90 protein-coding genes, 1 pseudogene and 1 riboswitch are annotated in these 101,958 nt (G+C 55.2%); of the genes and pseudogenes, 31 read left to right on the forward strand and 60 right to left on the reverse strand.

Annotation, left to right across the window (positions count from 1 at the left end; translation table 11 throughout):
- Positions 1–632, forward strand: a 632-nt coding sequence (locus tag XYCOK13_RS09825; protein WP_213411971.1) for a hypothetical protein, incomplete at its 5' end; no start/stop codon positions are given.
- Positions 633–773: 141 nt separating this feature from the next.
- On the opposite strand, the gene XYCOK13_RS09830 is transcribed toward XYCOK13_RS09825, so the two are convergent.
- The 3 genes from XYCOK13_RS09830 to XYCOK13_RS09840 are packed head-to-tail and all read right to left on the reverse strand — an operon-like array spanning position 774 to position 3,482.
- Positions 774–1,559, reverse strand: coding sequence for an ABC transporter permease (locus tag XYCOK13_RS09830; protein WP_213411972.1), 786 nt, complete (start codon positions 1,557–1,559; stop codon positions 774–776).
- 5 nt (positions 1,560–1,564) lie between these two features.
- Positions 1,565–2,359: an ABC transporter permease gene (locus XYCOK13_RS09835; RefSeq protein ID WP_213411973.1), complete on the reverse strand. Its 795-nt coding sequence runs from the start codon at positions 2,357–2,359 to the stop codon at positions 1,565–1,567.
- Complete coding sequence (locus XYCOK13_RS09840; protein WP_213411974.1) at positions 2,352–3,482, reverse strand: ABC transporter ATP-binding protein; 1,131 nt, start codon at positions 3,480–3,482, stop codon at positions 2,352–2,354. Before XYCOK13_RS09840 ends, XYCOK13_RS09835 begins: the two co-directional genes overlap by 8 nt.
- Before the next feature lie 130 nt (positions 3,483–3,612).
- Between XYCOK13_RS09840 and XYCOK13_RS09845 the strand changes: the two genes are divergently transcribed.
- From XYCOK13_RS09845 to XYCOK13_RS09855, 3 genes are all read left to right on the forward strand, one after another.
- Entirely contained in the window at positions 3,613–4,671 is a 1,059-nt protein-coding gene (locus tag XYCOK13_RS09845; protein WP_213411975.1) for an LCP family protein, read from the forward strand.
- Between the two features lie 176 nt (positions 4,672–4,847).
- Positions 4,848–6,176, forward strand: a complete 1,329-nt coding sequence (locus tag XYCOK13_RS09850; protein ID WP_213411976.1) for a glutamate-1-semialdehyde 2,1-aminomutase — start codon at positions 4,848–4,850, stop codon at positions 6,174–6,176.
- A 253-nt stretch (positions 6,177–6,429) separates the two neighbouring features.
- Positions 6,430–10,977, forward strand: a complete 4,548-nt coding sequence (locus tag XYCOK13_RS09855) for a glutamate synthase-related protein (RefSeq protein WP_213411977.1) — start codon at positions 6,430–6,432, stop codon at positions 10,975–10,977.
- Between the two features lie 668 nt (positions 10,978–11,645).
- On the opposite strand, the gene XYCOK13_RS09860 is transcribed toward XYCOK13_RS09855, so the two are convergent.
- From XYCOK13_RS09860 to uvsE, 8 genes are all read right to left on the reverse strand, one after another.
- The gene (locus XYCOK13_RS09860; protein ID WP_213411978.1) at positions 11,646–12,311 is read right to left on the reverse strand and encodes a bifunctional 2-keto-4-hydroxyglutarate aldolase/2-keto-3-deoxy-6-phosphogluconate aldolase; all 666 of its coding nucleotides are present in this window, start codon (positions 12,309–12,311) and stop codon (positions 11,646–11,648) included.
- A gap of 65 nt (positions 12,312–12,376) precedes the next feature.
- Positions 12,377–13,345, reverse strand: coding sequence for a sugar kinase (locus XYCOK13_RS09865; protein WP_213411979.1), 969 nt, complete (start codon positions 13,343–13,345; stop codon positions 12,377–12,379).
- Positions 13,346–13,372: 27 nt separating this feature from the next.
- On the reverse strand, positions 13,373–14,221 hold the full coding sequence (locus XYCOK13_RS09870) for a class I SAM-dependent methyltransferase (RefSeq protein WP_213411980.1): 849 nt from the start codon (positions 14,219–14,221) through the stop codon (positions 13,373–13,375).
- Positions 14,222–14,246: 25 nt separating this feature from the next.
- Positions 14,247–15,095, reverse strand: a complete 849-nt coding sequence (locus tag XYCOK13_RS09875) for an inositol monophosphatase family protein (protein WP_213411981.1) — start codon at positions 15,093–15,095, stop codon at positions 14,247–14,249.
- A 119-nt stretch (positions 15,096–15,214) separates the two neighbouring features.
- Positions 15,215–15,970: a 2-dehydro-3-deoxy-D-gluconate 5-dehydrogenase KduD gene (gene kduD, locus XYCOK13_RS09880; protein WP_213411982.1), complete on the reverse strand. Its 756-nt coding sequence runs from the start codon at positions 15,968–15,970 to the stop codon at positions 15,215–15,217.
- Between the two features lie 6 nt (positions 15,971–15,976).
- Positions 15,977–16,744, reverse strand: a complete 768-nt coding sequence (locus tag XYCOK13_RS09885; RefSeq protein WP_213411983.1) for a DeoR/GlpR family DNA-binding transcription regulator — start codon at positions 16,742–16,744, stop codon at positions 15,977–15,979.
- Between the two features lie 21 nt (positions 16,745–16,765).
- A complete protein-coding gene (kduI, locus tag XYCOK13_RS09890; protein ID WP_213411984.1) occupies positions 16,766–17,596 on the reverse strand; it encodes a 5-dehydro-4-deoxy-D-glucuronate isomerase in 831 nt (276 codons plus the stop codon).
- 161 nt (positions 17,597–17,757) lie between these two features.
- Positions 17,758–18,720: a UV DNA damage repair endonuclease UvsE gene (gene uvsE, locus XYCOK13_RS09895; RefSeq protein ID WP_213411985.1), complete on the reverse strand. Its 963-nt coding sequence runs from the start codon at positions 18,718–18,720 to the stop codon at positions 17,758–17,760.
- 369 nt (positions 18,721–19,089) lie between these two features.
- Here uvsE and XYCOK13_RS09900 point away from each other — a divergent pair, with 369 nt between their 5' ends.
- Entirely contained in the window at positions 19,090–19,866 is a 777-nt protein-coding gene (locus XYCOK13_RS09900; protein WP_213411986.1) for a WecB/TagA/CpsF family glycosyltransferase, read from the forward strand.
- A gap of 180 nt (positions 19,867–20,046) precedes the next feature.
- Here XYCOK13_RS09900 and XYCOK13_RS09905 read toward each other — a convergent pair whose 3' ends face one another.
- The 8 genes from XYCOK13_RS09905 to XYCOK13_RS09940 all read right to left on the reverse strand — a co-directional run bounded on the left by XYCOK13_RS09905 (position 20,047) and on the right by XYCOK13_RS09940 (position 26,870).
- Positions 20,047–20,724 (reverse strand): PspA/IM30 family protein, encoded by a 678-nt coding sequence (locus XYCOK13_RS09905; protein ID WP_213411987.1) that lies wholly within the window; start codon positions 20,722–20,724, stop codon positions 20,047–20,049.
- Positions 20,725–20,834: 110 nt separating this feature from the next.
- Positions 20,835–22,406 carry a flotillin lipid rafts scaffold protein FloT gene (gene floT, locus XYCOK13_RS09910; RefSeq protein ID WP_280520892.1) on the reverse strand — a complete coding sequence of 524 codons (1,572 nt, stop codon included), beginning with the start codon at positions 22,404–22,406 and terminating at the stop codon, positions 20,835–20,837.
- A gap of 104 nt (positions 22,407–22,510) precedes the next feature.
- A complete protein-coding gene (locus XYCOK13_RS09915) occupies positions 22,511–23,053 on the reverse strand; it encodes an NfeD family membrane protein (RefSeq protein WP_213411988.1) in 543 nt (180 codons plus the stop codon).
- Between the two features lie 218 nt (positions 23,054–23,271).
- Positions 23,272–23,589 carry a thioredoxin gene (trxA, locus tag XYCOK13_RS09920; RefSeq protein WP_213411989.1) on the reverse strand — a complete coding sequence of 106 codons (318 nt, stop codon included), beginning with the start codon at positions 23,587–23,589 and terminating at the stop codon, positions 23,272–23,274.
- Positions 23,590–23,710: 121 nt separating this feature from the next.
- Positions 23,711–24,154: an RrF2 family transcriptional regulator gene (locus XYCOK13_RS09925; RefSeq protein ID WP_213411990.1), complete on the reverse strand. Its 444-nt coding sequence runs from the start codon at positions 24,152–24,154 to the stop codon at positions 23,711–23,713.
- Positions 24,155–24,297: 143 nt separating this feature from the next.
- Positions 24,298–24,618, reverse strand: a complete 321-nt coding sequence (locus XYCOK13_RS09930) for a hypothetical protein (RefSeq protein WP_213411991.1) — start codon at positions 24,616–24,618, stop codon at positions 24,298–24,300.
- Between the two features lie 47 nt (positions 24,619–24,665).
- Positions 24,666–25,796 carry a D-alanine--D-alanine ligase gene (locus XYCOK13_RS09935; protein ID WP_213411992.1) on the reverse strand — a complete coding sequence of 377 codons (1,131 nt, stop codon included), beginning with the start codon at positions 25,794–25,796 and terminating at the stop codon, positions 24,666–24,668.
- 84 nt (positions 25,797–25,880) lie between these two features.
- On the reverse strand, positions 25,881–26,870 hold the full coding sequence (locus XYCOK13_RS09940; protein ID WP_213411993.1) for an amidase domain-containing protein: 990 nt from the start codon (positions 26,868–26,870) through the stop codon (positions 25,881–25,883).
- 210 nt (positions 26,871–27,080) lie between these two features.
- On the opposite strand from XYCOK13_RS09940, the gene acnA reads away from it, so the two are divergent.
- On the forward strand, positions 27,081–29,798 hold the full coding sequence (gene acnA / locus XYCOK13_RS09945; RefSeq protein ID WP_280520893.1) for an aconitate hydratase AcnA: 2,718 nt from the start codon (positions 27,081–27,083) through the stop codon (positions 29,796–29,798).
- 97 nt (positions 29,799–29,895) lie between these two features.
- Here the strand turns inward: acnA and XYCOK13_RS09950 are convergent, their stop codons facing one another.
- The 9 genes from XYCOK13_RS09950 to XYCOK13_RS09990 form a co-directional block, all read right to left on the reverse strand.
- Entirely contained in the window at positions 29,896–30,639 is a 744-nt protein-coding gene (locus XYCOK13_RS09950) for an IclR family transcriptional regulator (RefSeq protein ID WP_213411994.1), read from the reverse strand.
- Between the two features lie 342 nt (positions 30,640–30,981).
- The gene (gene folE, locus XYCOK13_RS09955) at positions 30,982–31,575 is read right to left on the reverse strand and encodes a GTP cyclohydrolase I FolE (RefSeq protein ID WP_213411995.1); all 594 of its coding nucleotides are present in this window, start codon (positions 31,573–31,575) and stop codon (positions 30,982–30,984) included.
- A 108-nt stretch (positions 31,576–31,683) separates the two neighbouring features.
- The gene (locus XYCOK13_RS09960) at positions 31,684–31,902 is read right to left on the reverse strand and encodes a YneF family protein (protein ID WP_213411996.1); all 219 of its coding nucleotides are present in this window, start codon (positions 31,900–31,902) and stop codon (positions 31,684–31,686) included.
- Positions 31,903–32,019: 117 nt separating this feature from the next.
- Positions 32,020–33,045, reverse strand: a complete 1,026-nt coding sequence (locus XYCOK13_RS09965; protein WP_213411997.1) for an HD-GYP domain-containing protein — start codon at positions 33,043–33,045, stop codon at positions 32,020–32,022.
- Between the two features lie 106 nt (positions 33,046–33,151).
- Positions 33,152–34,330: a tRNA epoxyqueuosine(34) reductase QueG gene (gene queG / locus XYCOK13_RS09970; protein ID WP_213411998.1), complete on the reverse strand. Its 1,179-nt coding sequence runs from the start codon at positions 34,328–34,330 to the stop codon at positions 33,152–33,154.
- 46 nt (positions 34,331–34,376) lie between these two features.
- Positions 34,377–34,820 carry a ribonuclease HI gene (gene rnhA, locus XYCOK13_RS09975; protein WP_213411999.1) on the reverse strand — a complete coding sequence of 148 codons (444 nt, stop codon included), beginning with the start codon at positions 34,818–34,820 and terminating at the stop codon, positions 34,377–34,379.
- Positions 34,820–35,386, reverse strand: coding sequence for a signal peptidase I (lepB, locus tag XYCOK13_RS09980; protein ID WP_213412000.1), 567 nt, complete (start codon positions 35,384–35,386; stop codon positions 34,820–34,822). Before lepB ends, rnhA begins: the two co-directional genes overlap by 1 nt.
- Complete coding sequence (locus XYCOK13_RS09985; protein WP_213412001.1) at positions 35,383–35,940, reverse strand: DUF402 domain-containing protein; 558 nt, start codon at positions 35,938–35,940, stop codon at positions 35,383–35,385. The genes lepB and XYCOK13_RS09985 overlap by 4 nt, the downstream gene beginning before the upstream one ends.
- Positions 35,941–36,778: 838 nt before the next feature.
- Complete coding sequence (locus tag XYCOK13_RS09990) at positions 36,779–37,201, reverse strand: GNAT family N-acetyltransferase (RefSeq protein ID WP_213412002.1); 423 nt, start codon at positions 37,199–37,201, stop codon at positions 36,779–36,781.
- 407 nt (positions 37,202–37,608) lie between these two features.
- Here XYCOK13_RS09990 and yfhS point away from each other — a divergent pair, with 407 nt between their 5' ends.
- Together yfhS and XYCOK13_RS10000 are read left to right on the forward strand one after the other, a co-directional pair.
- Positions 37,609–37,785, forward strand: coding sequence for a mother cell protein YfhS (gene yfhS / locus XYCOK13_RS09995; RefSeq protein WP_213412003.1), 177 nt, complete (start codon positions 37,609–37,611; stop codon positions 37,783–37,785).
- A gap of 84 nt (positions 37,786–37,869) precedes the next feature.
- Positions 37,870–38,484: a superoxide dismutase gene (locus XYCOK13_RS10000; RefSeq protein ID WP_213412004.1), complete on the forward strand. Its 615-nt coding sequence runs from the start codon at positions 37,870–37,872 to the stop codon at positions 38,482–38,484.
- A gap of 106 nt (positions 38,485–38,590) precedes the next feature.
- On the opposite strand, the gene mutY is transcribed toward XYCOK13_RS10000, so the two are convergent.
- A complete protein-coding gene (mutY, locus tag XYCOK13_RS10005) occupies positions 38,591–39,742 on the reverse strand; it encodes an A/G-specific adenine glycosylase (RefSeq protein WP_213412005.1) in 1,152 nt (383 codons plus the stop codon).
- A gap of 32 nt (positions 39,743–39,774) precedes the next feature.
- Entirely contained in the window at positions 39,775–40,809 is a 1,035-nt protein-coding gene (locus tag XYCOK13_RS10010; protein WP_213412006.1) for a hypothetical protein, read from the reverse strand.
- A gap of 115 nt (positions 40,810–40,924) precedes the next feature.
- Between XYCOK13_RS10010 and XYCOK13_RS10015 the strand changes: the two genes are divergently transcribed.
- Entirely contained in the window at positions 40,925–41,269 is a 345-nt protein-coding gene (locus XYCOK13_RS10015) for a c-type cytochrome (RefSeq protein ID WP_213412007.1), read from the forward strand.
- Between the two features lie 44 nt (positions 41,270–41,313).
- Here XYCOK13_RS10015 and acpS read toward each other — a convergent pair whose 3' ends face one another.
- Positions 41,314–41,724 (reverse strand): holo-ACP synthase, encoded by a 411-nt coding sequence (gene acpS / locus XYCOK13_RS10020; RefSeq protein WP_213412008.1) that lies wholly within the window; start codon positions 41,722–41,724, stop codon positions 41,314–41,316.
- Between the two features lie 455 nt (positions 41,725–42,179).
- Between acpS and XYCOK13_RS10025 the strand changes: the two genes are divergently transcribed.
- Positions 42,180–43,400, forward strand: coding sequence for an MFS transporter (locus tag XYCOK13_RS10025; protein WP_213412009.1), 1,221 nt, complete (start codon positions 42,180–42,182; stop codon positions 43,398–43,400).
- A gap of 125 nt (positions 43,401–43,525) precedes the next feature.
- On the opposite strand, the gene XYCOK13_RS10030 is transcribed toward XYCOK13_RS10025, so the two are convergent.
- Positions 43,526–44,548 (reverse strand): NADH:flavin oxidoreductase/NADH oxidase, encoded by a 1,023-nt coding sequence (locus XYCOK13_RS10030; protein ID WP_213412010.1) that lies wholly within the window; start codon positions 44,546–44,548, stop codon positions 43,526–43,528.
- 146 nt (positions 44,549–44,694) lie between these two features.
- Between XYCOK13_RS10030 and XYCOK13_RS10035 the strand changes: the two genes are divergently transcribed.
- Positions 44,695–44,859 (forward strand): hypothetical protein, encoded by a 165-nt coding sequence (locus XYCOK13_RS10035; protein ID WP_213412011.1) that lies wholly within the window; start codon positions 44,695–44,697, stop codon positions 44,857–44,859.
- A gap of 4 nt (positions 44,860–44,863) precedes the next feature.
- Here XYCOK13_RS10035 and XYCOK13_RS10040 read toward each other — a convergent pair whose 3' ends face one another.
- Complete coding sequence (locus XYCOK13_RS10040; RefSeq protein ID WP_213412012.1) at positions 44,864–45,544, reverse strand: SOS response-associated peptidase; 681 nt, start codon at positions 45,542–45,544, stop codon at positions 44,864–44,866.
- Between the two features lie 280 nt (positions 45,545–45,824).
- Here XYCOK13_RS10040 and XYCOK13_RS10045 point away from each other — a divergent pair, with 280 nt between their 5' ends.
- Both XYCOK13_RS10045 and XYCOK13_RS10050 read left to right on the forward strand, forming a co-directional pair.
- Positions 45,825–46,034, forward strand: coding sequence for a hypothetical protein (locus XYCOK13_RS10045; protein WP_213412013.1), 210 nt, complete (start codon positions 45,825–45,827; stop codon positions 46,032–46,034).
- Complete coding sequence (locus XYCOK13_RS10050; RefSeq protein WP_213412014.1) at positions 46,031–46,414, forward strand: YhjD family protein; 384 nt, start codon at positions 46,031–46,033, stop codon at positions 46,412–46,414. The genes XYCOK13_RS10045 and XYCOK13_RS10050 overlap by 4 nt, the downstream gene beginning before the upstream one ends.
- Positions 46,415–46,496: 82 nt before the next feature.
- Here the strand turns inward: XYCOK13_RS10050 and XYCOK13_RS10055 are convergent, their stop codons facing one another.
- Positions 46,497–46,970: a YhjD family protein gene (locus XYCOK13_RS10055; RefSeq protein ID WP_213412015.1), complete on the reverse strand. Its 474-nt coding sequence runs from the start codon at positions 46,968–46,970 to the stop codon at positions 46,497–46,499.
- Positions 46,967–48,226, reverse strand: a complete 1,260-nt coding sequence (locus XYCOK13_RS10060; RefSeq protein ID WP_213412016.1) for a DNA polymerase IV — start codon at positions 48,224–48,226, stop codon at positions 46,967–46,969. Before XYCOK13_RS10060 ends, XYCOK13_RS10055 begins: the two co-directional genes overlap by 4 nt.
- Positions 48,227–48,617: 391 nt before the next feature.
- Positions 48,618–48,704, forward strand: a riboswitch (cyclic di-GMP riboswitch).
- Positions 48,705–48,822: 118 nt separating this feature from the next.
- Here XYCOK13_RS10060 and XYCOK13_RS10065 point away from each other — a divergent pair.
- Both XYCOK13_RS10065 and XYCOK13_RS10070 read left to right on the forward strand, forming a co-directional pair.
- A complete protein-coding gene (locus XYCOK13_RS10065; RefSeq protein ID WP_213412017.1) occupies positions 48,823–51,441 on the forward strand; it encodes a putative bifunctional diguanylate cyclase/phosphodiesterase in 2,619 nt (872 codons plus the stop codon).
- Position 51,442: 1 nt separating this feature from the next.
- On the forward strand, positions 51,443–52,759 hold the full coding sequence (locus XYCOK13_RS10070; RefSeq protein WP_213412018.1) for an ABC transporter substrate-binding protein: 1,317 nt from the start codon (positions 51,443–51,445) through the stop codon (positions 52,757–52,759).
- Positions 52,760–52,810: 51 nt separating this feature from the next.
- Here the strand turns inward: XYCOK13_RS10070 and cls are convergent, their stop codons facing one another.
- Positions 52,811–54,241 carry a cardiolipin synthase gene (cls, locus tag XYCOK13_RS10075; RefSeq protein WP_213412019.1) on the reverse strand — a complete coding sequence of 477 codons (1,431 nt, stop codon included), beginning with the start codon at positions 54,239–54,241 and terminating at the stop codon, positions 52,811–52,813.
- A 114-nt stretch (positions 54,242–54,355) separates the two neighbouring features.
- On the opposite strand from cls, the gene XYCOK13_RS10080 reads away from it, so the two are divergent.
- From XYCOK13_RS10080 to XYCOK13_RS10105, 6 genes are all read left to right on the forward strand, one after another.
- Positions 54,356–55,987, forward strand: coding sequence for a spore germination protein (locus tag XYCOK13_RS10080; protein ID WP_373314376.1), 1,632 nt, complete (start codon positions 54,356–54,358; stop codon positions 55,985–55,987).
- Positions 55,984–57,156 carry a Ger(x)C family spore germination protein gene (locus XYCOK13_RS10085; protein WP_213412020.1) on the forward strand — a complete coding sequence of 391 codons (1,173 nt, stop codon included), beginning with the start codon at positions 55,984–55,986 and terminating at the stop codon, positions 57,154–57,156. The genes XYCOK13_RS10080 and XYCOK13_RS10085 overlap by 4 nt, the downstream gene beginning before the upstream one ends.
- The gene (locus XYCOK13_RS10090; RefSeq protein ID WP_213412021.1) at positions 57,153–57,386 is read left to right on the forward strand and encodes a hypothetical protein; all 234 of its coding nucleotides are present in this window, start codon (positions 57,153–57,155) and stop codon (positions 57,384–57,386) included. Before XYCOK13_RS10085 ends, XYCOK13_RS10090 begins: the two co-directional genes overlap by 4 nt.
- A gap of 26 nt (positions 57,387–57,412) precedes the next feature.
- Complete coding sequence (locus XYCOK13_RS10095; protein ID WP_213412022.1) at positions 57,413–58,705, forward strand: GerAB/ArcD/ProY family transporter; 1,293 nt, start codon at positions 57,413–57,415, stop codon at positions 58,703–58,705.
- A 115-nt stretch (positions 58,706–58,820) separates the two neighbouring features.
- Positions 58,821–59,885 carry a M23 family metallopeptidase gene (locus XYCOK13_RS10100; RefSeq protein ID WP_213412023.1) on the forward strand — a complete coding sequence of 355 codons (1,065 nt, stop codon included), beginning with the start codon at positions 58,821–58,823 and terminating at the stop codon, positions 59,883–59,885.
- A 5-nt stretch (positions 59,886–59,890) separates the two neighbouring features.
- Positions 59,891–60,280, forward strand: a complete 390-nt coding sequence (locus tag XYCOK13_RS10105) for a bactofilin family protein (RefSeq protein ID WP_213412024.1) — start codon at positions 59,891–59,893, stop codon at positions 60,278–60,280.
- A 144-nt stretch (positions 60,281–60,424) separates the two neighbouring features.
- Here the strand turns inward: XYCOK13_RS10105 and XYCOK13_RS10110 are convergent, their stop codons facing one another.
- Both XYCOK13_RS10110 and XYCOK13_RS10115 read right to left on the reverse strand, forming a co-directional pair.
- Positions 60,425–61,366 (reverse strand): ABC transporter permease, encoded by a 942-nt coding sequence (locus tag XYCOK13_RS10110; RefSeq protein WP_213412025.1) that lies wholly within the window; start codon positions 61,364–61,366, stop codon positions 60,425–60,427.
- Entirely contained in the window at positions 61,359–62,285 is a 927-nt protein-coding gene (locus XYCOK13_RS10115; protein ID WP_213412026.1) for an ABC transporter ATP-binding protein, read from the reverse strand. The genes XYCOK13_RS10110 and XYCOK13_RS10115 overlap by 8 nt, the downstream gene beginning before the upstream one ends.
- Before the next feature lie 171 nt (positions 62,286–62,456).
- On the opposite strand from XYCOK13_RS10115, the gene XYCOK13_RS10120 reads away from it, so the two are divergent.
- On the forward strand, positions 62,457–63,647 hold the full coding sequence (locus XYCOK13_RS10120; RefSeq protein WP_213412027.1) for a sensor histidine kinase: 1,191 nt from the start codon (positions 62,457–62,459) through the stop codon (positions 63,645–63,647).
- 9 nt (positions 63,648–63,656) lie between these two features.
- Positions 63,657–64,340, forward strand: a complete 684-nt coding sequence (locus XYCOK13_RS10125; protein ID WP_213412028.1) for a response regulator — start codon at positions 63,657–63,659, stop codon at positions 64,338–64,340.
- Positions 64,341–64,353: 13 nt separating this feature from the next.
- On the opposite strand, the gene XYCOK13_RS10130 is transcribed toward XYCOK13_RS10125, so the two are convergent.
- The 8 genes from XYCOK13_RS10130 to gltB form a co-directional block, all read right to left on the reverse strand.
- On the reverse strand, positions 64,354–65,982 hold the full coding sequence (locus tag XYCOK13_RS10130; RefSeq protein WP_213412029.1) for a vWA domain-containing protein: 1,629 nt from the start codon (positions 65,980–65,982) through the stop codon (positions 64,354–64,356).
- Positions 65,983–66,220: 238 nt separating this feature from the next.
- The gene (locus tag XYCOK13_RS10135; protein ID WP_213412030.1) at positions 66,221–66,772 is read right to left on the reverse strand and encodes a DUF4825 domain-containing protein; all 552 of its coding nucleotides are present in this window, start codon (positions 66,770–66,772) and stop codon (positions 66,221–66,223) included.
- 38 nt (positions 66,773–66,810) lie between these two features.
- A complete protein-coding gene (locus tag XYCOK13_RS10140) occupies positions 66,811–67,491 on the reverse strand; it encodes a hypothetical protein (protein WP_213412031.1) in 681 nt (226 codons plus the stop codon).
- A gap of 459 nt (positions 67,492–67,950) precedes the next feature.
- Positions 67,951–68,424: a Dps family protein gene (locus XYCOK13_RS10145; protein WP_213412032.1), complete on the reverse strand. Its 474-nt coding sequence runs from the start codon at positions 68,422–68,424 to the stop codon at positions 67,951–67,953.
- 506 nt (positions 68,425–68,930) lie between these two features.
- Complete coding sequence (locus XYCOK13_RS10150) at positions 68,931–70,775, reverse strand: ABC transporter ATP-binding protein (RefSeq protein WP_213412033.1); 1,845 nt, start codon at positions 70,773–70,775, stop codon at positions 68,931–68,933.
- Positions 70,776–70,826: 51 nt separating this feature from the next.
- Entirely contained in the window at positions 70,827–72,584 is a 1,758-nt protein-coding gene (locus tag XYCOK13_RS10155) for an ABC transporter ATP-binding protein (protein ID WP_213412034.1), read from the reverse strand.
- 273 nt (positions 72,585–72,857) lie between these two features.
- Entirely contained in the window at positions 72,858–74,348 is a 1,491-nt protein-coding gene (locus XYCOK13_RS10160; RefSeq protein WP_213412035.1) for a glutamate synthase subunit beta, read from the reverse strand.
- 22 nt (positions 74,349–74,370) lie between these two features.
- Positions 74,371–78,969, reverse strand: a complete 4,599-nt coding sequence (gene gltB / locus XYCOK13_RS10165) for a glutamate synthase large subunit (protein WP_213412036.1) — start codon at positions 78,967–78,969, stop codon at positions 74,371–74,373.
- Positions 78,970–79,580: 611 nt separating this feature from the next.
- Between gltB and XYCOK13_RS10170 the strand changes: the two genes are divergently transcribed.
- The 3 genes from XYCOK13_RS10170 (at position 79,581) to XYCOK13_RS21900 (ending at position 81,830) form a co-directional block, all read left to right on the forward strand.
- Positions 79,581–80,177, forward strand: a complete 597-nt coding sequence (locus XYCOK13_RS10170) for a TVP38/TMEM64 family protein (RefSeq protein ID WP_213412037.1) — start codon at positions 79,581–79,583, stop codon at positions 80,175–80,177.
- Between the two features lie 81 nt (positions 80,178–80,258).
- The gene (locus XYCOK13_RS10175) at positions 80,259–81,317 is read left to right on the forward strand and encodes a peptidoglycan DD-metalloendopeptidase family protein (protein ID WP_213412038.1); all 1,059 of its coding nucleotides are present in this window, start codon (positions 80,259–80,261) and stop codon (positions 81,315–81,317) included.
- 72 nt (positions 81,318–81,389) lie between these two features.
- On the forward strand, positions 81,390–81,830 hold the full coding sequence (locus XYCOK13_RS21900; RefSeq protein WP_244865108.1) for a bactofilin family protein: 441 nt from the start codon (positions 81,390–81,392) through the stop codon (positions 81,828–81,830).
- 192 nt (positions 81,831–82,022) lie between these two features.
- Here the strand turns inward: XYCOK13_RS21900 and XYCOK13_RS21905 are convergent.
- Positions 82,023–83,738: pseudogene (locus XYCOK13_RS21905) on the reverse strand (7TM diverse intracellular signaling domain-containing protein); the annotation flags it as partial.
- Between the two features lie 469 nt (positions 83,739–84,207).
- On the opposite strand from XYCOK13_RS21905, the gene XYCOK13_RS10185 reads away from it, so the two are divergent.
- The 3 genes from XYCOK13_RS10185 (at position 84,208) to XYCOK13_RS10195 (ending at position 86,989) form a co-directional block, all read left to right on the forward strand.
- Positions 84,208–84,693, forward strand: a complete 486-nt coding sequence (locus XYCOK13_RS10185; protein WP_213412040.1) for a C40 family peptidase — start codon at positions 84,208–84,210, stop codon at positions 84,691–84,693.
- 95 nt (positions 84,694–84,788) lie between these two features.
- Complete coding sequence (locus XYCOK13_RS10190; RefSeq protein WP_213412041.1) at positions 84,789–85,487, forward strand: response regulator transcription factor; 699 nt, start codon at positions 84,789–84,791, stop codon at positions 85,485–85,487.
- Positions 85,484–86,989: a sensor histidine kinase gene (locus XYCOK13_RS10195; protein ID WP_213412042.1), complete on the forward strand. Its 1,506-nt coding sequence runs from the start codon at positions 85,484–85,486 to the stop codon at positions 86,987–86,989. Before XYCOK13_RS10190 ends, XYCOK13_RS10195 begins: the two co-directional genes overlap by 4 nt.
- 6 nt (positions 86,990–86,995) lie before the next feature.
- Here XYCOK13_RS10195 and XYCOK13_RS10200 read toward each other — a convergent pair whose 3' ends face one another.
- The 11 genes from XYCOK13_RS10200 to XYCOK13_RS10250 all read right to left on the reverse strand — a co-directional run bounded on the left by XYCOK13_RS10200 (position 86,996) and on the right by XYCOK13_RS10250 (position 98,745).
- On the reverse strand, positions 86,996–88,276 hold the full coding sequence (locus XYCOK13_RS10200) for a molybdopterin molybdotransferase MoeA (RefSeq protein ID WP_213412043.1): 1,281 nt from the start codon (positions 88,274–88,276) through the stop codon (positions 86,996–86,998).
- A complete protein-coding gene (gene mobB, locus XYCOK13_RS10205) occupies positions 88,273–88,863 on the reverse strand; it encodes a molybdopterin-guanine dinucleotide biosynthesis protein B (protein ID WP_213412044.1) in 591 nt (196 codons plus the stop codon). The genes XYCOK13_RS10200 and mobB overlap by 4 nt, the downstream gene beginning before the upstream one ends.
- Before the next feature lie 76 nt (positions 88,864–88,939).
- Complete coding sequence (gene moaA, locus XYCOK13_RS10210) at positions 88,940–89,944, reverse strand: GTP 3',8-cyclase MoaA (protein ID WP_213412045.1); 1,005 nt, start codon at positions 89,942–89,944, stop codon at positions 88,940–88,942.
- Between the two features lie 196 nt (positions 89,945–90,140).
- Positions 90,141–90,524 (reverse strand): DnaJ family domain-containing protein, encoded by a 384-nt coding sequence (locus XYCOK13_RS10215; protein WP_213412046.1) that lies wholly within the window; start codon positions 90,522–90,524, stop codon positions 90,141–90,143.
- A gap of 1 nt (position 90,525) precedes the next feature.
- Positions 90,526–91,308 carry a molybdenum cofactor guanylyltransferase gene (gene mobA / locus XYCOK13_RS10220; protein WP_244865109.1) on the reverse strand — a complete coding sequence of 261 codons (783 nt, stop codon included), beginning with the start codon at positions 91,306–91,308 and terminating at the stop codon, positions 90,526–90,528.
- Positions 91,309–91,326: 18 nt separating this feature from the next.
- Positions 91,327–92,814 carry an FGGY-family carbohydrate kinase gene (locus XYCOK13_RS10225; protein WP_244865106.1) on the reverse strand — a complete coding sequence of 496 codons (1,488 nt, stop codon included), beginning with the start codon at positions 92,812–92,814 and terminating at the stop codon, positions 91,327–91,329.
- A 158-nt stretch (positions 92,815–92,972) separates the two neighbouring features.
- Positions 92,973–94,970, reverse strand: a complete 1,998-nt coding sequence (locus XYCOK13_RS10230; RefSeq protein WP_213412048.1) for a GTP-binding protein — start codon at positions 94,968–94,970, stop codon at positions 92,973–92,975.
- A gap of 1,187 nt (positions 94,971–96,157) precedes the next feature.
- Positions 96,158–97,168 (reverse strand): PP2C family protein-serine/threonine phosphatase, encoded by a 1,011-nt coding sequence (locus XYCOK13_RS10235; RefSeq protein WP_213412049.1) that lies wholly within the window; start codon positions 97,166–97,168, stop codon positions 96,158–96,160.
- 31 nt (positions 97,169–97,199) lie between these two features.
- Positions 97,200–97,940: a sigma-70 family RNA polymerase sigma factor gene (locus XYCOK13_RS10240; protein ID WP_213412050.1), complete on the reverse strand. Its 741-nt coding sequence runs from the start codon at positions 97,938–97,940 to the stop codon at positions 97,200–97,202.
- Between the two features lie 18 nt (positions 97,941–97,958).
- Positions 97,959–98,393: an anti-sigma B factor RsbW gene (gene rsbW, locus XYCOK13_RS10245; protein WP_308443019.1), complete on the reverse strand. Its 435-nt coding sequence runs from the start codon at positions 98,391–98,393 to the stop codon at positions 97,959–97,961.
- Positions 98,394–98,430: 37 nt separating this feature from the next.
- Positions 98,431–98,745 (reverse strand): STAS domain-containing protein, encoded by a 315-nt coding sequence (locus XYCOK13_RS10250; RefSeq protein ID WP_244865107.1) that lies wholly within the window; start codon positions 98,743–98,745, stop codon positions 98,431–98,433.
- Between the two features lie 171 nt (positions 98,746–98,916).
- On the opposite strand from XYCOK13_RS10250, the gene XYCOK13_RS10255 reads away from it, so the two are divergent.
- Positions 98,917–99,336, forward strand: a complete 420-nt coding sequence (locus XYCOK13_RS10255; protein WP_213412052.1) for a CBS domain-containing protein — start codon at positions 98,917–98,919, stop codon at positions 99,334–99,336.
- Positions 99,337–99,498: 162 nt separating this feature from the next.
- Positions 99,499–99,654: a hypothetical protein gene (locus XYCOK13_RS10260; protein WP_213412053.1), complete on the forward strand. Its 156-nt coding sequence runs from the start codon at positions 99,499–99,501 to the stop codon at positions 99,652–99,654.
- Here XYCOK13_RS10260 and XYCOK13_RS10265 read toward each other — a convergent pair.
- Positions 99,651–101,033: a methyl-accepting chemotaxis protein gene (locus XYCOK13_RS10265; RefSeq protein WP_213412054.1), complete on the reverse strand. Its 1,383-nt coding sequence runs from the start codon at positions 101,031–101,033 to the stop codon at positions 99,651–99,653. The two genes, XYCOK13_RS10260 and XYCOK13_RS10265, sit on opposite strands and share 4 nt — an antisense overlap.
- Positions 101,034–101,144: 111 nt before the next feature.
- Complete coding sequence (locus XYCOK13_RS10270; protein ID WP_213412060.1) at positions 101,145–101,867, reverse strand: uracil-DNA glycosylase; 723 nt, start codon at positions 101,865–101,867, stop codon at positions 101,145–101,147.
- Positions 101,868–101,958: the final 91 nt, after the last annotated feature.

Raw genomic sequence — 101,958 nt, forward strand, 5'->3', positions numbered from 1 at the left:
ACATAAATTTGGACTTGATCCGCCAAAAGATCAATACTTTTCTCTTTTCATCTATAATTCTATTATTAACTGCTGGGTGTGCTCAATTTCAAGGAATTGATAACATACCTACTGCTCACGGTTCAGCATCATTTAACATCTATGAGTCTTTTGGTGAGTTGGCAATGGGTGCAACGGAAATCGTAGAAGTTAAAGTCTCAACTAAACAGGAGACGTTTGTTGACAATGATTTACCTTTTACAGTATCAAATGTAAAAATCAAATCTGTTTTGAAGGGAGCACTAAAAGAGAATGATACAATTCCTGTAGTTGAAGTTGGAGGAATATATCAACCTCTCATTAATGGTGATCCAAAAAGAGGAAAGCAGAAGCAATATGTCAATTATATTATGGAGGGCAACAAAGTGATGCAGTCAGGGGAAGAATATATACTTTTCTTAAATCCGATTGAAGGTGGGACAATTAAGAACTCTTACTATCCGATTGGCTTATACCAAGGCAAATACAAAGTCCACAATGGAGGCAAAGTAGCACGTCAAAATGAGAAAGAATTTTCCAGTGAATTTATGTTTAACTCAGTAGATGAGTTAAAGGAGGTCATTAGCAGAGTAAAGCAACAGAGGAACCCGTAACATTACTCAACTATGAGGCTCTGCTACGGGACACTTGTCCCGGCAGAGCCCTTCCCTGCACTTGCCCCAAGGCGCGAATGGCGCCCATTGTTGTATTTGTCTCCCTTACGAGACAACGTTCTTCGCTTTATGCAATCCCGCCTACGACCCCGCTCCCCGATACTTCCGCACGCCGTAGTTCCAGAACAGCAGGCCGCCCGTCAGGAAGACGAGGCCGACTACTGGTGTCAGCATGGCGAATGCGCGAGTGATGTCCTTCTCGAGGAAGAACGCCGCCGGGTAGACGCCGACGAAGGCGAATGGCAGCACCCAGGTCAGCACGAAGCGAATCGCTTTGTTGTAAATGTTGACCGGATAGCGGCCGTAGTTCTGAATGTTGTACATCATCGGCTGAATGCCCGTAGGCGCATCCGAGAAGAACGAAATCGCCGTCAGCGCAATATAGATGCCCGCATAAATCATCAGCGAGCCGATAATCAGGATCACCAGCACGAACGGGTACCACCACTCAAAGCCAAGCCCCAGCTGCCACCAGGCGTAACTCATCACGAGCGCGCCGGTCAGCGCGCCAAACAGGCTGGACGGATCCAGATTTTCCATGATGAGCTGCACGAGATTGTACACCGGCCGCGTCAAGACCCGGTCCATCTCTCCCTTCACAATGTAGCGCTCCGTGAAGTTCCACAGATTGAAGAAGCAGCCGAACAAGCCGCTCGGGATCATGAAGTAGCCGTAAATAAAGATCATTTCATCCCGCGTCCAGCCGCCCAGCAGATCCGTATGGCTGAAGACCACAAGGATGAACAACAGATTCATCGTCTGGAACATCAGGTCTGTGACAATTTCGATGGCGAAGTCCGCGCGATAAGTCAGCCTTGTTTTCAGATAAGTCTTGAGATACTCCAGTATAATAGCTGTATTCATCATCGGCTTCACCCTCCCTGCACGAACAGCCGCTTGCGCGCTGCACGCCAAATGACCATAATCGGCACGATCAGGACGACGAACCAGATGACCTGCACCAGCAGCGCATCCCCGACCGCAGCACCGGTTACCCTTCCCGTGAATACGGAAGCAGGCAGGTACGTGATCGCCTGGAAGGGCAGCCACTCCAGCACGGACATCGCCCAACCGGGGAAGAAGCTGAGCGGGATAATCAAGCCGGACAGCAAGTCGACCGCCACCCGCTTCATGCGCATCAAGCCTTCGTTATTTTCCACGAAGAAGGCGAACAGCCCTGTCAGAATATTAATCTGCGAATTGATTAAGAAGCTAAAGAAAATCATGACGAAAAAGATTAGCCAAATATGCCAATCGGTCGGCCAAGTAATATCGAACAACAGCGATACGATCACCATGCCAGGCGCGCTGAACAGCACGAGGCGGAAGATTCCCTCGCCGAGCCCCTGCATGATCTTCACCAGCAAGTAATTGTACGGCCGGATCATCTGCACCGCCACGCTGCCGTCCTTGATCTCGTTCGCAATTTCCCGGTCCAAATTGTTGAAGTAGAAGGCGCGGGCCATCCAGGAGACCGCTACATACGTCGTCATCTGCAACACGGTGAAGCCGCCCAGCGTCTCGCTGCTTCCGTAGATCGCCTTCCACAGGAAATAATACGCGCCAATATTAATAGCATAAATAATAATGCCGCTGTAATAATTCACCCGGTAAGCCAGCATCATGAGAAAGCGGATGCGGATGATGTCCAAATACGCATTAAGCATCTGCCGACACGCCTTCTTTCTCTGCTGCCTGTTCTGCCTCCTGCTTGGCGCGTGCCGTCGTGTCCGACCGAGCCGCAAGCCTCTGCGCTCCGTTCGAAACGTCGTCTCCCTTATGCTCCGCCGAGCCGGATTGATAAATCTCACGCACGATTTCATCGGTCCCGGTCTCAAACAGCTTAATATCGAGAATGTTCAAGCCGCCGCCAGAGACCAGACGGGCCAGCACCTCCGAGATATTCGCCCGGTCCTGCGGCACGAACACGCGTGCAGTCAGTTCGTTCTCCAGCTTCCAGCGCACCGGCAGCCCCGAAGTCAGCTGCTCCAGCTGTCCAATCGTGACAGTCTCCGCGAACTGGAACAGCGCCTCCTTGCCTTTGCCCCAACGGTTCTTCAGCTCATCCAGGCCGCCGTCATAAATGATATTGCCGTCATCCAGCATAATGACGCGCGAGCACAGCGCTTCAATGTCCTGCAGGTCATGTGTGGTCAGCAGGATCGTCGTCTCGTACTTCTGATTCATCTCCTTCAGAAATTCGCGAATTTCCGACTTCACGACAATGTCCAGGCCAATCGTCGGTTCGTCCAGGAAGACAATCGACGGATTGTGCAGCAGGGAAGCCGCCAGCTCGCATCTCATGCGCTGCCCGAGACTCAGCTTGCGCACCGGCCGGTTCAGCAGCTCCGAAAGCTGCAATCTTTCGACAAGCTCGTCGAATCGCGGTTTGAATTCCTCCATGGGCACGCGGTATACCTTGCGCAGCAGATGGAACGATTCAATGACGCCGATATCCCACCATAGCTGGCTGCGCTGTCCGAAGACGACGCCGATGCCGCGCACAAATTTCTCCCTTTCCTTATAGGGGACCATCCCGTTCACGAGCAGGTGCCCGGATGTCGGCACAAGGATGCCGGTCAGCATCTTGATCGTGGTCGATTTGCCCGCCCCGTTCTCGCCGATATAGCCGCAAATCTCTCCCTGCGGAATCTGGAACGAGATATCTTTGACCGCCTGTACAGTGTTGTATTCCCGCTTGAACAAGTCGCGCAAGGCACCGCCCAGGCCTTCTCTGTTCTTCTGAACCCGGAATTCCTTCCGCAGTTCTTTTACGTCAATGGCCAGCATGTTCTCTCATTCCTCCAAAGCCTTCCTTGCTTGTTATTTTTTTTTCGACAAACACATTTGCTGTCGACGCTCTTTTTCGCTAAACTAAACCTAATCATACACGATGCTACCTGAAAGGAAAAGAGAACGAATGAACACCTTCATAACGAAAAAACGACTAATCTGGGCAGGCTCCGTACTAGCGCTCGCACTTGTGCTCTGGGTCGGCTACTACGTATATTCAATCCTATCTTTCGGCAATAACATACAGGCCGACAGAGAGGACTCGCCCTTCAAACAGTTTCATGAGGAGCAGGATGCGTCCGATGAAAATCAGCCGCCCAAGTGGAGCGGCACAGAGCGTGTCAATGTCCTGCTGCTGGGCGGCGATGACCGGGGATTGGCAGAAGGCGAAACGCCCCGATCCGATACGCTGATGATCGCTTCGCTGGACCCCGTTACGAAGAAGGCGCACTTGTTCTCGATTTTGCGCGACAGCTATGTGTCCATTCCCGATCGCGGCATGGATCGCATCAACGCGGCGCTGGCATACGGCGGGCCGGAATTGGCTATGCGCACAGTCAGCGAATGGCTCGACATTCCTGTCCAATATTACATCTATGTTGATTTCCAGGGATTCGTTAAGCTGATCGACGCCATCGGCGGCATTGATTTTTATGTGGAAAAGGACATGTACTACAGCTCGCGCGCTGATGGCCCGGAATACGATATTAATCTGAAGAAAGGCCAGCAGCACATGGACGGCCATACCGCCCTGCAGTATGTTCGCTTCCGCTACGATGCATTGTCGGATTATGCCCGAACAGAAAGACAGCGCAAGTTCATGACCGCTGTTGCGAAGAAAATGCAGTCCTTCTCCTCCATCCTGAAGCTGCCTAATACACTGAAGGCAATCGAGCCGTACATTGAAACCAATCTGTCCTTGCGGGACATGTGGAGTTTAGGCGATTTGGGCAAGAGCACGAATACAAGCGAGATCATTACCGCCCAGCTGCCGCCGCTTGAGCTGCTGAGAGAGGAAAAGATCGGCGGAGCCGATGTCGTTACATCGAATCCTTCTGCCGTCAAGCAATATGTGCAAGAGAAATTTGCTGAAGCCAATAAAGTCCAGGAGCCTGAGGCCGCGGACACCGACTTGAGCGAAACGGCGGAGCCCCGCACGGGGCAGGCCGCTGGCACTAACGAATAATCTGTTCGGCGCGTGAACCGCTATCCTGCCGCCGCTTGGTTCAACCAGGCTGCGGACGATGCGGTTCATGTTTGTTTTTGGACCAGATATGCCCCTGCAGCTTGCATGACGATGGCTTTATGTGTGCGGCGGCAGGACGGAATTTCCCATATAACATAACAGGAGGGCGCATGACTATGACTGCTAATCAACCATCACGAAGCAAGTCGGAGCAACTTTATGAGGAGGCACTGAAGCACATTGTGGGAGGCGTGAACAGCCCGTCCCGCTCCTTCAAGGCGGTGGGCGGCGGCGCGCCTGTGTTCATGAAGCGCGGACAAGGCGCTTATTTCTGGGATGAGGACGGGAACCGCTACATTGATTACTTGGCGGCGTATGGACCGATCATTCTCGGCCATGCCCATCCCGCCATTGCCGAGGCGCTCGCAACTGCCGCTGCCAGCGGCACCTTGTTCGGCACGCCGACGGAATGGGAGATCGCCTTCGCCCGCAAGCTGAAGGCCGCCATTCCCTCCCTCGACAAGGTTCGCTTCGTCAATTCCGGTACCGAGGCCGTCATGACAACGATCCGCGTTGCGCGCGCGTATACCGGCCGCGCCAAGATCATCAAATTCGCAGGGTGCTACCACGGCCATTCCGACCTCGTACTCGTCGCCGCCGGATCCGGCCCTTCTACCTTGGGCATTCCCGACAGCGCCGGCATCCCCGTCAGTCTCGCACACGAGGTGATTACGGTTCCTTACAATGACAGCGAAGCATTGCAAGCAGCACTGGAGCGGTGGGGCGACGATGTGGCGGCTGTCATGATCGAGCCGATCGTCGGCAATTTCGGCATGGTCGCCCCCAAGCCCGGCTATCTCGAACAGCTGTGCCGCATGACGCGCGACAACGGCTCACTCGTCATTTACGATGAAGTCATCACCGGCTTCCGCTTCCATTACGGCGGCGCGCAGAACTACTCGCTGTTCGAGGACCATGCCGCTATCGAGCCCGACTTGACCGCGCTCGGCAAGATTATCGGCGGCGGGCTGCCGATCGGCGCCTACGGCGGTCGCGACGAAATCATGGAGCAGGTGGCGCCGCTCGGTCCCGCCTATCAAGCGGGCACCATGGCCGGCAACCCGGCATCCATGCTGTGCGGGCTTGCCTGCCTGGACGAGCTGGCCAAACCCGGCGTCTACGAAGGGATGGAGCGGCTCGCAATAAAGCTGAGCGACGGCATTTCCGACCTGGCCGCCGCTGCCGGCATTCCAATGACAGTCAACCGGATCGGCGGCGCGTTCTCCACCCACTTCTGCGACCACCCGGTAACGAACTATGAGGAGGCGCAGGATACGGACAGCGAGCAATTCGCTGCCTTTTTCCGCGGCATGCTGAAGCAAGGAATCTGTCTGGCCCCCTCCAAATATGAAGCTTGGTTTTTGACCTTGGCACACCGTGAAGCGGATATAGAAGAAACGCTTATCGCCGTGAAAAATATTTTTAATATGCATACAAAGCTATAATTATCCAATCTGACACCCGGTGTCAGGGTTAGCGCTTACAATGCTCCGATCGCGAATCGGATATTGTAAGCTTTTTATTTTCGTGGTATTCTATACTCACTCTGTTTTTTCATAGCGATCGCTGGCGGAAGTTTTTCCTGTTCGCCATAATGTATAATTATGCAGGATTTCTGTTTCGGTAGGATCGGCGCGAAGTGTAACGATGTAAAGGAGGTGGAGGTCAGTTTTTCTGACCCTCAACATGAGAGAAGCAATGCTGAACGAAGGCAAATTCCAGAACTTGACGCAGGAAGAGCACGATAGCTGCGGCGTCATTTGTATTGTGGAAAAGAACGGACATCCCTCGCGGGATAATGTGCAAAAAACAATCGATGCCCTGGTAAAGATGGAGCATCGCTCCGGGTTTATTGACGGCGAAGGCGACGGCTGCGGGATTCTGACAGATATTCCGCGCGCGCTTTGGGAGAAGCGTCTGCACGATAAGCAGTTGGACGGCAAGCTCGCCTATGACGAGCGCTTCTTCGTCGGCCACATCTTCCTTCCTCGCAAGCTGGACCAGAGCGTTGCCGAGATGCAGGCAGGCATCCGCGAGATGCTGCAGCATGCAGGCATCTCCATCGTTCTTGAGCAGGAAAATGCGGTGGACAACTCGGTGCTGGGCCTGAATGCACGCAATGATGAGCCTGTTTTTTGGCAGATTGCCGGTTTGGTCGAAAAGGGCGAGGTGAACGCGAATGATCACCTGTTCGAGCTGCATGTAGCCATCGAATCGAAGTACGTGGTGCATGTCGCTTCCATGAGCACCGTTACCGCTGCCTACAAAGTCATGGGCTCGGCCAGCATCCTCCCCAAGTATTTCCTGGATACACAGGATGCCTTGTTCGCCGCACAAGTCACAATCGGCCACAACCGTTATTCTACGAATACGCTGTCCAACTTCTTCCGTGTGCAGCCGTTCTCGCTGCTCGGCCACAACGGGGAAATCAATACGATCAAGAAAATGCGCTACGAGGCCGAGATGGTCGGCGTTCCGCTCGTAGACGGCGGCAGTGACTCGCAAGACATGAACCGGACGATTGAAACGTTTATTCATCGTTTTGGGCTTTCGCTGTTTGAAGCGATGGAAGTGGTCTTCCCTCCGATTATTAATGAGATGAAGGCCTACCGCCCGGAACTTCAGGACTTATATGTCTATTATCGCCAAATGTGGGGACATTATGCGCAAGGACCCGCAGCCATCGTATCCCGTTACGGGAATGAATGTGTATTCAGTGTAGACGCGCTCGGCTTGCGTCCGCTCTGGATCGTGGAAAGCGAAACATCGCTTTACTTCTCTTCAGAACAAGGCGTTATTACAGTTGGCGAGATGGTCTCTGAACCGAAGCCAATCGCACCGGGCGAGAAAGTCGGCGTCGTGCTGACACCGGGCGAGCATGTTCAGGTTGTGCCTTATACCGAATTGCAAGCGAAAGTATTGGAGCGCGCCGCAGCCCGCGACCTTGGGCTCGAGGGCATGCGCAAGCATCTGGACCACGCGATTGAGGAGAAGGCGCTCGCTGCCGCACAGACAGCGGAAGCGGATTTTGAGCCTACTGATGCCATGTACAGCGCATTCGGTTGGGACCGCGAAGGCATGCAGATGATTGAGAGCATGGCGAAAACCGGCGCCGAGCCGATCCGCTCGCTCGGACATGACGGTCCATTGGCCGCAATTCACTGGGAGCGCCAGAACATCCCGGACTTCATTAAAGAAAGCGTTGCGGTCGTTACCAATCCGGCCATCGACCGGGATCGCGAGATGGAACACTTCTCCACCCGCGTCGTTGTCGGACCTCGCCCGCCTATTTATGGCAAGGTCGACGCCCGCCTGAGACTGGAGCTTGCCGCTCCGCTCGTGCTCGAAGGCAAGCTCGGCATCGGCAGCTATGAAGCGCTTGGCCAGCTGTCCTACGAGCAGCTTGTAGCCCAGTTTGCCGCTCAAGGCGAGCAGGCAGTCGCGGTGCTGCCGCTGTATCGGAAACGCGGCGTCAATCTGAAGGATGCGCTCGCCCAGCTGGCCGACCTTGCAATTCAGGCCGTTCGCGAAGGCGCCACGCTGGTTATCCTCGACGATGCCGGCGTGCATACAGAGGATCGTCTATGGCTCGATCCGCATCTTGCGGTATCCAAGGTTGACATTGCTCTTAAGAGCGAGAAGATTGCGCTTGGCGACAATTTGCGCAGACAAGCAGGCATCGTTCTTCGTTCCGGCGGCGTGCGCAACCTGCATGACATCGCGGTAGCTTACGGCTTGGGCGCCGATGTCGTATCGCCTTACATGCTGTTTGCCACAGCGGCTGCGAAGGAAGGCAGCGAAGCGGCCCAGAAAGTGCTGCAAGCCCTGCAAAAAGGTCTGGAGAAAGTCATCTCCACCATCGGCACGCATGAGCTTCGCGGATATACAAGATTTTTCTCCTCCATCGGCTTCCATCCGGAAGTGGCGGAAGTGCTTGATATCGTGAATTACTTGGGCAGCGAGCAAGGCGGGACCTCCTTCGCAGATTTGGAGGAGGATGCCGAGAAGCGCTACGAGGATTACAACCACAATTCGAAAGCCAAGGCAGCCCGCAACTTCCACTTCTTCCAGCGCATGTGGAAGGCGCTGAACGAAGCGGCCGACGGTTCGGCTCCCTACTCCGACTATCGCGACAAGCTGTTGGAGGAAGAAGCGAAGAATCCGATTTCGATCCGCCACCTGGCTGCGTTCGACTTCGAGAAGACACAGAATGAAGGACGCAAGGAGCTTGATCCTTCGCAGGTAGATATCAGCATCGGCGATCACAGTCTGCCTATGTTGATCTCCTCCATGTCCTTCGGTTCGCAGAACGAAATTGCTTTCCGCGCTTATGCGGAAGCCGGCGAACGGCTGAACATGGTAACGATGAACGGCGAAGGCGGCGAGATCAAGGACATGCTCGGCAAGTACAAGCGCACCCGCGGCGCTCAAGTCGCATCCGGCCGCTTCGGTGTCAACGTCGAGCTGGCCAATGCCGTAGCGTTCCTTGAAATCAAGATCGGCCAAGGCGCGAAGCCGGGAGAGGGCGGTCATCTGCCTGGCTCCAAGGTGACAGCGAAGATTGCGGAAGCGCGAAACGCCACCATCGGCTCCGACCTGATTTCGCCATCGAACAATCATGACATCTACTCGATTGAAGACTTGGCGCAGATCATCTCCGAGCTGAAGGAAGCGAGCGGCCGCCAGGCGAAGATCATCGTCAAGGTTCCGGTCGTTCCGGGCATTGGCACCATTGCCGTCGGCGTGGCCAAAGCTGGCGCCAACATCATCACCCTGTCCGGCTTTGACGGCGGTACCGGCGCTGCGCGCATGCATTCCCTGCAGCATGTCGGCTTGCCGACGGAGATCGGCACGAAGCTCGCGCATGTGGCCCTGATCGAGGCCGGCCTGCGCGACAAAGTGGAAATCTGGTCCGATGGCGGCATGAAATCCGGCACGGACGTTGTGAAGATGATGATGCTTGGCGCGAACCGCTGCGGATTCGGCAGCTTGTCCATGCAGGCGATCGGCTGTACGACATGCCGCGGCTGCCATCTGGACACCTGTCACGTCGGGATTGCCACGCAGATCGATTCCATGGAAGAAGCCGATGAAAAAGGCCTTCGCCGTTTCGTGCCGCGCGTATACGATACAGCCGTTGACAGCCTCGTGCGCATCTTCAACGGCATGGGCGACGAAATCCGCGAGATTGTTGCAAAGCTCGGCTTCAAGAGCGCGCAAGAACTTGTCGGCCGCTCCGATCTGCTGAAGCAGATTAACGGTTTGGGCCGCATGGACTTGACCGACCTGCTTCGTCCGGCGCCGATTCAATTCGTTGTGCCGACGATGGAAGCCAACATCTCGACTTCGGATATCATGGAAGTCGCCGCAGGCGCGGAGGGTCAGGAGTACTTCCCGTCCGCTATCGCGTTCGACTGCAAGGTTGAGCGCAAGTGGTCCCGCATCGATGCGAAGCACCGGATCATCGGCACTCGCTTCGCCAGCCATCGCGTGCGCGACCGCTTCGACGGCAGCTACGACGCGCTTCCGAACGTCGAACTGGAGCTGAACGAAGGTTCTGTGCCGGGCAACGGCCTGGGCGCCTTCAATGCACGCGGCGTTAACATCACCGTCCGCGGCGGTTCCGAGGATGGCGTCGGCAAGATGGCATTCGGCGGCAAGGTCGCCATTCTGAAAGACCTTGGCAAGAACCGAGCGTTCCTTAACGGCTCTGTCGGCAAGTCCTTTGGATACGGCGCACAGAAAGGCTTGTTCCTGATTCAAGGGAATGCCGACTCCCGCGCATGCATCCGGTTCTCCGGAGCCGATGTCGTCTTCGGCGGCGAGATTGAAACCCCGCTGCAGGACGAATTGGGCGGCATCGCTTCGCGAGCGAACCTGAAGGGCTTCGCCTTCGAATATATGACGAACGGCCGTGCCGTAGTGCTCGGCGACCCGGGTCCATGGATCTGTGCCGGCATGACCGGCGGCGTGATCTACCAGCGCCTTGTTCCGGAGATGGGCATGGACAAAGCGGCGATTGAACGCCGCATTGCGAAGGGCGCGAAGGTCGACATTGAAGCGTTGGACGATCAAGGCCGTGCGGACTTGAACGAGCTGCTTGGCATTTACCGCGACGAGCTGGAACGCTCCGGCCAGTCCGAAGCAGCTGCGAAAATCTCCAGCTTGCTTGCCGACCTCGATGCGAACTTTGTCCGCATCGCGCCAGTGACTATGCAAGCCGATCAGTCCGTGGCAACGGAATAATCCGTCCGCGCCGCGATAAGCGAATGGCACAGCTTGGGTGAGTTGAGAGCAAGCAGCTCCCATCAGGCTTTGCCATTCGCGCCTGCGGCCAGCCCCTTGTGTGCTGGCCGCATGGAGTGTCTGTTTATGCAACGCGGTTATGTTCATACAGCTACCCTTCCAGAATAGAATGAAGAAAAGCGTCTATAAAAGCCTTCGCGGCCTTATAGACGCTTTTTTTGGTTGCTGCTTGGCTCCTCAACCTGCCCGGCTTGACGCTCGGGCGCTTGCGATCATCCGCCCGAACAGCACTCCTGCCTAGCCGTTTGGAACTGTAACTTTTACGGACATAGGTGACCGTTACAGTGCGTATGGGGCGCTTTTAGACAATGTAGCGGACGCGGATGACCATTAGCGCTGAATTGACAGGTCAAAACAACGCTTTATGGCCTCTAATGGACAGCAGCGGCCGTTAGAAAATCAGAAGAGCGTTTTTTGCACGCTAACGGACAGGAATGACCGCTACAGCTTCAAACCGGCTGCTCCGGTCATCCCGTTCTTCCCTTCTGCTCCCTGTCTGCTCTTTGCGCCCCGGCCCCTGCCTCGTGTCCAGCAGCTATCGTGCAGGTGGCAGCAATTATGTTCTCGGTAGTCTCATGTTCCATCAAACCGCAGAAAGGGGATAGTCCTTACTGCCCCTTCGCCTTGCGGAAGGCGTCCACGTAGGCGGCGGCCTTCTCCGTAATCAGCTCGAAGTTGCCAGTCTTGACCGCTTCCTTCGTCAGATCGGAGCCAATGCCGACAGCCACCGCACCTGCCTTGATCCAGTCGCCCAGGTTGTCCAGGTCGACACCGCCTGTCGGCATGACGTTCGCCTGCGGCAGCGGGCCCTTAATCGCGGAGATCATCGACGGCGAGAACAGGTTGCCCGGGAACAGCTTGACGATATCGACGCCAAGCTCCAACGCGCTCTGAATGTCCTGAATGGTCATCACTCCCGGCATGACGGGCACGCGGTAGCGATTGCACAAGCGGACCGTCTCCGGATTCAGGGACGGGCCAACGATGAACTCAGCTCCGCTGAGAATGGCGGCGCGGGCCGTTTCCGGATCGAGCACGGTTCCGACGCCTACGACAGCGTAATTGTCCGCGCTCGGGTCGGCGCTGGAGTACTTGCCTGCAAGGGTCTCCATTGCCTTCAGGGCGAACGGGGTTGTCATCGTCAGCTCAATAATCCGCATGCCGCCGGCGATGCTGCGATCTGCCATCTCCACTGCTTCCTCCGGCGAGCTGGCACGCAGTACGGCGACGACGCCTCCATCCGTAATTTGTTGGATCAGCTTTAACTTTTTCATAACGACTGCTTGCTCCTTCTATCGATTATCGATAATTCTTCTGCTATGAAATCTTTATTTAGTCTTTATCGTTCTATATGTTTAGCGTTGTTCATCTTCGCTTGCACTTCCTCGTATGTCGGCATGCCTTCCCAATCGCCTTCGATTTGGATGATCATCGAGCCAAGCAGGTTGCCTTGGCGCACTGCCTCTTCGTCGCTCATGCCGCGCGTAATGCCTGCAAGGAAGCCCGCACAGAACGCATCTCCTGCTCCAACCGTATCGACTACATTCTCTACCAGCTCATAGCGCACCGGGGTAGCCTGGCCATTTTGCACCACATAGGTGGCTCCTTCCCCGCCTTTGACGATCGAGGTGGTCTTCATTTCATGCAGCTTGTTGAAGATGGCCCGTTCGTCCTCTGTGTTGTAGAGCAGCCTCAGCTCGTCCAACCCTGGCAGGAAATAATCGACTTCGGCCGCCACCGGCAGCACGAACTCTCTGGCCTGCTCAATCGTCCACAGCTTCAGACGCAAGTTCGGATCGAAGCTGACCTTGACGCCGTTCTTCTTCGCCAGGCGGATCGCTTCCCGAAGCGTCTCCCGGCAGCTCTCGCTCAGCGCTGCTGTAATCCCGGTAATATGAAGCACCTTGGCCGAGGCGATATAGGCTTCATCCAGATGCTCCGGCTTCATCACACTGGCCGCCGTCTGCTTGCGGTTATAATAGACGTTAATCTTGCCTGCCACTTTATCGCGGAACATGACGCCGGTAGGTCCCTCATCGGTGAGCGCTGCGGCGGACACATCCACCCCTTCGCTGCGAAGCGTTTTCAAAATCGTGCGGCCAAAAGGATCGTTCCCCATACGGCCGAACCAGCCGACCTTGCTGCCCATGCGTGCCAGCCCGATCGCCACATTGCTCTCTGCACCGCCGAAGCCTTTCACAAGCAATTCCGTCTGCTCCAGAGCAACGGCACGAAGCGGCATTAACAGACCCATCGATTCGCCAAAAGTCACTACATCAAGGACGCCATTTGTTTTGTTTGATTCCATGTGTGTTCGACTCCTCCTTTGCCCCCATTATACTTGTTTTCGCTGGAAGACTCCATACATGAGGTGATATGTCGAAGGAATTTCCCCCTCTGCGGCGCAAAGCGTCTCATAACAGCGCTCAACGGAATGAAGCAGCCTTCTGCACGCTGACAGGCCGGGAAAGCCCATATGCAGCACACTGCCGGCACCCAGCTCTTTCGCATGGGACAGCAGACTGTGCACACTCGGATACGAGCGTGTCTGGATGACTTCACTTGTGTGCAGAGGAACTGCTTCCGGCAGCAGCCAGGCGCTCCGAACATCTGCAGATGGTGCGAAATTAGCAGACGCAAATCCTGCGGCTTCTACTGGATGCAGCGCTCCCGCCGCTCCGTTCAACACGGTCAGATCCGCATGCGGACAGCGCGCAGCCAGCCGCGAGACCAGCTTGCCATCCCCTGCGCCAATATCCAAAACACGCAGCGAACGTCTTCCCGAGAGATGCTTCTTGTCGCCATACTGCTGCAGCAAAGTCCATAAGCTTGCAGCCATTTCCTCCTGAATGGCGCCTGCAGGCCCGTTCCGCTGTCCAGGCGGCCTGCCCGAATCGACTGGTACAGCAGCCTGCCCGATAGAGTATCCATCCCCTTCCGTTCGCCTGTGAACAGAAATCGCCATCCTCTGCACCCCCATCTGCTGATCCGGTTTCTTTACCGTCAATGTATGCGATGCTGCTGCCATCCATGCGCCGTGCAGCCGCAGGCATCTGACAGAGCCGTGCATCGGTTGGGCCATCCGCCGCCAACCAGGGGAAAACAAAAGGGCGTGCCGCAGATCCGGTTGCTTGCCAACCCGGATGCTATCGGCATCGCCCTCTTGCAGATCAACCTGCTTCATAACGCTCTGATGCGCTTCTAATTCATTAGGCTTGTTCCAACTCTGTTAGCAGCTCATCATGAATGCGTCCGTTCGACGCCAGGACATCACGCACTTCCAGCGTATACGGATTTCCATTCAGGTCAGTGATTCGCCCGCCCGACTCCTGCACGATCAGGGAACCGGCCGCCAAATCCCAGGCGTTCAGGCCGTACTCCCAGAACCCGCTTAGTCTCCCTGCCGCTACATAGGCCAGATGGAGCGCCGCGGACCCCGCAGTCCGCACATTGCGCGCCTTGTTCACGATTCGATTCAATCCGCGCATATTCGCGGTAAGATTCTTGCCGCGATCCGCAGGAAAGCCGGTGGCGATCAGGCTGTCCGACAAGCGCAGCTCCTCCGAAACAGCCGTCCGCTTGCCCCGTAAGTATGCTCCCTTCCCCCGTTCTGCCACGAACATCTCGTCATGGAAAGGGTTGTACACAACGCCGAGCTGCACCTCGCCGCGAACGGCCAGCGCAATCGAAACGCAGTAAAACGGAAATCCGTGAATAAAGTTCGTAGTGCCGTCAATTGGGTCTACAATCCATAAAAACTCGCTATCCTTGCACTCGCCCAACGCTTTCGCCGAAGCTTCAGCACCAGGCTCGACGCCCTCTTCCCCCAAAAAATCATGCTGCGGAAAATGAGTCTGGATGAGGTTGCGGATCATCGTCTCCGAGCCCTTGTCCACTTCCGTTACCAAATCCGTTGGCGAAGACTTCAGGTTCAACTCCTGAAATTGTCCCATGCGGCTTTTGATCCATTCGCCGGATTTCGAAGCGGCGCTGATGGCTACGGCAGTATGGTTTTTGCTGCCTACGACATATGGCGTTTTTCCATCGCTTGTACCCATGGCATCCCACTCTTTTCTCTTCGGTTCTCTTTACCTATTCTACTGAATATACGTGGGAATTGCTATAAGGTTTCAGCCTGTTTTGGAAACCGCTTCGCGGTTGGGCCTTCCGCGCCTTCCTACCGCACCATCCAGCCGCCATCGACGCAAAGCACATGGCCGCTCATATAATCGGAAGCGGAAGAGGCCAGGAAGACCACCGGACCGGCAAGATCCTCAGGCTCGCCCCAACGGCCTGCAGGAATGCGCTCCACAATTTGCCGATTGCGCGCCTCGTCCGCCTGCAGCGCTGCAGTGTTGTCCGTGCTCATATATCCCGGAGCGATGGCGTTCACCTGAATGCCCTTGGCCGCCCATTCGTTGGCGAACGCTTTCGTCAGTCCGGCTACCGCATGCTTGCTGGCAGTATAGCCTGGTACGGTAATCCCTCCCTGGAAGGAAAGCATGGAGGCGATATTGATGATCTTGCCGCTGCCTTGCGCAAGCATCTCCCTGCCAGCCAGCTGGCAAAGCACAAAAACGGCATTCAAATTGACATCCAGCACGTCCTGCCAATCCTCGTACGCATGCTCAGCCGCCGGCGTGCGCCGAATGACGCCTGCATTGTTGACCAAAATATCGATGCGTCCGAACACCCGCTTCACTTCCGCAATGAGCAACGGCAGCTGATCGCGATCACTGACATCGCATTGGACGATATGCGCCCGCCTGCCATGCTGTTCCACCAGCTGCTTCGTCTGTTCCGCAGAGGTGCGCGAAGTGACCAGCGCCACATCTGCTCCCGCCTGCGCCAAGCCTGCCGCTATCGCTTTGCCGAGTCCCCGTCCCGCACCCGTCACGATCGCGGTTTTCCCCGTTAAATCAAACCAGTTCATTCCCGTTCATTCCTCCTTGCCCGCAGCTTGAATCTGAACTCCGCCCGCCTTGTATGTTTCCAAAACCTCCGGTGCGATACCGCTGTCCGTCAGAAACAGGTCAACTTCATCCAAATCGGCAAAGGTGACGAGCGCCGCCTTGTCGAACTTGCTGTGATCCGCTACACAATACACCGTTTGCGCACAAGCAACCCAAGCCTTCTTCTGCTCAATCAGATCATCGATAAAAACCGTCAATCCATATTCCGGATGGATGCCGGTCGCAGACAGGAAAGCCTTCTGCACATTCATGCTCCTGATCCAGTCCAGATTGTGCGTACCGATCAAGTGATTATGACGGCGATACCCGCCCGGCACAATGAGCCGAATCTGTTCCTTCACGGCAAGCTCGCGTATGATCATCACATCATTCGTCAGCACGGTCAGCTCTTCGTTCGCCAGTCGCTTGGCAATTTCCAACGTGGTGCTGCCGCCGTCCAGCGCGATAATATCACCCTTGCGTATAAGCCCGATGGCAGCTTCGGCAATCTCCGCCTTCTCCTGCATACATCGCGTATTCGGAATTTGCAATGTCAGCAGCTGGCTGTTCTCCTCCGTCGGCTGCACAGCTCCCCCATGAATGCGCTTAAGGTGACCGCTCCGTTCGAGCTTCTCCAGGTCCTCCCGAACCGTCTTCTCGGTCACCTGCAGCTCTGTGCTGAGGTCAGACACCTTCACGGCGCCTTGACGCTGCAGCTTATCCAATATAATTCGTTGCCTCTCTACGGCCAGCATAGACCCGTTCCTCCCTGTTGCTTACTTCAACGTATTCATCGGCACCGGGTCCATATCCTTGAAGGTATAATTTTCTCCCGCCATCGCCCATATGAAGGAATAGCTTGCAGTCCCTGCTCCGGAATGGATCGACCACGGCGGCGAAAGGACTGCCTGCTCATTTTTCACAACAATATGACGGGTTTCATTCGGCTCGCCCATCAAGTGAAACACACGGGTATCCTCTTCCATGTTGAAATACAAGTAAGCCTCCATCCTCCGATCATGGAGATGAGGCGGCATTGTATTCCAGATGCTGCCCGGCTTCAGCAGCGTGATGCCCAGCATCAGCTGGCAGCTTTGCACGCCATCTGCGTGAATGTATTGGTAAATAGTGCGTTCATTCGATGTATCCAGCGATCCCATATGCATCGGATTCGCCTTGTCGATGGAGATTTTGACAGTCGGCAGGCTTGCATGCGCCAGTGCGGAAGTGAAGTACAGCTTCGCCGGATCGGACGAATCTGCGCTGGCCAACTCCACGCTTGTAGCGCCGCGTCCAACATAGAGCGCATCAAGCTTCTGCAGCTCGTAGGCTTCACCGTCCACTGCAAGGATGGCCGGACCGCCGATGTTCACGAAGCCAGCCTCCCGCCGTTCCAGGAAAGAGCCCGTCTTCCAGGTTTCGTCTGCCGCGAGCTGCAGCGCCTTGCTGACAGGCACACAGCCCCCTATCACCATCCGGTCGTAGTGGGTGTACACCATCTGGATAGCATCCGCTTGAAACAGCTCCTCGATCAAGAAATCCTGCCGAATTCGCTCCGTTGTATAAGTCTTGAAGTCCGTCGGATTGGTTGCATGTCTGACTTGCATCCGTTTATCCTCCCTTTTATGTTCGTTATAGTTCATTTTCGTTCATATTATCACACCCCCTTGAGACCGTAAAGGTATTTTTCGAACATTTCCACTCGTTCGACTTTTCTTCCTCTTCTCCCCCTCGCAGCGTTTCGCTGAACCGATTCTTTTGAATGAACTTATTTCCACACAATCGATGCCTGATTGACGGGTTCCGCTTCAGAGAAATCCGCCAAGTCCTTCATCAGCTGAAATAAAGCCCCGTCCTTGCGCTTCGCTTCAATCATGACATCCAGCTCGGGCGAATGCGGCCCGATTCCGCGCAAAGCTGCGGCCAGTTCAGCCGCGTTCACATAATCGGCATGTCCCCTTGGATCCTTGTCACTCCTGGGACTGGACACGTGAATCTTGGGGGGAAGGCCTGTTTCCTTCCACGTTGCGGCGATTGCGGGCCACAGCTCCTCCATGTCTTCCCCCTCGTTGTTCACGGCATGATGATGAACGTCCAGCACCATCGGAACGCCCAGCTCCTGGCAAGCCTGCAGCGTCTCCCTGGCCGTGAATGTCTTATCATCGTTCTCAAACATCAGCCTTTCCCGAATGCGCGCAGGCAGCGCCTTGACATTGGCGGCAAAGCGGGCCATTGCCTTATCCTTGCTCCCGTAAGAGCCTCCGATATGAATGTTGCACTTGGCTTCCTTCGTCAATCCCATCGCCTCCAGCATGCGTACGTGCCTGTCCAGATCAGCAATGGAATGGGCCAGCACTTCCTCGCGCGGCGTGCTGAGCACTGTGAAATGGTCCGGGTGAAAGCTCACCCGCATGCCATTCTCCTTAACGTAATCTCCAACCTCCCGAAAGGACTCCTCCAGCTGCGGGAATGGGTCCCAATCCGCCAGCATCTCATGCCCGATTAGCGGAATCAGCTTGGACGAAAATCGGTACAGCTTGATGTCATGCGCCTTATTGTGACGCAGCAGCCGAAGTGTATTATGCAGGTTCTCAGCAGCGATTCGTTCCAGCTTGCGAATCGCTGCCTCCCTGTCCGCCAGCTTGGCGAACTGGGTAGCAGTCATCGTCTTGGAAGGCGACGCATTTTTTACCTCAACCGACATCGCGACATACCCAAAGCGGACAATCATAGCCATTTCCCTCCTGTCTCTTGATGTCAAATATTGTGTCCCGAACGGCTTGCCATGAACCCCGCCTGATGTCTTTCCCTACTCTGTTCATCGTTTTACAAGGCCTCCCGTTTCATGCTATAATGAGACAAATTCTTTTTCTTGAAAACGTTTTATTCAGTTCCAATCTAGTTTTGTTTCCTCTGGTGAAGCAATGAAGCAAATTCCGACATGGGCGCCTGGAATTTGTCGAGCGAGTGGCGCACCCACCACCCTCCAACATCATTCGCTATGTAAAGGAAGTGTGGGTATGAGCGCCAGCACCAACGAACAACCCTCCGTTTGCGTATCGCAACATTTCATCTGCAAGGGGAAGGATGGCATCCCGGCATGAATCCGATCCATTCTCCCAAGCGCTATCCTTTTCATTCGACCTATCTGCATGCTCTCTCTGTGCAAGAGATTGTGGAATGGGCACATTCCTCCATCCAGCATCGGACAGCGGCACAGCTCATTGTTGCCGGCACCGAGCTTCTGGTCAGACTGCAGCGCAGCGCCGAGTTGCGCGACATTGTGAACGCTTCTCCGATGATCTGCGCCGGAGACCATGCTGTTGTGCTCGCTTCCCGCCTGCATGGCATTCCGGTGCCGGAACGGGTTACCCAGATTGAACTGGTAGACAAGCTGCTCGCCTTGGCCAACCAGAGCCGATACCGCATTTTTTTGGTAGGAGAAGAGCCGGAACTGCTGCAGAGCGCGGAGCTGTATATCCGTCTTTTTTACCCGTATCTGCAGGTGTCGGGCGCCATATCCGTATGGCTGCATTCGCATGAAGAAACGAACGCTCTGCATGCCATTGCCCGAAGCGGCTCGGATATTTTGTTTGTCGCCCTTCCTTCTCCCGAAAGGGAACTGTGGCTGCACAACTGTATGCACGAATTGAATGTGCCGCTCTGTGTAGGCGCGGACGCCGCCCTCGATGATTACGCTGCGCGCATCCGTCATTCGCCGGCCTGGATCAAAGGCACTGTATTCGAGCGATTGTTCTTCTTCGCACGCCGCGGCAGACACTTTGCGCGCTCGATCAGAAGCTGCCCGGCCTTTCTCGCAGGCATTGTGCGGGACAGGCGCCGCCGCAAGCGGTCCCGTTCTGCTCCTAGGGACTAGCTGTCATTCAACTCCCCCGGTCACGGCTTAGCGGTGCGGGTTTATGGATGACCAGCCTGTTCAAGACATAAAAAAAACAACTCTCGGCAAATTGCTCTGAGAGTTGTTTTTTTGTTCGGCAGGCAAGGGTGTGTTGTCACTGCCGGCAAATCGTGCGACGCCAAATGATTGGCTAGAAGATTAGTTGCCCGCCTTCTTGCTATCCAATTCAGCTCGCAGGGCGGCCAAATCATCGTCTACATTGTCCTTGTCGAGAGCAGCCAGCTCATCGTCAAGCGATGTGCTGCTTGATCTCAGCTCTCTGCTCGCCTCTGCCTCCGCTTCGAGCTGCATGACCTTCTCGCTCATGCGGTCGAAACCCTTGGCGCCAGTGTCCTTGCCGAAGCCGGACATCGTGCGGTTGATCTGCTTCTGCGCCTTCGCCGCCTCCGCACGCGCAACCAGCGAGTCCTTGCGGTTCTTCATCTTTTCGAACTCGGCTTTCATCTCCTGCAATTGCTTGCGGAGCTGGTCCGCATTCGATTTCGCATTCGCATGCTGCTGCTCGAAATCTTCCGCTTTCGCTTGATGGCTCTTCTTGTCTTGCAGCGCACGGCGCGCCAAGTCCTCATTGCCTGCTTCCAAAGCTTTCATCGCCTGCTGGTGGCGCTTCTCAACCATTTCCTGCGCTTCTTCGAACTGATGCTTCAGACGCTTCTCGACAGCGATCTGCTTCGCTACCGCGACTTCCGCATCGGCAATGTCGTCCTCCATGTCGCGCAAGTACTGATTCAAAAGCTTGACCGGGTCCTCCGCCTTGTCGATCAAGTCGTTGATGGCCGCTACAGAAATATCCCGAATTCTCTTAAAAATACTCATGTTTGAATATCCTCCTCAAAGATTGAATTCTGGTGTTCATTACTAAGCATTACGCAGAACCGTGAAGATGGTTTCATTTCCTGCCAGGTCTTGTCTAGACTGTCCGCTTCCTATTCGGAAGCATCTGTCTGCACATCCGATGAAGGCCGCAGAACTTCCAGGTCCTGCCCGGAAGAGGCGGACGAACTACCCGCTGCAATTTCATGCTTCGCTTCCTTCCATGCAGGCGCCTGCTTGTTCCCTTTTGATGCCAAATTTTTCATGAGTCCTTCGATATCGATGCCCGATACATTTTTCAGCATTTCCGGAGCGGTCGCCATCAGCGAGGTCACGTAATTGCTGACGCGTGCGGCGCCTTCGCCGTTCCCGGTATCGACGACTGTCAGCTTGTCGATGCCCTTGATCGGCTCGGCTACGCGTCCAGCCAGCTCAGGCAGCATCTTCACAATAATGTCCAGCACGGCAGCATCCCCGTACTTCGCGAACGCTTCGGCCAGCTTCTCCTTCGCCTCTGCTTCAGCCAAGCCTTTGGAGCGAATGACTTCCGCTTCTGCAGTACCCTTGGCCTTCTCGGCTTCCGCTTGCGCCAGACCGTCCAGCCGTTTCTGTTCTGCTACGGCTTTAGCTTCCGCTTCGATCTTGTACTGCTCTGCGTCGGCCTCGCGCATGCGGCGGGCTTTCTCCGCTTCAGCCGCCTGCTCGACTGCGTAACGATCGGCATCCGCTTTCTTCTTGACCTCTGCGTCGTACTGCCGTTCGCGCCGCTGGATTTCCTTCTCCTCCAGCTCAATCTCCTTCTGCTTGCGCACGAGCTCTATCTTCATCTGTTCTTCCGTTACCTGCTGCTTGGAACGCGCCTCTTGAATATGGTAGGCCTGGTCGGCCTCTGCCTTCGCCTGATCCTGCTCGCGCTTGAAAGAAGCAACCTTCAATTCCTTCTCCTTCGACGCTTCGGCAATATTCGTATCGCGAAGCAGCTCCGCCTTCTGCCCTTCCTCTTCCGCGCGCGCCTTCTGAATACGCGCGTCACGCACTGCGTCTGCTTCGGCGATCTCCGCGTCCCGCTTCACCGCAGCAATTCTCGGCTTGCCAAGCGCATCCAGATAGCCATGCTTGTCGCGGACATCCTTGATTGTGAACGAAACGATCTGCAGGCCCATCTTCTTCAAGTCCCGCGCGGCGACTGCCTGCACCTCCTGAGCGAACTTGTCGCGGTTGCGGTAAATCTCTTCTACCGTCATCGATCCAAGAATCGCCCGCAAGTGGCCTTCCAGCACTTCTTGCGCTTCTGCCTTCAACGCTTCGGTCGGCTTGCCAAGGAACTGCTCTGCCGCAGTGGCAATATCCTCGACCGCACCGCCTATCTTAATAATGGCGACCCCGTCTGTCATAATCGGCACGCCTTGCTCCGTGTAAACCTCGGGCGTAGATACGTCCAGCTTGCTTGACAAGAGCGACAAAAACTCTGCCTTCTGGAAGATCGGGAGAATAAAAGCTCCCCCGCCGCGCACAATTTTAATTCGCCGTCCGGTATCATCCACAACCGTATGCTTGCTGCCCAGGAATGAACCGGTCACCACCATGGCTTGATCTGCGCTTACCGTCTTGTATCGGGCCCAGAACGCTACCCCCAGCAGTACGATAACCGCCATCACAATAAACGGAATTCCCATAGTCTCCATAAGCTCCTCCTCATCATGATTTTCCTTCCGTCATGCTTCCGCCTTACATCGAATAATAACGCTTCCCGGATGCTGTCTGGCCTTGGCGATGCCTGCCCGACGCTTCATTCCAGCTGCATCGACTGGGCAAAATCGGCAACAAGCAGAACACCATCGCGCACTTCGACGACAATCACCTTGCTGCCTGTGGCATGCTCAGTTCCGTCGAAGCCGGAAGCAATCTCGTAAACGGTGCTCGTGCCAAGCTGCACCTTCACTTCGCCAAAGCCTCCCGCAGGGATTGGAATGTTCACCTCTCCAATCTTGCCTTCCAGCTCGCTCATCGTGTACGCCAGCGAATTTTCTGCCTGCTTCATAGATCTGACGTAGGCCCAAAAGACCACTGTGGAGCTGAGTACAGCCGCAGTCAGGGAGACGACCGCCGTCTGCCATACGGCAAGGGGCGCGTACTGCGTCAAGAGCACTCCGGCACCGCCGAACACCGTCAATCCGCCCACGATGGTCATCGGATGGATGAAATCCGGGGCATCCAGCGACAAAAACTCCAGCGCTCCATCGAACCAACTGCCAATCAGGTCGCCAAGCACTACGGAAACGAGCACGAACAATACGCCGAATATCAGACATCCCCAGTACAGCTCCAGCATACGTCAAACTCCTTTCCACTCATCCTTACGCGCAAGGTGTGGGAATATATTCCTAATAAGGTATACGATCTAACTTTGTCGAAGGTTGCGAAAATTTTAACATGGATAACAGAAAAAGAGAAGTCCGTTTCCTTTACAATTCCCCTTGCGCGCGAAACGAGACAAAAAAACCCCGCTCCATCCGCAAGCGGGTGGGCGAGGGCTTTTCGCTATGCTATTCAATTGCTGTAGCGGGCGATTTTTGCTTTCAGGCTGTCCTTGCTTTGCAGGCCGACCATTTTTTCTACCGGCTGTCCGTCCTTGAACAAAATCAGGGTTGGGATGCTGGAAATGCCGAATTGGCTGGCAAGCTCGCCCTCTTCATCTACGTTCACTTTGCCGATAACGGCTTGACCCGCCAGCTCCTCGGACAATTCTTCCACAATCGGGAGCTGTACTTTGCAAGGCCCGCACCAGGGGGCCCAGAAGTCAACCAAAGCCACGCCTTCCTTGACCGTTTCCTGCAAGTTGCTTGTGTGGATAACTGTTGCTGCCATAAGGGAACCACTCCTTTATTTTTATTCGGACGGACAAATGACGCCGCCCTACATTGTGACTGTTATAGTAACAGTTAGCCCGGAAATCCGCTGCATGTTCAGTGCGTTTTTTTTGAAACAGCTATTTGGGTCTTTTCTTTGAGCCGTCTGCGGCTTTCCTGACTTGATCCAGCAAATCTGCGATCGTGACGCGATCCAGATGCTTCATCATCTGCATCTCGGTATCCCGGAACACCTCACTCATGACATCTTCCATGTGCGTGGCGACCATGCAATCCGGGTCCGCTCCGCCCGACTTCCAGCTCGGCACAACGGAGCCCATAGCCAGTATCCTGTACACGTGGGCCAAAGTAATCTCCTCCGGATCTCCCATGAGCACATATCCTCCGCCAATGCCTTCCTTCGTCGAAATCATGCCAGATTTCTTCAACCATCCCATTACCCGTCGAACCCGCGCGGAGTGCGTATTCACACTGCAAGCGATCATGTCGCTTGTCGCCATGCGGTCAGGGCGCTGGGCTAGCAGGACCAACCCATGAACGGCCACCGTAAATTCACTGTTCATGCTTTCGTTCTCCATTTCTGAAAAACCAGATGCGCGGAATAGCGTTCCTGACGTCTGCTTATCTGTGATAATACTAGTAACAGTTAGAATTGTCAAGAGAGGAGAATAACGGCTCGACGCCGCCTTCCTCACTCTCAATCCCTTCAACCCTTGTGCTCGCCAAAAAACATTTCCTCAGCCAAGGCAGTCTGAATGCGGGCTTCTTCCTCTGTCAGCTTGCGGACGAGATCCATCTCCACCTTGGTCATTTCCTCGCCCTGAAAGGTGATTTCCGCTATAGAAGCCGTGATCTTCACAATCGCAACCGCCTGATTGTCCGGCGTATAGGCAATGCACTTCTGCCCCGTCGGGTACACGCGGAAGCCGCTCTTCAGCATGGCGGTCTTCCCGTACTCGAGAAGATCGTCCAGTTCCTTCTCCGACTTGAACTTGCATACGGAATTGAATTCTGTTTCGAAACCCATGTGCGTCACCTCTGCTTCGTGCTTTGGTCTGTCACACAGCTGTCGTCTTAGATATCGAAGACATACTGGTTTTGTTGCTTCTCATTATACCGTTCCATGGCCAGACGAATCAAATCATCGAGCAGCTCCTGATAATTCTTCCCGCTCTCCTTCCAAAGCAACGGATACATGCTGTACGGGGTAAAGCCGGGCATTGTATTGATTTCATTAATCAGGAACCGGCCGTCATGCTCCCGCATAAAGAAATCGACACGCGACAAGCCGCTTCCGTCAATCGCTTCGAATGCGCGCAAGGCCAGCTCGCGCACTTCCTCCTTCCGGCCCTCGGGAATATCCGCCGGAATAACCATGGCCGACTTGCCGTCGACATACTTCGCCCGGTAATCATAGAAGTCGCTGGATGAAACAACTTCACCCGGTACAGATGCCATGGGCTCGTCATTGCCCAGAATGGCTACTTCAATTTCCCTGCCCTCAACGAGCTCTTCCACGATAATCTTGCGGTCGAAGCGCAGCGCCTCTTCAATGGCCGCAATCAGCTCCTCGCGGTTCTTGGCCTTGGAGATGCCCACGCTCGAGCCGAGATTGGCCGGCTTCACGAAGCAAGGATAGCCGAGCGTAACCTCGATTTCCGTAATATAAAAAGAGGCGTCCTTCTTCCACTGGTGACGGGTGAAGTAGCGATACATGCATTGCGCAAGTCCCGCCTCGGCGAACAGCTTCTTCATGATCACCTTATCCATGCCCGCTGCCGATGCCAGCACGCCCGCTCCCACATAAGGAATGTTGGCCATCTCCATCAAGCCCTGAATCGTGCCGTCCTCTCCGAACGTACCGTGAAGCAAAGGAAATATGACATCAATTCTCTCCCCTCCGGTAGCATCTGCCTGCGACTCTGCGAGCGACTGCGCGCCGAAAATAGGGGCGAGCGCCACTGCCGAAGAACCACCGCCCTCGCCAACGCCTTCCCCTTGCAGCAACAGCTGTTCCTTGGTCGCGATGCGTTCTGTGATCCTCTTACCGGATACCCATTCCCCTTGCTTTGTAATATAAAATGGCTTTATCTCATACTTTTCAAAGTCGAACGCCTGAATGACAGCAAGCGCCGTTTGCAAGGACACATCATGCTCGCCGGATTTGCCGCCGTACACGAGACCGACTTTAAGCTTATTGTTCATTCTACAGTCCTCCGGGTAAGTATATTTTTCCAAGAACACGACATCCTATGAAGGCATCTGTTCATGCATGTAAAGCATCCAGACTCACAAAGTGTCCGGTATATGGCAGAATACATATCGCGTTGCTTCCGACCATGCATAGGAATCGCGATAATCCCAGTAGCGGCGCCTGCTGTTGACCGTGTGCGCATTCACCAGCGGCATGCCCTGAGCATCGAACCCGGTGACGATCGTACTATGCTGAAACCGCCCATCGCCGTCCCAGTCGTAGATGATGACATCGCCCACTTCAAGCTGGGAAGCTTCCTCGACGATGTCAGCGCGCAAGCCGCTCTTCGCTGTGCCCAGATACCAGCGCAGGCTGTTGGAGACAGACCAGCTGAAGCTCCACTGGTCGCCGCTGCCGCCGGCATGCTTATACCACCAGCCAGAAGCCCTATTGCCAGTATAATTCATGGGCGCCCCGCCTGCATAGAGGCACTGGGAAACATAATTAGTGCAATCAACGTCGAATGCCCGGAATTCCGGATTATGCTGATCCCACCACAAATCTGCATATTCCAAGACCTTGCGTCGGTCGTACGGCTTGCTCCTCGTCTGAGAGGAAAGGACAGCTTGATTCAGATAAGGCGTGCTGCCCGCCTTTTCCTTGGGCTTTTGCGCTACCCCGGGAGAAGGAAGCGGAGCCCTCCGTTCCACCTCCATCGGTGTAACGCGCGCAATCTGCCAGATTCCTCCCGAGCGGGACAGCACCACCCGTTCCCGTTCAACCCGCTCATCCCGGAATCCCTGGCCGGATTGCTTGTATGTGATACAGCTGCGCAGAGCTATCTGAGCAGCCAGCCGTTCATCCTGTGCGAATATATCTTCAATACGCAGGCGCGTCTCCGCTTCCACCGGTTCAACCAGCCGCTGCTTGTCGCGCTCCGCCCTATAATGCAATCGCTTCTCCTGCTTCCGTCTGTAGACGCTGTCACCGCAGACGGCGGACAATGGCTCTGCGCGATTTTCGCACAGCATCCGATTGCGGGCCTCTGCGTAGTCCCGAAGCACTTGTTTCCATTGCTCTGCCATCCGAATCCCCCCGGTACGGCCCCGGCCCAAAAGCGCCCGGCAGCCGCAGAAGATTGACGATTTCATCTTCACTACTATATGAAGAAACAGAACCGTTCATGAGGGGAAAAAAGACCTTTACCAACCGAAGCGAAAAGAGTATACTTGTATTGCTGAGAAATATGAAATCGGGTTTCACCAGATGAAACTAAGCAAGGAGGCGGAAACATAATGAGTACAAAAGATCATTTTTCCGTACGCAAACAGCTGAATGCTGGCGGAAAAACCGTAACCTACTACTCCCTGCCGGACTTGGCGAACCAAGGGTATGAGGCCATTTCCCGTCTTCCCTTCTCGATCAAGGTGCTGTTGGAAGCAGCCGTCCGTCAATTCGACGGCAGAGCGATTACGGAAGAGCATGTGAATCAAATCGCCAACTGGGCGAACGGCGCGGGCAAGAACAAGGAAATTCCGTTTATTCCTGCGCGCATCGTGCTGCAGGACTTTACAGGCGTGCCTGTCGTTGTCGACCTGGCGGCTATGCGCGCTACAACCGAGCGTGCGGGTGGAGATCCGAAGCGCATCAACCCTCTTGTGCCTGTCGATCTCGTTATTGACCACTCTGTTATGGTCGATGCTTTCGGTTCCCCGGATGCGCTGGCTACCAATATGAATCTTGAATTCCAGCGCAACGAAGAACGCTATCGTTTCCTGCGCTGGGCGCAAACGGCATTCGATAATTTCCGTGCTGTGCCGCCGGCAACTGGTATTGTCCATCAGGTTAACCTGGAGTATCTGGCCTCCGTTGCCGCTACGAAGACAGTCGACGGCGAAACCTTCGTCTATCCGGACTCTCTCGTAGGTACAGACTCCCATACAACTATGATTAACGGTCTCGGCGTAGTCGGCTGGGGCGTCGGCGGTATTGAGGCCGAAGCGGGCATGCTTGGCCAGCCGCTTTATTTCGTCACTCCGGATGTCATTGGCTTCAAGCTGACCGGAAGCCTGGCGGAAGGCGCTACTGCGACTGACCTTGCGCTGACGGTTACCGAGATGCTCCGCAAGAAGGGCGTTGTCGGCAAGTTCGTTGAATTCTACGGCTCCGGCCTGAGCAACATCACGCTGGCAGACCGCGCAACCGTTGCCAACATGGCTCCGGAATACGGCGCGACCGTAGGCTTCTTCCCGGTCGATAACGAAACCCTGAACTATCTCCGCGGCACGAACCGCAGCGAAGAGCAGGTCGCGCTAGTGGAAGAATACTACAAGGCTCAGGGCATGTTCCGTACGGACGATACCCCGGACCCGGTATTCTCCGATACGATCGAGCTGGACCTGTCCACTGTCGTTCCGAGCCTCTCCGGCCCGAAGCGTCCGCAGGACCGCATCGAGCTGACCAATATGAAGGAAGCGTTCAACTCCATCATCCGCACCCCGATCGACAAGGGCGGATACGGCTTGAGCGAAGAGAAGATCGCCGAAAGCGTGGAAGTGAAGCATCCGAACGGCGAAACAACTAAGCTTACTACTGGCGCTGTTGTCATCGCAGCGATTACGAGCTGTACGAATACATCCAACCCGAGCGTTATGCTTGGCGCTGGTCTCGTAGCCAAGAAAGCGGTGGAGAAGGGCTTAACCAAGCCTGCTTACGTGAAGAGCAGCTTGACGCCTGGTTCCCTCGTCGTGACCGAGTACTTGAAGAAATCCGGCCTGATCGAGCCGCTTGAAGCCCTAGGCTTCCACGTTGCCGGTTACGGCTGCGCGACTTGTATCGGCAACAGCGGTCCGCTTCCGGATGAAGTCAGCCAGGCAATCGCTGACAGCGATCTGACTGTCGCTTCCGTCTTGAGCGGCAACCGGAACTTCGAAGGACGCGTCCACGCACAGGTGAAGGCGAACTATCTCGCTTCTCCTCCGCTCGTTGTAGCCTACGCGCTGGCGGGAACGGTCAACATCGATCTTGCCAACGATCCGATCGGCTATGACAAGGACAACCAGCCTGTCTATCTGAAAGACATCTGGCCGTCCTCTCAGGAAGTGCGCGACGCTATTGCTGGCGCCATGAGCCCTGAGCTGTTCGCAGACAAGTACAAGGACGTCTTCCGCGCCAACCAACGCTGGAACGAGATTCCTGTACCAGAAGGCCAGCTGTACGAGTGGGATGAGAAATCCACCTACATCCAAGAGCCTCCGTTCTTCGAAGGTCTTGGCCTGGAGCCTGGCGATATCGCAGAGATCAAGGGCGCGAAGGCGCTGGCGCTGATGGGCGACTCTGTTACAACAGACCATATCTCTCCTGCGGGCAACATCAAGGTGGACAGCCCGGCTGGCGAGTACTTGACCTCGAACGGCGTGGACAAGAAGGACTTCAACTCCTACGGCTCCCGCCGGGGCAACCATGAAGTCATGATGCGCGGCACCTTCGCCAACATCCGGATTCGCAACCAGCTTGCGCCGGGAACAGAAGGCGGCGTAACGACTTACTTGCCGACTGGCGAAGTGATGTCGATTTACGATGCATCGATGAAATATCAAGAAGCCGGCACGCCGCTAGTTGTTCTGGCCGGCAAAGAGTACGGTACAGGCAGCTCCCGCGACTGGGCAGCCAAGGGAACCTTCCTGCTCGGCGTGAAAGCCGTGATCGCGGAAAGCTTCGAACGGATTCACCGCTCGAACCTCGTCGGCATGGGCGTGCTTCCGCTGCAGTTCGCAGAGGGCACTGGCTGGAAGCAGCTTGGCATTACCGGCAAGGAAAGCTTTGACTTCCAGGGCCTGAGCAACGACATCAAGCCTGGCCAGACAATTAAAGTTACCGCTACGCGCGAAGACGGCAGCACCTTCGATTTCGATTGCGTCGTTCGTTTGGACAGCACAGTCGATATCGACTACTACCGCAATGGCGGCATCCTGCAAACGGTGCTTCGCCAAATCTTGTCCGGCGCGAAGTAAAGCATCTGCATAACAGCCGGATCGGGCGCGCGCCCGGCCCGGCATACGAAAAGGGACGATCCGTTCCCGCCATTTCCATGGCAGGGGGATCGTCCCTTTACTTTACCATCTTGCCCATGCGGACCGCAGCTTCCTTGATCACTTCCGCATGCTCCTTCATCTTGTCCACGGTCAGGCGATTGGCCGGCCCTGATACGGACAGCGCCGCAACCAGCCTGCCCGATCGATTAAGGATCGGAGCCGCTACAGCCGCCGCTCCCTGCTCCCGTTCCTCTACGCTTGTCGCAAAGCCCGAAGCGCGTATGTCGAGCAGCTGCCGCTCATAGGCATTCCTATCGATGGATTGCGGCCAGGTCGGGCTGTTGAACAGGCTCTCGCGGTCCACAGCGTCCGCATACGCCACCAGCACCTTGCTGGAGGCGCCCACATACAGCGGCAGCCGCACGCCTACTGGCGCTACCCTGCGAATGGCCTGGCTGCTCTGCACGGCCTGTATCCGAATTCGCTCATGGCCGTCCCGCACATACAGGCTGATCGTCTCGCCAATGATATCGCGCAGCCGTTCCATCTCCGGCAGCAGTACAATCGCCGGATCATCCGCCTGGGACAAATTCGCCGAGAGCTCCCACAGCCGGAAGCCGAGCCGGTATTTCTCGCTTTCTGCGTCGCGGATAACGAAACCCTTATGCTCCAAGGAAGCGAGCAGCCGGTAAGCCGTGCTCTTGTGCAGGCCTACACGCATAGCAATTTCTGTCAAAGTCAATTCATTCGCATCCGTGAAGCAAAGCAATATATCCAATGCCCGCTCAACCGCGCGGACCGTCACTTTTCCCTCTTCCACGGCAATCCCCCGTTTTCCCAGTGGCCTCCGTTCGTTTCACGTAATGAAACCGTGTTACATCTAGTATAACCAACAGAGCGGCAATCTGTCTACCTAAGCTTTCGATGTCGACGCCTGCCTGGACACAAAATTTGGTAGGCAGCCGTTCCGCGGCGGGCGGGCGTGACCTCCGCAGGCATCAGTCAGCTGCATGCGAAATGCAGGAAACTACCTGCATTTAATTCGCCCGCCTGCGAACCGGCGAACACGGCTGGTCTCAATCTCCCACAATTTCCAGCAACCCAAAAAAAAACCGCCCGGTTTCAAACCGGACGGTGTGACTCAACGCGTATCCGTGCAAGACTAGTCCTTCACCAAAGACAAAAACTCTGAGCGCAGCGCCGCATTGGAGCGAAAATGGCCCCGCACCGCAGAAGTGACGGTCTTGCTGCCTGGCTTCTTGACTCCGCGTGCGCACATGCACAGATGCTCGCCTTCGACGATGACCATCACGCCTTGCGGCTGCAGCACTTCCTCAAGAATGTCCGCGATCTCGGACGTGATGCGTTCTTGTACCTGCAAACGGCGGGTCACCGCATCTACGAGCCTAGCAAATTTGCTGAGTCCCGCGATCTTGCCGCTTGGCAAATACCCGATATGCACCTTGCCGAAGAACGGCGCCATATGATGCTCGCATTGGCTGTAGTAGACAATGTCCTTAACGATAACAAGCTCCTCGTGCTGCTCATCGAACGTAACGCCGAGCGCATCGCGCGGATCTACCTCATAGCCCGCAAAAATCTCCTCGTACATCCGCGTCACTCTGGCCGGCGTTTCGAGCAGCCCTTCCCGGTCGACATCTTCTCCGATCAGCCGGAGAATTTCCCTAACGTGGCCTTCTATCAATTCCCGATTGCCGGTAACTTTGCTGTTCTTGTAATCTTTGATCCCCGCCATTTCTCTTCCCTCCTGTTCTCCTCTTCCGCATCAAGCTGTCTCTCTTATTCTCGTTATCTTGACGTCTGCCTGTACGCACAATATGGCAGTCCAACTAACCTGGAACACTTATCTGCGGGGAAACTTCTGATGCTTCATAGCCTGCTGCATTTTATTTAATTGCTGCTTGTTTACGTTATAGCCCATTTGGCGAGCCATCTGCTGCAGCATTTTCGGATCGCTTTGCATCTTCTCAATTTGCTTGCGCAAATACATCGTGCCGATAAAAAAACCGGCGACCGCTCCTACTATAAGCGTAATGACAGAAACAATAACTGTGGTCCACATGCTCTTCACTCCATTTCACAAATCAACTGGTCGGCTGGTCCTAAACATCATAGCATGTTCAATAAGGGGATTCAATCCCATAACCGCTGCCAAAACTGGCGCCGTATACGCCCCCTGTCAGGACAGAACCCCTTCGATGAAGACAGTAGGCTGCTTGGCAAGATCCACTTCCTTCACCTCCATCGACTCATCCCGGTCCTGCTTCACTACCCGAATGACCGGCCTGCCGGGAAGGCCTCTGTGCTGGCCTACTACTACGCCGGTTTCCTTCGTGGATAGGCGAACTGAAATTCCTGTCGGATAGATGGAGACAATGCGCAAAAACTCAATCAACACATCCCGATCCAGCTTCGTTCCCGATAATGCCATTAATCGTTCGCATGCTTCATGCGGCATAAGGGGCCTGCCATTCTGCTCCTCGAACAGCAAATTGTCGTACATGTTGGCAACAGCGACAATTTTCGCGTACAGATGAATTTCGCCTTCCTCCAGCCCGCGAGGCGAGCCGCTCCCATCGAGCGCCTCATGATGCTGCAGGGCAATATGGGCGACAACCAGGCTCTGCTCCCGCTTAATGATATCGAAGCCTCGCCAGGTATGGTGGTTGCGCGTACTCGGATCATCGTGTTCCGGCTGTATCCCGACCTTGCCGACATCGTGCAGCAGCGCCCCGATAGCAAGCTCCTTCAGCTGTTGGGCGTTCAGCCCCAGATTCATTCCTGTCATCACGGACATCATGCATACATTCAGCGCGTGCAGATACTGCCGATTGTCTTCCGTTCGAATATCGCTCAACTGGACCAGTACATCCTGGTTTGCCATGATTTCCTCGAGCAGCCCGTCAATGCCGACACTCAGGCTGCGATCGCTGAACGATTTGCCCGATCGGATCGAATCGAACATTTCCCCAAGCTTTTTCGTCATTTTCCGCTTTGTCTCCTCGGAAATGACCTCCTCGATTTCCACGTCCGCATACTGTTCATCCTTAATATAGAGCATCTCTACGCCAATCCTTCGCAGCGTATTGATCATATAGACGGTAAGCTCAATATTTTCCGATAACAGTACATTTCCATTTGCCGAAAAGATCGAGCGTCCCAAAATCTGACCCGGTTCAATATCCTCCACATGAACGTATCTCATGTCAACCCTCTCTTTTCCAGGCTAACGCCTTTTCGCTATTTGCCACATATCCGCCACAGAAAAATCATGTCTCCCTCTACCGCATAAAAACTCCAACATCAGAAGCTTACTTCAGAGCCCCTTCCCCGGTCTTCTGCGCCGCCATGCTGGCAAGCGCCCGCTGAATGGCTGCACGCACTTCCGGCTCCTGTTCCTTGCCGGCCGCTTCGTTCAGTGCCGTTTCCGCCTCGGTGCCGCCAATCTGGCCTAGCGCCCATGCGCTTGTTTCACGCAGCACCGGACGCTCGTCCTTCTGCAGGATGCGGATGAGTTCCGGAATGGCGGTACGGTCCTTGAAGTTGCCCAACGCAATCACCGCATTGCGCTGAATCGGCTTCTTGCCCCGCCATGCGGCGGCGCTTGTCCCGAAACGCTCTTTGAATTCGCGATTGCTCAGCGTGAGCAACGGCTTGAGCAGCGGCTTCGCAATGTCAGGATCGGGTCTAAGCTCCTCATGATGATCCCAATGCTTCCCTTTGTTATGCGGACATACAATCTGGCACGTATCGCAGCCATAGAGGCGATTGCCGATCTTCTTCTTCATCTCGTCGCTGACGGACTCCTTCGTCTGCGTCAAGAAGGAGACACAGCTTCCTGCATGCAGCTGTCCGGGGCCGACCAATGCGCCAGTCGGACAGGCGTCAATGCAAAGGGTACAGTCGCCGCACTGCTCGGTCACCGGCGTGTCCGGCGGAAAGGGGAGATTGGTGATCAACTCCCCCAAATACACCCATGATCCGAACTCCGGGGTAATGACCGCGCAATTTTTCCCGGTCCAGCCAATGCCCGCCCGTTCCGCAACGGCCCGGTCGACGAGTGCGCCCGTATCGACCATGGACACCGTTCGCGCCTCGGGAATGCGATCCTGGATCCAAGCCTCCAGCTTGGTCAGGCGGTCGCGCAGCACCTTGTGATAGTCCTCCCCCCAGGCCGAACGCGAAAGGATGCCGCGGTAGGCGCCTGGCTCTGAGCGGGGAGGGTTTTTCATCTTGGACGGATAGGCCACCGCAATAGACAAAATCGACCTCGGGTCCTCATGGCTCAACTCCGGTCTCGTTCGCTTCTCCAGATCCGGCTCCTCGAAGCCCGACTCTCTCCCCAATTCCCGATGCCGCTCCAGTATGCCCTTCAGCGTCGTGAACGGTTCCGCCGAAGCAAATCCGAGCTTGTCTATGCCAAGCTCCGGCGCTTTCGCCCGCAGCTCCTCCTTTAACGCCTGCCAATCCCGGCTTTGCCATTCCGCCATGACTCCCCCTCCTTTCACTCGTCATTTCTTCTCTGCGGCTGTCTGATCAGGAATGGGCCAATTGCTTGTATGCTCTAACGGCAAGCTCGTCACATCGGTTGTTCCAGGGGTTGTCACTGTGTCCTTTGACCTTAATATACTCGACTTGATGGGGTTTCATTGCCTCCAGCAGCGCTTTCCACAGATCTTGATTTTCCACGGGCTGGTTCTTGCTGTTCTTCCATCCCCGCTTCTCCCAATTCACATGCCACTTCTGCTGAAAACAATTCACCACATAGGCGGAATCGCTGTAAACCTTAACGCGGCAAGGCTCCTTCAGACGGGACAGCGCCTCGACCACCGCCCGAATTTCCATCCGGTTGTTCGTCGTATGCTTCTCTGCGCCGGAAAGCTCCTTCTGATGCTCTCCATACATAAGAATAGCGCCCCACCCTCCGGGACCGGGGTTTCCGGAGCAGGCGCCGTCTGTATAGATCGTCACTTCTTTCATTAGAGGCCTCCTATATGTGTGATCGGCCACACGATAAACTCCGCTCTGCCAATGATGCTCTTTTTCTGTACAGAACCGAAAATCCGGCTGTCCAAGCTGCCGCTCCGATGCCGGTTGTCTCCCATAACAAAGTATTCTCCTTCCGGCACTACGGTTTTCGCTACATCCCCGTCTTCAATCATGGTGTCAACATACGATTCATAATACACCTCATCATTGACATAAAGTCGTCCATCCTTCACTTCAATCGTATCGCCCGGCACGCCAATCACTCGTTTGACCAGCAGCAGGTCGCTGTTTTCCCGCGGATCCTTCAGCACCACGATGTCGCCGCGGTCGGGCTCGCTCCAATAATACAGGGCGCGATTGACGAACAGCCGCTCCTCATTTTGCAGCGTAGGCTCCATCGATTGCCCTTCTACTATAGACAGGCTGAACACGAATTGATGGACAAACATCACAATCAGCAAAGCTGCTACGATCGATTTGCCCCAATCCCACAGCTCGCGCATCAGCTTCGAGCCGGGGTCTGGCAATCCTCTTTTTTCTTTCACTTGTTCATTCATTCCGGCACCTCTGGGAAATAAGTTCGCCACACCCGATAGTACTCCTGCAAGCGATTGTCGCCAAACGGTGGATTCCCCGAAGCGATATGGGCACGGAGCGCCTGCAATCCGCTCTGCACCTTGTCTTCCACCGTCGATGAATAATGATATTGTCTCTTGTGAATCTCATATTCATGCTCATCCAGCAGCTGTGTTTCGCCACTCGGCCAGACAACCACATCCAAATCATAATCAATGTAGGTCATCGTATGGTTCGCTTGGTCGTGATAAGGCGGTGAAGCGATATTGCAATAATACCGCACGCCGCCCTCTTCAAGCAGCGCTACAATATTGTACCAGCATTGCGGGATAAAAAATGAAATTCCCGGAACCCGGCTCGTCCACTCCTTGCCGTCCGCCTCAATGATGCGGGTGTGGCAGTTAATGAACACATACATGTCCCGGTACTCGGGATCCAGCATTTCCGGTGGAATGCGCCAATTCACGAGCCAGGTGCGGTGCAGATGCCCGTCGTGTTTGAAGCTTTTGATTTGATAAGACGTGTAAGGTCTCATGACGCTTTCCTTTCCCAAACTTGGCTTATTAATAGAAAAGCATATCTTCCCGCCGATTGCAACGGCAAAAAGATATGCAATGCGCCCGCGAAAGTGAAGCGCTGCCTCGCAGTCATTCCGGTACTTCCGCGGGGCCCGACAGAAACCCTTGCACCCAAAAAAGTGAAGCAAAGCGCTGCAGCGTATGCCGAATCCTTTTTCGGGGCCCGAGGCCATCATACCCGCGAAGTGAAGCTTTGCGGAGAGACTTTTATTGGCGTATGAGCAGCTAAACCTTGCCCAATGCAACTAATGGTACTCCTACTATTTATTAATGGTAGTAAACTCAATCATTGTCGAGGTTTTTGCTCTCATTCAGCTAGTTTATAACCTAATTACCATTAATAATCACGTCAGCTTCCTCTAATAATAGTAAAAGGGTAATAAAGCTGACGTCTCACACTCGAATCCCCCGAAACAGTAACTTTCCTACCATAAATTTATAGTAGTAGGTAATGAACTCGCCCGGAGTCACCGCTCCCCTTCTATCAACCGAGCTGACCAGACACCCGGCAATTGCGGAACAATGCGGCAGCAATCGGAATAACAGCCCGGCATGATGCCTCGTGTCTCCTAAGCGGCATGGCAGGCCAGGAAGAAAAAAATAGCGTCGACTTTTGACCGCTCATTCCCTGCCCGCCCGGTCACGCATACTTTCGACGAATAGCTGAACGCTATTTGCCGAAATGCATGTCAACACGCAGTAATAAGATCCAAAAGCAACGCTATCGATATTCATGCGAAATGCCAAATTCCGTGCAAGGCAACAAGCCGGCAAGAAACGCTCAACCTTGGTTACCTACCCGTTCACAATCGTCAATTTCTCAAAGCTGTGGAAGAAATCCCGCGCGCGATATCCCAAGGACTCGTACCAAGGGAGAATCATCTCGTTATGCTTGTCCATGCTGATCATAATGCGGCTGACTTGTCTCTTCTCAAATCTGTCTCTCATAGCGGTGGTCAGCTTGGTGCCAATACCCATGCGCTGATAATCCGGATGTACCGCTACCCGGTAATAATAACCGCGGCCTTCATCGATGGTGCCAATCATGACGCCTACTACCTGATCGTCCTGAACAGCTACCATAATCAATTCGCTGTCCCAATACAACTGCCGTCCAAGAGCAGCCATCGTGTCTTCACAACATTCCTCGGACAAAACTTCATTCAACAATGCTGAAACAGGTGCGTAGTCAGATAATTGAAATGCGCGAACGAACATCTGGTTTCCCCCGTGACTATTGAATTCGGTTTCTCTATTATACGACAATTCGATGACAAATTCCTATAAAAATCTTAAAAAATCCTTCATATTCTCTCATTTTCTCTTGAAAACGCTTAAATTTAAGCGCTTACATTCCAGCATCATGAAATCACCCAATTTCTAGCGCCCAAAATCCCCCAAAAACCAGTCTATTTCCCATGCGCGGGCTTCCATTTGCCTCTCTGCCTTGTCAACTCATGTATATTTTTGTCCCTTCATCGCATACTAATGACGTTTGCCAACCAGCCTCATCCGAGCAGCGGCCGGCAACTAGACGCGGCTGCATGGTGTCACCTCGGGACTGATGCCTGCCATGGAACCTGGTAAGTACAAGCATCCTGGATCAAATGAAAGGAGGGGGGACCATGACCCAAGGCCGCAGCATGCAAGAACTGCAGACAGTCAGCCTGCAAGAATGGGAAAGAGAAGAGCTGGCTCGCCAGCACGAAATTTTCAGCGACTTGTCCCCTTGGCTGAACGCTCAAGGGAACGCTATTCACCACCAAATTATTGAAGAAATCGAGCGGCGGGGCGGGATCTGATTTTCTATACATAAAAGTTGATTTATTACCGAAAATCGTGGATAATAATTGGTGAACAATTTTCCAAGGGAGGTTTTTCTTCAAATGGCATATCAATTACCTGCACTGCCTTACCCGAACAACGCATTGGAGCCGCACATCGACGAGCAAACGATGATGATCCACCATGATCGTCACCATCAAACGTACGTGAACAACCTGAACGCTGCACTGGAAGGACATGACGATCTCGCAGCGAAGGATATCAACGATCTGATCGCAGATCTGAACAGCGTACCGGAAGCGATCCGCACCGCTGTCCGCAACAACGGCGGCGGCCATGCCAACCACTCCCTCTTCTGGGAAATCATCGGCCCTAACGGCGGTGGCCAACCAGTTGGCGCGCTTGCTGAAGCCATCAATAACGAGCTTGGCGGCTTTGACAAGTTCAAGGAAGATTTCGCTAAAGCCGGCGCTACCCGTTTCGGCAGCGGCTGGGCTTGGCTGTCCGTTGACAAGAACGGCAAGCTGGTTGTAAGCAGCACTCCTAACCAAGACAGCCCGGTCATGGAAGGCTTGACGCCTATCATCGGCCTTGACGTATGGGAGCATGCATACTACTTGAAGTATCAAAACAAGCGTCCGGATTACATTGCGGCTTTCTGGAACGTGGTTAACTGGGAAGCAGCGAACCAGCGTTACGAAGCAGCTACGAAGTAATCTCAGGCGGCACACCCTAACACATAACGAGAGGCTGTCGGCGAAGCGTGTAGACCACGCTGCGCTGACAGCCTCTTTTTACATGAAATGGAGTGAAGCTTTCGTCTTAATTTGGCTCTAGTACTGAGCGAAAGGCCTGGCAGGATAAAAGCTTGTGGAAAATTTTTGGCAACGCCAGTTGTTCGAGCTCATCCGGTGTGACCCATCGATAGGAATCCGGCAACGCCGCCCCTTCAATTACCGCCATAGAACAGAGGTACACTTCCATATGCCAGTGAATGTGGCTGAAAATATGGTCAGCCTGGGTCACTATGCCGGATGGGGCAAGCTCCGGCAGCCCCTCCTCTTCGAGAGCCGCACAGAGCGCCCAGCCTGCTGCCGAAGCATTAGCGTCACCCACAGCTGGCTGCAGGTCCGCAGGCGCCAGCACATGCGGCAGCTCCCACATTTGCGCCAGCAGCCCGGTATCCGGGCGACGCCGGATCAAGATGCGGCCGGCTTGCTCGCCCCGGCCGCGGATCAGCGCGGCCAGACGGCGCTCGTCACGGGGCGGCTTCGCCTTCGTCTTCAGCGGCAGCGTTTCTTCCTCCCCTGCCAACCGTCCGGCGCAATGCTCCATCACTGGGCAAACCAGACAGTGCGGAGAACGCGGCGTACATATTGTTGCCCCCAGTTCCATCAATGCCTGATTGAAATCACCCGCCGCTTCTTGCGGAATGACGGTGCGCAGCAGCCGCTCCATATGTTTGCGGGTTGCCGGCTTGGCGATATCGTCCCGAAGCAGAAAAAACCGCGACAGCACCCGCATCACATTCCCGTCTACTGCAGGCTCGGGCTTGCCATACGCAATGCTAAGGATTGCCCCGGCCGTATAGGGGCCCACTCCCTTCAGCGCCGCAATGTCCTTCGGCTCATCCGGGACTACGCCGCCATAGTCGCTCTGCACCTCGCGAACGGCGGCCTGCAGGTTGCGCGCGCGCGAATAATAGCCGAGACCCTCCCAAAGCTTCAAGACATCTTCCTCGGGCGCTTCCGCGAGCGCTTCTAATGTAGGGAAGCGCTCCATGAATCTCTCGTAATAAGGAATGACGGTCTCCACGCGTGTCTGCTGCAGCATGATTTCCGATACCCATATCTTGTACGGGTCCTTGGTTCGCCGCCAGGGCAAGTCCCGCTGATGGGCGCGGAACCATTCCACCAGTCGCCCGGCAAAGTATTCGCGCTTCGACTGCTCTACCGTATCGTCTTGCTTCTTCATCGTCCTGTTCCTTCCTTCCCAAGCGTGCTAGTTCACAAGATAGCGGCAATCGCTACTCCCGCAAAAAGAAAGCCTAACGCCAGCAGACTGAAACGAAGACTCCCCGGGAGCCGCATGCCTTCGGCTGTTGAACGGCTGCGGAGGAGACGGCCGATCCAGCCAAGCAGCAAGGCAGCGATTCCTGCAGCGGCGATGCGCCAAGCCCATGCCTCTGCCAATACAACCGTCTCGCGCAGCCACTTCTCTGCTATATACGCCGCACTGTGGAACAACGGCTGCATGCCCGCGGCGGGCTCTGTAGCCAGTGCGCCCGCCAACGTCTGGCGGATCAGCTCTGTACTTCCGCGCTCTGCACCTGCCTGGAGCGCAACCATCGCCAGAGCAGCTGCCAGCAATCCCCCTCCGATCCAGCCGAGCGACACATGCGGTCTTTCATGCAAAGCAAAACCAGTCGCCAACCATACGATGCTCATCGCGGTCAGCCACTTCACGATCTGTTCCGCACGCGCATAAGCGGCGCGCCATTCGGCAAGCTCGGCCCGATCGAGCCCCAGCACCGTCATCATATCTACACGCTCAGGCACAGCCAGCTCCCAGCCCAAACTTTGGAGCATATGATAAGGGATCACTCTCGTCACTTCCGCCGTAAGCTTGTCCTTCAACTCCGAAACATCGAGCGGGGGCAAAGTCTCGCGCTTCCCCTCGATTACGTCCCACACGCCTGCCTGCAGCCTGTCCAGCTGCCCAGCCATCCACTGGTCTGAGATATAATCGGCTATCACCCGCTCCAAATGCCGCTCAAGCGGCGCCCCCAATCGGCCAAGCTCCTCCAGCCTGTCCAGTTCCGCCAGCTCCCAAATGTAAGCGCGCGCGTAAGCGGCTGCGGCTGCCGGCATGCCGCTCTCCTGCAGCTCGTCCGACCAGCTGTGCGCGCCCAGTACAACCGTATACAAGGAATGCCCCCATACTGCTGTTAATATGAAAATGACTAAGACAAGCGCCCATGCCAACCTGCCTGCCTGCATCACAACGCCCGGCAACCTGCCAGCGTTTTGACTTTTGTTCATCGCATAGCCTCCAAATCGACACATCTCCTTTGGACTTGCGCACACAGATCAAGTATGATGGAAGCAAATATCCAATGCGCTCCTTTATCCCGATAGTGAAAGCGAGGAATGAATCATGCGATCAGCAACACGTCTTTGGCTTGCCGCCGCGGCCGTTTCGCTCGCCCTGCTCAGCGGGTGCGGCAATGCGGATTCGGGCGGCTATACGGTGGCGGATGACAAAGATGCCTTTCCCCAGGCCGTAACCTTGTACCAGGCCAGCTGCCTGGCCTGTCACGGCAACGACTTGCAAGGCCGCATGAACCCGCAATCGAACCTCAGCCAAGTCGGCGCCCGCTATGACAAGGACGCCATTATCGGCATCGTGCGAGAAGGCCGGGACCTGATGCCCTCCTTCAAGGATGTGCTCAGCGAAGAGGATTTCCAGGCCTTGGCCGAATGGCTGGCCACAAAAAAATAGCAGCAGCCTCCAACGGAAGCTTCTGCTCTTCAGCACACAGCATCCTACAATGCAGGCGCGTCCACTTGCTCGACCACAGCCATCGCCGACGCTACCTGATCCGTATGGGAAATGCTGACATGCACCCGGACGCGCTCAGGGTCCAGCCCCAGCCTTTCCCAAGCGCCTGCGGACAGGCGGCAAATCGGCCGCCCGCTTTCGTCCGCCACCACCTCGATGTCCTGCAAGCCCGTCACCGCACCGATCCCTGTTCCCAATGCCTTTACAACGGCTTCTTTGGCCGCGAATCGCCCAGCCACAAATTCATGCTTCCGGGCACCGCGCGCTTCCAGCAGCTTGCGCTCCTCCTCTGTCAAAACCCGGTTTACGAACCGGGCAGCAACGCCGCCCCCGCTTTGCAGCAGCTTGGCCACGCGTCCGATTTCGGTCAAGTCCGTACCGATTCCGATGATCATCCGCTCACGCTTCCTTTGCATGATAACCTGTCTATTCTCTCTATTAGTGTACATGAAATCAAGCAACAATTCATCATGGTTTCCTCTAACCGTCTTTTTTTCTTGAGCTTGAGCAAAGGAGGTCGAACGAGGCAGATCGAACGAAACAGGTTGAACGCGGCAGGTTGAACAAAGCAGCCGATCGGCCGCCCCGCCTGGAGGAACAATCACAATCTGTTCGCGCAATAACATAACCTGCCTATCCGGCAAACATTCCTCGCTGAAAGGCAGGTTTTGCGGCAGCCTTTTGTTGGCATTGCAAGCTTTCTCCTTCCAATTGGGGGGTGAAATTTACGCGATTGCCTATTCCCTCTTCTGCTTGAAGGCAAAATCCGATACACTGAAACGAAGCACAGCCAGAACCTACCCGGCTGCTGCCAGGCAGACATTATTGGGAAAAGGAGAGTAGCACCAAGATGAGCATAGACGCGCAAACCGATTCCTTTCGCGCCACGCCCCGCATTCATGCCGTTTTCATGATCGTGACGCTTTGTTACTGGGCTTCCTTATATACGTACGTTCCTATTCTGGCACCTTATGTGGAAACATTAGGCGCATCTTATACCTTGGTCGGCATGGTGCTGGGCAGCTATGGACTTGTCCAAATATTGGTCCGGCTGCCGCTCGGCATCGGTTCGGACCGCATGAAAAAACGCAAGCCGTTCATCCTGCTCGGCATGCTCACCGGCGCGCTAAGCTGCCTGCTGTTCGCCGTGACCGACCACATCGGCGGCGCGTTAACCGCAAGGGCGATCGCCGGCGTTTCGGCGTCCACTTGGGTAGCCTTTACCGTGCTGTATGCCGCTTACTTCGGCAAACATGAAACGAGCCGCGCGATGGGCATCATCAGCTTTGCCACGGCGGCGGGACAGCTAGTCGGCATGGGCGCGAGCGGCATCCTGGCGGAACGGTTCGGCGACAAGGCAACCTTCTGGGCCGGCGGCGCCATCGGCTTGATCGGGATGCTGGTCGCCTTCGCCGTCACCGAGCCGAAGGGCGGCATCGACCGCACGCCGATTCGGGCTCGCGATCTGGCGCAGGTCGTCAAGGAGCCTACGGTTATCCGCGCCTCCGTGCTGTCGATTCTGGCGCACAGTGTGCTGTTCATCACCATGTTCGGCTTCACGCCTTCCTACGCTCTGGAAATCGGGGCCAGCAAGGAGCATCTCACGTGGCTGTCCGTCGCGTTCATGGTCCCGCATGCGGTGCTCGCCTACATTACCGGCCGCTACCTGGCGCCGAAATTCGGCATTTGGCAGGTGATCGCGTTCGGCTTCGTCAGCAGCTCCATCTGCACGCTGCTCATCCCGCTGACGCCTTCCTTCCCTTGGCTGACGGCTACACAGGCGTTGAACGGGGCGGCGCAAGGGCTGCACTTGCCGCTGCTGCTGACGCTCGCCATTCAGGATATCGCCTCGGAGAAGCGCGCCACGGCGATGGGCTTCTATCAGGCCGTGTATGCCATCGGCATGTTCTTCGGCCCGTTCCTCGCCGGCAGTCTGAACCAACTGGCCGGACTGTCGGGCGGCTTCGTCTTCGGCGGCGCTTTGGCGCTGGCAGCTGCGGCCATGACGCTGCTGTGGAAGAAGCGCCAGCCGGCGGCGAGCCTGGAGACGGGCAACGTCCATCGCGGATAGCGGCTTGGCTTTGACCAGCTGCGCAAAAAAAATAACGTCTACCCTTTTCTCGATGGGTGGACGTTTTTTTTTGTGCTATCGCTAACGGAAATCTTCGGCTCTATGCGCCCTAGCCCTAAGGCGGCTTACCAGCCTTCGCCTGCGTAAGGGCGAATCAGCTCCGCTTGATCACCCAGGTCGCGCAGGGCATGCATCGCCCAATACGGGTCCTGCAGCATGGCTCTTCCGACCGCAACCAGATCCGCATCGCCGCTGGCAACAACGGTCTCCGCCAGCTTCGGCTCATCAATCAAGCCCACGGCAATAACCGGCACACCCAGCGCATGCTTGATCTCGCGCGCGAACGGGACTTGGTAGCCCGGATAGTTGCCCGGCTTGCGCTTGCCCGGCAATCCTTCGCCTCCCGTACTGATATGGAATACGTCTACACCCGCATCCCGATATTTCGCGCATATCTCCAGTATATGGCCGAGATCGTAGCCACCGTCGGCATATTCAATGGCTGACACCCGCATCAATAGCGGCATGTCGACCGGCATGACCTCGCGGGCCGCTCGGATCACTTCTACCCCGAACCGCGCCAAATCCTGTCCGTACTCATCCTCGCGGCGATTGGTGAGGCGAGAATGGAACTGGTGGATCAAGTATCCGTGCGCGCCGTGAAGCTCCACGGTATCGACGCCAGCCTCGACAGCCCGCCGTACGCCATCCCGGAACTTCTTCACCATCGCCTTCGTCTCTTCGAGAGTCAGCGCTCTGGCCGGATGAGGGCTGTCCAACGGCGGCAAATCCGAGGGCGCTACCGGGGTCAGCGCATGCTGCGCCTTGCGGCCGGCATGTCCGATCTGGATGCCGACCTTGGCCCCGTACTTCTGCGCCTCCTTCACGATTCGCGCAAAAGCCGGCACATGCGCATCCGACCAGATCCCCAGATCGTAATCCGTAATGCGCCCGTCCGGCTCCACATCCGTCATCTCGATAATGATCAGCCCCGTGCCTCCCGCTGCCCGCGACACATAATGCACATAGTGCCATTCATTCGGCGTGCCGTCCTTGGCCAATACGGAAAACTGGCACATCGGCGGCATCACGATTCTATTTTTCAACTCCATGCCCTTGACCACAAACGGTTCGTTCAAATGCGCCATGCTGCTATCACTCCACTCTGTTGATTTCTGCTGTCATGCTTCCCCGGAATCCTTCACAAGACTCCATGCGCAGACCATTATACGCCCGCTGCCGCAAAAACAAAATGAGTGACCTTCGCGTAAGTAAGTTACCTGCGGGTTACCGGATGCAAATCGGTCAAGGGCCGCCGGCAGAGGGCACCTGTCAAGAAGCCGCACGGCTGCCGGCCATCATCCCTGCTGTGCCTCTCAAGGAGCGGCTGCAAGGGACCGCGGACGCCGATGGACGCATGCCCGTCAAGCTTAACGGCTTTCGTGCGTGCAGCAGCTGAACTTTCATTCTCCCCCCCAGGGCTCGGCGCAATCGGGATCGTCATTCTTGACGCTCCCCACCTTCGGCGACACTGGATAAGCTTCCATCTCGTCGGCGGGATACGGCTGCAGCAAAGCCAGCAGCCGGTCTTCATTGCTTTCCCGGCGATCCAGCCAGAGCGCCTCATCCTCTCGCCGCAAAATAACAGGCATCCGGTCATGAATGTCGCGCATCAGCGCATTAGGCGCAGTCGTAATAATTGTGCAGGTGCTCAGCTTGCTTCCGTCCGGAGCCATCCACGTGTCGTACAGGCCCGCCATCGCGAACAAGGAGCGGTCCCGCAATACGATGCGCATCGGCTGCTTGCGCCGATCCTTCGTCTCCTTCCATTCGTAGAATCCGTCCGCCGGGATAATGCACCGCTTGCGCTGGAAGGAAGCGCGAAAAGCCGGCTTTTCGCGCACGGTCTCGGCGCGGGCATTTATCATTTTGAATCCGCCCTTTGCATCCTGCGCCCAATTCGGAACCAGCCCCCATTTCAATTCGCCGAGCCGATTTTTCGTTCCGTCATGCACAATTGCCGGGATGAGCTGTCCCGGGGCTACATTATATCGGGGGACATGCTCGGGAACATTCGCCTGATCGATGAAAAAACGCATTATCAGCTCCTCCACCGATACCGTGATCGTATATCTGCCACACATGCTTCCGCCTCCCCTTCCACTTTTTCCAAGTCTGCTTCGTTCGGACATCTGCGCGTTTGCATGTGCCCATCTACTTCTGTATGCTTCTGTCCGAATCCTGCCCGGCTTCCCCCACACGGGTCACGCCGCCCGTCGCAAATCGGCTGCCCGCGCACGGCAAGCGCACAAATTGATGTTTTCCACAATTGACCTCTTGAAATGCGAATATTTGTTCGGTATTCTGTATATACGAATAAAGAACGTGCGTTCGCATTTTGTCAAGATTCGGGAGGGAACCACTATGGGATTGAAGCTGGGCAAATACGTCGGCCAGACGATCGAAATCATTTACATCGATCGTCTTCAGCGCATCTCCCAGCGGCTGATTACCGTGCGTCGCGTCGATGACGGCATCATCCGCGCTTTTTGCCACAAGCAGCAGGGGCCGCGCGTATTTCGCGTTGAGCAAATCTTGGCGGCCGCACCGGCGACAGGACGGCGAATCGGATGAATCGCGCGCCGATAGAAACGCCTGCGGATCTGCAGCATGTCAAGCAGGCAGTTCTGTACCCTGTGCTGATCGATGTGCTGGAACGGGATATGCGGACGCTCGATACCCTCCAATTAAAGATGCCGCGGGTCTACATCTCCAGCTTGCGGCGCACGCAGGAGCAGATCCATGCCGATCTCGTTCATGTGCGGCGGCAGCTGCAGAGGCGTGGAATCAAGATTTATGAGATGAAGCGAACGTCTCAGGGATTGGAGGCCTGTTACGTATGCCGCGGCTACCATCGTCATTTTTCCATGCTGTGGAGCTTGGTCCGGACGGAGGCGGAGAGGCGGCTGGCCGCCTACATGCAGGGGCCGCTGGCAGATCAGGAGCAGGCCTGAACCTGACTCCGGGCACGTTTTCGTTGGACTGCTGCCCCGCTTTCCGCAATTTGTTTTCGCAACCGCATACTGCTGCCCCCCATTATTTCCCGTAGCTCTCAAGCAGCTTAGACATCTCATTCAGATACTTGGTCAACCGCACACTGATTTCCGATCTTACAACATCGCGAACCATCCCGAACCGCTCCTCATACCCTCTGCAGATAATTTTGTGATACACCACTACATCCACCTGCTCTTCAGTCATGACCTTGATATTTCGTCTCGTTAGTTCTTTGCGGAGCAGGTACATGTCTTTCTCGATTCGGTTCATTAGTATTTGTGTTGAGAACAAGAAATGCCGGCGCAGAATATTGGGTGAATTCTTGATGTCGTCTGCTGCCTTTTGGACCATAGTCAACATAAGAGGCAACAGGATAAAATCTCGAATCATGGCGAGTTCTTCTGTTGTTGGGCGATTAAGATTTTTAGGTTGGTTTCGTTTTTCGTATTGCTCCACATGTTCTGTGAGTGCCATTTTCGATTCCCAACGGCCATTGCCGTCCAGTTTGCTCATGCCCAATGACCTCCTATTTGAGCCGCCCTTTCATAAGCCTGACCCGTTTCCATCAGAGACGACGCTCGAACAATAGAAGCCGGGCCGAAACGATCCTTGATTTGGTCAATTGTTTTCGAGCGGAGAATAAGCTTCTCCCGATCCTCAAACAGGTCCAGTTGATACACATCATCGGCGGAAAGTCCAGTGAGCGTAATATGCAAATGGGTAATGGGCATGCGTCTCCAATATTTTGCAAATAACGAGTATGCAGCCGCACCGACTTCATGTTCCAAGTAAGTTGGCCGAAACAACGTCACTTGCCTGCCGAAACTTGACGATCTGTATCCGTCTGTTTCAGCGGCTGCCACGCTTATAACCCGTCCCATATATCCGTATCGACGTGCGCGGCGGCAAACTTCGATCACGAGTTCGAGCATAAGGGGCTCGATATCTTCCATCGTCCTGTACTTCCCCCATCTCAGAGCTCTCCCATTATTAATCACCTTGATTTGCTTGCGCATGCCTGCGATAACCGGACTCGGATCAATTCCGTTAGCAGTTTGCCAATAATACTCCGCCTGGATGTCGCTCTGCTTCCCCATTTCGTAACGCATGCGTCTCTTGAATTCTCCAAGATCCAGTCGGGCGATATCACCAATTGTAAGAAGCCCCATGTGCGCGAAGTGGCGAGTCATGCGGCTAGCCACCATAAACATCTGATGGATTGGCAAAGGCCAAAGGTCAGACTCGATATTATCTTTCGAAAGCGTATATACGCCTCCGGGGACTTTCTTTGCGAAATTGTCCGTGGCCATTTTGGCGAGGATTTTGGTGGGACCTATCCCAACGCGCGTCCATATACCCGTTGAAAGTTGAACCCGCGCTTGAATTTGGCGAGCAATCTCATCGGCGGAACCGCCGAATAACGACAAAGACCCTGTCACGTCAAGAAACTGTTCATCAACTGAATACGGCTCAACTTGATCTGTAAAGGATTCATATATTTCCGTCATAAATAAAGAGACGGAAATATACGTCTGCATCCGCGGGCGGATAACGACCAATTCCGGACACTTAGCCAGCGCCTCTCCGACGCGTTCAGCCGTTGTAACTCCCTGCGACTTGGCTGCCGGACATGCAGCGAGAATAATCCCGCTTTTACGCGCCGGATCTCCGACAGCAACCGGTTTATCGCGATATTCAGGATGCGCTGCCTTCTCTATAGATGCGTAAAAACTAAGCCCATCGACCAACATGATGACTCGCTCCTTCATATCGAACCTCCGATCAGCTTTGGACGATCTTCAGGGTACGGGGTTCAACAGACTTCCAGCCAATGATTTCGTTCTTTTTTACCTGAAGTTGCTTTTTTGCAATCATATAGGCGGACCTCCAATTCGGAACATTTGTTCTTGTATAGTGTATACAGAATACCGAACATATATTCTTATTTCAAGGGGGATTTTTTGGCAATATGCAAGGCTGAAAAAAGGTATAGGGTGTAGCAGCAGCATCGGATAGTTAACATCAAATTCGATTCCGCTGAAGCAGCTGACGACCCAAAAAAAGTTAGTTCCTAGGTCCTATGATGATAGTCGCAGAAAAAGAAGGTTTTTGACGATTTTTGGCGAATACGTGTAAGGAATGATGAAGATGACGTCATACCAGCGATAAGGGCAAACCGCGCGAAAGCACGGGACGCAAAGCTACGGACCTAAAGCATCGCCATGCTATGGTCGCCGGGCCGCCGAACGGGTATCAGTTGCAAGGCTTGCATCTCCTGCAGCCTCCTCTTACTCGACTTCAGCTATGCTCCCCGTGCTTTGTACCTGTAGCCGCCTTGTTGCCATGATTTACACGGAGGATCCCTATGCAGTCAGCAACGTTACCGGCTAACAGCAACATCAAGCGAGTGGTGTATGGAGCGCTCCTCGCGTGTTCCATAACGCTTACCTTATTCCCCGGCAAATGGTTTCTAGGCATCGATTTATTTGCCGGCAGCCTGTTCTTAATCCTGCTTGTCGGTCGCTACCAGGCAAGGGCCGCATTCGCCGGAGCACTGGCCACCTATTCCGTGGCCTCGATCACAGGCGCTCTCGACTGGGTTCCCGCTTTGATCCACACTGCCCACATTGCCTGGCTTTGCTGGTATATACGCAAGCAGCCGCAAGGGTTGATCTTAGGCAGCGCGCTGTATTGGATCGCTGCCGGAGGACCGCTGCTGGCCGCCTATTATGTTTGGCAGAATGGCCGGTTCGATCAGGTTGGCATCATTCTGCTGCAGATCGAATGGATCGTCGCGCTGATATGCGTGCTGTTGGCTGATATTTGTTTGGCCTACGTGCCCCTTGGCCGCAAATCCTCCAAACAGAAGGCCGGTGTTTCCGGTTACTATTTTTCCCGGATGATGATTCATCTGACGCTGGCTGTTCTCCTGATTCCCTATATGATCTACGTCACCTATACCGGGTACCGGGGAGAAGCCGCTATCTCCCAATCGATCAAAGGCCATTTCCACTCGCAGATGCAGAGTGCGCGCTCCTATCTCGATACGATATCTGCCGAAGCGATCACATCTTTGCAGCTGCATAGCCGACTGGAGTCGACCATGATCAGCAAATGGCTGGAGGAGATCGCCAGCGAGACCGATTCGGAATTCGTTATTCTTACCGCAGACAATCGCATATTGGCTGCCAGCTCGTCTGACTTCCCGCAAGCGGGCGAACCATTCTTGTGGCAAGCGGGCAGCGAGCGGATCGTCCAGCAGGAGACGTACTGGCAGTGGCTGCCCCGGGGCGCATTTCCCCATGAGCTGGAACGCTATCTCCATGCTTACTTGATCCAGGAAGCGATTCAGCCGTCGAAACGCCTGAAGTTCGTCCTGATCGCACCCTATGCTCCTTACATTAAGGAGCATCTCGCCAGCTTGGAAGCGAAATTAAGCCTTCTGCTAAACTTCAGCCTGCTCATCCTGCTGCTCAACCTGCTGTTCCAGCGTGTGTTCTTCCAGCCGCTTTCCCGGCTGGCGGCTGCTACGACCGGTATCCCGAGCCGATTGCAAAACGGCACGTCTATCGAGTGGAAGAAGAGCGGCATGGTTGAAATCGATTCCCTGGTCCATAATTTCCAGGCCGTGTCGGCAGAGCTAAGGGAAATGTTCGATCATGCCCATCGGCTTGCCTACTATGATTCACTGACCGGACTGAAGAATCGGCCGAGCATGCAGAAGGAGCTGGAGAAGATGTTCCAGAGCCGGAAGCCTTCAGAGCAAATAGCGGTCATCTTCTTCGATCTGGACCGATTCAAGCAGGTAAACGATTCTCTGGGCCACGCCCTGGGCGATCAGCTGCTGCAGGTCGTTGCCAAACGGCTGTCCGCGATGCAAAGCGAACGTGTCCGTCTGTTTCGCCTGAGCGGAGACGAATTCGTCATGGTAGTGGAAGGCCAGGAGGAGATCACGCCGGAAGCCGCCGCCGAATCGATACTGAAGCTGATTCGCCAACCCATCAGCATTGAGCCCCATGAGCTGCGCGTTACGTCCAGCGTAGGCATCGCGCTCTACCCGGAGCACGGACAGACCGCCGATGAGCTGATGAGGCAGGCCGATTCAGCCATGTATTCAGCCAAGGAAAGCGGCGGAGACAGCTATGCGCTGTACACGGACTCGCTGAAAGCGCAAATCACCGATCGGCTCTGGCTGGAGAATCACCTGCGCAGCGCGCTGGAAAACCAGGAGTTCGTCCTGCACTATCAGCCGATTGTAGATGCGGGGACTGGCAGCATACGCGGAATGGAGGCGCTGATTCGCTGGCATCATCCGGAGCGAGGCATGATATCGCCTGCCCGCTTCATCCCGATAGCTGAGCAGACCGGCATTATCATTCCGATCGGTGAATGGGTGCTGCGCGAAGCCTGCCGGCAGAACAAAGCCTGGCAGAATGAAGGATTGGAAAACCTGCATGTGGCGGTGAATCTGTCTGCCAGACAATTCCACTCGCCTCATCTGATCAGGAATATCTGTGACATTCTCAACGAGACAGGCATGGAACCGCAGTACCTGGAACTTGAAATTACAGAAGGCTTTATCATCCACAATACCGAGTACGTCAGACAAGTGCTGCGCGAATTGGAGGCGATGGGCGTCTCGGTATCCATAGACGACTTCGGCACCGGTTACTCATCCTTGTCCCAGCTGCAGCAATTCCCGGTGCATGCGGTGAAGATCGACCGCTCCTTCGTTCGCAATATTGGCGAGAATACGCATAACCGTTCCATCGTGCGCGCCATTATTGAGCTGGCTCACGGCATGGGTCTGAAGGTTGTAGCCGAAGGCATCGAGTCAGAGGACGAACGGGATTTCCTCATCCAGCACCGCTGCGACAGGATGCAGGGATACTTGCTTGGGCGTCCGTGTGATGCCGAGCAATTCGGACAGCTGCTGCGCCGGCTTCAGAAGGAATCAAAACGAAGGCAGATTAGGGGGGACTAGCATGAGGCTTTGGTTTCAAGGGATCATCGCAGGCTTGCTTATGCTCTTGGCGGGATGCGGCGGTATTTCCCCAGGCCATGAGCAGGCCGTACCTAAGCCCGGGCATGGCGACCTTCCATCACAAGCGACACTTCACGCAACAGAAGCTTCGGACAAGCTCGAAATCTGGTCCTATTACGACCTGGGGGAGAGGAACCGCGCCAAGATTCGCGAGCTGCTGCCAGACTTGGATATATCCTTCCAGGTCGCCTCCTATTATCAGGCCATCGACCTGTACAAGAAGGCGCTGACCCGCGATGAAGTACCGGATATCTTCATCCTCGAGACCGCTTGGTTAGGCAGCTTCAATGATTCGCTAGCCTTCGAAGACCTGGCGGCCTCTCCCTATGAAGCCGAATCACTGCTCGAGCCATATCCCGAATCGATTCTGGCGCCTTTTCGCACCTTGGACGGAGCCGGGTTGATTGCTCTGCCATTCGATATGAATCCCGCCGTCACCTATTATCGCTATGACGTGATGCAAGAAGCCGGACTTCCGGCCGAACCGGAAGCGTTGGCCCGATTCATGGAGGAGCCTGACAATTGGCTGCATATCGCCCAAACGCTGAAACAGCGCAATCAATGGAGCATTGCCTGGGGAAGCGATCCATTAGATATTTTCAGCAAAAATACGTCTTTCTTCGATAGCGAGCTGTCCTTTGCGCACAATAATGAACAAATTGCGCGGGCGATCGAACTGGGGCGGGCGATTGAAAATCAAAAGCTGGCTTCCATGAGCAACATCTTTGACAAGAACAACAATTCCATTCAAAGTGAAGACACTGTCATGTTCCATACCGGCTACTGGTATCGCTACATGCTGGAGGAGCTGGCTCCCGAGCAAAGCGGCAACTGGCGCATAACGAGGCTGCCGTTCAACGCATACGGCTGGTCGGGCAGTTCAGCCGTAGCGATTGCGGCCAAATCCGCGAACAAGGATGCTGCCTGGCAAGCAGCCGAATGGCTGGCAACCGGCTACAGCCGCTATATCGAGGAGCTTCTGCACGCAGATGCCGGCAGCCCGAACGCCTATTTCGGCGGACAGAAGCTGGAGCCGCTTGTCCGAGAGCTCATCCTGCGCATGCCGGCCTATACCTTTACGCCTCTGGATGAGAAGGCCAATCGGATCTGGCGGGAGGTTTGGACTGAGGAAAAGGACGACTCTTCGCTCACAGCCCAAGAGGTGGCCAGCCTCATGGAGCAGCGGGTTATGGAGGAGCTGGCTCCCCAAATCGAAGTGCTTCAGCACTACTTGCAGGAGAGCCGAAAAGCCAACTAATGTGCCGCGCTGACCTGAAACGCAGATCCACATCGGGGCAGCCGCTCTCCTTCACAGCAGAGGGGACAGCAGCCTGGCTACCATTTCCCTTCCTCTCGCCAACCGCGGACGATGACGAAACGCTTCCAGCGTTACCTGCTTGCTGTCCCGCAAATCCTGAGCAAAATCCTCCGCCAAGCGCCGGATCGACTCGCCATGGAACAATACAGCATTCAGTTCAAAGTTGCTGAAAAAGCTGCGCAAGTCCAGATTCGCTGTCCCTACGGAAGCCAGCATATCGTCGACAACCATCGTTTTGGCGTGGACAAACCCTTTTTGATATTGGTAAAAGCGAACACCGGCCTCCATCAGCTCCTCCAGATAAGAGAGCGAAGCCCAATGCACGAGCTTCGAATCCGGCGTTCCCGGAATAATGATCCGCACATCCGCTCCGCTGGCTGCAGCAACCTTGAGCGCCATCCCGATGCTGGCATCCGGAATGAAATAAGGCGTGGTCAAATAAACCTTCTCCCTGGCAGCGCATATAGCGGCGAAATACATCTCCAGTATGGCATCCCAATGCTTGTCCGGACCGCTGGTAATAATCTGCACCTCCTCCTCGCCTGTCCCGGCATAAGGGGGTACATAAACATCGCCGCTTACCGTTTCGCCACTGACGAAAAACCAATCGGTCAAGAACGTGTCCTGCAGCGTGTGCACGGCCTCGCCTATAATCCGCAGATGGGTATCACGCCAAAATCCGAGCTTCGCGTCTGCCCCCAAATGCTCGTCGCCAATGTTAATCCCGCCGACAAAGCCGACTCTCCCGTCGACAACTACAATCTTTCGATGGTTCCGATAGTTCATCCGCTTATCGAAAAAAGCCAGCGAAGGCGGCAAAAATATTTCTGCATTCGCGCCCGCACGCCGCAAGCTGAGCAGATAATCAGAGGGCAGGTGATAGCTGCCCACTCCGTCTACGATTACACGCACCTCAACGCCTTCCCGAGACTTGCGCTCCAGTACGTCGCGAAACGTTCGGCCTATGATGTCATCGCGAACGATATAGCTTTCCACATGAATATGATGCTGCGCCTGCTCCATCGCTTGCAGCATGGCCGCATAGGTCTTTTCCGCATTCGTCAGCACCGTCGTTTCGTTGCGGCAAGTGATCGGCGCCTCCGGAAAGCTGTCCAGCAGGCGAAACAAACGGGGTTCCTTCCGCAAAAATTCACTTCGCATGGATGCCGCGCTCTCGGGCTCCTGCGTGTATACTCTCTCTTTCTTCTCATCCAAATTCAGCGCTTGTTTCTCCTTCTTGCGCACAAGCTTGCGCTTCTTGTATTCCTGCGCCAGAAAATAATACATAACAAATCCGATTAGAGGAAAAATAAACAAGATAATCAGCCAGGCCACTGCCTTGGAAGGACGCCGGTATTCCAGAAGCACGATCGTTACGATCTGAAACAAATAGATGCACAAAATCGAAGTCAACCAGACCAACAATCTTCCTCCTTTTTTATGCAACAGGCATGGTCTCTATCAGCATGCCCGCTGGTCTATACAGCCAAACCTTTTTTGCACGCATACCCAATCTTCGGGAGGGATTCAAACCTCATGACCTACAAATGGTTTGGACGCAGCAAACTGCAGAAGAAAACTGAAAAAACGCAGGTTGAGCGGCTGGAGCGCGCAAACGAGCGATTTGTCGCCGATATGGACGATAGGAAGATTGAACATTCCCTCGCGGAAATCAAGGATCACTTGCAAGAGCTCTTTTCCGAATGCTCGGATATTGTCATCCGCCCGTTTCGCTTGACCGATGAGACTGAGGCGATCATGCTGTTCGTCGATGGTCTGGTCCATACAGAGACCGTCAACGATACGATGCGGTTCATCATGAACAGCGATCTGGCGCGCGTGGAGAACGACATGCTTGCGCAAGCCGACATTCCTGTCTCGCAAATTCAATCTGTCGATACCTACAAGGATGCGCTGCTTTCTGTGCTGAGCGGCGATACGGCCCTGTTCTTTGACGGAGAAGAACGGGCGATCCTGCTCGGCATCCGCGGTCCCGACACCCGCTCCATCTCCGAGCCGGAGACGGAGGCCGCCATTCGCGGCCCGCGCGAGGGATTCATTGAAAATATGCGCACGAACACGTCCATGCTGCGCCGAAAGCTGCGCACCCCCGACTTGAAAATCAAGTCCATGACGATCGGCAAGCGCTCCAATACCAATATCGGCATTGCTTATTTGAAGTCTATAGCGGATCCGGACATGGTGAAGGAAGTGACCGGCCGGCTGGAAAAAATCGATGTCGACGGAATCTTCGAAACTGGCTATATCGAAGAATGGATTCAGGATCATTCCTATTCGCCGTTTCCGCAGGTGCAGTATACCGAAAGGCCCGACACTGTGGCGGCCAACCTGCTCGAAGGGCGTGTCGCAATTATCGTGGACGGCACACCGTTCGTGCTGCTGGTGCCGGTCACCTTCTGGATGATGGTGCAGGCGAGCGAGGACTATTATGAACGAGTGCCGGTCGGGTACTTCATCCGCTGGCTGAGGTACATCTTTTTGTTCATTGCTCTACTGACACCGGCCTTTTACGTGGCCGTGACCACCTTTCACCAGGCTATGATTCCGACAACCTTGCTGCTCAGCATCGCGGCTGCACGCGAATCCATCCCGTTCCCGGCCGTAGTCGAAGCGTTGATTATGGAGGTCACGTTCGAGGCGCTGCGCGAGGCGGGCATCCGCCTGCCCAAGACCGTAGGACAGGCTGTCAGCATTCTGGGCGCGCTCGTCATTGGCCAGGCTGCTGTTCAAGCCGGTATTGTATCCGCTCCTATGGTCATTGTCGTTTCCATCACCGGCATCGCCTCCTTTACACTGCCCAAGTTCAACCTCGCCATCACCATACGCATGCTGCGCTTTCCATTCATTTTTGCCGCTTCGCTGTTCGGCGTCTTCGGCATGATTTTGTGCGGCATGCTTCTCCTCGGCCACATGGTGTCGCTGCGCTCCTTCGGGGTCCCCTTTATGGCGCCAGTTGCACCGCTGATCCCGGGGGATTTGCGCGACGTGCTGCTGCGCAAGCCGCTGTGGCTGATCCGTCGCAGACCGTTGATGCTGCCTGTGCAGAACCGCCTGCGGCAAGGCCCGGAGCTGCCCGAGGAAATCCGCCAGCAGGGCGGACAGCGAGGCGGGCGCATCTCGCATGACGAACAGGAGAGAGACTCATGAAACATAGAGCCATCCGCACCCTGATCGTGCTGCTCCTGACAGCAGTGCTTTTGACCGGTTGCTGGGACCGCATAGAGATCAACGATATTGCCATCGTCATGATGACCGCTCTCGACGCCGCGCCCGGAGGCAAATTCCGCGAATGCATAGAAGTGGCGCTGACCGGCCAGCTGGGCGGGCCTTCCGGCGGCGGCGGCGGTACCGGAGGCGACAAAGTTTACTACACCAACAGCGCAGTAGGCCAAACCGTGCGCGATGCGTCCGGGGCGCTGCAGCAGAGCATGTCGCGCCAGCTGTTTTTCGCCCACAGACGCGTGCTGCTTGTCGGGGAAGAGCTGGCCAGACGCGGTCTGGCCGACTTGTTCGACGTCGTCGTACGCATTCCGGAAAACCGGATGTCAGCTTATATTGTGATAACCCAAGGAAGCGCGTGTGAAGTGATGAGTGCTGATACGAAGCTGGAGCGATTTACCGGCGAGGCCATCCGGGAGATCATCACCATGCAAAGCGCCATCCCCTCGGACATTAAGGATGCTACGCTCGCTTTAGCCTCCGACGGGAAGGATGCCGTGCTGCCATACCTGGATCTTCGCGAAATTCAAGATCCGAACCTGGACGCGCAAGAGGCGGCCTTCCAGGGCTTTGCCTTCTTCCGCAATGACCGAATGGCAGGAACGCTGAAGCAAGACAAAGCGCTCGGCTTGTTATGGCTCATGAATTCAGTGAATCCGTACAGCGAGACCATTCCCTTTCATAAAGGCCATGTGTCGTTAGAGATTCAAAATGGCAAAAGCGACATCAAACCCAGCCTTCGCAACGGGAGGGTGCATGTTTCAATCGACGCCAAGTTGCAGGCCCAGGTATTGGAGAACCTGTCCGAGGCCAGTCTGGACGATCCTGATGGATTGGATAGGCTAGCCCGGGCGCTGGAGGAGCGAATCGAATCCAATATGCGCGCCGCCTTGAAGGATTTGCAAAAGCACGGCTCGGACGCGCTCGGAACAGGTACAATGGTGTATCGCCATTTTCCAAGCCTTTGGCTGGACCACTATAAGGACGACTGGAACGAGAAATTTGCGCAAATTCCTTTTGATATCCAGGTAAACGCCACCATCAGCAAACTCGGCATGATCTCGGACAATGTTACGAAAAAGGAGGTTTCGCCTTGAACCCGTTGTTTATGCTGCTTGTGCCCCTCTTATTCCTTGGAGCAGCGCTGTGGGGATTCGGGAAGCTCAAGGAAGCCGGCCGGGGGGAGCGCCTGCTCGCCGGAGCGATCCTCGGGGTTTCCTTGTTCCTCTACTTATGCGCCGTCTTGGACTATGAGCCCTGGATGCCGAACGATCTGTATAAAAGGCTTGCTATATGGTTTCAACACAGCTATATCGAGGAATCCTGAGTCCGCCGGATAAGGAGGGAACGCTAATGCGAACCGAACGAATTTCAATCCGCCAGTTTGCCTGGATGGTGACTGTCCTGCTCGTCGGCACCAGCTTGTTCACGCTGACCCGACAGCTGCCGCGCATCGCCTCCCAGGATGCCTGGCTGTCCTATATCCTGCCTGCCATTTATGCATTTGCTGTAGCAGCGCTATTCTCCATGCTGGCTGCTCGTTATCCCGGAAAAAATATCTTTGAGATCGCTAGGGAAGCTGCCGGCCGCTGGGCGGGCGGGGCGCTGAACGGACTGCTCATCGCGCATTTCCTGTTGATTGCGATCCGTGATCTGAAGCTTATAGCCTTCTTTTCCCAATCTACTCTGCTCGGGGCCACCCCGATTGAAATCATCCTGTTCTTGCTGGTTCTGGCTACTGTATACTACGCCAGCTTGTCTATAGAAGACCATGCCCGTGTTATAGAGCTGATCTTTCCCTTCATGGTCCTATTTACGCTTATTACCCCCTTTCTGTTGACCGGGGATATGAACCTTTCGAGACTGGAGCCTTTTTTGGTCGTACACCCAGGCAGACTGGGGATGTCCAGCCTGATTCAGGCAGCCTCGTTCGGCGACCTCCTGATCATGGGCGCTTTTTTACATACGCTTGCCCGCGCTTCAGCCATTCACGTTGCCCTGCGCAAAGGGATTCTAATCAGCACAATTCTGCTTACCGCCATCTTGCTTCTGATCATCAATGTGCTCGGGGAAGACCTTGCGTCGGATTTGACTTACCCGGCTTTTACTATGATCGAGCAGCTGCAGCTGACGGATTTTTTGGATCGGCTGGAAATTTTCATCCTGTTCGTGTGGGTACCGTTTGCCACTATGAAATCTGTTCTGACCTTCGCCGCCATCTTATACGGTTTGTCCAGCTTTTTCGGTCATCGGAGCATGAACCGGTTCCACATACCGCTCGGATTGCTCCTGTTGTTCGCCAGCTACTTCTCCTTCGATTCTGTCATCGATGTGTTCGCTTTCAGCATGCTGCCTAACGTGCTGAATCAAGCTGCGGTTCAGATCGTCCTATTCGGCATCCTGCTGCTGGCCGTACTGTTCCGACGAACCGCCGGCAGCAGCAATGACACTGATCATGCTTCCCCCGGCCTGGTTCGAACGACGGCGCTGCTGCTGGCAGCCGCGGCCATCCTCCTCCCGGCGCTGTTCTTGGCCAAAACCCATGCCTGGGTGGGGGATGCCTGCGCATTAGGTTATGTCTGTTTGCTGCTGCTCGCGTTCGCAAGCAGCTACAGTGAAGTGCGCGAAGTGAAAAAAATCGAATAAAAATCGCACAGCAGGAAGGTTTTTCCCGTCTTGTGACGAATATTGTTTGTTGCGAGTATCTCGCATTCAGGAGAAATCTCTGACGATAAACGGTTGTGAATGCACAGGAGGAAGCATGAAGAAGAAGCGGAGCCATACCCTCACATTTGTCATGGTGCCCGAAGCTGATCAGCAGAGCCGCCAGTTTCGCATACCGAAGCTTGTGCTTTGGTCCGTTCCGGCAACGATTCTCGGGCTGATTGCCTTGGTCATCTTGCAAGTTCATTACTATCAATTAACCAGACAATATAATGCAGAGCTTACCGAGCTGCTAGCCCTGAAAGAGTCAGAGCTGCAGATGGTAGCGGCCGACAAGGACCGCCAAATCCAACACCTGCACAATAACGTGATCGAGGTGTCCCGACAAGCCGAGCAAGTCCAACATAAAGTACAGCAATTAAGAGAATTGGAAAATGAATTGAGAGGCATAGCCAACCCGGATCAACCTGCAGAGACCAGCCAAGCTGCATCGAAAAATCCGCCCGTCACGATCGCATCGGCGTTCTCCACTCTTTCCCACGGCATTTCCGGACTGCAGCCGCAGCTTGGCTTGCGGCAAGCAGACAGCCAGAATGGGATCGGAGGGCAGGACCATCCGCTGGACGATGCCGATATGCTGGCTATCCTTGATGAAACGGGACATTCTTTCGAGTCGTTGAGCGAGGAGCTGGATGACTTGTCGATCAGCCTGAAGGACGCGAAGGAAAAGGTGGAGGCGTATCAGCATTTGCAGCGCATTACGCCCTCCATCTGGCCGACGGCTTACCGCAAGGTCACTTCTACCTTCGGCACGCGCAAGGACCCATTCACTGGCAGATGGAGCTTTCATTCCGGCATAGACATTGCAGGCTCTCACGGCTCTTCCGTCTACACTACAGCAGATGGGGTCGTTACCCATGCAGGATACAGCCGGTCGGAAGGATATAATGTCATCATCAATCATTCGAACGGCATCAAAACCCATTACATGCATTTAAGCAAAATTACGGTCGAGCAAGGGGAAAGCGTAGAGAAGGGCGATATCATCGGACAGATGGGCTCAACGGGACGAAGTACGGGGACACACCTTCACTACGAGGTCATTGTCAACGGACAATCTGTAGACCCCAAGCCGTACATGAAGAGCTCGCGGGAGGATTAATGCCTATGTCAATGCTGGGACGCAAGAAACCGGACGAAGGCAAGCTGGACACACTCATAGGCCAAGGCACAGAAATAGAAGGCGTGCTGCGCAGCACCGGCAGCATTCGGATCGAAGGCACTTTTAGCGGCAAGCTCGAGACACAGGGAGACATCACAATTGGCGAGCAAGCGCTGGCCAAATCCGACATGCAGGCGCGCCACGTTTGGATCGCGGGACAGGTGATCGGCAATGTCCAGACATCCGGCACCCTCTCGATCCTGCAAGGCGGCTCGCTGCGCGGCGATGTTTCCTGCCATGCTTTGGTTATAGAAGAAGGCGCCTTCTTCGAAGGCAAGAGCCATATGCTTCAGGAGGCCGCAGCAACCAAGGAACAGAAAGCGAAGACGCAGTAATGCTTAAGCAAACATCAACGGAGCTGCCTCACACTCAGGAGAGATGATCGATGAGTGGGAGACAGCTCCGTTCTGCGTTATACAAAACCTTGCAGAGCGTGGAACTTTCGCAAGTACGTTCAGTTCCTCGCTGCCGGGCTTTCTTTATGACGCGACATCCCGCTTCGTGAAGACTAGCCAGGACAAGAGATTGAAGACGATAAAGTACAAGGCCAGCATCGTGATCGAGAAGCCCATCGTCATCCCTTCCACGATCGGGCGATTTTCCAGATGCTGCGTCAAATCGGTATTGGCGAACAACAGGTACTTGGCCCAGTCGAAGAACATGGCCAGATTAATCGTGACCAAGTATCCCATAAGCAGCGCTACGATGGAAAACGCGATCGCAAGCGCGCTGCTGCGGAATACCGACGAGATCATGAACGCCATCGTCACGATCATAATCAGTTCCACGGTTGACAACGCGTAGGCTTTCAGTACATGCCCGAACAAGCTTACTTCCTTCACGCCGTCACCTGCTCCATTGATAATCAGAAGCGGCTGGCCAAAACCGCTGAAGCCATACAGGACGCCGTTCAGCGCGATTGAGAAGACGAGCAGGGCCACCAGCAAAAACAAGGCGTACAGGAAGGAAGCCAAATATTTCGACAGCAGAATCTTCGCGCGGGATGCAGGCCGGATCAAGAGCATCTTGATCGTCCCCCAAGTGAATTCAGACGCAACGATATCCCCGGCGACAATGACGGTCATGATGGTCACCAGCATGATAAAACCGGTCGAATCCAATACGCCGCCCCACATGGTTGCGTTGACCGGCGGAATATCATGCTCCAGCGCGTACTCGATTTTCATGAGCTCATGCTGGAGCTGTTCTCTTGCCGCAGGCGGCACATTGTCAATATCCTGGCTTAAATATTGGCGATCGCGCTCGTAGCGTTCCCGCCAATCATAGTCCGACAATTCATTGGTGAAAAAAAACATCATCAACACGACAAACGCATAGAGGCCAAGAACGATGCCAAGCATGATCCAGGTACGCGGACGCCGGTAAATCTTCATATTCTCATTGCGAATCAGATTAAGCAATCTGGTCACCCCCCGTCATTTCCAGGAAAACGTCCTCGAGCGATTTCGTTGTCGCCTGAATGCTGTACACTTGAATGCCCGCTGCTACCAATTGCGCATTCAGCTTCGGAATGTCCTCCCGCTTCAAGGCAACCTCCAGTTTCCCGCTTCTCACCGCAGCGGACTCGTCGAAGGACCTGGCTACTTCCAGCGCTTGCTCGGACGGCTCCGCCTCGAGCTGCACAACAGCAGCTGAGCCTTCCAGCTGATCGCCCTTGACTGTACGCACATCGATCAACCGGCCATTCTGAATAATCGCGACCTTATCGCACATCAGTTCCATTTCGGACAGCAAGTGACTGGAGACCACCACCGCGATGTTCTCCTCGCGCGACAGCTTGCGCAAGTAGTCGCGAAGCTCTCGTATGCCCGCCGGATCAAGACCGTTCGTCGGCTCGTCCAGAATGAGCAGGGAAGGCCGGTGAAGCAGCGCTTGCGCTACCCCCAGACGCTGCCGCATGCCGAGCGAGTAAGTCTTCACCTTCTCGTGGATTCGGTTCGACAAGCCGACCAGGGAAACGACTTCATCGATTCGCTCACGGGCAATGCCTTCCCGCATCCGCGCATAGTGCAGAAGATTTTGATAGCCGCTCAGAAATTTATACATCTCCGGGTTTTCGACTATGGCGCCTACATGCCGGATCGCTTTCTCGAAATCCTTGGCGATGCTGGCTCCCTCAATCATAATTTCGCCCTCCGTAATGGACATCAGCCCGACCATCATGCGAATGGTCGTTGTTTTGCCCGCGCCATTGGGCCCAAGAAATCCGAACACTTCCCCCCTGGGCACGTCAAAGGACAGTTTATCGATAATCGTCTTTCCTCCGATTTTTTTGCTGACGTTGCGGAGCTGTACAATCGGTGTACCCGATTCGTTCATTCTTACATCCTCCTCATGAATTTGAGTTATATATTATCAGCCGCCCGTCGGAGCTGTCTACATGAGCCTGGTCACATTTTTGGAATATGACTGATTTCACTATGCCTGTCTGTACGCTTCAGGTACAATGAAGCTATGTCGCTATCCTGAACGGATTGGAGGCTCTTGTCTATGAATGAGCCCAAGCAATGGCACTGGGTGGATTGGGTGCTGTTCTGTATCTATACCATGTGGATGAGTGTGGGACTCTTTTATTTATTCTTGGCGCCCGAGTCCTTGCATAACCCTCCCGCTTTGCAAACAGCTGCGCTCAATGTGTTGTGTTACGCCTTGCCGCTCTTGTTCTGGCATCCCGGATCGGTAAAGCCTGGCCTGTTCGCTCTTACTGTGCTGCTGACCTCTGTCGCGGCGCAATCCTATATGATCTACGAAACCCAGGAACCGGTCTCTTACGTCATCATTTCGGTGCTGATTGTCGGCTATTTGGGGCAGAAACGCGATCTGCTGTGGACGTTTCCCGTATTTGTCCTGCTGCTGCCGGCCACATACCCGCTGCTTATTCACGATCTCGAAATCGTAAATATGTTCGACCTGTACGCTGTCTATTTCTTGATGTTCGGCATCGGCTTTACCTTGGGACGCATCATGGAATCGAACCAGAAGATGAAGCAGCTGCTCAAGGAGAACGAGGAGCAGTATTTGCTGATTCAGAATCAAAACAATATTTTGCAGCAGTATTCGCAAGAGGTCGAGAGGCTCACCATTCTGGAGGAGCGCGATCGGCTCGCACGCGAGCTGCACGACACGGTCGGCCATACGTTCACCTCTGTCATCATGGGCATGGATGCCGTGCATTACTTGATCCAAACCGATCCGGACAAGGCTGTACAACGGCTGGAGGTGCTGCGCGAGGTGACCCGCAACGGGCTGCAGGAAGTGCGGAAGCATATCCACCATCTGGCCCCTGATCTGGAAGAAGGCAAGCTGTACCCGCAATTGGAGCGGATCGCACATGCCTTCGCTTCCCATACCGGCACCCAGATTGCTGTTAGGCAATCCGGTCCAGATGCGGAGTTGTCCCGGCATGCCAAGCTTACCTTGATCCGCTGCCTGCAGGAAGCGCTGACCAATGCCAAGCGCCACGGTCAGGCGGCCTCGATCGATGTGGGCCTGGTCAGCTCTGCCGACAAGGTCGCCTTGACGGTCACCGATAATGGAGCCGGCTGCGATGAGGTTGAATACGGCTTCGGCATTCAATCGATGAAGGAACGCATCGCCGCTCTGCACGGCGAACTGAAGATCTATTCCAAACGCGGAGAAGGAACAGTGTTGATGGTCACCGTTCCTGCCCAGAAAGGATGAGATGCGAACATGAGCACCGTACGCCTGCTGCTGGTCGATGATCAGGAATTGATTCGGGAAAGCCTGCACATTGTCCTCGACATGGACCCTGCGCTTGAGGTGGCTGGCATGGCCGAGAACGGCGAGGAAGCCGTCCGGTTATGCGAGCAGCTGCAGCCTGATCTGATTCTCATGGATATCCATATGCCCGTTATGAATGGAGTCGAAGCTACCCAAATCATCAAGCAAAGATGGCCCGACACCAAGATCATCATTTTGACAACCTTCCAGGAGGTGCATTACGTTGTGGATGCCCTTAGCGCAGGAGCTGAAGGCTATCTGCTCAAGGCGATCCATCCGAAGGATCTGGCCGCCGGCGTGAAATGGGTGGCCGAGGGCAATACCTTGATCCCGCAAGATATCGCCCAGATACTGATCACCCAGTTGAAATCCGGCTCCCCCGTTGTCCCGGCGACGCCTGTGCCACACGATGCCCCCGATGCAGCGGAGCGCTCCAAGACTTACGGATTAAGCGAGCGCGAAATGCAGGTGCTGCAGTGCATATCGGAAGGGCTGAACAACCGGGAAATCGCGGAGCGCCTGTTCCTGTCCGAAGGCACGGTCAAAAATTACATTTCCAATATCTATTCCAAGCTGGACGTGCGCGACCGCATCCAGGCTTCGCGCAAGGCCCATGATGAAGGATTGGTATGAGTGGACTCGGCGCTTAAGGCCGGGATAAAGCAAGGGTATCCTTGATCATGCCAACGAGCTCTTCCTGACTGCCGCCATTGGCAGAACGCTCTGCCACCTCCAGCACGGCAGCCAAATCGCCATCCTGTGCCCAGTAGCTCCCTCTCAAGATTTCGGCGTATTCGGCTGCCGCAGCCAGCAAGGCGGTCTCTCTCTTCAGGCTGGCGCCGATTCGAAGCGGCGCCTCCAATTCTTGAACCGCTCCATTTCTCACATCCTCGTATCGAAGACGCACTGTGCCGAAAGACTGCTGCTCCTGCCCGTCTTTCAATCTAACCTCGTACAAGGCTGTCACAGCATGGCCTGCGCCCACTTCTCCCGCATCCACGCTGTCATTGCGGAAATCTTCGTCAGCCAGATCGCGATTTTCATAACCGAGCAGACGATAGCGGTCGACTCGGTCAGGGTTGAATTCCACCTGAACTTTGGCATCCATCGCGATCGTCTCCAACGTTCCTGCCAACTGATCTGTGAACAGCCGGCGAGCCTCGCCGAATGAATCGATATATGCATAGCTGCCGTTGCCGTTATTCGCCAACTGCTCCATCAGCGTATCATTGTAGTTGCCCATGCCGAAGCCAAGTGTCGTCAGGGTGATCCCTTCCTTAGCGTGCTCGCGGATAGACTTCAGCAGGGCATCCGGCTCTGTCTCTCCCACATTGGCCACACCGTCTGAACAGAGAATAACCCGATTGATCTCTCCTTCATCCAATTGGTCGTTCGCCATACGGTAGCCCAGCTCTAGTCCGGCTTCTACATTCGTGGAGCCGCTCGGGGCCAGCGAATCAATTGCCTCCAGAATACGCTCCTTGTTCTTGACCCTGGTCAGATGAAGCACTTCCTCCGCTTTCGACCCGTAAGTGACAATACCGATCTTGTCATCCTCATTCAGCTGGTCGACCAACAAGCGCAGGCTCCGCTTCACCAGCTCCAAGCGGTTATCCCGATCCATTGAACCGGAAATATCAATGACAAAGGTCAGATTTGCCTGCTTGCGCTGGTCAGCGGCAATCTCCCTGCCCTTCAGCCCGATCCGCAGCAGCTTGTAATGATCGGAAAACGGCGAGTCGCCTCCGTCGACATGTATGGCGAAAGCTTCTTCCTCTGGAGCCTCGTAATCCAAGTCGAAATAATTGATGATTTCCTCAAGGCGAACCGCTTCTTTGGGCGGCAGCAAGCCATCGCGCAAATATTGGCGCACGATGGTATACGATCCCGTATCAACATCAACGGCGAATGTAGAATAAGGATCATCCTCCGGCGAGAGAAACGGATGGGTGCCATACTCCTTGAAAAACATGTCTTCCGCTTGGCTGCGGCGATCATCCAGACGGTCGAATGACGGCGGGACATAAGTATACAGCTGTTTGCTCGTTTCGCTTGCAGACTGCCCTTGCGCTGCACTGTCTGTCCTGCTCTGGGGATTTGCCCTATTGCTGTCCGCTGATGTCGCCTCCTGCATGCTTCCGCCAGAATTGCGGCCTCCCTTCGTTCCCTGACCCGAGTTGTCTGCTTGATTCGAGCTGCCTGTGCTGCATGCGGAGACAACCAACGTCAGGCATACCAGCAAGCTCCAAAACTTTACCCCTCTTCTCTCTTTCATCCGCATTTCCCCCTTGTTTCTCTGTCCAAGGCAGGCGGCTGCGTCTCCAAGTGCGTGCTGCCCTTATCCTACTGGACGAGGAAACATTTGGGATTGTTGCAGGCTTCGGCGATCCTTATTTTTGTTTGCCTGATATAATCCTAATAATAGTGAGCGGAGCTGTAATAAAAAAACAAGCCTCATGCAATACCATGAGACTTGTCGTGAAACAGGTCCAGTCCCGCTCCCCAGCGCGCACTTATTCGGTTACTATTGGGTACTGCTGCAGGAATTGCTCGCGCGCAGCCTTGTTGCCCACAAGACCATCCAGCACCGCCTCTTCCCACATAGCGGGATCCTCAAGGAAAACTGCCGGTTCCACACCGAGCCAGGACGTCAGTCCCTCTCTCTGAAGGACAAGGAAATGCTTACGTACATCTTCGTTCAACTGCAGCGTGACTTGCTCGGCATTCCCTGTAAACAACAACAAGGCGGCTGCGTTATGAACAAGCAGTTGCTCTAACCGGTCTTCGTGCAGCCAGAACATACGAAATTGTTCCTCGCTAATCGCACTATCTTCCTGCAGACCATATTGAACGATTAAGTGATGGCCGCTAATTTCCATCCCTTGAAAGTTCCTGTTGCCCGGCAGGCGCATGATCAACTCCCTGTTTTTATTCGCGTCTCCTACATAAGGATGTGCGCCATCTTGCAAGTCTTCCACTTGTACATCTTCAATGTCGAGCATCCCATTTGTTTCCGATTGGCCGCATGCTGTCAGGATGAGAATAAGTGACAATCCTATCAGCAATATTCCCCGACCTCCTGCAACCAATGCGCCCCCCTTATTCAGTAGTTCCACTGGCTCTCCGTCCTCCCTGTCAACTTTTTGCTATCTACGCTTCCGTCCGATTGAAGACGGTACACATTTTCTGGGGTCAAGATATAGAGAGAATCTTCAATACTTGTCATTGCAATGGCACTTCCTGTTTCTGCAATGTAGTAGCGCTGATTCACCCTTCCTTCCTCCAAGGATACTTCTTCGATCACGACACCGCTCCTGCCCGAGGACACGAAAAGCTTGCTTTCCATCACCAACATTAAGTTGGGGACGTTACCAACCGTCGTATACTCATCCACTTGCAACTGATCGTTCAGCACAGCAATGCGATTGTCCTCCACCGCTGTTCTGCCATCATCGCTATACCCCATTAATGTAACCAGTATGGAGTCTCCTACCAGTAAGGAGCCAGCGAAGGAACGATCATCAATGGGCTGATCAATCCACAACTTTGACTCCAGGTGATAATAACCAATGGAGGAAGCAGGCTCGCCGCCCACAAAGAGAAAATGTAAGCCATCGCGGCCATCGTCATAAACGATTCGCTTCGGCGCTTCAGGCAATTCAATCGATTCGCTACATTCCAGATCGTTCAGGCTGCATCGATCCAGCCAATACCCGCTTTCGTCCGCCCGGAATGCAAACAGATTGCCTGCCCCAATCACGATATGCGGGTTACTCGCCTGCAATTCTCCTCTGAAAATGTTTCAATGGGAGTCCCTTGCACATAAATTTTACCGCTTGTCGGCGTATCAAGCAATCCAATCAGATGAAGCAATGTAGATTTACGCAGTCTATGTTCTCTCGGTTCTTTGCCACTTTCTGCCCTTCAAACTCCATCCTCGTAAACATTACAGGATTCAGGTATGTTATGGCTTGGAAGGTTTCTTGCCCTGTCTCTGCCAGGTATTAGTCATACGCTTTTATACAGAAGATTCCCAATACGCAAATATCCATGATATACAGGGACTTGGTTTGGTTTCTCCCGTTATCAGACTTTAACCAGCGGGTAGACGCATACTTCCAGAGCACGTCTCCATGCAAAAAAACAGCCCCTTTCGGGACTGCCTTGCTCGATCTATATGGTTCGTTCGTATTCCGGGTCGGGCTTTGTACACCCTCCAGGTCAAATTGGGCCTCGTCTCTGCTTACTTGCCCAAGTATGCGCGGAACATCCAGTTGTGCTTCTCCAGGCTTTGGCGAATGCCAAGCAGCATGTCGGCTGTTGCATCGTCATGATTCTCTTCGGCAATCGCAATGCCGTCATTCAGCTCGCTAATGAGTGTGCCGAAATCGGCAAAGACCGATTCCACCATCTGTGCAGCCGATTCTCCTCCGTTCGCTTCCTGAATGGATGCAACCGCCAGCGCTTCCTTCAGCGTAGCGACCGGACTGCCGCCGAGTGTCAAGATGCGTTCCGCCAATTCATCCAGGTAGCCGGCCCCTTCGGTGTAAAGCTCCTCAAACTTGGCATGAAGCGTGAAGAAGTCAGAGCCTTTCACAAACCAGTGGTAGTTGTGCAGCTTGGTGTAGAGCACCGTCCAGTTTGCAACTTGCTTATTCAACACTTTCGTTAAGTTCGCCGCCTGAGCATCCGTTTGCGTAAGCATTTCTGTTGTCATCAGGATCATCTCCTTATTTATAATAATTATAATTTAATAATTATTATATACTAATGTGCACCTTTCTTCAACCCCGATTTCGCACTTCCTCCTTCTCCTTTTCCCGACAGTTCTGCCTTCTGCCCTGCTATTGGTATGGTGCCGCTGTTTGGCTGCCCGCATTCAGGCTTGTCATAGTTTGCCTCGAAGAGGCTGCATTTATTTGACTTTGACCCTTTTTATTCACGTCCGGACCGTTATTCTTCTTCCATATGCTTATCCCCGCTTGTACTTTCTGTACCCAACAGGATGCTGATTCAATCACCCCCTCCCTCTCCCATCCAACCTCGCACCGATTCGCGCAGGTCGCATATGATGCAATCGTGCTATGGCTGGCAGCTGCTTCTCTTCGTACCGCACCTGTCAAGTGAAGCCTAAAAAAAAGCACCGAGCGCCAATTAGGCCTCGATGCTTTTGATTCCCTATCCCGGACAGCATGGCTGCAGACGGTTTCTCTCCGAAAGACCTCACCTACTCTCTTCCTCCAGAATGTTGAACTGCGCCTTGACGAGCTGGAAGTATTCGCCCCCGAGCTCCATCAGCTCTTGGTGATTCCCCTTTTCAATAATGTTGCCGTGATCGAGTACCAGGATTTGATCGGCGTCGCGAATTGTGGACAGGCGATGAGCGATCATGATCGCAGTCCGCCCCTTCAGCAGCCGCTTCAGCGCTTGCTGAATAACGATCTCCGTCTCGGTGTCGATGCTGGCAGTCGCTTCATCCAAAATCAGAATGCGCGGATCGGCCAGCAGCGTACGGGCGAAGGACAGCAGTTGCTTCTCGCCCATCGACAAGATGTTGCCGCGCTCCTCCACTTCCGTTTCGTACTTGTCGGTCAATCGCTCGATAAATTTGTCCGCGCCTACAGCTTTGGCGGCTGCGATGACTTCCTCATCCGTGGCGTCCGGCCGGCCGAAGCGGATATTATCCATAATCGTGCCGGAGAAAATGAACGTGTCCTGTAGTACGATGCTTACCTGCTTGCGCAAGCTGTCCAGCGTCAAATCCCTGAGATCCTGCCCATCGATCAGAATGCGCCCTTGCGTCGGATCATAGAAGCGGCACAGCAAATTGACAATCGAGGATTTGCCCGATCCGGTATGTCCGACTAGCGCAATCGTCTCGCCCGGCTGCACCTCCAAGTTAATGCGATGCAGCGCGATCCGCTTTTCATCGTAAGAAAATTGCACATTGTCAAAGCGAATATGGCCTTTGATTTCGCCCAGCTCAATCGCATCTTCCTTCTCGACGACGTTTGAGCGCTCGTCCAGAAATTCGAAGATCCGCTCAGACGAGGCCATCGCCATCAGCAGCTGGTTATACATCTGGCCGATTCGTTGGATCGGCTCCCAAAATTGCGGCAAATACAGGACAAATGCTACAAACACATACAGTTCAATCGCTTGCTGATTGTAGAGAAACACGCCGAACAGAATCAAAATCGCGGTCCCGATCGCTCCCGTCACTTCCACAACCGGCCGGAACATAGCTGCCCGACTGACCGCCACGCGCCACCCTTCGAAGTTGTCGCGGTTCATGCGCTGGAAGAAGCCCATATTCTCTTGCTCTTGCGTATAAGATTGCGTAACGCGAATGCCTTGAATGCTCTCGTTCAAGTGCGAATTCAGCCTTGACTGCTTCAGGCGGACTTGCTGGAACGCACGGCGAATGGCGCGGCGCAGCTTCACCGAGAAGAAGAACATCACCGGCACAATGACCATAACGGCCACCGTCAAAGTCGGGCTTAAGTAGAACAGAATCCCGACAATCCCGATCAACATCAAAATATCGGTCATCAGGTTGATAATCCCGTTCGTAAACAGCTCCTGCAGGGAATTGATGTCATTCGTGATCCGAACCAGGATCGAGCCGGCTGAGCGCTGGCCGAAAAATCGGTGCGACAGCCGTTGAATATGGGAAAACAAGTGTTGGCGCAAGTCGAATATGACCTTCTGCCCCAATTGGTTCATCCAGGCGATCCGATACTTGTTCCCGAACCATTGGAAGATGTACAGCAGGGCAATGGCTGTAACCAGCTTCCACAGCAGACTGACGTTGCCTTCCAGAGCGACATTGTGCAGAACGTGGGCGATAATTAAGGGAACGACCAGCCGCACTCCGGTCGCCACCAGCATCGCGAATATCGCCAACGGCAGCAGCGTAAGAGAATAAGGCTTCATGTAATGGAACAAACGTAGCAGCTGGCTCCAGTTAAACGGCTTCTCCATGGCGCTGTCGCTGGAATAGTGGAAGCGTTCCTTCTTCGGATTGAACCCCTCATGATACACTTCATGTGCTTGACTGCTGCTCATAGCTTGCACATCCTTTATTATCCGATATTATGTGTATTCGTTTACAAACTGTCAGACGGCTTTGCCTTGCATAACCAATTCATGATCTTGGAACTGGATATCGTAGATGCGGCGGTACGCCCCGTGCTCCATCCGCACCAATTCCTCATGGGTGCCGCGCTCTACAACCTTGCCTTGATCCAGAACGATAATTTCATCCGCATGCTTCACCGAGGAGATGCGATGGGCAATGATAAAGGTTGTTCTGCCCTCCATCACCTCACGCATCGCGGCTTGGATTTTGACCTCGGTCTCCATATCCACAGCACTTGTGGCATCGTCCAATATGAGAATGCTCGGATTGACGCAAAGCGCGCGAGCGATGGATACCCGTTGCTTCTGTCCGCCGGACAACCCGCCGCCGCGCTCGCCAAGAACGGTATCGTAGCCATCCGGCAGCTCCTGAATAAATTCGTGCGCGTCCGCCCGCTTGGCCGCATCGATAATTTCCTCCATCGTCGCGTCAGGACGCCCATACGAAATGTTAGCCTTAATCGAAGCGGAGAACAGGAACGGCTCCTGCAGCACGAAGCCAATATTCGAGCGAAGTGTCTTCAGGTCATAATCGGAGACAGGCTTGCCGTCAATCAGCACGCGTCCTTGCTTCGGTTCGTAGAAGCGGGCAATCAGTTGGGTTATGCTTGTTTTGCCTGCGCCAGTAGCGCCCATGATCCCGATCGTCGAACCAGGCTTGGCATCGAAGCTTACTTGCTGCAGAGCGTTCTGGTCTTCGCCGGGATAGCGGTGCGTCACATTTTCAAATTGAACATGACCGGCAAGCCGCACCTCCCGAATCGGCTCCGCAATGTTGCGAATATCTTCTGGCTCATCCATAATTTCAAGCAGCCGCTCGCCGGCCGCCTTGGACTGTGAGTACGTATTCAACACAAAGCCGATGTGCATCAGCGGCATGACAATATACCAGATCAAGCTGAAGAAAGCCAGCAGCTCCCCTGGCTGCATCTGCCCATCCACGACCAGCCAGCCGCCATAAGCAAGCAGCACAATCACGCAGACATTCCCGATGAATTCCATTGCCGGGAAGAAGCGGGCCCAGATGTCAGCCGTCTTGATATGATTGTCCCGATAATCCGCATTCAGGCCGACGAAACGGTCAATCTCGAAATCCTCCTTGCTGAGCGCCTTGACCGTATTCATGCCGCTCACATTTTCCTGCACTTTCGTTGTAAGACGGGCGAGAGAGCGCCGAATCTCAAGAAAGGCGGGATGCACCCGCTTGTCGAAGCGATAAACCACTACCGCCAAAAATGGCATGACGGCCAGCGTGATCAGCGCAAGCGAGACATTCAAGTAAAGCATGACTCCGAATCCAAAAGCTGTAAGCAGCACAAAGTTCAGCACCTGCGCCGCTCCCATGGACAAGAAGAAGCGGAACGCTTCCACGTCCTGCGCCAGGCGCGACATCAAATCCCCGGTACGCGCATTGTCGTAGAACCGGAATGGGAGCACCTGAAGCTTGCGGTACAGCTCATTGCGGATTTCATACACCGAATGGATGCCGAACAGTTCTCCCAAGTATTGCTGCAAGTATTGGAAAAGTCCCTTCAGCAGCATAACGATAACCAGAAAAGCAACAGTCACGGCCAGCAAATGCTGACGATCCCCCAAGATCAGTTCGTCCACAGTAAATCCCAAGATCAGCGGGTAAATGACAGTTAAAGCGGTTACAAAAACCAAACTAACGACGGACATGACAAAATACTTCTTGTAGGGCCAGTAAAATTGCTTGAGTCTTCTAAACGTGCCCATTCTGTCTCCTCCCATCCTGCTGCTTCCTGATTTTTCACTCATCGAAGTGCAAGTATATCCCCAATCCGTCCAATGTTCAAATCGTGAATTCCATCATATTCCGTCGTATTGCTCTGTTTTGCGCCATTCATGGCGGTACGCTCCCGTTCACGCTATTCACGTCGTTTTTGCAATTGTTTTAACACAGTTCGTATGAGCCCCCGTCTCCCCCAACACGAAAGGCTGCCTCCAAGTCGTTATGACTTGGCGACAGCCCAAAAAATAAAGCTATATTCAATCAGGCAGGTTCGTGCTGCCCATCAAAAATTCATCCACGGCGCGTGCCGCTCCGCGACCCTCGTGAATCGCCCACACAACCAGACTTTGACCCCGACGCATGTCGCCGGCAGCGAATACGCCCGGCACACTCGTTGCGTATTTGCCCGGCTCCGCCTTCACATTGGAACGGGGATCGCGCTCCAGCCCGAGCTGTTCCGCTACCGCATCCTCCGGACCAAGGAACCCCATCGCCAGCAGTACAAGCTGGGCCGGCCATGCCTTCTCAGTATCCGGTATTTCAACCGGAACAAACCGCCCTTGCTCATCCTTCTTCCATTCGATTTCGACAGTGTGCAGCTCCTTCACATGCCCGTTCCCGTCGCCCACGAAGCGCTTCGTCTGGATGCAGTAGGCACGCGGATCTTGACCATAAACCGCCTTCGCCTCCTCCTGTCCGTAGTCAAGCTTATAAATGCGCGGGAATTGCGGCCACGGATTGCCCGCCGTCCGTTCCTCCGGACTGCGCGGCATGATTTCCAGCTGGGTGACGCTGCGGCACTGGTGGCGCAGCGACGTGCCGACACAGTCCGTGCCCGTATCGCCGCCGCCAATCACGATGACATCCTTGCCGGCCGCATTGATGTACCGGCCGTCCGCATGGCGGGAATCAAGCAGGCTCTTCGTATTGGCGCGCAGGAAGTCCATGGCGAAGTGGATGCCTTTAAGCTCGCGGCCTTCAATCGGCAAATCCCGCGGCTTCGTGGCCCCGCCGCACAGCACGACAGCATCATTGTCCTGCTGCAGCTTGCCGGCCGGAATGTCCTTGCCGATTTCCACACCTGTTACAAACTTCACGCCTTCCGCCGCCATGAGGTCGATACGCCGCTGCACCACCTTCTGCTTATCCAGCTTCATATTCGGGATGCCATACATCAGCAAGCCGCCAATGCGGTCCGCCCGCTCGTAGACCGTCACCGTATGGCCCGCCTTGTTCAGCTGGTCAGCTGCCGCCAGCCCGGACGGTCCCGAGCCGACAACGGCGACTTTCTTGCCTGTTCGGGTTTTGGGCGGGCTCGGCTGGATCCATCCCATCTCGAATCCCTTGTCTATGATGGATTGCTCAATGTTCTTGATCGTGACCGGCGTCTCTATCAAGCCGACCGTACAGGAGCCCTCGCACGGCGCCGGACAGACGCGGCCAGTGAATTCCGGAAAGTTGTTCGTCTTCAGCAGGCGGTCCAGCGCCTCCCGCCACTCCCCCCTGTAGACGAGATCATTAAATTCCGGGATCAGGTTATGAATCGGGCAGCCCGCAGCCATGCCGGCCAGCATGGTGCCGGTGTGGCAGTACGGGATCCCGCAATCCATGCAGCGAGCGCCCTGTATTCGCAGCTGCTCCTCTTCAAAGTGAAGGTGAAATTCCTCCCAATCCTTGATGCGCTCCAGCGGATCGCGATCAGCGGGCAGCGCCCGCTTGTATTCCATAAATCCGGTAGGTTTCCCCATTGCGCTCTCCTCCTTTCCCGCGTTAATTTCCGCTGACCCGCGCAGCGTCGCTCATGTTCGCTTCGAAGGCGGCCATCAACGCCGCCTCTCCGCTCAAGCCCGAAAGCTTGACGCGCTCGATCGCTTCCATCATCCGCTTATAATCGGTCGGAATGACCTTCACAAATTGCGGCGCGAACTCCTCCCAGCGATAGAGAATACGCTGCGCATGCTCGCTGCCCGTATATTTCACATGACGTTGAATCATGCTCTTGACTTCATTCATTTCAAAGTCATTGTCCAGCTGCTCCAACTGAACCATTTCCTTGTTCACCCGGCCCCTGAGCTCGCCCATTGTGTCCAGCACATAGGCGATGCCGCCCGACATGCCCGCAGCAAAGTTGCGGCCGGTGCTTCCGAGCACCACTACGCGACCGCCGGTCATATACTCGCAGCCATGATCGCCGACGCCCTCGACGACCGCACGGACACCGCTGTTGCGCACGCAGAACCGTTCCCCTGCGATGCCGCGAATGTAGGCCTCCCCGCTCGTCGCCCCGTAGAACGCAACGTTGCCGATAATGACATTGTTCTCCGGCACAAAGGTCGCCTTCTCGTTCGGATACACGACAATTCGGCCGCCTGACAGTCCCTTGCCGATATAGTCGTTGGCGTCCCCCTCCAGCGACAGCGTGATGCCCTTCGGCACGAAGGCGCCGAAGCTCTGTCCTGCCGAGCCGCGAAAATGCAGCTTGATTGTGCCGTCCGGCAGCCCCTCCGCTCCGTACCGCTTCGTCACTTCATGGCCAAGAATCGTGCCGACCACCCGGTTGATGTTGCGAATCGGCAGCACGGCATGCACCGGCTCCTGCCGCTCCAGCGCAGGCTTGCAGAGCTGCAGCAGCTCCTGCCGGTCAAGCGAGCGATCCAATCCGTGGTCTTGCTCGAACTTGCGATAGCGCCCAACCTCCGGTCCGACCTCGGGCTGGTGCAGCAGCGCGGAAAGATCCACGCCCTTCGCTTTCCAATGGCGGACGGCCTCGCGAGCCTCCAGCCTATCCGTGCGTCCAATCATCTCGTCAACCGTGCGGAAGCCGAGCTCAGCCATCCATTCCCGCAGCTCCTGGGCAATGAAGCGCATGAAGGTGACGACATGCTCCGGGTCTCCGCCAAATTTCTTGCGCAGCTCGGGATTTTGCGTCGCCACGCCTACTGGACATGTATCCATATGGCAGACGCGCATCATCACGCAGCCGAGGACGACGAGCGGGGCTGTAGCAAAGCCATATTCCTCTGCGCCCAGGAGGGCTGCAATCGCCACATCGCGGCCGCTCATCAGCTTGCCGTCCGTCTCGACGATGATCCGATCCCGCAGCTTGTTCAGGACAAGCGTCTGGTGGGTTTCCGCCAAGCCCAGTTCCCACGGCAATCCGGCATGGCGAATGCTCGTGCGGGGCGAAGCGCCCGTACCGCCGTCGTAGCCGCTGATCAGCACAACATCTGCACGGCCCTTCGCGACGCCCGCTGCAATGGTCCCTACCCCAACCTCAGATACCAGCTTGACGTTGATCCGCGCTTGCGGATTGGCATTCTTCAAATCATGGATCAGCTCCGCCAAATCTTCAATCGAATAGATGTCGTGGTGCGGCGGCGGAGAAATCAAGCCAACGCCCGGCGTAGACCCGCGCACCTCGGCAATCCACGGATATACCTTGTTGCCCGGCAGCTGTCCGCCTTCCCCCGGCTTCGCCCCCTGCGCCATCTTGATCTGTATTTCATCTGCGTTCGTCAAGTAATAGCTCGTTACCCCGAAACGCCCGGAAGCGACCTGCTTGATTGCGCTTCGCCGCAAATCGCCATTCGCGTCCGGGGTGAACCGCGCCGGGTCCTCTCCGCCTTCGCCTGTATTGCTCTTGCCGCCAAGTCGATTCATGGCTATGGCCAAAGCCTCATGCGCTTCCTTGGAGATCGAACCGTATGACATCGCTCCGGTTTTGAAGCGTCGGGTAATCGAATCTACCGATTCCACCTCTTCGATCGGCACTGGCTGCTTGTTCTTGAACTGAAGCAAGCCGCGCAGTGTATAGAGCTCCTGTTCCTGTTCGTTGATCATGCGGGAATACTGTTTGAACAGCCCGTAGTCGCCCGTTCGGCATGCCTGCTGCAGCGTGTGGATGGTATGCGGGTTATACAGATGAAGCTCGCCGTCCTTGCGCCATTGATGATCGCCGCCTGTATCCAGTGTGGCAGTGCGTCCCTCCTGGGCAGAGAAGCCCTTGCGATGACGCCTGCGCACCTCTTCGGCGATCACATCCAGCTTCACGCCACCGATGCGCGACGGTGTCCAGGTAAAGTACCGGTCGACAATCTCCGAGTGCAAGCCAATCGCCTCGAATATTTGCGCGCCGCGATAGCTCTGGATAGTGGAGATGCCCATCTTGGACAGCACCTTCACGATCCCCTTAACGGCAGCCTTCAAGTAATTGGCTTCCGCCTTCTCATAAGAAATCGAAGACAGCATGCGCTTCTCAATCATAGAGGCCAATGTCTCCAAGGCGAGATAAGGATTGACCGCACTCGCTCCATAGCCGATCAGCAGGCAGAAGTGATGAACCTCGCGCGGTTCTGCCGATTCCACGATGAGGCTCACCTTGGTGCGCGTTCCCTGGCGAATCAAATGATGATGCAGGCCGGATACGGCAAGCAAGGCCGGGATGCCTGCCAGCTCGAGATCGACACCCCGGTCGGAGAGAATGAGCAGGTTATGTCCTGCGGCGATCTGTTTGTCCGCCTCTGCGAACAAGCTGTCCAGCGCCTGACGCAAGCCGGCCTCTCCGTCTTCCGCCTTATACAGAATCGGCAGCGTTGCGGCGCTGAAGCCCTCGCGTCTTACATGGCGCAGCTTCGCCAATTGGGCGTTCGTGAGAATCGGAGACTTCAGATGAATATGGCGGCAGCTTTCGGGCACGGGCCGGATCAGATTCCCTTCCGAGCCAATCGTCGTGCCTGCCGCAGTCACAATCTCCTCGCGTATCGCGTCAATCGGCGGATTCGTCACCTGCGCGAACAATTGCTTGAAGTAGTTGTACAGCAGCTGAGGCCGCTCCGACAGCACTGCCAGCGGCGTATCGACACCCATAGCGCCGATCGGATCGACCGCCTGTGTCGCCATGGGCGCCAGCGTCTTGCGCAGCTCTTCATACGTGTAGCCGAATGCCTGCTGCCGCTGCAGCACAGTATCGCTATCGAGGACAGAAAGCCCGCCCGGCTCCGGCAAGTCTTCCAGCTGAACGAGATGCTCGGCAAGCCATTCGCCGTAAGGATGCGCAGTAGCAATCGCTGTCTTCACTTCCTCGTCTGTTACGATCCGTCCCTCATCCAGATCGACCAGCAGCATGCGGCCTGGCTGCAGCCGCTCCTTCAGCACAACATCCTCGGGCGGCACCTCCAGCACGCCGACCTCCGAAGCCAATATAATCCGATCATCCTTCGTTACATAATAACGGGACGGGCGCAAGCCGTTGCGGTCAAGGACTGCCGCGATTTGCCTGCCGTCCGTAGCCACAATCGCAGCCGGGCCGTCCCAAGGCTCCATCAGACAGCTGTGATATTCATAGAAATCCCGCTTCTCTCGACTCATCGATGCATGATTCGCCCACGGTTCAGGAATCATCATCATGAGCGAATGCGCGAGCGAGCGGCCGGAGAGCGTCAAAAATTCCAGGGTATTGTCGAACATCGAGGAATCGCTGCCCTCCTGATCGATGACAGGCAGCACCTTCTTGAAATCGTCACCGAACAAATCGGTATCACACAAGGCTTCGCGGGCACGCATCCCATTCACATTGCCGCGCATCGTGTTGATTTCTCCATTATGAATCATATACCGATTCGGATGGGCCCGCTCCCAGCTCGGGAACGTATTGGTGCTGAAGCGGGAATGCACCAGCGCCAGCGCGGATTCAACCGCCGGATCGCGCAGGTCAAGGTAAAACGTATCCAGTTGATCCGTCGTCAGCATCCCCTTATACACGATCGTTCTCGAGGATAGGCTGGCAAAATAGAAATATTCGCCTCCCGGAATAGGCTCCTCCCCTCTGACAGCATTCTCCGCCCGCTTGCGGATCACATACAGCCTGCGCTCAAAAGGCAGACCCTCCTCCACGGTGCTGTCCCTGCCGATAAATATTTGGCGGATGACCGGTTGAGTAGAACGGGATGCCTCGCCTAGCAGCGTATTGTCCACAGGAACGGTGCGCCAGCCGATTACCTGCTGTCCTTCTTCCCGGATGATGCTTTCCAGGATTTGCTCGGCTTGCTGGCGCTCTCCCGGATCGGGACTGAAGAAGGCCATGCCTACACCGTAGCTGCCTGGATCGGGAAGAGAGATGTTCTTCTTAAGGGCTTCCTTGCGCAAAAACTTGTGGGGGATCTGGAGGAGAATGCCTGCGCCATCGCCGGAGTTGGTTTCGCTGCCTTGGCCCCCGCGGTGGTCCAGATTCGTCAGAATCGTCAGCGCCTGATGCACAATTTCGTTCGACTGCTCGCCCTTGATATGAGCAACAAAGCCGATTCCGCATGCGTCATGTTCAAATTGCGGGTCATACAGACCCTGTTTGGGTGGCATTCCAATTTGTTTCATGCAGCGCAACCTTTCTTTTTGAAATTTTCCGTATAAATAGTTACGAAATTGTCTGAATATTCATTACAGTCAGTGTATCAGACCGCTTTCTCGTCCGCTAATTCAATCTTTTTATAACCCTGATAAAAGCCAAGTCTCCCCTCTAATTACTGAACAATCGCAATCCACCCATTGTCGACCATATCCTTGACAGGTGGTGTCAGCTATTCTGTTCCCTCATCGCGATTTTGCATAGTTATGCAAGTCCCCCGCTTCCCTCCAACCATGCATCTCCCCTATGAGCTCGATATAGCCATCCCCCTTTTTGTATAGTTTCTTGGGTTCAACATGAACGTGCGCTTTATAAACACCGTGCGTCTTCATCCATTTTTTCGGCCTTTGATGAACTATTTTATGTGCGTCCATAATGTCCAAATTCGATTAAACAAGAAGAACATGCATGAAAGCCTCGCGAAAGGTCAGGCTGGACGGCGCCACCCCCTTGCATATTCGGACTGCAGCAGCGAAACTTGCGTGCCCTTATGAACGTTGTATACAATCACGTATAGAGAGCTGCGGCTTCCCTGCCCGTTAGAGTACAAGCCGCACATCGAGGATTAGGAGGAGTCAGCGTGAACGGATTCAATTTCGATCAATGGAAGCAAATCGACAAGGAGGCTATCGAGCAACTGCTGGACCAATATGCCGCCTTGGGGCCGCTTCCCGGCATTTTATTGCCGCTGCTAGAGTCCTTTATCCCGGTCTTGCCCCTCATCGTCATCCTGCTCGGCAATGCCGCATCGTACGGAACCGGACTCGGATTTTTGTATTCCTGGATCGGGGTCGTCTCCGGCTCGTCCATCGTCTTTCTCCTGGCCCGCCGCTTCGGCAGCCGGCTTCGCTCCTATACAGAGAGAAAGCTTCCCAAGGCCGGAACGTTCTTTCACTGGATCGAGAACAAAGGCTTCACACCTATCTTTCTGTTGGCCTGCTTCCCATTCACCCCATCCTTTCTGGTCAATGTCGTCTCCGGCATGTCGATGATTCCGTTCCGCATCTTTCTTATCGCGATCATGCTGGGGAAAGGCATTATGATCTTCCTTGTATCGCTAGTTGGCGGAGAATGGCGCGACTTCGTCGAGCATCCGTCCAAGCTGGCCTTGGCCGGCGCACTGCTTTTCGCCATGTGGCTGGCTGGCAAGCAGGTCGAATCCAAAATGGCGCCCTGATTCCAGTCCGAGGTTATATCCGCCAGCATCGGGTCATATACATGGATTAGCATGATAATGCGATAAGGTTGGTGAAGCGATATGAGACCTCGCCATTTAGTCAAACCGTCGAAAAAGCTAACCTTCCTTCTGCTGTCCCGCACAGACCGCCCTGTTCGCCGCTTCAAAATATCCAAGAGAGCCTTGGTCGGCGTCCCTGCAGCCGTAGCAGCTGCCGCAGCCGGGAGCGCCATATGGCAAGCAGGCATTCAAGCGCATTTACAAGTCAAAATCGCCGAACTGGATGAACAGCTGGCCAAAAAACAGGAGCAATATATCGAGATGGAAAATCGCAAGGATGCCACAATCGGCAGTCTGCAAACCGAAATCATCACACTGTCCGAACAGAGCCAGAAGCTGCAGCAAGAAATGGATGCCATCTTCGCACTGCAGGACGAATTAAAGGCAATGGCTGAGGAGGAAGGAGTAGACTGGCCGGAACTGCCCGGGGAAACTGACAGCAACCCGAAGGGACAGCCGGTTACCATCTCTAGTGTCGGCGGAAGCGCCAGACCGGACAGCCCTGCCATCCCGCGAGTCAACATTGCCGCTGCTGGCGGCCTGCATACACCTGCAACCAATGACCACATGAATGCGCTCATCGCGGAGACGAAAACGGAGCTTACCCAAACTGCCGTCCATCTGGAGGAACTGGCCGAGCAGATGGAAGCTTCCCGCAAAGCATTGGAGACCAAAATCCATCGCCTGCGCACAACGCCATCGATCTGGCCGGCTTCATCCCGCCGAATCACCTCAGGCTTTGGCATCAGACGCGATCCGTTCACCGGCCGCGCCTCCTTCCACGCAGGCTTGGACATCGACGGCAGTCAGAAGGATCCCATTTATGCCGCTGCGGACGGGACTGTCGAGACTGTTGCTTCCGATGCGCAGCGAGGCAACTACATCATCCTCAATCACGGAAACGGGATCAAAACGGTCTATATGCACCTGTACAGCTTCAGCGTGGCAAAGGGCGATCAAGTAATGAAGGGAGACCGCATCGGGCGCATGGGCACCACTGGTCGAAGCACAGGAACGCACCTGCACTATGAAGTTCGGCGAAACGGCGAACCTGTCAATCCGATGGCATACTTAAGGTAGTTGACGAACATACGCCTTAGGTTCCTGATCCCTTAGCGGGAACCGCCCCATAAACAAGAGGAGGAAATGCATATGGTACTCGGAAAGAAGAACAATGCCAACCCGAATGAGACTGACACCATTATTGGAGAAGGCAGCAAAATTGAGGGGAAGATTACGAGCAAGGCCGGCCTGCGTCTGGACGGGCAGGTCGACGGCGACATCACATGCGCAGGGGATGTGACAGTTGGGCCGAAGGGGACAGCGAACAGCCAAATTCGCGCGCGCAACGTGTTCAATGCCGGCACCATTCATGGGGGCGTCATCACAGATGGCCTGTTGAGCATTACGGAATCGGGCAAGCTCTATGGCAACATTCGCGCAGGCGCACTGAGTATCGCCCAGGGCGGGCTGTTCCAGGGAGAAAGCCAGATGGAAACGAAAAAGGCCGAAGCTGGCGGCAGCAACGTCAAGTCCATCAACGAACACGAAAAGGATGCCGCCAAGCACGAGAAAGCAGCAGCATCCCGCTAATTGTCCAGGCTGCCAGCCCGAAAGCGCCCGTTTTCCGATCAGGAATGGCGGGCGCTTTCTTCCGGTACGGTCGGCAAGCGCACCTCCGCTATCGCCCCTCGCTTCTTGCCTCTCTTCAGCACCAGGGTTCCCCCGTGATCTTGAACGATTTTGCGCGATACCATCAAGCCGAGCCCTGTCCCCCCCCTCCTTCGTCGTATAGAAGGGGGTCCCCGGCTTGTCCCAATCGTCCGGCGCGATGCCGACGCCCTCATCCGCTATATCGATCCCGGCATGTCCGTTATCCGCCTGGAACAGCCGGACAACGACTTTGCCGCCCTCCGGCATCGCTTCTGCCGCATTCTTCAGCAGATTGAGCAGCACTTGCCTCAGCTGATTCGCATCACATCGAACGGATGGGGTTCGTTCATCTCCGACAAACTCAATCTGAATGCCCTTTTCCTGCCAGCTCGCTTCAAACAGGCGCAAACTGTCTGCGAGGATTTCCTGCAGGCGGATGATCTGACATGTCTCTTCCTTATGGGGCCTTGCCATAAGCAGAAACTCCTGCATGATTTGGTCCACCCGCTGGACTTCCCCGAGCATCACATCTATGGGCGGCCGAAAATCGGGTCTGCGCTGCATCAACTGAAGATTGCCCGAGATGACTGTGATCGGATTGCGCACCTCATGGGCCACACCCGCAGCCAGCTTGCCAATCAGCGTCAGCTTCTCCTGCTCCTTCACGCGCTCGCTCATGTCGATGAATTGCTTGAGCAAGGCGTGAAGCAACAGGAATACGAAGACCGTTGCCCCTATATAGGTGAAGGAAGGAAATTGAATATGCTGGAGGACCATGTTGTCCAGCATATCCAGTAAAGCTGTGACGCAAAAAATCAAGATTCCCAGCATTACAATGCCCGCGTGCTTTCTGCGCTTTCTCCAGGCGAGGAACAGATGCAGCCAGCCGATCGACATGAATGACAAAATCAGCACCTGCTCCACGAACAGAACCAGAGGGGTATCGATCCATTGCAGCGCCGCCAATGCGAGCAAGCCTATATCCGCGATGAGCAGCGCTTGCCACAACCGCCGAATGATCTTAAAGCGCCCCGAGCCGAACATATCTTCTATCCACTGCAGCAGGGCAATCACGGCAATAAACAACGCCAGCAATTCCATATACAGCATGATGATCGGGTGATTGACGAAGAAGATGAGGGAATCCGTTCTGCAGATGCTGTAAGTCCCGATCGCCAGCGTAAAAATCCCGAACGAACGAAAAAAAGGCCTGTTCTTGCTCCTAAAGTGCAAATACAGACCGACTGCGCCAACGAAAATAAACATCCAGCCGAAAATCCACTTTTTCCCGTCTTTTCGCAGTTCCCGCAGCAGAAAGGAAGAATGGTCTCCCCATTCCATCGCCTTCATCAATCCGGTATAGCTTCGGCTGGCATATATGCGAAGATAGAGGGTTTCCCCTGCCGCCGATTGAGGCAGCGACACGATGCGCACCGGTGTTCCGTGAAATCGCGAGGCATCGCCTTTCTCGGGCTCCCCGAAGGTATAAATCCGTTCACTGCCCAGATACAGCTCAAAGTGCTCATGGACTTGCACAGACAAGGCCGGATCTCGCAACTGTTCCTCCGGCAGCTTCGTCTTCAACCAGACATAGCGTCCTTGATAGTCCGCATGCGCGAACTGGGGAATGGCCGTTTCGGGAAGCGCATTCCAGCTTCCATGATCTTGCGTCCACAGGGGTATCCCTTCCGGCGTGAAGGGGGAATCGCCGTAGCGCACCTCCCAATCTGCCAGGCGGGATACGCTGCTGTCATGAGCCGCCCAGACTTCCGTATCCGGCATGCTCACGCAGCATAGAACAACAACAATGATCCACTTGGAAATGAAATTTCTTGAAAGGCGCCGCATAGTATAGCCTCATTCCGTAATTACTCTTGATGTTTTCGCTTTTCCCTATTGCGGTATACATGCTTGGCACTTCGACGCAGAATGACATTTTCCCTTCTTTTTTGACATATTTCGCCCCTTCCTCTTTTTGCCATCCCTCAACCGCTGCTGCCTTGCCCCGGCAAATCACTGCCGTCCCCAAAGGAAGAGAAACCAATAATCATACTACACTGCCAACAGATGACTCAAGAAGAAAATTCTCATCAAATTCTAAGAATCCCTCGCTTTTGCAGCCGTGGCGCCTGTTTGTGTATGCGGATGAATATTGTGGAATTTCCAACCGTGCTATAGTGAATAACGTGCCCTGCAAAGCAATCTCATCAATCCGGACTTACGAGGGCAGCCGCATTTATCGGACGAGTTCCCATCTCGCTTTTCCAGTAATCGGTGTTGGGTTCGGTGAACGACCATTCAAGGAGGATTCATCCATATGCCATTGTCATCATCTCTGTTCAAGCGTGTCTTGCTGTCTACCGGCCTCAGCCTATCTCTGCTGTCGGCTTCGCTCGCCATCCCGGCCGAGCCTGCTGCAGCCGCTTCCTATTCCCAATCCGTTAAAGCGCAGCATATCATTTCCACCGGCTCCGCCTATATGGGAACGCCTTATAAGTTCGGAGCTAGATCCGGTGTAACGTACCAATTTGACTGCTCGTCCTTTGTCCAGTATATCTTCAAGGCGAACGGCATTTCCTTGCCGCGCACTTCCCGCAGTCAAGCTCATTCCGGCTATTGGGTGGCCAGAGGCAACCTGCAGCCCGGCGATCTGGTCTTTTTCAAAGTTCCGGTATCCCATGTAGCCGTCTATATCGGAAACGGGAAGATCTTGCATACTTACGGTAAGCCCGGTGTCACCATTTCCAACCTGAACAGCGGATACTGGAATCGCCATTACAATACAGCCCGGCGCGTCATCTAAGCACGCCGCTTCATGCGGAGACATCTTGCGCTTTCCGTCCATGTCTATGCCCATGCATCTGGTATAAGACGGATGCCGAAGGAAAAACTACATGCATGGACGCACACATCTTGATTATCGAAGACGAAGAACAAATAGCCAGGGTGCTCATGCTGGAGCTGGAGCACGAAGGGTATCAAGCCACACTGGCGGCGGACGGACGCAGCGGCCTGGAGCTTGCGCTTTCCGGGCGGCAATGGGATCTCATCCTGCTCGATATTATGCTGCCCGAGCTTAGCGGAATCGAGGTGCTGCGCCGGATTCGCCAGGCCGGCTTGCGTGTGCCTGTCATTTTGCTCACTGCCCGCGATTCCGTCCCGGATATTGTCAACGGCCTGGATCGGGGAGCCAATGATTACGTCACCAAGCCCTTCGCCATTGAAGTGCTGCTGGCGCGGATTCGCAACCTCATTCAAGCGTTTCGGGAACAAGCTGATTCTTCTGTTGTGCTGCAGGTCGCCGATTTGGTTGTGGATCTGGCTCAGCGACGTGTAGAGCGAGACAGCACGCCAATCGCGCTGACGCCCAAGGAATTCGAGCTGCTGCTGCACCTGCTGAGGCATGAAGACGAGCCGCAGTCCCGGGAACAAATCATCCAGGACGTCTGGGGCTATGACTACGTAGGCGACACCAACATAGTCGATGTATATATCCGCTACCTCCGCCAGAAGCTTGACCGGCACTTTCATCCCAAGTTGATACATACTTGCAGAGGCGTAGGCTATATGCTGTCGACGCGAGCCGAAGGCCCATGAAATTGAAGACGCGTCTTGTGCTGTTCTCGCTTATTTGGATGGTTGGCATGATCGCCTTGTTCAACCTGTTCGTCTACTTTTATTTTGTGCGCATCAATGTCCGAAGCGAGACCGAGCTGCTCTGGAACCGCGCCCAGATCGTGCTGCGCAACCCTATGGTCAAGGACCCGGCCAATTGGGACGATCCCCGGTTGATCGAAGAAGCGCTGTCGTCCGATTCGATCGTCCGCATTATCGGATCGGATGGACGGTTGCGGCTTCAGATTCAGCGGGATGGGGAACTGCTTGCCCAGCATCCTGTGAAATATCGAACGACCTACCACACGCACATCTCCCGGGACAACGGCATTCGCCAACTGTTCATTCAGGTTCCGATTCGCCAGGAAGGGGTTCAAGTCGGCGTGTTGGAGCTCGGCAAACGCATGAGGGTGCTGGAAAACTACCTAAGCGGCTTGATTACCGCGCTATTGCTGACCACGATCAGCGCGGGCATCTTCGCAGTGTTCGGCAGTTTCCTCTACAGTCTGCTCATTTTCAAACCTGTCGGCCAGCTGCTCTCCACGATGCGGCATATACAGCAGAGCGGCTCGTTCGAGCGGCTTGGCGGCTCGTTTGCAACCCGCAAGGATGAATTCGGCCAATTGGGCAGAGCTTTCAATCAGATGATCGACCGTCTGGAAGAGAATGACCGGAAGCAGAGGCAGTTCGTCGCAGACGCTTCCCACGAGTGGCGAACGCCGCTCACTGTCATTGAAAGCTATGCGCAGCTTTTGGAGCGATGGGGACATGAGAAGGAAGAGATTCGAAAAGAGGCTGTTCAAGCGATCCTGAGCGAAACGAGACGTCTGCGTTCCTTGAATCAGTCGCTCATGAAACTGGCGGCTTTGGACGAATCGGCTCAGATATTCCGCAGCATTCCGCTGCTGCCTCTGGCGGAATCAGTCCGCCAGACGCTGAGCCGCGCCTTCAACAGGGAGATAACCCTGGACTGGTCAAGCGACCGGACCACGGCGTCCGGAAGCGGGAGCAAGCCGGCTAAATCCGCTCTTCCCGGCATCAAGCGGTTGCACCGCGGAAAGCAGCCATCCGCATCAGGCGTGCGGAACGAGGAGCCTTCCGAATCCATGAATGGGCCCCGTGTAAGAGGGGACGAGGAACTGCTGAAGCAGCTGCTCGTGATCTTGCTGGACAATGCAGTGAAATACAGCAGCGCTCCCGTGCATATCCGGCTAGTCGAGCATGATCATCATGTGGTGGTCTGCGTGGAGGACAAGGGCATCGGCATTCCTGAGGACGAGCTGCCCCATATTTTCGAACGGTTTTACCGCGTGGAGCCATCCCGCAATCGCGCAACGGGCGGGGCGGGGCTAGGGCTGGCCATTGCTATGCAAATCATCCGCCTCCATGGCGGAGACATTGATATAAAAAGCCGCGCTGCAGCCGACCGCTGCCCCGATGCCCGTAGCGGCACCCGCGTCTGCGTCACGCTGCCGCGCGGTTAAGCGGTCTTACCTCTGCATGGCAAAATCAATATAGTCGACCAACTGGCCTTCAACAGCGCCGCTCCCGCCAGCGGGAATCAGGATCAGCCCCGTTCCGTCCTTCACGGTCTTCAGCATGCTTGATTTGTCAGGCCCAGCCGGCGCAACCCGCAGCTGCCCTCCCTCTATGCGGCCGCAGGCCCGCACATAACGCGGGAACGGCGACGGCTTCGGGAAGGACACATCCAGCACAGCCCGGCACGTGCGCGGGACTGGCGCTGCCGCTCCTTGCATGGCGCGCAGGACTGGCTCGGCGAACAGCTTGTAGCCGACGAAGCAAGCGCCGGGATTGCCTGACAAGGCCAGGAGCAGCCTCCCTTCGCTTACTGCGGCGGTAGTCGGACTGCCGGGCCGCATCGCAACCTTGTTGAACAGCACACGACGTCCTGCCGAACCGTTATCCTCATGCGGCCATGCGGCAAACCACTCTGTCAATATGTCATAATCCCCTACCGACACGCCGCCCGTGGTAATCATCAGATCTGCCTGACTCCATGCCTCTTCCATGCCGGCTATCGCCGTTTCTGCATGATCGGGCAAAGGAGGGAAGAGGACGGGAACCGCTCCGGCCTCACGCACAAGCGCCGCAATCATATGGCTGTTGCTGTTGCGGATCTTGCCTGGCTGTATGGCCTCGGTCACCTGCAGCAATTCCGTGCCGGTGGAGATGATCGCCACCTTCGGACGGCGGTATACAGGCACAGCGGCATGGCCGAATGTGGCCAGCACAGCAACCTCGCCTGCCGTTATGCGTTCCCCCTTGCGCAGGACGGTCTCGGACTGCTCAATCTCGTAACCGACAGGCGTGATATTCTCGCCCGGCCGCACTTCCCTCTTCACGCCGACCTTGTCGCCTGCCGAAGCCGGACCGCTGTCGCGCCGGTTCGTCTGCTCCAGCATAACGACCGCATCCGCTCCCTCCGGCACGCAAGCGCCGGTCATGATCCTCGACGCTTGTCCCTTGCCCAGCTTTCGGGTTGGCAGTTGCCCGCATGCAATGGTCTCCAGCACTTCCAGCTCCGCCATCGAGGCAGGGGAAGCCCCAGCCGTATCCAAGGCGCGAAGCGCGTAGCCATCCATGCCGGATCGGGGGAAATGCGGAACAGGATGATCCGCCTGGATATCCGCGGCCAGCCATCTTCCCCACGCCTCTTCCAAGGCGACTTGCTCGGTATCCAGCTCTGAAGCGCAGGAGAGCACGCGCCTCTGAGCCTCTTCTACAGACACTGCTCTGCGATTGAATTTCATGCCTCCCCCTCGTTTCCTTGCAGTTCCTTGCTCGCGTTCGCCTGGACTGACGCCAACAGCCGATTCAAGGATGAACCGTGCGCGTCGGCAAGAGGGACAAGCAGCAAGGAGGGCTGGACGTTGCCCGTGACCGATGGAGGCGGCTCCGCCTCCGGCCAATACACGACCGCACAGACAGACGTCAATTCATGCAGCAAGCGCCAATGCTCCGGTTCCCGGATAAGCAGAATTTTCGGATAGCCAGCAGCTTTATAGCCCTCTATCACAATGACATCCACATCTCCCAGCAGCGAGAGCAGACGCTCGAGCTGTTCCCGCTCGCCAATAGAACCGCGTTGGAGCGGCTGCGCTTCGCTGCGCATGACAGCCGTGCGATAAGGAGAGGCTATGGCCACCGCCGAAGCCCCCGCCTGTCCATGGCGCCATGTATCCGTTCCTTCCCGGTCAATATCGAAATCATGCGCATCGTGCTTAACGGTCGCAACCCGCAGGGCTTTTGAACGCAGCTGTTCGATTAGCTTGCAAATCATCGTTGTTTTTCCCGTATGCTTGTAACCGACTACTTGGATGATCAACGGTCTGGACACGTTGCGCCGCTCCTTCCCCTGCTTCCTATACATTGGGCCCCGCTTTTTTTATCACACCTTATCTCCATGCAAAGGGCTAGCCGCCAATTTGGGACATTCTCCGGACGGTCGGCAAATGCGACTGGGCCTCGCCATTCAAGGCATTGGCCATTTCGTGATTTTCCGGCTTGATGTCCAGCGCCTTAAGGAACAGCTCTTCAAGCGCCTCATCGTTCCCGATGTAGCGGCGCACGTTAAACTCATCATTCCAATACAGGCAGGGCTTGATATTGCCGTCAGCCGTCAAGCGAAGCCGATTGCACGTCTGGCAGAAATGGTCGCTCACCGGATGGATTAACCCAAATCCGCCCCGGCTTCCGGCAATCCGGTAATCTTGCGAAGGTCCGTTGCCGTATACCTGGCCATTCTGCTCTATTTCCCAACCGCGTTCCTTGCAGCGTTCCAGCACCGTAGACAGGGGCAAGTATTTCCCCTTCCACCCGTCATCACTGTGACCGATCGGCATATATTCAATGAACCGAACTTGGACCGGCTTGTCGATAGACATCTGCAAGAAATCGTCGATTTCGTCGTCGTTCACACCTTTCATCAGCACGACATTCAGCTTGATGGGCGACAGGCCGATGCGAAAGCTCGCGTCCAAAGCCTGCAGCACACGGTGAACATCTCCGCCTCTGGTTATGGCTGCAAAACGGTCCGGCTTCAAGGAATCCAGGCTTATGTTGATCCGCGTCAGTCCCGCTGCTTTCAGCCTATCTGCCTTGGCGGCGAAGAAAATGCCGTTCGTGGTCAATGCGATATCCTCAATTCCCGGTATGGCGGCAAGCATCTCGACCAGCTTTTCCAGTTCCTTGCGCACCATCGGCTCGCCTCCGGTCAGGCGCAGCTTGCGTACGCCCATCCGCGCAAGCACGCGCACAACCTCGGCAATTTCCTCATACGTCAAAATATTGGAATCCGGCTCGAACTCCATGCCCTCGGCCGGCATGCAATATACGCATCTCAGGTTGCAGCGATCCGTTACCGATATCCGCAAGTAGTCATGCACGCGACCGAAACGGTCGATCAATTGTCTGGCCATTTGCTTCCCCCCTTCGAACACTTTGCGCAGCCTGCTTTCCGATTATTATAGCAGAGTCCTCGACCTTCGGCAGCCTGCACGCATAACGGGAAACTGAGCTTTTTTCATCAAAGCAGCGGATGTCTGAACATTTCGAGTTATCTCGCTATCACACCCCGCATTCCGCTTGCACCCGCCGCCGCATTCCGCTGCCTGCTCACTCGTCTGATGCGGTTAGCTTCTCCCGCATTTTTGGGCCGTACTGGGCATACACCTCGGAGCTCTGCCAGCCTCTCCTCCCCATGAGCGCTTCATAACGCAGCCGCTTCACGGACAGCTCATCGCGAAGCTTACTGCGCTCCGATTCATCCTTGCAGCAGGCGAGCAGCTCCTCCAGCGTTATCAGCTCCTTACGCAGCTGCATCTCCTCTGGAAGCATACCCGCATTCTTGAGAAGCTTGAAGCCGAGCCGGAGCTCTGGCGGAACGCCAGCAGCATCGTCAGGGGGAAGCGGTTTGCCCGAACCCGGCAATTGGTCGAAGTCCCCTTTTTCCATCGCTTCGCGAATTTTCTCCTCCACGATCGCGTCCATCCACCCCATCCTATTCAGCCCCTTTCCTTTGTTCCTCTTCGCTTGCGAAGCCTTCCGCTTCCCGTCTTTCTTCTTCTAATGCACGTTCGTACTCCTCCGGCGTGTTCACATTGCGCACGAACCGTTTCGCAATTCCCGCCGCATCCCACGCCGCATCGTTCAAATAGGTGACGCGGAGCTGCGCGAGCAGCCGCGCCATGCTCCGGTCGCCGCGGGCTATACAAACCTTCGCGGCTTCGCAGAGCGCCCTGGTGCGATAGACCGCCTGCAGCGGTTGGCGTCTTCCTTCAACGTCCGGCACCACCGCCTCAGTCTCGCCGCGCAGATCGGCGAGCATCCGTGCTGCCGCAGCCGCTGAGACAAACGGCATGTCGCCCGCCGATACCCATACCGCTTCAGCAGGCTCCTGCCTCCCCTCGTGAAGGGCGCTCACAATGCCGCCAAGCGGGCCTATGTCTGCAAGCCGATCTGTCCGGACAATCAGGGGAACGCCAATGCGCTGCTCGATTTCCTCTATTTGCAGCTGCGAGACGGGCGTGTCGGCCGCAACTGCTACATAAATATGTCCGCATAGTTCGGCCATCGCCCCGACAATACGCTCCAGCACTGTCTCTCCCGAGAACGTCAGCGCCGGCTTCAGCTTGCCGCCCATCCTCGTATTGCGGCCGCCTGCCAGAATGAGTCCGCAGCGTGCAGCAGGCTTCGGCGCTTCCCCCTGCCAGCCTGCTGCGCGGCGCGGATTCATGGCGCGATCGGCGCTCGCTCCTCCTCGCGTCAAATCGGCATTCCGCATACTCACCGACTCGGCGCCTTACGCGAACTTGCCGTAGAACTCGCGAAGCGCAGGCTGCAGGGCGGCATAGCCCTCCTCATAGAGCTTGCGATAATGCGCATGGCGCTCCGGATCGGGCTGAATGAGCTGCGCTTCCCTGCGCAGGGCAGCGGCGCCCGCTTCCTCAATCGAGCCGTAGACGCCGGCGCCTGCCGCAGATGTCAAAGCCGCGCCAAGCATCGTCGCTTCCTCCACCGGTGGAACTAACAGCTCGCAATTCACTATATCGGCTTTGATTCGCAGCCAATGCGGATTGCGTGTCCCGCCCCCGACTACAAGCAGCCGGCGTATCGGAAATCCGCCAATCGCCTCGGCCTCCCGCCGGATCGCTTCCAGCTGATACGCAGTGCCTTCGAGCACAGCCTGAATCAAATCGCGGCGGCTGTGCTGCTTGGTGAAGCCGATCAGCGCCGCCTTCGCGCGGGCATCCGGCGAAGGCGCGCCGCTTCCGCTCAAGTAAGGATAATAGAGCATGCCGCTCGGCTGCGCATTCCCTTCATCCAGCCAACGCAGCAGCTCCTCATAGCGAACAGGTTCGTCTCCCAGCTGTGTGCGCCACCATTCCACCGAGCCGCCTGACGCAGAGTTGCCGCCCATCCAGAAGTAATGGCCCGGCGCCACGTGACAGCCGTAAGACAAGCCCGATTCATATTCCCTCCGGCCTAACGGCCTTTCCGGGAAGGTGCCGACCAGCGTCTCGGCCGTCCCCATGGAATCATAGACGACTCCAGGCTCGATTGCTCCTACCGACAGCGCGGCGCACACATGGTCATGCCCGGAAATGCCCACCGGCGTACCGGGCTGCAGACGGCCAATCCCGGTCTGTACCTTGCCGACCGTTGCGCCCGCAGGGTGCGCCTCCGGGAAGATGGCCGGATCGATGCCGAAGTGCCGAATCCACGGCTGATCCCATTCCTTCGTATCTATCCGGAAGGCATAGGTGCGCGCTGCCAGTGAGTAGTCGAAGGCGAACTGCCCCGTCAGCCGATAAGCGATATAGCCCGATGCCGACAGCCAGACCGCATTGTCGAAGGAGGACGCATCCCGCTCCTTCAGCCACAGCAGCTTCGGCAATCCATGCTTGAAGCTCAGATGCAGGCCGCTCTTCGTAAAGCGTTCGTACACGTCTGCTTCCCGCTCGATCCGCTCCGCTTGCGGAACGGAGCACGTTTCGTACCACGGCAGAAACAGCGAGCGCGGCGACCCGCTTGTCCGATCCACCAGCAATCCTGCTTCCGCCATGCTGGTAATGCCAATGGAAGCCACAGCCGGATGACCGGCCTTCTCCAACGCTTCCTCCATTGCAGACAGCGCCGTCTGCCACATTTCCTCCGGATCGTATACGGCGAAGCCTTCCGGATGCGTGTGCACCGGCGTAGGCCTGCTTGCCGCGGCAACCTGTGTGCCGTCCAGCGCAAATAACCCGGCTTTCATATTCGTTGTTCCAATATCTATCCCTAGCAGCAAAAAGAATTCCCCCTGTTCTCCCCGGCAGCCTCGCGCAACTGATGATTTGCGGAACTCAGCCGTTTTCTCTCACTTTACCACAAACGGCATGCGCCACAAAGCTCCAATCGTTTACTCCCGTCCGCCCTGTTCACGGTGCCCAAGCGGCTTCCGCCCGCTTATGAGGATGTGATCGCGCTGCGCACGGCCAAAATATATTTCGCCTGATCCAGCGGATTGACGCCGACGCGAGGCCGCTCTGCCTCCACATCGGGCGGACATTCCTGATAACCCGCGAAAAATGTGGAGAGCACGCCGCGCCCCTTGGTCATCGAGCCGAAGCGTGCCGGAAAGTCCAGGGAGGTAGCCACCGGCAGCTCGCCTTCCAGCTCCATGCGCTCCTGCCGGACAACGGGCGTGTCGAAGCGACCGCGCATGCCGAGCAATTCGTTCATGACTCTGCCGCCCACTTCTTCCGGAACGGAAATGCGGAAGCGCAGCATCGGCTCCAGCAGCTTCGTCCCAATCCGGTTGAGTCCATCCATGATGCCCATAGGTGTCGCCACAACGAAATCCAGCGGATGCGTATGCCATACGTGGTGCTCCCCCTCGATCAGCGTCACCCGCAGATCGGTCACCTCCCAGCCGCGCAGCCCTTGCTGCAGCGCCTCGGGGACGCGCCTTTCCACTTCATTCTGATAGCTCTCGAGCAGCCGGTCTGTCCGTACGATTGAGGAATACTGCAGACCGCTTCCCCGCTCCAACGGCTCTATGCGGAAGCGAAGGATCGCCCAGCAGGGCTTCGGCGTCAGATAAGCCACGTAGCCTTCCCCGACACCGGCAGGCGTTTCCTTATAGATAACCGATGGCGGATCGAACGCTACCTCGAGGCCGAAGCGGCTGCGCATAATATGGGAAAGCACTTCCACTTGAATCGGCCCCATCACCTTCAAGTGCAGCTCTCTCTGTCCCTGCAGCCACTGCAGGTCGAGCAGCGGGTCCTCGTCCGCCAGCTCCTGCAGCGCGGCTACAACGGCAGGATAATCGGCTTCGCTGCGCCAGCGAACCTGCACCGTCAATAGCGGCACGGCCATTCGGGGCGCCTCCGGCACGTGGGCCGGATCGCCGATCACATCGCCGATGCGCACCCGATTCCAGCCGCATACCGCAGCAATATCGCCCGCTGCCAGCACCCCGACATCCTCCGCGCGCTGCCCGTCGATCTTACGGATTTGGGTCACCTTCTCCTCGATGTCTTGTGTCGCATTGCGCACAGACTCCCTGTTGTGGACAGTACCGCTGTACAGGCGAACATAGGCCAACTTGCCCATTGCCGGATCTCGCTCCAGCTTGAAGACGACGCCCGACACAGGCGCTTGCATGTCTCCCTGAGGCTCCGGGACCCCAATCACCATCGCGTCCATCAAAGCTTCCACACCGATGCCTCGATTGGCTGCTCCGAACAACACCGGCACCAGACGCGCCTGCCGCGTTAGCGACCAGACGAGGGCGGCGAGCTCTTCCCTCGCGATCGGCTGATCGTTCAAGTACCGCTCGAGCAGCTGCTCATCCTGCTCGGCTGCCGTCTCAATCAGCTGCGTTTCGAAGGCTTCCGCTTCAGGAAGCAGCGCATCCTGCAATAGCTCAAGCAGCGCCAGATTGCCGGTGTAAGCATCTTCCGCTCCCATAGGCGCTTGAATCGGCGCAGCCCTATCCGTCAACAGCCTCTTCACTTCATCTAACACCCTTTGCGGGTCCGCCCCGACCCGGTCGAGCTTGTTGATGAAGATGATCGTTGGCAGTCCGCGGTCTCGCAGCGCCTGCCAGATTACCTCCGTCTGCGCCTGTACGCCCTCGACGGCCGATACGACCAGCAGCGCGCCGTCCATGACGCGCAGCGACCGCTCCACCTCCGCCACGAAGTCGACATGGCCCGGCGTGTCGATAATATTCACCGTCATACCCTGCCAGTCAAAGCGTGTGACAGCGGCGCGCACCGAAATCCCCCGCTCCCGCTCCACGTCCAGCCAATCGGTTTGTGCGGTGCCATTGTCCACACTGCCCAGCGCGCGCGTCCTTCCGCTGTGGAACAAAATTTGTTCGGTTGTCGTTGTTTTCCCGGCATCCACGTGAGCGAAGATGCCGATATTGCGAATCTGCCTATGCTCTGCTGCCACTGGTGTCCGTCTCCCTTATCCTATGCTGTCCTTTTACTCTACCCCTCCCCTGAATATTGTGCAATATCCTGTACTCCGTTCAAAGCACGCTCCATTCGCATTCGGTTGCGGCACCCAGCAGCAGACGAGCAGTAGCAACCTATTCCGGAATTTCGAAGGAAGGAGAGCAAAAGCCACAGGCTGCTGCCCAACCTCTACTGACCACTTAGCCACTAGCCCAAGCCACCAACCACCTACCTTATAACCACTAACTACTAACTACTAACTACTAACTACTAACTACTAGGGATTTTAGCTTCCGCCCGCTTCCTCGAGCAAACGAATAGGAGAAGAGCAAATTCGCGGCAAGAAGTATACGAGAATGACATGAAGTAGGGCAAGCTCCTCTTGTGAAGCCATGAGAAACTCAGCGCCAGCTACGATGACATGACAGAGTGAAGTAAAAAACTCGAAGCGGCAGCCGATAGGCAGGCAAATCGTCACGCCGTGCGGCACCTGCTATGAAGATGAAGCAGGATATATGAGGCATCACCACTGGATCAATTGAAGGCCGGAATTATGGAAATGCGCCACATATGAGGCAATGCGCCACTTGGAGATAGAAGAAGTTGAAATAGAGCGTTGCTCATTACTACGAAGGGGAATCATCACACCTTGCCGTACTCGATCGAAATAAAGGAGGAAGATGGTGTTTTGTACAGGAGAGTAGGGCAGGAAGACTGGACCAGACTCATTTGGAAGGAAAAACGTATGTTTAGAGCTCGCTACGAAACGATAGAAGGAGTGCGAAGCAGCAGTTACTTTGAATTTACGGAGGCACTGCTCGTGAACCCCCCCAAATCCTCCCTTAGGAACCGAATAAAGGAATTATATGGTCTTATACTGGAGCTTGATCGGTTCCAACAGCAAATAAGGTAAAAAAGTGGATTTATCCCGCTCCAAATCGACGCCATTCAGCATCTGCGCAGCAAATAAGACCACATTTCCCCGCTAATTCGATCCAAATTTCTCCTTTGGCGAAATAAATCCACTTTTTCCCGCTATGTGTGACCGATTGAACCGATTGAACCTCGTCCGTCTGGACCCCGTCCGAGATCACGACCAACTGGATACTGGCCGCCCACTAGTTCCCACCATTCTCAGAAGTCCGGCCGCAAGCTGCGGAGCCTTCCGCTAAACCGCCGGGCTCAGCGTGCGGTACGCCGGAACAGCAACAAGGTTTGATCATCAGGTGTGACATAGCCGTTGTCTGCAGCCACATAGCGGTGGAGCTCCTCCACAATGGCTTGAGCGCTTTGCGTCAAATCAATGTCCTTCAGCCAGCGGCGAAGCTTCTGGTTGTTGTCAATGACATCAGGCTCACGGCTCTCGGTGACGCCGTCCGTATACATCATGACGAAATCGCCGGGCTCGAGCTTCACGCTGCGGGTTTTGTAAGTGAAGCGCGTGGACAACCCCAGCGCCACCCCGTCTGTGCGAATGTCGCGAAAGCGGTTGTACTTCGCCTTATATAATAAGGCCGGTTCATGCCCCGCACTTGAATAGTAGAACCGTTCCTTGTCCTGCATATACTTGCCCCAGAACATCGTAATGAACATCGTGGCCTCGCTGTTTTGCACGATAAACCGGTTCAGCGCCTGCAGCGCCATGTGCGGGTTGTGGGAGTGAACCAGCACGCTGTCCATCGTAAATTTGATGGTCGACATGAGAATCGCGGCCGGCATGCTTTTGCCGGCTACATCGGCAACCAGCAGCTTGACTCCCCGCTCCGTAGGCAGAACATTATAGAAATCTCCGCTCACCTTTCGAGCCGCCACGCTGACTACCCCGATCTCCGTACCTTCGGGCATGACCAGATTGTCCAAATTCGGGAGCAGGGACTTTTGCACATCCGCGGCGAGCGTCAGCTCCTCGAGCAGCTGTGTCCGGCTGCGGATCAGCTCCTCCCTTTCCCGGAAAGCAACACTATAGTACACCACGAACTCAATGAGAAATTGGAAGGACTTCCTCCAGATGAGAGGCAGCTCCGCATGCCGGCTGGTTACATCCAGATGGAGGCCGATCGCTTCCTCCAAACCAATCTGACTGCTCATAAATGCTCTGGAAATTTCCCTTGCTTGATCCAGCACCTGCTCCTCCTGGGTATGTAAATACTGTTCAAGCATACGCTCATACCGCTCTATCCATTGCTTATCCATGTAAGGCGGAATCTCCTTCACCCCGGGATCATTACTTTAATCGGTCCTTCAATTTCTGGACAGCGCGCTTCTGCATGCGGGATACGCTCATCTGCGAAATCGCCAGCCTGGAAGCTACCTGCCTCTGGGAGAGCCCTTGCTGGAAGAGAAGCTCCAGCACCTGACGCTCCACCTCGTCAAGCGCCTGCATCGCTTCCTCCAGGACCAACCGATCCTCCAGATGGCGGAAATCGTCATTGGCCGCTGCAATCAGATCGCCTCGCAAGGTCGTGCCTTCTTCGTCTTTGACCGGAACATCCAGCGATACCGGCCGGTAATAGTCCCGGCCCGCCAAGATCTCCACCGTCTCCTGTTCGGTCAAATCGAGCTCGGCAGCAATTTCTTTAATATTTGGCGAACGTCCCAAGCGCCCTGTCATGGCTTCGATCGTTTTTTGAACCTTTGCACCCTTTTCCTTGATTCGTCTCGGCACCTGAATGTACCAGGATTTATCGCGAAGATAGTTTTTCATATGTCCGATCATGCTTTTCATTGCATACGCTTCGAAGGGCACACCCTTGGCCGGGTCAAACTGCCGGAGCGACTGGTACAGCGACATCTGGCCCACCTGGAACAGATCCTCGAACAACTCGTTACGATTATAGGATAACTTATGTGCGCTCATTTTGACCATAGCTTCGAACTGGCGCAGCAGCCTGGTCGCCAATTCTTCGTTGTGCCCTTGTTGCAATTGCGCAATCCTGCTGTTCAGATCATTCAGATCGTCCTTCATCGCGAATCAACTCTCCCATTATTTCAAAAACTTCGTCAGAATCACTTCCGTCCCTTCTTCACTGATTACTTGCACCTCATCCATCAGCGCCTGCATCAAGTAGATGCCAAGTCCTCCCTCGACAACCTGCTGAATGTCGCTTTCCGTTACAGGCTGGGCATGGGAGGTTGCCGCTCCGGCATCGAAGCTGGCGCCATAATCCTTGACGGTAATCTTCATTCCTTCAGCAAAAGGTTCGAACCGGACATCGACTTTCTGGGCGTCATTGCCCGGATAGGCATGGAGCACCGCATTGTTCACCGCTTCGGATACGGCAACCTTCATGTCTTCGATCGCTTCATAGGAAAAACCGATATTGGCAGCAATGCCATATAAGGTATAGCGCACGACATCGATATATGCCGCTTCTGCTGGAATCTCCAACATCACCATCTTGTTCTTCAACACCAGCATATTCCCTCTTTCCTTTCCGTTACTGTTCGACTTCGCCTCACTGCCGAGAACCCCCGAGAAACCGGCTCACCCCTGTTATATCAAACAACCGCTTGATTTTGGGAGGAATATTGGAAATGGCTACCCCCGCATTCAACCGATCCCTTTCCTTCAGCATAGAAATCATGACCCCGAGCCCGGTGCTGTCGATGTACTGAAGAGCGCCCAGATCCATCTCGAGCAACTTGTCCGTTCGCCCTACGGATTGGCCGATGACTTCTGTCAGTTTAGGTGCCGTAGATAAATCGAGCTCACCTTCCGCAACGATCGTGATCTTCTGCTCCGTTTCTTCCGTGCGAACTTGAAACTTCACCTGCTTCACCTCTTCCGCATTCTTATAAAGGTTATTACCCGTTCAGGCTGCCGTTGAAACGAATGTCGGCACAACCAGGCGGCCGCTGGCAGCCTTTCCCCCTTATGCGCGCTCGATCTCATAATAGGGGGCGTGGTATACTAAGGGAGAGAGGAGTTAAGGAGGAACAGCATGAATATCGCTTTTTTTCTGTTGCCCAAAAAGGACGTTGTCTGTCTGACGCCCGAATCCACAGTGCGTCAAGCCTTGGAGCGCATGGAATACCATCGCTACAGCGCCGTTCCCCTGCTGGACGATGAAGGAAGATATGTCGGAACGATTACGGAGGGAGACCTGTTGTGGGCGTTGAAGAATACGCCGGACATGAATATCGCTTCGATCAACAGAAAGAAGCTGAAGGAAATCCCTTGCCGACTTCAAAACAAATCTGTATCCATCAATGCGCAAATTGAGGACCTGATTACGCTGGCAATAGCCCAAAATTTCGTTCCGGTCGTGGATGACCAAGACAAATTCATTGGTATTATACGCAGACGAGAAATTATGGAGTACTGCTCGCAGCTGCTTATGAAATCAGACGCTGTATCATGACTTTCAGCCTGCCGCAAAAAGGCCTAGTCGCACTTGGCGATTAGGTCTTTTTGCTTAGCTTGCTGTCTGCATAAATAATTATTGCGGCGCATAGTCGGCTGCGAACAGCTTGTCATACAATGAAGAAAAGCAGTCAGTACTCGGCATAGGAGGTCAGCCCAGATGCGCGCACGATGGCAAGAAGCAATCTTGGAGGAACTGCCCGAGCTTTTCCCCCATCTAAGCACACACGAGCACTCCCAGATGAAAAAAGGGCTGGCGGAATTGTTCCGCGAACAGCAGGAGATGCATGTCCGGCTGCTGTCCGTCCGCCTCTAATCCATTCGAATGTCCATCCCTACCACGCCTATCGTCTTCCCTTCCCCGTCTACTAGCGATTTGGATACTGTCACGCACGGTTTTTTGGTGATCGCCGATACATAGATCGGCGACACATACATATTCCCGTCCATGGCGCTTTGCCACCAATCCCGCTGCTTGGCGTTCAGCAGACCAGCCGGGGGACAGGAGTAAATAAACGTGCCGTCGGTTCGATTGGACCAGACCGCTTCAATCGCATCATTCGCCTCCAAGAAGCTCTTGAGCTTTCGTTCATGCACCTGCTCGTCAATTGGCATCAACTCGTGATCATCCACCAAGCTTTGTATCCACTCATGCATCTGTTCTTCCGCAATCGCCAAGCTGGCCGGATGATCCTGCCAATCCAGCTCCCTCACGGACGCTGCCAGTTCCCCGGATGCGCGTTCCAGTTCATCCCGGATCAAGGTCAGCTTATGAATTTGCTGCCGCTGCACCTGCATGTGCGAAACCGCTTGGTCGACACCCTGCAGCGTCTGGTTGGCAAGGACAACAACTTCCTGCAGCATGTCCGCAATGCGCGATACCACCTCGGATTGCTGCTCGTTGGAACGCCGCGCTTGGTCGACCAGCTTGTGGACCGACTGGACGCCAAGGAAGACGCAATCCATCTTGTCTTTCACCGTTCGCATTTCCTCGATGCCTTCCTGCACGGATGCCCGTTCTTCCCTTACTGCAGCCACGACTTCTTTGACTCCTTTTTCAATAGAAGAAACCAAATCCGAGGAACGTTTTACAGCACCGCTCCCCTGGTCGGCCAGCTTGCGAATTTCTTGCGCCACGACGGAAAATCCGTGCCCGTGCTCGCCCGCTCTTGCTGCTTCGATCGACGCATTCAAGGCCAGCAAGGACGTCTGGGAGACAACCTCCTGGATAAAGCGATTGATTTCATCAATCCGGCCCGCTTCTTCCGTCAATTCCATAATGCTGGTTTCCATCTTCTGCTGTACACCGTTCATCTTCTCCATGACTTGATCGGTATGCTGCAGCGAACGGGCAACTTCCAAAACGAGCGTATTCGTCTCCTCCGATTGCTCGCCCAGCGTTTGCGCCGCCGAAGTCATTTCGGCTGCCGCAGAAGCGGCCTCCTGCAAAGAGGAGAACACGCTCTCCACACGCGCCAGCGTCTGGGTGCCATTGCTCCGCAGACGGTTCTCATGCTCGACTGAATGATCCGCAACGTCGGTCAAAGCGGTTACCGTTACGCCTACTTCCTCTACCGCCCCCAGCATCCGGTCGGCCACCACTTGAGATTCCCGGGCAAATCGACGCAGCTGCGCTTCCTTGGCATCCGCCTTTGGATTGCTGCTTGTCCGCTTTCCAATCCGCCAAAATGACATGTTACCTCCCCCAATCATGTTATGATAGGTAACATTATAGCGGACTCCATCGAAAAATGGAACTATTTGTTCGGAAACGTTGTTGCTTGCCCTATTGCCAGTCGTGTGAGACTAAGGCTCCTGACTGTCATCATCCGGCAGCCGCCAGTCCAGCTCGCCCCGACCATGCACCTTCAAGAAGGCGTTGGCCTTAGAGAAATGCTTACTGCCGAAAAATCCCCGGTGCGCGGAAAGCGGACTCGGATGCGGCGCCCTCAGCAGCAGATGTCTCGCGGCAGTAATGCGCTGCGCCTTCTCCTGCGCCGGTCTTCCCCACAGCAGGAAGACAATAGGCTCCGGATGCGCATTCAATTGATCCATCACCGCATCCGTGAACATCTCCCACCCTTTTCCTCTGTGGGAGTTCGCCTCCCCCGCCCGAACCGTCAGCACGGTGTTCAAGAGCAGCACTCCCTGTGCGGCCCAGGCTTTCAAGTGCCCATGGCGGGGGATGGAGCAGCCGATATCGTCCTGCAGCTCTTTGAAGATATTGCGCAAAGACGGAGGCGCCTCGACACCCGGTCTCACCGAGAAGCTCAGACCATGCGCCTGTCCCGGTCCGTGATACGGGTCCTGGCCGAGGATCACCACTTTGACGTTGGCATAAGGCGTATGATGCAGCGCATTGAAGATGTGCTTCGGCTCCGGGTAAATGACCTGACTCCGATATTCTAGCTTCAGAAATTCCCGCAAGCGCAAATAGTAGTCCTTCTCAAACTCCATTTCCAGCAATGGCGCCCAGTCATTACGCAGGATGGGACGCTTGTCCCGCTTGCGTCCTGCTTGCGGGTTCATCGAGTGATTGCCAGCTTCCATGTCTCTGTCTCCTCCTATTCTCCCATTCTTTCATTGATGATGGGTGTGCCGACGATCGAGTAGGAGGGGG

Source organism: Xylanibacillus composti, from assembly GCF_018403685.1.
Taxonomy (GTDB): domain Bacteria; phylum Bacillota; class Bacilli; order Paenibacillales; family K13; genus Xylanibacillus; species Xylanibacillus composti.

Bases quoted from the DNA above. Each gene is read 5' to 3' on its own strand.
- XYCOK13_RS09830 (WP_213411972.1), bottom strand. From the start codon at position 1,559: ATGATGAATACAGCTATTATACTGGAGTATCTCAAGACTTATCTGAAA.
- XYCOK13_RS09835 (WP_213411973.1), bottom strand. From the start codon at position 2,359: ATGCTTAATGCGTATTTGGACATCATCCGCATCCGCTTTCTCATGATG.
- XYCOK13_RS09840 (WP_213411974.1), bottom strand. From the start codon at position 3,482: ATGCTGGCCATTGACGTAAAAGAACTGCGGAAGGAATTCCGGGTTCAG.
- XYCOK13_RS09845 (WP_213411975.1), top strand. From the start codon at position 3,613: ATGAACACCTTCATAACGAAAAAACGACTAATCTGGGCAGGCTCCGTA.
- XYCOK13_RS09850 (WP_213411976.1), top strand. From the start codon at position 4,848: ATGACTGCTAATCAACCATCACGAAGCAAGTCGGAGCAACTTTATGAG.
- XYCOK13_RS09855 (WP_213411977.1), top strand. From the start codon at position 6,430: ATGCTGAACGAAGGCAAATTCCAGAACTTGACGCAGGAAGAGCACGAT.
- XYCOK13_RS09860 (WP_213411978.1), bottom strand. From the start codon at position 12,311: ATGAAAAAGTTAAAGCTGATCCAACAAATTACGGATGGAGGCGTCGTC.
- XYCOK13_RS09865 (WP_213411979.1), bottom strand. From the start codon at position 13,345: ATGGAATCAAACAAAACAAATGGCGTCCTTGATGTAGTGACTTTTGGC.
- XYCOK13_RS09870 (WP_213411980.1), bottom strand. From the start codon at position 14,221: ATGAAGCAGGTTGATCTGCAAGAGGGCGATGCCGATAGCATCCGGGTT.
- XYCOK13_RS09875 (WP_213411981.1), bottom strand. From the start codon at position 15,095: ATGGGTACAAGCGATGGAAAAACGCCATATGTCGTAGGCAGCAAAAAC.
- kduD (WP_213411982.1), bottom strand. From the start codon at position 15,970: ATGAACTGGTTTGATTTAACGGGGAAAACCGCGATCGTGACGGGTGCG.
- XYCOK13_RS09885 (WP_213411983.1), bottom strand. From the start codon at position 16,744: ATGCTGGCCGTAGAGAGGCAACGAATTATATTGGATAAGCTGCAGCGT.
- kduI (WP_213411984.1), bottom strand. From the start codon at position 17,596: ATGCAAGTCAGACATGCAACCAATCCGACGGACTTCAAGACTTATACA.
- uvsE (WP_213411985.1), bottom strand. From the start codon at position 18,720: ATGATTGTCCGCTTTGGGTATGTCGCGATGTCGGTTGAGGTAAAAAAT.
- XYCOK13_RS09900 (WP_213411986.1), top strand. From the start codon at position 19,090: ATGAATCCGATCCATTCTCCCAAGCGCTATCCTTTTCATTCGACCTAT.
- XYCOK13_RS09905 (WP_213411987.1), bottom strand. From the start codon at position 20,724: ATGAGTATTTTTAAGAGAATTCGGGATATTTCTGTAGCGGCCATCAAC.
- floT (WP_280520892.1), bottom strand. From the start codon at position 22,406: ATGGAGACTATGGGAATTCCGTTTATTGTGATGGCGGTTATCGTACTG.
- XYCOK13_RS09915 (WP_213411988.1), bottom strand. From the start codon at position 23,053: ATGCTGGAGCTGTACTGGGGATGTCTGATATTCGGCGTATTGTTCGTG.
- trxA (WP_213411989.1), bottom strand. From the start codon at position 23,589: ATGGCAGCAACAGTTATCCACACAAGCAACTTGCAGGAAACGGTCAAG.
- XYCOK13_RS09925 (WP_213411990.1), bottom strand. From the start codon at position 24,154: ATGAACAGTGAATTTACGGTGGCCGTTCATGGGTTGGTCCTGCTAGCC.
- XYCOK13_RS09930 (WP_213411991.1), bottom strand. From the start codon at position 24,618: ATGGGTTTCGAAACAGAATTCAATTCCGTATGCAAGTTCAAGTCGGAG.
- XYCOK13_RS09935 (WP_213411992.1), bottom strand. From the start codon at position 25,796: ATGAACAATAAGCTTAAAGTCGGTCTCGTGTACGGCGGCAAATCCGGC.
- XYCOK13_RS09940 (WP_213411993.1), bottom strand. From the start codon at position 26,870: ATGGCAGAGCAATGGAAACAAGTGCTTCGGGACTACGCAGAGGCCCGC.
- acnA (WP_280520893.1), top strand. From the start codon at position 27,081: ATGAGTACAAAAGATCATTTTTCCGTACGCAAACAGCTGAATGCTGGC.
- folE (WP_213411995.1), bottom strand. From the start codon at position 31,575: ATGGCGGGGATCAAAGATTACAAGAACAGCAAAGTTACCGGCAATCGG.
- XYCOK13_RS09960 (WP_213411996.1), bottom strand. From the start codon at position 31,902: ATGTGGACCACAGTTATTGTTTCTGTCATTACGCTTATAGTAGGAGCG.
- XYCOK13_RS09965 (WP_213411997.1), bottom strand. From the start codon at position 33,045: ATGAGATACGTTCATGTGGAGGATATTGAACCGGGTCAGATTTTGGGA.
- queG (WP_213411998.1), bottom strand. From the start codon at position 34,330: ATGGCGGAATGGCAAAGCCGGGATTGGCAGGCGTTAAAGGAGGAGCTG.
- rnhA (WP_213411999.1), bottom strand. From the start codon at position 34,820: ATGAAAGAAGTGACGATCTATACAGACGGCGCCTGCTCCGGAAACCCC.
- lepB (WP_213412000.1), bottom strand. From the start codon at position 35,386: ATGAATGAACAAGTGAAAGAAAAAAGAGGATTGCCAGACCCCGGCTCG.
- XYCOK13_RS09985 (WP_213412001.1), bottom strand. From the start codon at position 35,940: ATGAGACCTTACACGTCTTATCAAATCAAAAGCTTCAAACACGACGGG.
- XYCOK13_RS09990 (WP_213412002.1), bottom strand. From the start codon at position 37,201: ATGTTCGTTCGCGCATTTCAATTATCTGACTACGCACCTGTTTCAGCA.
- yfhS (WP_213412003.1), top strand. From the start codon at position 37,609: ATGACCCAAGGCCGCAGCATGCAAGAACTGCAGACAGTCAGCCTGCAA.
- XYCOK13_RS10000 (WP_213412004.1), top strand. From the start codon at position 37,870: ATGGCATATCAATTACCTGCACTGCCTTACCCGAACAACGCATTGGAG.
- mutY (WP_213412005.1), bottom strand. From the start codon at position 39,742: ATGAAGAAGCAAGACGATACGGTAGAGCAGTCGAAGCGCGAATACTTT.
- XYCOK13_RS10010 (WP_213412006.1), bottom strand. From the start codon at position 40,809: ATGAACAAAAGTCAAAACGCTGGCAGGTTGCCGGGCGTTGTGATGCAG.
- XYCOK13_RS10015 (WP_213412007.1), top strand. From the start codon at position 40,925: ATGCGATCAGCAACACGTCTTTGGCTTGCCGCCGCGGCCGTTTCGCTC.
- acpS (WP_213412008.1), bottom strand. From the start codon at position 41,724: ATGATCATCGGAATCGGTACGGACTTGACCGAAATCGGACGCGTGGCC.
- XYCOK13_RS10025 (WP_213412009.1), top strand. From the start codon at position 42,180: ATGAGCATAGACGCGCAAACCGATTCCTTTCGCGCCACGCCCCGCATT.
- XYCOK13_RS10030 (WP_213412010.1), bottom strand. From the start codon at position 44,548: ATGGCGCATTTGAACGAACCGTTTGTGGTCAAGGGCATGGAGTTGAAA.
- XYCOK13_RS10035 (WP_213412011.1), top strand. From the start codon at position 44,695: ATGCAAATCGGTCAAGGGCCGCCGGCAGAGGGCACCTGTCAAGAAGCC.
- XYCOK13_RS10040 (WP_213412012.1), bottom strand. From the start codon at position 45,544: ATGTGTGGCAGATATACGATCACGGTATCGGTGGAGGAGCTGATAATG.
- XYCOK13_RS10045 (WP_213412013.1), top strand. From the start codon at position 45,825: ATGGGATTGAAGCTGGGCAAATACGTCGGCCAGACGATCGAAATCATT.
- XYCOK13_RS10050 (WP_213412014.1), top strand. From the start codon at position 46,031: ATGAATCGCGCGCCGATAGAAACGCCTGCGGATCTGCAGCATGTCAAG.
- XYCOK13_RS10055 (WP_213412015.1), bottom strand. From the start codon at position 46,970: ATGAGCAAACTGGACGGCAATGGCCGTTGGGAATCGAAAATGGCACTC.
- XYCOK13_RS10060 (WP_213412016.1), bottom strand. From the start codon at position 48,226: ATGAAGGAGCGAGTCATCATGTTGGTCGATGGGCTTAGTTTTTACGCA.
- XYCOK13_RS10065 (WP_213412017.1), top strand. From the start codon at position 48,823: ATGCAGTCAGCAACGTTACCGGCTAACAGCAACATCAAGCGAGTGGTG.
- XYCOK13_RS10070 (WP_213412018.1), top strand. From the start codon at position 51,443: ATGAGGCTTTGGTTTCAAGGGATCATCGCAGGCTTGCTTATGCTCTTG.
- XYCOK13_RS10080 (WP_373314376.1), top strand. From the start codon at position 54,356: ATGACCTACAAATGGTTTGGACGCAGCAAACTGCAGAAGAAAACTGAA.
- XYCOK13_RS10085 (WP_213412020.1), top strand. From the start codon at position 55,984: ATGAAACATAGAGCCATCCGCACCCTGATCGTGCTGCTCCTGACAGCA.
- XYCOK13_RS10095 (WP_213412022.1), top strand. From the start codon at position 57,413: ATGCGAACCGAACGAATTTCAATCCGCCAGTTTGCCTGGATGGTGACT.
- XYCOK13_RS10100 (WP_213412023.1), top strand. From the start codon at position 58,821: ATGAAGAAGAAGCGGAGCCATACCCTCACATTTGTCATGGTGCCCGAA.
- XYCOK13_RS10105 (WP_213412024.1), top strand. From the start codon at position 59,891: ATGTCAATGCTGGGACGCAAGAAACCGGACGAAGGCAAGCTGGACACA.
- XYCOK13_RS10115 (WP_213412026.1), bottom strand. From the start codon at position 62,285: ATGAACGAATCGGGTACACCGATTGTACAGCTCCGCAACGTCAGCAAA.
- XYCOK13_RS10120 (WP_213412027.1), top strand. From the start codon at position 62,457: ATGAATGAGCCCAAGCAATGGCACTGGGTGGATTGGGTGCTGTTCTGT.
- XYCOK13_RS10125 (WP_213412028.1), top strand. From the start codon at position 63,657: ATGAGCACCGTACGCCTGCTGCTGGTCGATGATCAGGAATTGATTCGG.
- XYCOK13_RS10130 (WP_213412029.1), bottom strand. From the start codon at position 65,982: ATGAAAGAGAGAAGAGGGGTAAAGTTTTGGAGCTTGCTGGTATGCCTG.
- XYCOK13_RS10145 (WP_213412032.1), bottom strand. From the start codon at position 68,424: ATGACAACAGAAATGCTTACGCAAACGGATGCTCAGGCGGCGAACTTA.
- XYCOK13_RS10150 (WP_213412033.1), bottom strand. From the start codon at position 70,775: ATGAGCAGCAGTCAAGCACATGAAGTGTATCATGAGGGGTTCAATCCG.
- XYCOK13_RS10155 (WP_213412034.1), bottom strand. From the start codon at position 72,584: ATGGGCACGTTTAGAAGACTCAAGCAATTTTACTGGCCCTACAAGAAG.
- XYCOK13_RS10160 (WP_213412035.1), bottom strand. From the start codon at position 74,348: ATGGGGAAACCTACCGGATTTATGGAATACAAGCGGGCGCTGCCCGCT.
- gltB (WP_213412036.1), bottom strand. From the start codon at position 78,969: ATGAAACAAATTGGAATGCCACCCAAACAGGGTCTGTATGACCCGCAA.
- XYCOK13_RS10175 (WP_213412038.1), top strand. From the start codon at position 80,259: ATGAGACCTCGCCATTTAGTCAAACCGTCGAAAAAGCTAACCTTCCTT.
- XYCOK13_RS21900 (WP_244865108.1), top strand. From the start codon at position 81,390: ATGGTACTCGGAAAGAAGAACAATGCCAACCCGAATGAGACTGACACC.
- XYCOK13_RS10185 (WP_213412040.1), top strand. From the start codon at position 84,208: ATGCCATTGTCATCATCTCTGTTCAAGCGTGTCTTGCTGTCTACCGGC.
- XYCOK13_RS10190 (WP_213412041.1), top strand. From the start codon at position 84,789: ATGGACGCACACATCTTGATTATCGAAGACGAAGAACAAATAGCCAGG.
- XYCOK13_RS10195 (WP_213412042.1), top strand. From the start codon at position 85,484: ATGAAATTGAAGACGCGTCTTGTGCTGTTCTCGCTTATTTGGATGGTT.
- XYCOK13_RS10200 (WP_213412043.1), bottom strand. From the start codon at position 88,276: ATGAAATTCAATCGCAGAGCAGTGTCTGTAGAAGAGGCTCAGAGGCGC.
- moaA (WP_213412045.1), bottom strand. From the start codon at position 89,944: ATGGCCAGACAATTGATCGACCGTTTCGGTCGCGTGCATGACTACTTG.
- XYCOK13_RS10215 (WP_213412046.1), bottom strand. From the start codon at position 90,524: ATGGGGTGGATGGACGCGATCGTGGAGGAGAAAATTCGCGAAGCGATG.
- mobA (WP_244865109.1), bottom strand. From the start codon at position 91,308: ATGCGGAATGCCGATTTGACGCGAGGAGGAGCGAGCGCCGATCGCGCC.
- XYCOK13_RS10235 (WP_213412049.1), bottom strand. From the start codon at position 97,168: ATGGATAAGCAATGGATAGAGCGGTATGAGCGTATGCTTGAACAGTAT.
- XYCOK13_RS10240 (WP_213412050.1), bottom strand. From the start codon at position 97,940: ATGAAGGACGATCTGAATGATCTGAACAGCAGGATTGCGCAATTGCAA.
- rsbW (WP_308443019.1), bottom strand. From the start codon at position 98,393: ATGCTGGTGTTGAAGAACAAGATGGTGATGTTGGAGATTCCAGCAGAA.
- XYCOK13_RS10255 (WP_213412052.1), top strand. From the start codon at position 98,917: ATGAATATCGCTTTTTTTCTGTTGCCCAAAAAGGACGTTGTCTGTCTG.
- XYCOK13_RS10260 (WP_213412053.1), top strand. From the start codon at position 99,499: ATGCGCGCACGATGGCAAGAAGCAATCTTGGAGGAACTGCCCGAGCTT.
- XYCOK13_RS10265 (WP_213412054.1), bottom strand. From the start codon at position 101,033: ATGTCATTTTGGCGGATTGGAAAGCGGACAAGCAGCAATCCAAAGGCG.
- XYCOK13_RS10270 (WP_213412060.1), bottom strand. From the start codon at position 101,867: ATGAACCCGCAAGCAGGACGCAAGCGGGACAAGCGTCCCATCCTGCGT.